At 51.3% G+C, this 92,852-nt stretch carries 74 protein-coding genes and 1 tRNA gene; 42 read left to right on the top strand and 33 right to left on the bottom strand.

The genetic code is table 11. The annotated features are described in order from the left end of the window. Positions 1 to 440: 440 nt before the first annotated feature. Positions 441 to 2,312, bottom strand: a complete 1,872-nt coding sequence (locus tag ACKWCC_RS14120) for an ABC-F family ATP-binding cassette domain-containing protein (protein WP_413996596.1) — start codon at positions 2,310 to 2,312, stop codon at positions 441 to 443. Between the two features lie 127 nt (positions 2,313 to 2,439). Next, on the bottom strand, positions 2,440 to 3,627 hold the full coding sequence (locus tag ACKWCC_RS14115; RefSeq protein WP_413996595.1) for a lipoprotein N-acyltransferase Lnb domain-containing protein: 1,188 nt from the start codon (positions 3,625 to 3,627) through the stop codon (positions 2,440 to 2,442). Positions 3,628 to 3,861: 234 nt separating this feature from the next. Here ACKWCC_RS14115 and ACKWCC_RS14110 point away from each other — a divergent pair, with 234 nt between their 5' ends. Genes ACKWCC_RS14110 through ACKWCC_RS14090 form a run of 5 tightly spaced genes read left to right on the top strand, consistent with a single transcriptional unit; the run spans position 3,862 to position 7,327 of the window. Then, positions 3,862 to 4,623, top strand: a complete 762-nt coding sequence (locus tag ACKWCC_RS14110) for a CDP-alcohol phosphatidyltransferase family protein (RefSeq protein WP_413996594.1) — start codon at positions 3,862 to 3,864, stop codon at positions 4,621 to 4,623. 50 nt (positions 4,624 to 4,673) lie between these two features. After that, positions 4,674 to 5,195, top strand: coding sequence for a GNAT family N-acetyltransferase (locus tag ACKWCC_RS14105; RefSeq protein ID WP_413996593.1), 522 nt, complete (start codon positions 4,674 to 4,676; stop codon positions 5,193 to 5,195). Between the two features lie 4 nt (positions 5,196 to 5,199). Further along, positions 5,200 to 5,676 carry a GyrI-like domain-containing protein gene (locus ACKWCC_RS14100; protein ID WP_413996592.1) on the top strand — a complete coding sequence of 159 codons (477 nt, stop codon included), beginning with the start codon at positions 5,200 to 5,202 and terminating at the stop codon, positions 5,674 to 5,676. After that, positions 5,673 to 6,941: an MFS transporter gene (locus tag ACKWCC_RS14095; protein WP_413996591.1), complete on the top strand. Its 1,269-nt coding sequence runs from the start codon at positions 5,673 to 5,675 to the stop codon at positions 6,939 to 6,941. Before ACKWCC_RS14100 ends, ACKWCC_RS14095 begins: the two co-directional genes overlap by 4 nt. Next, positions 6,938 to 7,327, top strand: coding sequence for a DUF4345 domain-containing protein (locus tag ACKWCC_RS14090; RefSeq protein ID WP_413996590.1), 390 nt, complete (start codon positions 6,938 to 6,940; stop codon positions 7,325 to 7,327). Before ACKWCC_RS14095 ends, ACKWCC_RS14090 begins: the two co-directional genes overlap by 4 nt. Positions 7,328 to 7,410: 83 nt before the next feature. On the opposite strand, the gene lptB is transcribed toward ACKWCC_RS14090, so the two are convergent. From lptB to ACKWCC_RS14075, 3 genes are all read right to left on the bottom strand, one after another. Next, positions 7,411 to 8,151 (bottom strand): LPS export ABC transporter ATP-binding protein, encoded by a 741-nt coding sequence (gene lptB, locus ACKWCC_RS14085; RefSeq protein ID WP_413996589.1) that lies wholly within the window; start codon positions 8,149 to 8,151, stop codon positions 7,411 to 7,413. A gap of 114 nt (positions 8,152 to 8,265) precedes the next feature. Further along, positions 8,266 to 9,096, bottom strand: coding sequence for a twin-arginine translocase subunit TatC (tatC, locus tag ACKWCC_RS14080; RefSeq protein ID WP_413996588.1), 831 nt, complete (start codon positions 9,094 to 9,096; stop codon positions 8,266 to 8,268). Positions 9,097 to 9,129: 33 nt separating this feature from the next. Then, positions 9,130 to 10,095, bottom strand: a complete 966-nt coding sequence (locus ACKWCC_RS14075; protein WP_413996587.1) for a KpsF/GutQ family sugar-phosphate isomerase — start codon at positions 10,093 to 10,095, stop codon at positions 9,130 to 9,132. Positions 10,096 to 10,276: 181 nt separating this feature from the next. On the opposite strand from ACKWCC_RS14075, the gene ACKWCC_RS14070 reads away from it, so the two are divergent. Further along, positions 10,277 to 12,487: a RecQ family ATP-dependent DNA helicase gene (locus ACKWCC_RS14070; protein WP_413996598.1), complete on the top strand. Its 2,211-nt coding sequence runs from the start codon at positions 10,277 to 10,279 to the stop codon at positions 12,485 to 12,487. Between the two features lie 105 nt (positions 12,488 to 12,592). Here the strand turns inward: ACKWCC_RS14070 and ACKWCC_RS14065 are convergent, their stop codons facing one another. Then, positions 12,593 to 13,651, bottom strand: a complete 1,059-nt coding sequence (locus tag ACKWCC_RS14065) for a S66 peptidase family protein (protein WP_413996586.1) — start codon at positions 13,649 to 13,651, stop codon at positions 12,593 to 12,595. Between the two features lie 151 nt (positions 13,652 to 13,802). On the opposite strand from ACKWCC_RS14065, the gene ACKWCC_RS14060 reads away from it, so the two are divergent. After that, entirely contained in the window at positions 13,803 to 14,306 is a 504-nt protein-coding gene (locus ACKWCC_RS14060; RefSeq protein ID WP_413996597.1) for a fasciclin domain-containing protein, read from the top strand. 431 nt (positions 14,307 to 14,737) lie between these two features. Here the strand turns inward: ACKWCC_RS14060 and ACKWCC_RS14055 are convergent, their stop codons facing one another. The 4 genes from ACKWCC_RS14055 to ACKWCC_RS14040 all read right to left on the bottom strand — a co-directional run bounded on the left by ACKWCC_RS14055 (position 14,738) and on the right by ACKWCC_RS14040 (position 18,432). After that, positions 14,738 to 16,051 (bottom strand): carboxypeptidase-like regulatory domain-containing protein, encoded by a 1,314-nt coding sequence (locus ACKWCC_RS14055; RefSeq protein WP_413996585.1) that lies wholly within the window; start codon positions 16,049 to 16,051, stop codon positions 14,738 to 14,740. Positions 16,052 to 16,251: 200 nt separating this feature from the next. Beyond that, positions 16,252 to 16,998 carry a 23S rRNA pseudouridine(2604) synthase RluF gene (gene rluF / locus ACKWCC_RS14050; RefSeq protein WP_413996584.1) on the bottom strand — a complete coding sequence of 249 codons (747 nt, stop codon included), beginning with the start codon at positions 16,996 to 16,998 and terminating at the stop codon, positions 16,252 to 16,254. A 42-nt stretch (positions 16,999 to 17,040) separates the two neighbouring features. Then, positions 17,041 to 18,180, bottom strand: coding sequence for a serine hydrolase (locus ACKWCC_RS14045; RefSeq protein ID WP_413996583.1), 1,140 nt, complete (start codon positions 18,178 to 18,180; stop codon positions 17,041 to 17,043). A 12-nt stretch (positions 18,181 to 18,192) separates the two neighbouring features. After that, positions 18,193 to 18,432, bottom strand: a complete 240-nt coding sequence (locus tag ACKWCC_RS14040; protein ID WP_413996582.1) for a hypothetical protein — start codon at positions 18,430 to 18,432, stop codon at positions 18,193 to 18,195. Between the two features lie 177 nt (positions 18,433 to 18,609). Between ACKWCC_RS14040 and ACKWCC_RS14035 the strand changes: the two genes are divergently transcribed. From ACKWCC_RS14035 to ACKWCC_RS14010, 6 genes are all read left to right on the top strand, one after another. Beyond that, positions 18,610 to 19,470, top strand: coding sequence for a peptidyl-prolyl cis-trans isomerase (locus ACKWCC_RS14035; protein ID WP_413996581.1), 861 nt, complete (start codon positions 18,610 to 18,612; stop codon positions 19,468 to 19,470). Continuing rightward, positions 19,460 to 20,884 (top strand): peptidylprolyl isomerase, encoded by a 1,425-nt coding sequence (locus tag ACKWCC_RS14030; protein WP_413996580.1) that lies wholly within the window; start codon positions 19,460 to 19,462, stop codon positions 20,882 to 20,884. The genes ACKWCC_RS14035 and ACKWCC_RS14030 overlap by 11 nt, the downstream gene beginning before the upstream one ends. A 2-nt stretch (positions 20,885 to 20,886) precedes the next feature. Continuing rightward, complete coding sequence (locus tag ACKWCC_RS14025) at positions 20,887 to 21,840, top strand: AAA family ATPase (RefSeq protein ID WP_413996579.1); 954 nt, start codon at positions 20,887 to 20,889, stop codon at positions 21,838 to 21,840. 465 nt (positions 21,841 to 22,305) lie between these two features. After that, positions 22,306 to 24,579, top strand: coding sequence for an aconitate hydratase (locus ACKWCC_RS14020; protein WP_413996578.1), 2,274 nt, complete (start codon positions 22,306 to 22,308; stop codon positions 24,577 to 24,579). Positions 24,580 to 24,648: 69 nt separating this feature from the next. Continuing rightward, on the top strand, positions 24,649 to 25,233 hold the full coding sequence (locus ACKWCC_RS14015) for a TlpA family protein disulfide reductase (protein ID WP_413996577.1): 585 nt from the start codon (positions 24,649 to 24,651) through the stop codon (positions 25,231 to 25,233). 85 nt (positions 25,234 to 25,318) lie between these two features. Next, positions 25,319 to 25,957, top strand: a complete 639-nt coding sequence (locus tag ACKWCC_RS14010; RefSeq protein WP_413996576.1) for a DUF3291 domain-containing protein — start codon at positions 25,319 to 25,321, stop codon at positions 25,955 to 25,957. On the opposite strand, the gene ACKWCC_RS14005 is transcribed toward ACKWCC_RS14010, so the two are convergent. The 8 genes from ACKWCC_RS14005 to ACKWCC_RS13970 form a co-directional block, all read right to left on the bottom strand. After that, complete coding sequence (locus tag ACKWCC_RS14005; protein ID WP_413996575.1) at positions 25,937 to 26,590, bottom strand: carotenoid biosynthesis protein; 654 nt, start codon at positions 26,588 to 26,590, stop codon at positions 25,937 to 25,939. The genes ACKWCC_RS14010 and ACKWCC_RS14005 overlap by 21 nt on opposite strands. A gap of 11 nt (positions 26,591 to 26,601) precedes the next feature. Continuing rightward, positions 26,602 to 28,068 (bottom strand): 1-hydroxycarotenoid 3,4-desaturase CrtD, encoded by a 1,467-nt coding sequence (crtD, locus tag ACKWCC_RS14000; protein ID WP_413996574.1) that lies wholly within the window; start codon positions 28,066 to 28,068, stop codon positions 26,602 to 26,604. Position 28,069: 1 nt separating this feature from the next. Continuing rightward, on the bottom strand, positions 28,070 to 28,516 hold the full coding sequence (locus ACKWCC_RS13995; RefSeq protein ID WP_413996573.1) for a sterol desaturase family protein: 447 nt from the start codon (positions 28,514 to 28,516) through the stop codon (positions 28,070 to 28,072). Between the two features lie 2 nt (positions 28,517 to 28,518). Then, on the bottom strand, positions 28,519 to 29,358 hold the full coding sequence (locus tag ACKWCC_RS13990; RefSeq protein WP_413996572.1) for a phytoene/squalene synthase family protein: 840 nt from the start codon (positions 29,356 to 29,358) through the stop codon (positions 28,519 to 28,521). 88 nt (positions 29,359 to 29,446) lie between these two features. Then, positions 29,447 to 30,904, bottom strand: coding sequence for a phytoene desaturase family protein (locus ACKWCC_RS13985; RefSeq protein WP_413996571.1), 1,458 nt, complete (start codon positions 30,902 to 30,904; stop codon positions 29,447 to 29,449). A gap of 20 nt (positions 30,905 to 30,924) precedes the next feature. Further along, positions 30,925 to 31,824 (bottom strand): MerR family transcriptional regulator, encoded by a 900-nt coding sequence (locus ACKWCC_RS13980; RefSeq protein WP_413996570.1) that lies wholly within the window; start codon positions 31,822 to 31,824, stop codon positions 30,925 to 30,927. A 106-nt stretch (positions 31,825 to 31,930) separates the two neighbouring features. Then, positions 31,931 to 32,017, bottom strand: a tRNA-Leu gene (locus ACKWCC_RS13975). Positions 32,018 to 32,235: 218 nt separating this feature from the next. Then, a complete protein-coding gene (locus ACKWCC_RS13970; protein WP_413996569.1) occupies positions 32,236 to 33,108 on the bottom strand; it encodes an AraC family transcriptional regulator in 873 nt (290 codons plus the stop codon). Positions 33,109 to 33,232: 124 nt separating this feature from the next. On the opposite strand from ACKWCC_RS13970, the gene ACKWCC_RS13965 reads away from it, so the two are divergent. From ACKWCC_RS13965 to ACKWCC_RS13875, 19 genes are all read left to right on the top strand, one after another. Beyond that, positions 33,233 to 34,147: a dihydrodipicolinate synthase family protein gene (locus ACKWCC_RS13965; RefSeq protein ID WP_413996568.1), complete on the top strand. Its 915-nt coding sequence runs from the start codon at positions 33,233 to 33,235 to the stop codon at positions 34,145 to 34,147. Positions 34,148 to 34,240: 93 nt separating this feature from the next. Further along, the gene (locus tag ACKWCC_RS13960; protein WP_413996567.1) at positions 34,241 to 35,818 is read left to right on the top strand and encodes an aldehyde dehydrogenase (NADP(+)); all 1,578 of its coding nucleotides are present in this window, start codon (positions 34,241 to 34,243) and stop codon (positions 35,816 to 35,818) included. A gap of 8 nt (positions 35,819 to 35,826) precedes the next feature. Continuing rightward, positions 35,827 to 37,551 carry a DUF885 domain-containing protein gene (locus ACKWCC_RS13955; protein ID WP_413996566.1) on the top strand — a complete coding sequence of 575 codons (1,725 nt, stop codon included), beginning with the start codon at positions 35,827 to 35,829 and terminating at the stop codon, positions 37,549 to 37,551. Positions 37,552 to 37,554: 3 nt separating this feature from the next. Further along, positions 37,555 to 38,565 (top strand): 4-hydroxyproline epimerase, encoded by a 1,011-nt coding sequence (locus ACKWCC_RS13950; RefSeq protein WP_413996565.1) that lies wholly within the window; start codon positions 37,555 to 37,557, stop codon positions 38,563 to 38,565. Positions 38,566 to 38,567: 2 nt separating this feature from the next. Then, positions 38,568 to 39,821, top strand: coding sequence for an NAD(P)/FAD-dependent oxidoreductase (locus ACKWCC_RS13945; protein ID WP_413996564.1), 1,254 nt, complete (start codon positions 38,568 to 38,570; stop codon positions 39,819 to 39,821). Between the two features lie 330 nt (positions 39,822 to 40,151). Beyond that, positions 40,152 to 40,553 (top strand): response regulator, encoded by a 402-nt coding sequence (locus ACKWCC_RS13940; RefSeq protein ID WP_413996563.1) that lies wholly within the window; start codon positions 40,152 to 40,154, stop codon positions 40,551 to 40,553. 77 nt (positions 40,554 to 40,630) lie between these two features. Further along, positions 40,631 to 41,173: a heme NO-binding domain-containing protein gene (locus tag ACKWCC_RS13935; RefSeq protein ID WP_413996562.1), complete on the top strand. Its 543-nt coding sequence runs from the start codon at positions 40,631 to 40,633 to the stop codon at positions 41,171 to 41,173. Next, positions 41,166 to 43,604, top strand: coding sequence for a PAS domain S-box protein (locus tag ACKWCC_RS13930; protein WP_413996561.1), 2,439 nt, complete (start codon positions 41,166 to 41,168; stop codon positions 43,602 to 43,604). The genes ACKWCC_RS13935 and ACKWCC_RS13930 overlap by 8 nt, the downstream gene beginning before the upstream one ends. A 10-nt stretch (positions 43,605 to 43,614) precedes the next feature. Further along, on the top strand, positions 43,615 to 43,932 hold the full coding sequence (locus tag ACKWCC_RS13925; RefSeq protein ID WP_413996560.1) for an Hpt domain-containing protein: 318 nt from the start codon (positions 43,615 to 43,617) through the stop codon (positions 43,930 to 43,932). Between the two features lies 1 nt (position 43,933). Next, positions 43,934 to 44,638 carry a LytR/AlgR family response regulator transcription factor gene (locus ACKWCC_RS13920; protein WP_413996559.1) on the top strand — a complete coding sequence of 235 codons (705 nt, stop codon included), beginning with the start codon at positions 43,934 to 43,936 and terminating at the stop codon, positions 44,636 to 44,638. Between the two features lie 257 nt (positions 44,639 to 44,895). Further along, a complete protein-coding gene (locus ACKWCC_RS13915) occupies positions 44,896 to 46,344 on the top strand; it encodes a sulfatase family protein (protein WP_413996558.1) in 1,449 nt (482 codons plus the stop codon). Positions 46,345 to 46,606: 262 nt separating this feature from the next. After that, the gene (locus ACKWCC_RS13910; RefSeq protein ID WP_413996557.1) at positions 46,607 to 47,383 is read left to right on the top strand and encodes an SDR family NAD(P)-dependent oxidoreductase; all 777 of its coding nucleotides are present in this window, start codon (positions 46,607 to 46,609) and stop codon (positions 47,381 to 47,383) included. A gap of 112 nt (positions 47,384 to 47,495) precedes the next feature. Further along, complete coding sequence (locus tag ACKWCC_RS13905) at positions 47,496 to 48,359, top strand: fumarylacetoacetate hydrolase family protein (protein ID WP_413996556.1); 864 nt, start codon at positions 47,496 to 47,498, stop codon at positions 48,357 to 48,359. After that, positions 48,349 to 49,179 (top strand): amidohydrolase family protein, encoded by an 831-nt coding sequence (locus ACKWCC_RS13900; protein WP_413996555.1) that lies wholly within the window; start codon positions 48,349 to 48,351, stop codon positions 49,177 to 49,179. The genes ACKWCC_RS13905 and ACKWCC_RS13900 overlap by 11 nt, the downstream gene beginning before the upstream one ends. Positions 49,180 to 49,189: 10 nt before the next feature. Further along, positions 49,190 to 49,969, top strand: coding sequence for an L-fucose dehydrogenase (locus tag ACKWCC_RS13895; RefSeq protein ID WP_413996554.1), 780 nt, complete (start codon positions 49,190 to 49,192; stop codon positions 49,967 to 49,969). A gap of 16 nt (positions 49,970 to 49,985) precedes the next feature. Next, a complete protein-coding gene (gene fucP / locus ACKWCC_RS13890) occupies positions 49,986 to 51,311 on the top strand; it encodes an L-fucose:H+ symporter permease (RefSeq protein WP_413996553.1) in 1,326 nt (441 codons plus the stop codon). Further along, positions 51,302 to 51,646, top strand: coding sequence for an L-rhamnose mutarotase (locus ACKWCC_RS13885; RefSeq protein WP_413996552.1), 345 nt, complete (start codon positions 51,302 to 51,304; stop codon positions 51,644 to 51,646). The genes fucP and ACKWCC_RS13885 overlap by 10 nt, the downstream gene beginning before the upstream one ends. 77 nt (positions 51,647 to 51,723) lie before the next feature. Beyond that, positions 51,724 to 53,058: an alpha-L-fucosidase gene (locus ACKWCC_RS13880; protein ID WP_413996551.1), complete on the top strand. Its 1,335-nt coding sequence runs from the start codon at positions 51,724 to 51,726 to the stop codon at positions 53,056 to 53,058. 114 nt (positions 53,059 to 53,172) lie between these two features. Then, complete coding sequence (locus tag ACKWCC_RS13875) at positions 53,173 to 54,255, top strand: endonuclease/exonuclease/phosphatase family protein (RefSeq protein WP_413996550.1); 1,083 nt, start codon at positions 53,173 to 53,175, stop codon at positions 54,253 to 54,255. Positions 54,256 to 54,328: 73 nt separating this feature from the next. Here the strand turns inward: ACKWCC_RS13875 and ACKWCC_RS13870 are convergent, their stop codons facing one another. Next, entirely contained in the window at positions 54,329 to 55,390 is a 1,062-nt protein-coding gene (locus tag ACKWCC_RS13870; protein WP_413996549.1) for an AI-2E family transporter, read from the bottom strand. 248 nt (positions 55,391 to 55,638) lie between these two features. On the opposite strand from ACKWCC_RS13870, the gene hemG reads away from it, so the two are divergent. Continuing rightward, entirely contained in the window at positions 55,639 to 56,187 is a 549-nt protein-coding gene (hemG, locus tag ACKWCC_RS13865) for a menaquinone-dependent protoporphyrinogen IX dehydrogenase (protein ID WP_413996548.1), read from the top strand. A gap of 228 nt (positions 56,188 to 56,415) precedes the next feature. Here hemG and ACKWCC_RS13860 read toward each other — a convergent pair whose 3' ends face one another. Next, positions 56,416 to 56,883, bottom strand: a complete 468-nt coding sequence (locus ACKWCC_RS13860; protein WP_413996547.1) for a Dps family protein — start codon at positions 56,881 to 56,883, stop codon at positions 56,416 to 56,418. A 508-nt stretch (positions 56,884 to 57,391) separates the two neighbouring features. Between ACKWCC_RS13860 and ACKWCC_RS13855 the strand changes: the two genes are divergently transcribed. The 5 genes from ACKWCC_RS13855 (at position 57,392) to ACKWCC_RS13835 (ending at position 66,917) form a co-directional block, all read left to right on the top strand. Continuing rightward, on the top strand, positions 57,392 to 58,549 hold the full coding sequence (locus ACKWCC_RS13855) for an ankyrin repeat domain-containing protein (protein WP_413996546.1): 1,158 nt from the start codon (positions 57,392 to 57,394) through the stop codon (positions 58,547 to 58,549). 26 nt (positions 58,550 to 58,575) lie between these two features. Next, complete coding sequence (locus ACKWCC_RS13850; protein ID WP_413996545.1) at positions 58,576 to 59,925, top strand: ankyrin repeat domain-containing protein; 1,350 nt, start codon at positions 58,576 to 58,578, stop codon at positions 59,923 to 59,925. 509 nt (positions 59,926 to 60,434) lie between these two features. Beyond that, on the top strand, positions 60,435 to 62,852 hold the full coding sequence (locus ACKWCC_RS13845; protein ID WP_413996544.1) for a glycoside hydrolase family 95 protein: 2,418 nt from the start codon (positions 60,435 to 60,437) through the stop codon (positions 62,850 to 62,852). 454 nt (positions 62,853 to 63,306) lie between these two features. Next, complete coding sequence (locus tag ACKWCC_RS13840; protein ID WP_413996543.1) at positions 63,307 to 64,740, top strand: sulfatase; 1,434 nt, start codon at positions 63,307 to 63,309, stop codon at positions 64,738 to 64,740. A gap of 305 nt (positions 64,741 to 65,045) precedes the next feature. Then, positions 65,046 to 66,917 carry a metallophosphoesterase gene (locus ACKWCC_RS13835; RefSeq protein ID WP_413996542.1) on the top strand — a complete coding sequence of 624 codons (1,872 nt, stop codon included), beginning with the start codon at positions 65,046 to 65,048 and terminating at the stop codon, positions 66,915 to 66,917. Positions 66,918 to 66,951: 34 nt separating this feature from the next. On the opposite strand, the gene ACKWCC_RS13830 is transcribed toward ACKWCC_RS13835, so the two are convergent. The 13 genes from ACKWCC_RS13830 to ACKWCC_RS13770 form a co-directional block, all read right to left on the bottom strand. Continuing rightward, positions 66,952 to 67,791 carry an endonuclease/exonuclease/phosphatase family protein gene (locus ACKWCC_RS13830; RefSeq protein ID WP_413996541.1) on the bottom strand — a complete coding sequence of 280 codons (840 nt, stop codon included), beginning with the start codon at positions 67,789 to 67,791 and terminating at the stop codon, positions 66,952 to 66,954. A gap of 58 nt (positions 67,792 to 67,849) precedes the next feature. Then, positions 67,850 to 68,857 carry an inositol 2-dehydrogenase gene (gene iolG / locus ACKWCC_RS13825; protein WP_413996540.1) on the bottom strand — a complete coding sequence of 336 codons (1,008 nt, stop codon included), beginning with the start codon at positions 68,855 to 68,857 and terminating at the stop codon, positions 67,850 to 67,852. Between the two features lie 12 nt (positions 68,858 to 68,869). Continuing rightward, a complete protein-coding gene (locus ACKWCC_RS13820) occupies positions 68,870 to 69,775 on the bottom strand; it encodes a TIM barrel protein (RefSeq protein WP_413996539.1) in 906 nt (301 codons plus the stop codon). Positions 69,776 to 69,784: 9 nt separating this feature from the next. Continuing rightward, the gene (locus tag ACKWCC_RS13815; RefSeq protein WP_413996538.1) at positions 69,785 to 71,260 is read right to left on the bottom strand and encodes a CoA-acylating methylmalonate-semialdehyde dehydrogenase; all 1,476 of its coding nucleotides are present in this window, start codon (positions 71,258 to 71,260) and stop codon (positions 69,785 to 69,787) included. A gap of 19 nt (positions 71,261 to 71,279) precedes the next feature. After that, positions 71,280 to 72,875, bottom strand: a complete 1,596-nt coding sequence (locus ACKWCC_RS13810; RefSeq protein WP_413996537.1) for a solute:sodium symporter family transporter — start codon at positions 72,873 to 72,875, stop codon at positions 71,280 to 71,282. A gap of 9 nt (positions 72,876 to 72,884) precedes the next feature. Continuing rightward, positions 72,885 to 74,744 (bottom strand): 3D-(3,5/4)-trihydroxycyclohexane-1,2-dione acylhydrolase (decyclizing), encoded by a 1,860-nt coding sequence (iolD, locus tag ACKWCC_RS13805; RefSeq protein ID WP_413996536.1) that lies wholly within the window; start codon positions 74,742 to 74,744, stop codon positions 72,885 to 72,887. A 15-nt stretch (positions 74,745 to 74,759) separates the two neighbouring features. Continuing rightward, positions 74,760 to 75,773 carry a 5-dehydro-2-deoxygluconokinase gene (iolC, locus tag ACKWCC_RS13800; protein ID WP_413996535.1) on the bottom strand — a complete coding sequence of 338 codons (1,014 nt, stop codon included), beginning with the start codon at positions 75,771 to 75,773 and terminating at the stop codon, positions 74,760 to 74,762. 4 nt (positions 75,774 to 75,777) lie between these two features. Then, positions 75,778 to 76,653 carry a 5-deoxy-glucuronate isomerase gene (iolB, locus tag ACKWCC_RS13795; protein WP_413996534.1) on the bottom strand — a complete coding sequence of 292 codons (876 nt, stop codon included), beginning with the start codon at positions 76,651 to 76,653 and terminating at the stop codon, positions 75,778 to 75,780. Then, a complete protein-coding gene (locus ACKWCC_RS13790; protein ID WP_413996533.1) occupies positions 76,650 to 77,603 on the bottom strand; it encodes a class II fructose-bisphosphate aldolase in 954 nt (317 codons plus the stop codon). Before ACKWCC_RS13790 ends, iolB begins: the two co-directional genes overlap by 4 nt. A gap of 127 nt (positions 77,604 to 77,730) precedes the next feature. Further along, positions 77,731 to 78,771, bottom strand: a complete 1,041-nt coding sequence (locus tag ACKWCC_RS13785) for a LacI family DNA-binding transcriptional regulator (RefSeq protein ID WP_413996532.1) — start codon at positions 78,769 to 78,771, stop codon at positions 77,731 to 77,733. A gap of 262 nt (positions 78,772 to 79,033) precedes the next feature. Next, complete coding sequence (locus tag ACKWCC_RS13780; protein ID WP_413996531.1) at positions 79,034 to 81,349, bottom strand: GH92 family glycosyl hydrolase; 2,316 nt, start codon at positions 81,347 to 81,349, stop codon at positions 79,034 to 79,036. Positions 81,350 to 81,600: 251 nt separating this feature from the next. After that, the gene (locus ACKWCC_RS13775; RefSeq protein ID WP_413996530.1) at positions 81,601 to 83,346 is read right to left on the bottom strand and encodes a RagB/SusD family nutrient uptake outer membrane protein; all 1,746 of its coding nucleotides are present in this window, start codon (positions 83,344 to 83,346) and stop codon (positions 81,601 to 81,603) included. Positions 83,347 to 83,362: 16 nt separating this feature from the next. Next, on the bottom strand, positions 83,363 to 86,335 hold the full coding sequence (locus tag ACKWCC_RS13770) for a SusC/RagA family TonB-linked outer membrane protein (RefSeq protein ID WP_413996529.1): 2,973 nt from the start codon (positions 86,333 to 86,335) through the stop codon (positions 83,363 to 83,365). Between the two features lie 335 nt (positions 86,336 to 86,670). Here ACKWCC_RS13770 and ACKWCC_RS13765 point away from each other — a divergent pair, with 335 nt between their 5' ends. From ACKWCC_RS13765 to ACKWCC_RS13750, 4 genes are all read left to right on the top strand, one after another. Continuing rightward, the gene (locus ACKWCC_RS13765; RefSeq protein ID WP_413996528.1) at positions 86,671 to 88,461 is read left to right on the top strand and encodes an alkaline phosphatase; all 1,791 of its coding nucleotides are present in this window, start codon (positions 86,671 to 86,673) and stop codon (positions 88,459 to 88,461) included. A 196-nt stretch (positions 88,462 to 88,657) separates the two neighbouring features. Continuing rightward, the gene (locus ACKWCC_RS13760) at positions 88,658 to 90,463 is read left to right on the top strand and encodes a PA14 domain-containing protein (protein WP_413996527.1); all 1,806 of its coding nucleotides are present in this window, start codon (positions 88,658 to 88,660) and stop codon (positions 90,461 to 90,463) included. A gap of 63 nt (positions 90,464 to 90,526) precedes the next feature. Continuing rightward, a complete protein-coding gene (locus ACKWCC_RS13755; RefSeq protein ID WP_413996526.1) occupies positions 90,527 to 91,165 on the top strand; it encodes an HAD family hydrolase in 639 nt (212 codons plus the stop codon). Between the two features lie 356 nt (positions 91,166 to 91,521). Next, positions 91,522 to 92,646, top strand: a complete 1,125-nt coding sequence (locus ACKWCC_RS13750) for an alkaline phosphatase family protein (RefSeq protein ID WP_413996525.1) — start codon at positions 91,522 to 91,524, stop codon at positions 92,644 to 92,646. The last annotated feature ends 206 nt before the right edge of the window (positions 92,647 to 92,852 follow it).

Raw genomic sequence — 92,852 nt, 5'->3', positions numbered from 1 at the left:
AGTTTTACCCAGCGGTTGTCGGGCGAGAGCTCGTTCTCGAAAGGGGTGGAAAATCCGTTCAGCGTAAGTTGGTTCGATGGCGTATATTTGATCATAACTGCACGGGTATGTTACCCTAAGTTAGGGAAACCCGTGCACTTGTACAACGGAATTCGTCGATTGTTCAAAAATAAAATGCTGATTGTTAATATCTTACGTTCCCGTTGATAGAAAATCAGCAAGCCCTACGTAATCCGCAATATCCACTCGCTGGTGCGAGCGTCACGCTGGTAACCTAATCTTCCCGGCCAAGGATTGTAAATCATCAACAGAAAACCTGGCTTCTATCCGGTTGTAAAGGGTGCCCTACCAGCCCCGCCAGTGCGGGCCAAAAACGGGAACCAAAAACGGGCACGCAATTTCAGGGCAATAGATGGGGGCACTGCCCTGACTATTAGATGTTACCCCTCCAAAATGGAAGAGAGCTCAAACCAACGCTCGGTCTTGGTGGCAATGGTGTCCGCAATTTCCTTTAGGCGCACCGAGAGGGCGTCAATTTCCTCACCACTGAGACCGGCATCCAAAAATTGGGCCTCCACCGCTTCTTTCTCTTCCTCCAGTTTTTGGATGTCCTTTTCCAATTGTTTGTGCTCCTTTTGCTCCCTGTAGGAGAGCTTGGCGCCGGTTTCGGGCTGTTTCCAGGTGTTTTTGGTGGGCTCGGAAGGGCTTTTTTGATCACGCCGTTCCTGTACCTTACTGTCCTCGTACGCTCGGTAATCGGAGTAGTTCCCGGGGAAATCGGCCACCACGCCATCGCCCTTGAAAACAAACAGATGGTCCACGATCTTGTCCATGAAGTACCGATCGTGCGAGACCACGATGAGGCAGCCCTGAAAGTCCAACAGAAAGCTCTCCAATACGTTCAGGGTAACAATGTCCAGGTCGTTGGTGGGCTCGTCCAAGATGAGAAAGTTGGGGTTTTGGATCAGTACCGTGCACAGGTACAGCCGCTTGCGCTCGCCGCCGCTCAGCTTTTCCACAAAATCGTACTGTTTTTTACGGTCAAAGAGGAAGCGCTCCAAAAGTTGCTGGGCCGATATTTGCTTGCCTTTCATCAAGGGAATGAAGTCGCCAAACTCCCGGATCACATCGATCACCTTCTGTCCCTCCTTGATCTCAATGCCCTTTTGGGTGTAATAGCCAAATTTAATGGTGTCGCCAATGATCACCTTGCCGCTGTCCGGTTGTGCCCGCCCGGAGAGGATGTTTAGAAAGGTAGATTTTCCGGTGCCGTTCTTGCCAATGATGCCAATGCGCTCCCCTTTGTTGAAGTTGTAGTTGAAACCATTTAGAATGGGTTTGTCCGGGAAGGATTTGGACACCTTTACCAGCTCTACCACCTTGCTGCCCATGCGCTCCATGTTCAGCTCCAACTGGATCTGGTGTTCCTTTCTGCGCTGCCCTGCCCTTTCCTTAATGGCCTTGAAATCGTCTATCCTGGACTTGGACTTGGTGGTCCTTGCCTTGGGCTGTCGCCGCATCCAGCCCAGCTCTTTTTTGAACAGGATCTGTGTTTTGTGCTCCTCCACGGCCTGTTGTTCGATCCGGGCCTGCTTTTTTTCCAGATAGTAGGAATAATTGCCCTTGTAGGGGTAGAGCACGCCTTGGTCCAGCTCCAAGATCTCATTGCACACCCGTTCCAGGAAAAAGCGATCGTGGGTCACCATGAAGAGGGTCATGTTCTCCTTGGCAAAGTAATCTTCCAACCACTCGATCATCTCAAGGTCCAAATGGTTGGTGGGCTCGTCCAGGACCAGGAGGTCGGGCCGGTTGATCAGGGCATTCGCCAGGGCCAACCGTTTTTTTTGGCCACCGCTCAACTGGGCCACCTTGGCGTGCATGTCTTCCAACTTCAACTTAAAGAGGATCTGTTTGTACTGGGTCTCAAAGTCCCACGCGCCAAAGCGCTCCATGGCCTCAAAGGCCTTTTGGTAGCGCTCCGCATCCTCGGGGTCTTGCAGGGCGGCCTCATAGGCCTGTATAACGCGCAGCACCTCGTTGTCCGAGGCAAAAATGGTCTGCTCCACGGTGAGGTTCCCATCCATTTGCGGTTCTTGGGCCAAGAAGGAGACCCGGATGTTCTTGCGGTAGTTCACCTGGCCGGAGTCTGGGGCATCGGCCCCGGAAAGGATATTGAGAATGGAGGTCTTGCCACTTCCGTTCTTGGCAATAAGGGCAATTTTTTGGTCCTTGTTGATGCCAAAGGAGAGGTTTTCAAAGAGCACCAGCTCCCCGTAGGATTTAGAAATGTTCTCAACACTGAGTAGGTTCATCAACAATGGCGTTTAAAGATTAAAGATAAAAACACAACCGCTCTCCAGGCCGCCCAGCAATGGGATCCCACGTCCTTGTCCCGGTGCCCTTTTCGTTGCGGTGCCGTCCATTGGCGGGCACCGCCGCTCAAGCACTTTGGGGCAGGGGAGGTCTCCGCAGGTACCAGATGAGGTAGCCGTAGCGCACCGCCAGGGCCAACAGCACAAAAATAATGAGCGGTGAAAATACCTGTACGGCCAACAGCCACAAAATTACGGTAATTGCCAGTAAAAGCAGTGCCAGGGCCAGATATGGGAACAACCATTTTGGCAGTGGCTCCCGGGCCACGTAAAAGGCCACGATCAAATGGGTGGCCAGGGCCCAGAGCAGGTTCAGGTTGCCCTTGGTGGCGTCATGGTCCGTAAAGAACCAGAGAAAGACAATGATGGCGCCGGCCAGCCCGGTAAAGGCAAACAGGAAAACATCCAGTGCCCTGCTCCGCGAGGCCCGCTGCCCATCGCGGTAGGTGACCCAGAGGGTGAGCAGCGACAACAGGCCCAGCCAAAAGGCCGGGGACAACAGGAACGGGGTGTGGTCTTGCGGCGTGGGGAGGTCCAGCACCACGGTTTCTTCCCCGGCCAGGGGTTGGCCGTTCACGGTGGTATGCTTCAGCTGCTGGTACACATAAATGGGCAGGAACATGTGCTCGTACGGGGTGGCCTCGCGATCTATGACGCTCCCCAGGGCCAGGTCTATGCCAAAGTTGGACCAGGAGTTCACGTTCAGGTTTTGGTGTATGAGCTGCCTAAAGGTGCGTTGTTCGCCTAGATGCGAAAAATTGAACTCCAGGGCATTGCCCAGGTTTTTTTCAAAGACCTCGGGTATTTTGGTGGCGCAGTTCTCAAACAGAAAATCGTACTTGTACAGACGGTTTTGGGGCAGCAGGTTGGTTTCCAGAAAAGAGACCACGGCCTTTCGTTGTTCCAGATCAAGGTTCAGCGGCTGCTCCCTTACCCAGCGCTGCTCGATCACATAGCTTTTTTTAAAGAGGTCAAACGGGTATCGGCTAATGGTATAGTCCAACTTGCCCCGCACAAAGTTGAGGTAAAAGTTGGGGTCCTCAAAATTGTAGGTACCGTAGCCATACACCACATCCACCCCAAGGGCCGGGTCTTGCAAACGGATGCCGCTGTGGCCAAACTTGGCGGCCAGGTCCGTGCCGGTGCCCACGGTAAGAAGGCTCAGTTTGGACAGGGGAGACAGTTCGCCACCTTGGGAAAAGCCCCTGACAAAGAGGCACATAAAGAGCAGCGTAAGGATTATGGTTTGCTTCATCAACAGAACGGCTAAGACTGCAAAGATGCAAATAATCCCAAAGCCTCCCTAGGGCTATTGTTATGGTTTTTGGGGCGAAAGGATCAAATGATGGTTTTGGTGTGAGGATTAAAGGCCATAAAGCTGGGGAAGCCCAATATTTATCTTATTTTTAGACCTTACTTGGGTACGGTCTGGGACGGCGGCTGTAAGCGCAGCTCCCAACATAAGGTACTACGAAGCAAACCGAGCAATATGAAAAAGCACATTCCCAATGTCATTACCCTGCTCAATCTCTTTTCAGGTTGCGTGGCCACCGTTTTTGCGGTCTGGAACCAGCTGGAAATGGCCGCCGTTTTTGTGGCCTTGGGCATCTTTTTCGATTTTTTTGATGGCCTGGCTGCCCGACTGTTGGACGTAAAAAGCGAGCTGGGCCTGCAGTTGGATTCCCTGGCGGATATGGTGACCAGCGGCCTGGTTCCCGGCGTGGTGCTGTTTCAGCTCTTTGCCATGTCCCAGACCGGAGGATGGAACCTGGGGGAGATGTCCGTACCGGGCGCTGGACCCTCGGGGGAGGTCTCGGCCGGTTCCCTGCTGCCCTTTGTGGGTTTTGGGGTCACCCTGGCATCGGCCTATCGCTTGGCAAAGTTCAATCTGGACGAAGAGCAGACCAGCGCTTTCATTGGGTTGCCCACGCCCGCCAATGCCCTGCTCATCCTCTCCCTGCCCCTGATCTTGTTCTACCATTCCAGTGCGTGGCTGTCCAACTTGATCCTGAACCCATTGTTTCTCATTGGGCTTACCCTGCTCAGTGCCTTTCTGCTCAACAGCCGCTTGCGCCTCTTTGCCCTAAAGTTCAAAAATTGGAGCTTTAAAGACAATGCCCTGCGCTACGTCTTTTTGGTGGTGAGTCTGGTGCTGTTGGTCACCATGCGCTTTTTGGCCATCCCCATCATCATGCTGTTCTATGTGCTGAGTTCCTTGGTGAGCCATTACGCGGGCCAAGAACAGGCCTAGTTTGTTGCCGCTTTGGGCGGATGTTCATTTTTATTGCCAGATTAAATCTTGTGGAAGCGAAAATTGTCAAGGCCAGTTTAAAGGATGCCGATATCATTTTACAGTTGTACCGTGCGGCACGGGAGTACCAGCGCACCAAAGATGGGGTGGTGGTCTGGCCGGTTTTCGGGCGCTCCTTGGTACTGGCCGAACTGCGGGAGGGAAGACAGTTTAAAATGATGGGCGGAAATGAGGTGGCCTGTGTCTGGGCGGTGACCTTTTCAGACGCGCTCATTTGGGGCCCAAAGAATGCCGATGCCGCCGTGTATGTGCACCGCATTGCCGTGCACCCCAAGTTCAGGGGGCGCAATCTGGTGGGGCGCATCGTGGAATGGGCCAAGGAATTTGCCCATGGGCACGGCAAGCGGTACGTACGTCTGGACACCGTGGGCAAGAACACCAGGCTCATTGCCCACTACACGGCCAATGGCTTTCAGTTTTTGGGGTGTTTCCCATTGGCGGAGACCAAGGGGCTCCCGGCCCATTATGCCCAGGCGCCGGTAGCTTTGTTTCAATTGGACCTGCAAGCCTGAGCCCATGGAGCCCAACATTGTACATACCAAGGAAAAAAGGACGGTGGGCCAAAGCATCACCACCAGCTTGGCCCAGGATGCCACGGTGGCCCTTTGGCGGGGTTTTGGCCCGCGGGCACGGGAAGTACCCTTCCGCTTGGGACAACACCGGATATCCCTTCAGGTCTATCCGCCAGGCTACCACGATCGTTTCCGTCCGGATGTTTCCTATGAGAAATGGGCCTTGGTGGAAGTGTCCCAATGGGATGCATGCCCCCAAGGAATGTTCCCGTTTACCGTTCCGGGAGGTCTGTATGCCGTGTTCCGGTACAAGGGGCCTGCGGGAGACCTGGGAATTTATCAATATATTTATGGGGAATGGCTCCCCAAATCGGGCTACACCTTGGACCAACGTCCGCATTTTGAAGTGTTGGGCGCCCATTATGACAAAGGGGACGCCAACGCCCAAGAAGACATCCATATTCCCATAAAAGTGTTATGAACGCATCCAAAAGACCCCCTTGGCATTATCTTTTTTTATTGATTTTGGCCGGGGAAAGCGTTTTCATTCTTCCTTTTGTCCTCTCCCGGGTGTTTCGCCCCACCGTTTTGGAGGCCTTTGCCTTGGACAATACCCAGCTGGGACTCTGCTTTTCCGTTTATGGCATCGTGGCGCTGTGCTCCTATTTTTTTGGAGGGCCCCTGGCCGATAGGTATCCGCCCCGTAAGCTCATTGCCGTGGCCCTTTGGCTCACCGCCCTGGGGGGTCTGTGGTACGCCACCTTTCCCGCTTATGGTGCCTTGAGGGTGCTGTACGGGTACTGGGGCTTTACCACCATTTTTCTCTTTTGGGCCGCCATGATCAAGGCCACCAGGGTGTGGGGCGGCAGTGCTTCCCAGGGGAAGGCCTTTGGTTTTTTGGATGGGGGCCGCGGCCTGGTGGGCGCCTTGTTTGGCTCCCTGGGCGTGTTGGTCTTCTCGCTCTTTATGGTCTCCGAAGCGGCTACCTTGGCCTTGGGCGAAACCCGGGATGCCTTTCGCGTGGTTATTTTGGTGTCTTCGGGCCTGGTGTTTTTGGTGGGCATTCTGGTATGGTTCTTTATGCGGATGGACCATGCCCGGGAGCGGGCCATTGTGGTGGAGACCATTACCGTTTCCCAAGTGGGGGCCGTGTTGCGCCTGCCCGCCGTGGGATTGTTGATGGGCATTATCCTTTGCGCCTATGTGGGGTACAAGATCACCGATGTGCTGTCGCTCTACGCACAGGACGTCATGGGCTACGATCAGTTGCGATCGGCCCAAGTGGGCACCTTCCTCCTTTTTATAAGGCCGGTGGTGGGCGTGGTGATCGGTATTTTGGCCGATCGCTCGCAAACCACCTATTGGCTGTGGGTCAGTTTTGTGGTCACCTTTTTGGGCGCCCTGCTCTTTGCCACCGGCCTCATTGACCGATCGGCGACCCTGTTGTTCTTCATGTCCATTCTGGTGGTGGCCACAGGGGTCTATGCGGCCCGGTCGCTCTACTTTGCCGTGATGCAGCGGGGCAACATTCCCTTGGTGTTCACCGGTACCGCAGTGGGCCTCATTTCCTTGGTGGGCTACACGCCCGATATCTTTGCCGGTCCCGCCATGGGGTATCTTCTGGACGCCAACCCCGGGCCCACCGGCCACCGGCACGTCTTCTGGATGTTGGCGGCGTTCTCCTTTGTGGGTGGCCTGGCCGCTTGGCAGTACCACCGCACCTTTGGCAAAACGAATGGGGCATGATGGGGAAGGGGTTGCATTTACGCTTGTCTGGCATCATCGTCATTTTGGCAGGGATTGGGTATGGCGGTGCGCCGGCGCAGGTGTTGCCGTTGGTGCTCGGTGTGGAGGTAACGGCCTTGGAAGTAAAACACATTTTGCGCGCCGTGATGGGCATCTATGCCGGCATCGGTGTTTTTTGGCTGCTGGGGGCCCATAGGGCCACGTTATGGTATGCCGCCACCCTGAGCAATGTGTTGTTCATGGGCGGGATTTCCTTGGGGCGCCTCATCGCCAGCCTGGTAGATGGGGCGTTGTGGCCCTTTACCGTGGCCTTGGTGTTGGAGCTATGGTTCTTTGCCTGGGGACTATACAATTTAAAGAAGTACGGGGAACACCCACCGGACTGATGGCTTTGTACATTTCCGGTCTTTCCACCCGGAAGGTGGGCATAACCTTGGGCATCCTCCCAAAAATGGCCATCCCGGGATATTTAAAAATCCAGCTTCTTCTTTCTGAGCTCAAAGTTCTGTCCCAAATAGACCTTGCGCACCATTTCATCTGCGGCCAGGTCTTCCGGCACGCCAGATTTTAAGATGCCGCCCTCAAACATCAGGTAGGAGCGTTCCGTAATGGCCAAGGTCTCCTGTACGTTGTGGTCCGTGATCAAAATACCAATGTTCTTGTTCTTCAGCTGGGCCACAATGCGCTGAATGTCTTCCACGGCCACGGGATCCACGCCGGCAAAGGGTTCGTCCAACAAAATGAACTTGGGGTCCGTGGCCAGTGCCCTGGCAATTTCGGTGCGTCGCCGTTCGCCACCTGAAAGCAGATCGCCACGACTCTTTCTAATGTGCCCAAGGCCAAATTCCTCTATGAGCGATTCCATTTTCATGTGCTGCTCCTTTTTGCTCATTTTGGTGAGCTGCAGCACGCTCAGGATGTTTTTTTCAATGCTCAGCTTTCTAAACACCGAGGCCTCTTGGGCCAAGTAACCAATACCGTTCTGGGCCCTCTTGTACATTGGGAACCTGGTGATGTCCATGTCATCCAGATAAATGTTGCCCCCATTGGGTTTTATCAGGCCCACGATCATGTAGAAAGAGGTGGTCTTTCCCGCCCCGTTGGGCCCCAAGAGCCCCACGATCTCCCCCTGGTTCACTTCCAAGGAGATGCCCTTGACCACCCTGCGGTTGCGGTAGGCCTTCATGATGTTTTCAGCTCTGAGCTTCATATTTTCAAAACTAAGCCTATTTGCCCCAGGGCAAAAGGGATTGTCATTTATTTAACGTCACGGGCACCGCTTTGGGCCTTGTGCCCACCACGCACTGCCCCGGTGGGTTGCACGCTATTTTTTTGGCCCCACGTCCTTGTTCCTTTTGCGCTCCCGGGCCTCCCGTTTGGCCTCGTTCTTCATGACCCGGGCAGAGATGAAAATACTGATCTGGTAGAGGATCAGCACCGGAATGGCCACAATGATCTGGCTGGTCACGTCCGGTGGGGTGATCACGGCCGAAAGGATGAGCACCACCACCAGGGCAATCTTGCGGTATTTCCGCATCAGCTCCGGGGTCACCAGTCCCACCTTGGTCAGGAAATAGATCACTATGGGCAGTTCAAAGAGAATGCCACAGGCAATGACCGAGGTACGTACGGTGGAGATAAAGGAGGCCAGATCGAACTCATTGGTCACTTCGGCGCTCACCTGGTAAGTGCCCAAGAAGTTAATGGAGAGCGGGGCCACCACGTAATAGCCAAAGAGCACCCCCAAAAAGAACAGGAAGGAGGCAATGAGAATGAAGCCCCTGGAATTTTTTCGCTCTTTTTCATAAAGCCCGGGGCTTATGAATTTCCACATCTCATAGAGCACATAGGGGAAGCCCACAATGAAGCCGGCCCAGATGGAGGTCCAGATGTGGGCGGAGAATTGCCCGGACATGAGCCTGCTCTGTATGGTAAAAGGCAGTTTTTCGGCACAAAAGGCCGATTCAAAGCCCAAGACGGTGGCAATTTCACAAAAGAGCCTGTAGGTGGGGAAGTCCATTTTTTTGGGCCCGAAGATGATGGTGTCAAAAATGAAATCCTTCATTAAAAATGCGGCAGAGCCAATAATGACCACGGCCATGACCGATCTTATCAAATGCCATCTCAGTTCTTCCAGATGGTCTAAAAATGACATTTCGTTAGGTGGTGTTTTTGCTTTAGCGCCCATTTATAGAATGCCTTCGTTAATAAGGTTGTGTAGATGTATGACCCCAACGTACGCGTTGTTTTCCGTGGCCAGTAACTGGGAGATGCCTTTGTTCTGCATCTGCTCCAATGCCTTTACGGCCAGGGTGTCTGCCGGGATGGTTTTTGGGTTTTTGGTCATGATGTCCCGTGCCGTGAGTCCCTTGATGTTGTCATGCCGGTTCAGCATGCGCCTTATGTCGCCATCGGTCACGATGCCCACAATGCTGCCCTTGTCCAACACGGCGGTAACGCCCAGCATCTTTTCCGAGATTTCCACGATCACCTGTTTCACCTCGGTCTCTGGGGTCACTTGCGGTACTTGGTTGTTTTTTACAATATCCGTTACCCTCAGGTACATTTTCTTGCCCAGGGCCCCACCGGGGTGGTACTTGGCAAAATCGGTACTGCTAAACCCCTTCAACTTTAAAAGTACAATGGCCAGGGCGTCTCCCATCACCAATTGGGCCGTGGTGCTGGTGGTGGGGGCCAGACCGTTGGGGCAGGCCTCTTTTTTTACAAAGGTGTTCAGGACAAAATCTGCGTGCCGGCCCAAATGGGAGCCGGGATCGCCGGTGATGCCCACCAATTTGTTGCCGCCCCGCTTGATCAGGGGCACCAACATTTTTATCTCCGGGGTGCTTCCGCTCTTTGAGATGCAAATGACCACGTCGTCCTTTTGCACGGTGCCCAGGTCCCCGTGGATGGCATCTGCCGCGTGCATGAAAATGGCGGGCGTTCCGGTGCTGTTCAGGGTGGCCACGATCTTGGTGGCAATGATGGCGCTCTTGCCAATGCCCGATATGATCACCCGCCCCTTGGAATCCAAAATGCACTGTACCGCTTGGGCAAAGTCGTTGTCCAAAAGTTGGGCCAGATGGCCTATGGCATCCCGTTCCGTGGCTATGGTTTCACGGGCAATGTCCAGGATGGTACGCGCGGTGGTCAAGCTATATTTGTGTTTTATGGGTGGAATTCCTAAAAGAATATATTATCTTTAAGATTACAAAATTACATAAACTATATATGAAAAGATGTTTCTGCCCCAAGAAATTGGGCACTGCCCGCACCACTTCGCAAATGCTTTGGGGTGGGCAGGAAACAGCAATTACTTCACGAAATTGAACAAAGTGACAAACACTGACCATTCAGAACAAACGGACTTGCACGCCGGTTTAAAAAAGTTTTTTGGCTTTACCCAGTTCAAGGGATTGCAGGAGGCCGTGATCAAACACATTTTAGAGCGCAAGAACACCTTTGTGATCATGCCTACCGGTGGGGGCAAATCGCTCTGCTACCAGCTCCCGGCCCTGATGCAGCCGGGCACCGCCATTGTGGTGTCTCCCCTCATTGCCCTGATGAAGAACCAGGTCGATGCCATACGGGGCGTCTCGGACCATGACGGGGTGGCCCACGTGCTCAATTCCTCGCTCAACAAGGCCGAGATACGGCAGGTAAGGGAAGACATTGCGCAGGGCATCACCAAATTGTTGTACGTGGCTCCGGAGTCGCTCACCAAAGAGGAGAACGTGGATTTCCTGCGCTCCGTCACCATTTCCTTTGTGGCGGTGGACGAGGCCCATTGCATCTCCGAATGGGGCCACGACTTTAGGCCGGAGTACCGCAACCTGCGCTCCATTGTGGAGCGTTTGGGAAACGATATCCCCGTTATTGGCCTCACGGCCACGGCCACGCCCAAGGTACAGGAAGACATCATGAAAAACTTGGGCATCCTTGACGCCAAGCTGTTCAAGGCCTCCTTTAACCGGCCCAACCTCTTTTATGAAGTGCGGACAAAGACCGCGAACATTGAGACGGACATTATCCGGTTCGTGAAACAGAATACCGGCAAATCGGGCATTATCTATTGCCTTAGCCGAAAAAAGGTGGAGGAACTGGCCCAAGTGCTGCAAGTGAACGGTATTTCTGCCGTGCCCTACCATGCCGGTTTCGATGCCAAGACGCGCTCCAAGTACCAGGACATGTTCCTTATGGAAGATGTGGATGTGGTGGTGGCCACCATTGCCTTTGGCATGGGCATAGACAAGCCCGATGTCCGCTTCGTCATCCACCATGACATTCCCAAGAGCATTGAGAGCTACTACCAGGAAACGGGCCGTGCCGGCCGTGATGGTGGTGAAGGGCACTGCTTGGCCTTCTACTCCTACAAGGACATTGAAAAACTGGAAAAGTTCATGTCCGGAAAGCCCGTGGCCGAGCAGGAGATCGGCAACGCGCTGCTGCAGGAGGTGGTGGCCTATGCCGAGACGTCCATGAGCCGCAGAAAGTTCATGCTCCATTATTTTGGGGAGGAGTTTGACGAGGTGAACGGTGCCGGGGCCGATATGGATGACAATGCCCGTAATCCCAAGGAGCGGATAGAGGCCAAGGAAGAGGTGCTGAAGTTGTTGCAGGTGGTGCAGGGCACCAGCGAAAAACTAAAGAGCAGGGACGTGGCCGCCGTGCTCACCGGCCAGAGCAACGCCCTGATCGCCTCGCACAAACTTAACGAAAAGGATTTCTTTGGCATTGGCGCCGACCAGGAGGGCAACCACTGGATGGCCTTGATCCGCCAAGTATTGGTGGCCGGTCTGCTCAAAAAGGAGATCGAGCAGTACGGTGTCCTGAAAATAACCGAGGAAGGCCACGATTTTATGAAGGCCCCGGTTTCCTTTAAGATGACCAAGGACCATGTGTACAATGCCGAAAACGACAATGCCATCATGGGTGCGGCAAAAACCAATGGGGCAGCCGATCCAACCTTGCTGAAACAGCTAAAACAGCTGCGCAAGGCCCAAGCAGACAAGTTGGGGGTGCCGCCCTTTGTGGTGTTCCAAGATCCATCTTTGGAAGATATGGCCCTTAAATACCCCATTAGCAAGGAAGAGTTGATGAACGTGCACGGGGTGGGCGATGGCAAGGCCCGCAAATTTGGCGGTCCCTTCCTGGATTTCATCAAGAAGTACGTTCAGGAAAACGAGATCGTAAGACCGGACGATCTGGTGGTGAAGAGCACCGGCGCCAATTCCGGCCTAAAACTGTACATCATACAAAATGTGGATCGCAAACTGCCCCTTACGGATATTGCCTCGGCCAAGGGACTGGAGATTCCGGAGCTCTTGAAGGAAATGGAGCAGATCGTTTTCAGTGGCACCAAGTTGAACCTGAGCTACTGGATAGACGAGGTGCTGGATGAAGACCAACAGGAAGAGATACACGAATACTTTCTGGAGGCCGAAAGTGACGATCTGGAAGAGGCCATGGAGGAATTTGATGGCGAATACGAAGATGAAGAGCTCCGGTTGTACCGATTAAAGTTCATCAGCGAAGTGGCCAACTGATCTTGTCCATATATTTTGGGCTGGGGCGGGACACGGGCGTTACCTTTTGTTTTGCCGCTGGCCAAGGGTCCAAGGGAGGCTGGGAAATTCCCTGCGCCGCGGCCGCTAATCCCCTGAAAGATATTTTTCCAACAGGGCCACCGTCATCTTCTCGGTGTCCAGAGTGGCCCTGATCCCAATGGGAAAGGTAAAGTTCTGTTTTACGTGCCCAAAGCTCATGCCATAGACCGCGGGGATGTTAAGGGGCGCCACCCGATCCATCACCACTTCTTTTAAGCTGAAGGAATTGGGGTTGGTACTTTCATTGCATCCGGCACAAACACCAAAGACAATGCCCGCGGCCTTTCTAAAGGTGGGGCCCTCGAGCAATTGGGTCAGCATGCGGTCCATACGGTACGGGGCTTCATCAATATCCTCAATAAACACCAGTTTGTCCGTAAAATCCAAGGCGTGGGGCGTTCCCACCAGGGCGTTGATCAGGGTAAGGCTGCCCCCGCAGATCTCGCCCGTGGCTTTCCCCGGATAGATCACATAACGCTCGTAAACAGGGTCGTTGGCATATTTTTTTTCCAAAACGGCATTTCTAAGGATGGGCAAGGGATGGTGGGCGGTCAACACCGATTGGAAGCTGGAGATGGAGAAGGCATCGTCCAGGGTGCTGCCCACGGGCCCATGAAAACAGACCAGCCCGGTCTCTTTATAAATGCCGTGGAGCAAGGCGGTAACATCACTGAAACCAATGAGGGGCTTGGGGTGGGCTTTGATGTTGTCATAATCCAGCATGCCCATGATACGGGTACAGCCGTATCCCCCGCGAATGCAGAGTATGGCATCCACGTCCTCATTGGCGAACATATGGTCTATGTCCGCCGCCCGTTCCCGGTCCGTATTGCTAAAATAGCCGTGCCGCTGCAACAGGCGTTCCGTATGGTAGGGCCGGTAGCCCAGGGAGGTCAGGAGTTCGCGGACCTCCGCAATAAGGCCTTCCGGAAAGGCATAGCCCGGGGCAATGAGGCCTACTGTATATCCTTCGGAGAGCGGTTTGGGCAATAGCTTTGGGGTAGGGGCCTCCCTGCTCCCAGTGGCGGCGTAGGGCCAGGCGGGCAGGGCTCCCGCCAAGGAAATCCCCAATAGATTTTTAAAAAAACGTCTTCTTGCTGCCATGGTCACCTCATTTTGGTTGCCCTAAAGTACACATTTTGGCCAAATTGTATTTTGTTTAACTAAATGATAAAAAAATTAAACAAATTTTATGATGTTTGTCCTTCGGTAAAAATTACTTTTATCGAAATAAAAAACAACACTTATGAAAAAGATGACGATTACCCTGTTCAGCGCCCTATGTTTATTGGTGGTGACAAACACTATGGCACAAGAGCAGAACATTGTTGGCGTTGCCGCCGGAAATGACAACTTTACCACTTTGGTGGCTGCCGTCAAGGCTGCGGATTTGGTGGGCACCCTGAGCGGTGAAGGGCCCTTTACGGTTTTTGCACCGGTTAACGATGCCTTTGCCGCCCTTCCTGCCGGAACGGTGGAAGGTCTTTTGAAGCCCGAGAGCAAAGGGGCCCTTACCGGCATTTTAACCTACCACGTGGTAGCGGGCAAATTTATGTCAGAAGACGTCATTGCGGCCATTAACGGCAACAATGGCTCTTTTGATGTTACCACTGTGCAAGGAGGTACCATTACCCTTTCCCTTGCCGATGGCAGCGTAATGCTCAAGGATACCAAGGGCAATATGGGCAAGGTGGTCATCGCGGATGTGGCGGCCAGTAATGGTGTTGTGCATGCCATAGACTCCGTGGTCATGCCCTGATATCATATTTATTTCCCCCTTTTTTACGGAATCCTGCAGACCCCAAAAGGTTTGCGGGATTCTTTTTTGTGATTCAGGGCCTGCCCTACGGCCAAAATCCAGCTTTACCAAAGGAGGGCACCAGCAGCAACCCGTATAGTGCATCGTATGCCATTCTGGCTGCACACCCCTGGAATATCTACCGCCAGGCCCATTGTTGCCCAATCGCCGCAGGGATGGCCGTGCCGCCATTGCAAAAGTCAGTGCAACGACCTATTTTGCGGGGATCTGCCGCCGTAATGGGATTTCCATTGCCCAATCTGGGTTTAAGGACCTAGACCGGAAAAACCCTTTGCCACCACCGTTTCCGGTAAGGGGCAAAGGGTTTTTTTTGTTCGGGGAAACCTTGGCATTGGAATGGGGTGCCTTAGGTATATCGCTGTGGGGTGAAACTATCGGGCGGCGGCACCGCTGCTTTCATCCTTGTTGCGTCTTAGCTGGCGCTGTATTTTCTTGATGGCGGACTCAATGGATTTTTCCGGTTCAATGATATTGTACTCGCCCCAAAAATCGGGATCGGCAAAGCCAATGGCCTCATCGCCCAGGATAATGGTGGACCGCATGCGGTCCTTGTATTTGGGCACACTGTTCTCCGCATTTTTTTCCCAGTCCGTCACGGCCATTTCACAGTTCATGCTGTAGATGGAATTGAAGAGCTTCTTGTCCCAATTGATCTTAAACTCCAACAAGACATTGCTATAGCCGTAATGCCATTTGCCATCCCGTTCCCGGTAATCTACACGGTAGGCGATTTCTGTGGGCCATACGTCTGCGTTGCTTGGCTTTTTCCGCACAAACATCTGTGCGGCCAGGTCACGGTCCGTAATGTTCAGGGCATATTGCGCACGGGTCAGTATTTTATTTTCCGCATCTATGTAGAGCTTTCCGGTGTACAGTGGATCCAGAATGTCTGCTTTCTGGGCAAAGTTTACAATGTAGATGAGCTTGTCGTTCACCCGGGTAGATCCGTCAAAGGTAAAATGGTAATAATCCAGCACATCTTCGGTAAAGATAAAGTCGGGGTACTTTACAATGTCCACGAACAGGGCATTGAAGGGACCGCCCTGCAACTTTAGGGCCACGGTGTCCAATTTGGTGTAGTCCGTGCTTTTGCGTGCCTTATAAAGTTTAACCGCATCGCGTTTGTTGCTGGTGTAGGGGGTTTTGTAAATGTTCACCACTGCTTCGGACAGGCTTACGTTCCTTTTCCGTTTTTTAATGGTCTCGCGGTAAAAGGCGGTCATGACCGTATTGTCCGTTAAATAGTTGTCGCCCCTTTTGGCCAAGGTCTCCCGCACCAGCTGTTTCGCGTCCTTGGGAATGTTCAAGTTCACTTCCGCCAACTGCGTCACGGCTTCTTTCAGATAGATTTTGTTGTCCCTTTCTTCCAGATCCGAAAGTGCCACCGTTAGCGAACTGTAGCCCAGAAAGGAGACGACAATGTTCCTGTTCTCGGCATTGGCGGGCACTTTCAGCAGAAACTCGCCCTCGGTGTTGGTAATGGTACTGATGTTGGTGTTCTCCACCGTGAGTGAGGCAAACACCAAGGGGTCTTTGGTGCGCTCATCGAGCACTTCACCCGAAAACTCTTGGAAGGCCACGGACTGCGCCATCAGGGAATGTGTGGAAATGGCCACGAAGAAAAGGGCGGCCAGCACCCCTCCTAAAATGGTCTTTATGGAAATTGTTCTTTTATGGGTACGCATAGCACTAAGGTGTTTTTCAATACAAGATACTCATTTTAGGCGATTTTTTTTTCCATTTTAACGTTATGGGCCTTTTTTTTAGCAGTTTTACCATCCTCTTTTCATGGAGGCGAACCGGCCCGTGCGCAGCGCCTTGTCCCGCAGTGGCAAGATTTGGCCCCAGGATTTGGGCATAAGCGATCTGCCATACTCTGGCGGGCCTAGGACGGGGGGTTGTCCGTATGGTGTTTTGCGGAGGTGCTCACCAGGCGCTGCAGTTCTTTGAGCTCGGCGTCGGTGAGGCTTCTGTACTTGCCCACGGGCACGTCCAGGTGCACGTTCATGATCCTAATGCGCTTTAGTTTTTTAACCCGGTAACCAAGATGTTCGCACATTCTCCTGATCTGCCGGTTAAGACCCTGGGTAAGAACGATCTTAAACTGGTACGTGCTCATTTTGTGCACTTCGCACTTGCGCGTCACCGTGTCCAGAATGGGTACGCCCTCCCTCATTCGCTGCAAGAAATCGGTGGTCACCGGTTTGTTCACCGTGACCAGGTATTCCTTGCCGTGATTGTTTCTGGCACGCAGGATCTTGTTTACGATGTCGCCGTCATTGGTCATGAAAATGAGGCCTTCACTGGCCTTGTCCAACCGGCCAATGGGAAAGATGCGTGTGGGGTAGTCAATGTAGTCCACGATATTGTCCTTTTCCACGCCGGTATCTGTGGTGCACACAATGCCCACGGGTTTGTTAAAGGCCAGATACACCATTTTTTTTTGGGCGGCCTTAACGGGCTCCCCGTCCACGGCCACCGCATCGCCCTCCACGATCTTGGTGCCCATTTCGGGCACGCTGCCGTTTATGGTTACCCGCCCTTGTTGTATGAGCTTATCGGCTTCCCGCCGGGAACAGAAGCCCACTTCGCTCAGGAATTTGTTTATTCTGGTTTTTTTTGCTTCGCTCATAACAGGGATTCTGGTGCTGGCCGGGGTTCTTGGCTCCCGGTTTCAAGACTTGGCCCGGGCCACTTCAAGGGCGTGGATCTCCCGGCCCAGGGCGGCCAAGAAGGGAATGCCCACCGTATCGTACTCGTACTGGTTGTCATTGAAAATGCCGTTGGCGTTTACCAAAATGGTGGCCGTTAACAGAAAATCGACCTTGTTTTCCTTGTCTTTGATGTACGCGCAATCGGTCAGGGTGCCGTAGGCGAAGCCCACTTTGTTGTAAATTTCAACCTGCTCGGGCATGGGCGCCTTGCTATCGCCGAACATAAAGAACTTGCAATAGGCATCGTAGTAGGTGTTGGCATCGTAGCCGGCATTTCTGGGCAGGATGCGCATGGCATCCAAAAGGAGCTTCCGCTGTGCTTCGGACAACTGAAAGCGCTGTTCCTGCGGAAACTGTTCCGGGAAGATCACCCGCTTCAATACCTCGTGCTGGGTGGCAATGGGGTAGTGGTTCTTAAGGCTGAAATTGAACGCCCCCTCTTGTAGCCCATCGTCCTCCATATAGCCCCTTCCTTTAAGAACCCCTTCCATTTCAAGGGGTTTTGGCGCCGTGTTCACGGTGGGTTGGGTAGGGGAGGTGGTGCTGTCGTTGAGGTAAACGATCCAAGGTTTGGTGCGCAGATCGTCCGAGTGCTGTCCCAGGCGGTGCGAAATGCGCACGGGCCCCACGCCCTTATTGGCCAGCCCCTGGTTTATGGCATCTTGGCCAAGCAGTTCCACCAATCTGTTGTTCGCCAGGTTGTCGCTCACGGCAAAGATTTCAAGCACGTCCTTGGCCACGGTGCTTTCCAGGGTGTCCCCTTCCACATAGTACCGGGTGTTGTGGTTCAGGGTGTCCGTCTGGTGCAAGCGTTCCAGGGCCAGCACCGCAATGGGGAACTTTACCGTACTGGCCGGGTAAAAGTACTGTTGGTCGTTCACCTGAAAATCGTGATCGGTGAAGATGATGCTGTCGTTTCGCCGGTCTATGCGGGTATAGCGGATCTGCACCTCGTAGGGGCCGGGATCGTCCATCACCGCCCGTATGGCCGGATCTTCGGAAGCCAGGGCCAGGGCCAAGAGGTCTTGGTTTTCTTCCTGCACTTGGCAGGCCGCCAAGAAAAGGAGCAGTGTCATCTGGAGCAGGGAGCTACGCTTCATATCCTTCTTTTTTTATGGGGCATAAACTTCGCCGCGATGTGGTTTTAGGGTGTCCCGTATGCCGATCATGTCCTTTTCGTGCACCACCATAAAGGCAATGCTGTGCATCTCGGTCAGGTCTTGGTGTCCGGTAATGTTGGGTTCAAAAGACTCCAGGGCAATGTATTCCTTGAGGTGTTTTTCATGGTGCCGGGCCGTTTGGGCCGCCGCTGGCCCCCTAAAATCCCATATCAATTTTATGTCTCTTCCCATGGTTGTTTTTTTGCAATGGGCAACCGTACCATCCGCGGCCCTTTTTTTGGCAGGGCATCCGGAACAGGGCGGCCCCAAATATATGTTAAGGAAGGGGCGCCCATTTGTGTACCAAGGTGTAATTGCTATTTTTGTTCGATGATTTTTATGGTATGTGAACACAAATTTATCCAATTGTTGCGCCACGCCCTAGTTTTTGCCGGCCTAATTTCATTGATGGGCTGCGACGGACTTTTCAATAAAAAGCCCGAGCGCGAAGCTTTGGCACGGGTGGGGGAGCAATTTTTGTACAAAGATGATGTTGCCCCGCTTTTGGCGGAAGACATGACGGCGGAAGACAGTATCTCCTTTGTGAACAACTTCATCAATCAATGGGCCACGGACCGTCTGCTCTTGGGAAAGGCCAAGATAAACCTACCAGAGAACAAGTTGGAGGAGTTTGATAATTTGGTGGAAAACTACAGGACAGACCTGTACACCAGGGCCTATAAGGAGGCCTTGGTCATTAAGGGAACGGATTCGGTCATTTCAGAAGAACAGGTGCGGGCGTATTATGATGTTGAAAAGGAAAATTTTAAGTTGAAGGAAAGAATAGCCCGCCTGCGCTTTGTGCAGCTCCCCCTAAATTTCCTGAACCAGGAAGAGGTAAGTGAGCGCCTGCGCCGGTTTGAGGCCGAAGACCGTCGGTATCTGGATTCGATCGGGGTGCAGTTCAACAAGCTCAACTTTAACGATTCCATCTGGGTGCGCGCCAGCAGGGTCATGGAGGAGATACCCCCCATTACCTACGACAATCTGGACCGATACCTAAAAAACTCACAATTTTTTGAGCTACAGGACTCATTAGGGGTATATTTGGTGAAAGTTGAGGAGACCAAGGACCTTAATGGCATTGCACCGCTTTCCTTCGTGGTGCCCCGTGTAAGGCAAATATTATTGAACCGTCGCCGGTTGGACTATCTGCGAAAACTGGAAGCAGAGATAAAGGACGAAGCCATAAAAGATAAGGAATTTCAAATTTTTGATAATGAAAACTAGACAATGGATTACGGCCATGGCCCTTTGCCTTGTGGCCATGGGAGCTGCCCAAGAAACCACCACTGCCCCCCAAGAAATCGCAGACGCCTCGGTGGCCCAGCCCATGGACTCCGCCAAGGTGGGCAAGCGCATAAAGCTGGATGGCATTGCCGCTGTGGTGGGAGACTATGTGATATTGGACTCCGACATTGAAAAGACCCTGATCGACCTCAAGAGCCAGGGGGCGGCCACCGCAGATGTCACCAAATGTGGCCTTTTGGGCAAACTGATGGAAGATCGGCTCTATGCCCACCAGGCCGTACAGGACAGTATCTTGGTATCCGATGATGAGGTAAACATGCAGGGCGAGCGGCAACTGCAACAATTGGTGCAGCAGATCGGCTCTATGGAAAAGGTGCTGCGGTACTATAAAAAAGAGGACGAGCAGAGTTTCAGGGAAGAGCTTTTCAACATCAACAAATTGAGAATGCTCTCCGAAAAGATGCAACAGGACATTATCAAGGACGTTGAGATCACGCCAGAGGAGGTGCGGCAGTTCTTCAATAAGATTCCCGAAGACGAGCGCCCCGTGTTCGGTGCGGAACTGGAAATTGCCCAAATTGTGAAAGAGCCAAAGCCCACTGATGCCGAAAAACAAAAGGTCATCGACAAATTGAACGAAATCAAGGCCGATGTGGAGGACAATGGGGCCAGTTTCAGTGTAAAGGCCATCTTATACTCACAGGACCCGGGATCAAAGTCCAAGGGCGGTTTTTACAGTATTACCAAAGACACCGGTTTTGACAAGACCTTTAAGGATGTGGCCTTTAGCCTGCAGCAGGGCGAAGTGTCCGAGCCTTTCGAGACCCCTTTTGGTTACCACATCATCTACATTGAAAAAATTAGGGGCCAGGAATTGGATCTGAGGCACATTCTGGTGCAGCCCGAAATCTCCAGTGATGCGCTGGAAGAGGCCAAAAGGGAACTGGATACCATCCGCCAGCAGATCATGGACGGCAAGTACACCTTTGCCGAGGCCGCCCTGAACTTCTCCGATCAAAAAGAGACCAAGTTCGAAGGGGGCGTGCTGCGCAACCCCATTAATTTCGACAGTCGTTTTGAGCTTACCAATATGGATCCCAACCTTTACAACCAGGTGCGCGAGCTCAAGGACAACGAGATTTCGTTCCCCGTTTTGGAAGACGATCCCCTTGGTGGTGGGCCAAGCTATAAGATTTTGCAGGTGACCAACCGCTATGAGGAACACGTGGCAGATTTTGCCCAGGACTATGTAAAGATCCAGGAGCTGGCCAAGACGGAGAAGAAGTTCAATGCCATAAAGAAATGGATGGCAGAGCATATAGAGGACACCTATGTAAGCGTAAACGGCAGCAACCAAGATTGTGATTTTGCCAATAACTGGATAAAGAAATAAGCATGTCTGATGTTGCCGCGGTGCAGGGGCTGGTACAAAAGCACGCCGCCCTAAAAAAGGAGATTGCCAAGATCATTGTGGGCCAGGAAGAGGTGGTGGATCAGATTCTTCTGTCCATCTACACGGGGGGGCACTCCCTTCTCATTGGAGTTCCGGGCCTGGCCAAGACCCTTATGGTGAATACCATTGCCCAAGCCTTGGGCCTTGACTTTAAGCGCATACAGTTTACCCCGGACCTGATGCCCAGTGACATCCTGGGGAGTGAGGTGTTGGACCAAAACCGCAATTTCAAGTTCATAAAAGGCCCCATATTTGCCAATATCATCCTGGCCGATGAGATCAACCGTACCCCGCCCAAAACCCAGGCCGCCCTATTGGAGGCCATGCAGGAGCGCGCGGTGACCATTGCCGGGCAACAGCACCAGTTGGCCTTGCCCTATTTTGTACTGGCCACCCAGAACCCCATAGAGCAAGAGGGCACCTACCCCTTGCCCGAGGCACAGTTGGATCGCTTTATGTTTGCCATAGAATTAAAGTATCCCACGGTGCAGGAAGAGATCCAAGTGGTAAAGAACACCACCTCAGACGTCAAGGAAACCGTGAACGCCCTGTTCAATGCCCAGCAGATTCTGGAGGTGCAGGAGTTGGTGCGCCGCATCCCGGTGCCGGACAATGTGGTGGAGTATGCCGTGAACATGGTGAACGGAACACGCCCCGCACAGGAGAATGCCTCGGATTTTGTGAAAAACTATGTGGATTGGGGCGCTGGTCCCCGGGCGTCCCAGAACCTGATCTTGGCCGCCAAGGCCCACGCTGCCATAAACGCCAAGTTCTCGCCCGATCAAGAAGACGTGCGGGCCGTGGCCACCGGAATTCTAAGGCACCGCATCATCAAGAACTACAAGGCCGATGCCGAGGGCATTACCGAAGAGGACATTATTGCCAAGCTGCTCTAGCCCAAACCTATCTTCACGGTGCTGCGTTTTGGAGCATGCCCTTTTGGGTGCAAAAAATATGCCGCTGGCCAAAGTTTCAGGCATGGCGTCCCTCCTTTGCCGTGGCCGCAATCGGTGCCAGCGCGAAAGGTCTGCACGCCGGGTCTAGGTAGGGGAAATGTTTTGTGGGTGTTGCGAAATACGATGTGTGCCGGTTCCCTACAAAATCGGTGCCGTCCATTGTTTCAGAAGGGCATCGTTGGGTCTTGTTACGGCCTTTCGGTGGCATGCGCCCAGCTGTTATTTTTTGCCCTTGTTTCCTGTGGATTTGGAAATAATGAAATAGGGTTTTCCGTATTTCCACTATTGTGGGGCACTTTCTTTTGTGCATCCTTAAAAAGCACGTATTCCTTGCCTTAAAATTTCAAGAAATACCTATCTTTTCTTAATTTTACGGAATTGCTTTAACCTTAAACCAAAAATCTAATGGCATTTGACATAGACATGATCAAGAAGGTGTACGCCACCATGGCGGAACGCGTGGACAAGGCCCGGGAAATCGTGGGCAAACCACTTACCCTTTCAGAAAAAATATTGTACTCCCACCTATGGGACGGTGCACCCACCAAGGCCTTTGTGCGAGGAAAGGATTACGTGGATTTTGCGCCCGATCGCATTGCTTGTCAAGATGCCACGGCACAAATGGCCCTGCTGCAGTTCATGCAGGCCGGCAAGCCCAAAGTGGCCGTGCCCACCACCGTGCACTGTGATCACTTGATCCAGGCCAAGAGCGGTGCCACCGAAGATTTGAAGATGGCCAATACGTCCAGTGCGGAGGTGTTCGATTTTTTGGAATCCGTATCCAACAAGTACGGCATAGGTTTTTGGAAGCCCGGGGCGGGAATCATACACCAAGTGGTTCTGGAAAATTACGCTTTTCCCGGCGGAATGATGATCGGTACCGATTCCCATACGGTGAATGCCGGTGGCTTGGGCATGGTGGCGATCGGCGTTGGCGGTGCAGATGCCGTGGACGTTATGGCCGGAATGGCCTGGGAGCTCAAATTCCCAAAATTGATCGGGGTTAGGCTAACCGGTAAGATAAGCGGTTGGACCGCCCCAAAGGACGTCATTCTAAAAGTGGCCGAAATTCTCACCGTTAAAGGCGGTACCGGAAGTATTGTGGAATACTTTGGGCCCGGTGCCCTGGCCCTGTCCTGCACCGGAAAGGGAACCATATGCAACATGGGCGCGGAGATCGGGGCCACCACCTCCACCTTTGGTTACGATGAGTCCATGGAACGTTATCTAAGGGCCACCGATCGTGAAGACGTGGCCGATGCGGCCAACCAAGTGGCCGCCCACCTTACGGCAGATCCCGAGGTGTATGAAAACCCTGAAGCCTATTTTGATCAGGTCATTGACATTGACCTTTCAGAGCTTACACCGCTCTTGAACGGTCCCTTTACCCCGGACCTCAGTACCACTGTGGGTACTGAGATGACCAAAAAGGCCACCGAAAACGACTGGCCCCTCCAGGTGGAGTGGGGCCTCATTGGTTCCTGTACCAACTCTTCCTATGAAGACCTTTCCCGGGCTTCCTCCATTGCCAAACAGGCCTTGGACAAGGGCTTGAAGGTAAAGGCGGAGTTTGGCATCAACCCCGGATCGGAACAGGTGCGCTTTACCGCAGAGCGGGATGGCATCTTGGAACTGTTCGAGAAGTTGGACGCCAAAATATTCACCAATGCCTGTGGGCCCTGTATTGGCCAGTGGGCACGGTACAGCGATCCAAAGAATGCACCAAAGAACAGTATTGTGCATTCTTTTAACCGAAACTTTGCCAAACGTGCGGATGGCAACCCCAACACTCATGCCTTCGTTGCTTCCCCCGAAATTACCGCGGCCATTGCCATAGCGGGAAGGTTGGACTTTAACCCCATGACCGATGCCTTGGTGAACGAGAACGGAGAGGAGGTGCGCTTCGATGAGCCCACTGGCTGGGAACTGCCCCCAAAAGGCTTTGAAGTGGAAGATGCCGGATACCTGGCCCCCGATGAAGACGGTAGTGGGGTGGAAGTGATCGTGAGCAAGGAGTCAGAGCGCCTGCAGCTCCTGGAGCCCTTTTTGCCCATAAAGGATGAGCAATTGCAGGGCGTGAAACTGTTGATCAAGGCCTATGGAAAATGTACCACGGACCACATCTCCATGGCGGGGCCCTGGCTGCGTTTCCGCGGACATCTGGACAATATTGCCAACAATACCCTGATCGGAGCGGTCAATGCCTTTAACAAAAAGACCAATTTTGTCAAGAACCAACTTACCGGGGACTACGAAGGCGTTCCAGATACACAGCGCGCCTACAAGGCCGCCGGAATCAAAACCATAGTGGTGGGAGACCACAACTATGGCGAGGGCTCCTCAAGGGAACACGCCGCCATGCAGCCCAGACATTTGGGCGTGGCCGCCGTTCTGGTAAAGTCTTTTGCCAGAATACATGAGACCAACCTCAAGAAGCAGGGAATGCTGGCCCTTACCTTTGCCAATGAAACTGATTACGACCTGATCCAGGAAGACGACACCTTCAACTTTGTGGATATTGCGGACTTTGCCCCAGATGTGCCCCTTACCATCGAGGTGGTGCACAAAGACGGTAGCAAGGACACCATAAAGGCGAACCATACCTACAATGCCCCACAAATTGGTTGGTACAGGGAGGGTTCTGCCCTAAATGTGATCAAGAGGGAAAACGCCGCTTAGTGGGCGGTCATCATAAATAAAAACTCCCAAGGCACTTTGGGAGTTTTTTTTTAATCGTAGCGCATCCCCATGAAAAAACAAACCCTTGTCACGCTTTTGGTCATTGCCTTTGTGCTGTCTTTCTTTGTAACCCCTCTGGGGGATTACAGTAAGGTAATGCTCAACCGGGTTTTTGCCACCGCACCCACCATCATCTCCCCGTCACAAAGGGCGCGGATACCACATTACGATTGGAGGCTGAAGGACAGTGAGTGGCGGTACATTAATTTTGAACGCTCCAGGGGCAAGGTGGTTTTCCTGTCTTTCTGGACCACTTGGCACATTCCCTCCAGGGCACAGCTGCAAGACATACAGACCCTATATGAAAAGTATGGCCGGCAGGTGCACTTTTACATCGTTACCGATGAGGAGCGGGAACCGGTCCTTGAATTTATGGAAGATGCCCCCTATACCTTTCCCATTACCTATCAGATCCTTGGGGAGACCAGCCCCATTGCCTTGCTGAAACCTCCCGGCACCTATGTGCTGGACAAAGAAGGGGCCATTGCCGTGCACCAGGAAGCCATAGCCGACTGGGACAACCAAAAAGTGTACGGGCTGTTGGACCAACTCCTGGCCCAAGCAGCAAAAGCACCCGAAAGGACTAACCCATAGACAGCCCCAAGAAACGATGCCACAGGTAACCACCCTTACTTTTTTTAGATATGGCGGAATTTGGCCAAAGGTATGGGCTTTTGGCATGATGCAATTTGCCCATGGCCATCTCAGGGACGTTCCGGGACTGCAGACGTATAAGCTTATGGGCAGCGGCAAGGAAGGCTTTGACCCTATGCCCGATTGGAGCGTGTATGCACTGCTCCAAATTTGGGACAACGAGGTGTGCGCCGATGTTTTCTTCAATACCGCAACCCTTATGGACAACTATGGGCGCAAAGCCTCCGAACGTTGGACCATTTATATGCGCAACACCAAAGCGGTGGGGAAATGGGGCGGTAAGAATCCCTTTGAAACCAGCAATGAAATCGACCCAGACAACCCCTTAATGGCCGTGATCACCAGGGCCACCATCAAATTGGGGTTTTTAAGGAAGTTTTGGCGCTACGTGCCCACCTCCCAGGCGCCCCTGGCCCATAGCAGGGGACTGCTCCATACCAAGGGAATAGGGGAAGTGCCCTTTGTGCAAATGGCCACCTTCAGTATTTGGGAGAACGGGGACGCCCTGATGGACTTTGCCTACAAGAGCAAGGAGCACCGGCAGGCCATTGTGAAGACCAGAAAATTGGATTGGTACAAGGAAGAGCTTTTCTCCCGCTTTCAGCCCTATAGGTCCGTGGGCAGCTGGCAGGGCAAAGATCCTTTAGAAAAGTACCTCGGATAAGAAATAGAAGTACATAAAAAAGACCAACTGGGCCAAATAGAGGTGTGCGCTGAAGAGGCGGTTTCCAGAGACTTTTAGCCCCTTCAATACCACCTGGAAGAGTAGGGCCAAACCAAACCAGGTCAGGTAATTTTCCAGGCCGGCCAAACCACCTTCGAACGTCCAGAAATCGAAAATGGGCGCACTGTATTCCATAAAATAATCGAGTAAGACCATAAGGGCCGTGGCCAAGGACACCTTGAGGGCAGTGTGCATGTTAAAGTAGTCCATGATGCCCGCCGTAATAAAGGTGAGCACGGCCCAATTGGTGCCTATGAGCAGGGGTATGCCATCTATTTTGGGGCCAAAATTGGCGCCATAGGCATATTCGCCAAAAAGGATACCGTAGTGCACGCCGATCCATTCTGCCAAAAAGCCCCCGGTAAAGAACAGGCCAAAGGCCAGAACCTTCCTTAGGTTGTCCAGAGGATAACAGATAAGAAAAAGGAAGAGGCACAAGCTCAGGTTCAGGTCGGTCTTTGTTATGAACCAATCCAAATGGCCCATGCCAATGCCGATCATGGCAGAGACATGGAAGAGCCAAATGGTTCCAATGGCCAGAACCACCTTTTTTTGTTCCAGTTCTTTGAGCATGCGTGGATTTTTTAAGGATTGGGCACTAGGTCTCCCACTATTTTGGCCGATAGGAGGCAGAGGGGAATGCCCCCTCCGGGATGTACCGAACCACCGCAAAAATAAAGGTTTTTAATGGCTCCCGAAAAATTGGGGTGTCTTAAAAATGCGGCGAACTTATCGTTGCTGGCCGCCCCGTATAGCGCACCCCTATAAGAGCTTGTACTGCTTTCTATGCCCTTGGGGTCCAAGGTGAACTCTGCCGTAATGTGGGCCGCGATGTCCGTTTGCAATACGGTGTTCAGTTTTTTTATGATGGCTTCCCTGGCCCTTTGTTTCAGTTTGTCCCAATCCTGCCCGTAGTTCCCGGGGGCATTGATCATAACAAACCAGTTCTCGTGCCCCTGTGGGGCATCCTTGGGGTTTTCCTTGCTGGTGATGTTCACATAAACGGTAGGGTCATTGCCCAGGGTCTTCTGGTTGAAGATGGCATTGAATTCCGAGGCATAATCTTGGGAAAAAAAGATGTTGTGCAGGTCCAGTTGGTCAAAGCGTTTTTTCATGCCCCAATAAAAGATGAGGGCAGAGCTGGAACGTTCTTGCTGCAAGATTTTTTTGGGATGTTTCTGTGTGGGCAACAATTTTTTGTACGTGGGGTACACATCCATGTTGGAGACCACAAGGTCCGCAATGTGGCTTGCGCCCCGGGTGGCAATGCCCCTGGCCCTTTTCCCAACAACTTCTATGCCCGTGACCGGTTCATTGAAATGAAAGCGCACCCCCTTGGCCACGGCCAGTTCGTAAAGGCTCTTGCTTATGCGGTCCATGCCCCCTTCCGGGAAATAGGTGCCATAGTGCATCTCCAAATGGGGAATCATGGACATGATGCCCGGGGTTTTGTAGGGAGAGGAACCGTTGTAGGTGGCATAGCGGTTAAAAAGCTGTACCATTTTGGGGTTCTTGAAGTGTTTGGCGTTGGTGCGGTGCAGGGAGGCGTCCACATCCAATTTGTGCAGTTGCAAGAGCGCTTTTAGCGTGGCTGCAGAAAGATAGGTGGTTGCCTTGTGCAGGGATTTTTCAAGAAACAAGGGCGCAGTGAGGTCGTACTTTGCCTTGTTGCGTAGCAGGTACCTTCTAATGGCGGCGGGGTCTTCCTGGAACGTTTGGCCGGCCTTGGCAATAAAATCCTCAAATTGGGCCGTGGCCTGGAAAGTGGTGCCATCGTCCCAAAAATAATGGCAAAGGGTTTCCTTGCGCCGGTACCGGAAGTGTGCTTTGGCATCCAGACCAAACAAGCCGTAGAGTTCCGTGACCAAGTGGGGCATGGTAAAGAGGGAGGGTCCCAGATCAAATCGGTATCCTTGGTGCTCCTTGGCGTGCAGCTTTCCGCCGGCATAGCCATTGGCTTCGTACACGGCAACATCATATCCCTTGTGCCTTAGGCGCAAGGCGGTGGCTATGCCCCCGATTCCGGCACCGATAACTATGGCGTTGGGCATACTATTTTTTGAAGTACTTAAAGGGAACAAAGAGCATTCCGAAGCATTCCCCATCTTCTTTCCCCAAGTGCTTGTGGTGCATCTTGTGGGCCCTGCGCACGCCTCTGGCATACCAGTTATTGGCATTCCTGAACAGTTTGAAGCGCTGGTGTATAAAGATGTCATGCACCAAAAAATAGGCCAGGCCGTAGGCCATGATGCCAAAACCTATGGCATAGGCAAACCAAAATCCTTGGCCCCCAAAATAAAAACAGCTCATGCTCACCACGGCGTAAAAGATGAAAAAGGCATCGTTGCGCTCAAACCACGATTTGTGGTCTTTGTGATGGTGGTCTTTGTGCAGGCTCCAAAGAAAGCCGTGCATGATGTACTTATGGGTAAACCAGGCCATAAATTCCATAAAACAAAAGGTGGACAGAAAAATCAATATCCAAAAAAATACCTGCATGCTTATACCAATTGTAGTTTGTAATTGACATAGGACTTGGCCAAGAGGCCAAACTTCTCATAATTGGGCACCCGGATACGGGCGTTCTTGATGTCCATGGAAGGGGTGTTCTGTAGTTTTTGCAGCAGCCTACTGTAATATTTGTAGGCGGTGTACACGCCAAATTTTGCCTCCACGGGGAGGGCCAGGATGCCCTGATACCCCAGTTCAAAATCTGCTTTGATCTCTGCCACTATGTTTTGTTTCGAGGCTTCGTCCAGTTGGCTCAGATTGGTATTGGGGAAGTAAGAGCGGTTAAGCTCCTCAAAATCGGCCTTTACATCGCGCAGAAAATTCACTTTTTGGAAGGCGGAGCCCAAGGCCATCGCGGACTCCCTGAGATTTTCGTATGCCTCGGCATCGCCCTTTACAAAAACCTTGAGGCACATAAGCCCCACCACGTCTGCGGAACCGTAGATGTAATCCTTGTATTCCTGATCGGTCTTGTAGATGTTTTTGGTAAGGTCCATGCGCATGCTCTTCATAAAGGAATCCACCAAATGCCTGGGAATATCATATTTGTGATAGGTGTACTGAAAAGCGTTCAGGATGGGGTTCAGGCTAATTTTATGGGCCAGGGCCAGCTCTAGCTCCTCCTCAAACTTTTTAAAGAGCATCTCCTTGTCGTAATCATGGAAGGTGTCCACAATCTCGTCGGCAAAGCGGACAAATCCGTAGATATTGTAGATATCGCTCCTTATGCTTCCGTGAAGCATCTTGGTGGCCAAGGCAAAGGAGGTACTGTAACTTTCCGTTACAATTTTGCTGCATTGGTAGGATACCTGGTCAAAAGTAGTTTTCATCTTTGGTTCTTTAAGGGGTTCTCTTTTTCGGCGCAAAATTCCCTTGGTGTTCACAGCTACAAGGGCCAAGGGGCCAGGGTTCAGCGCTTCAAGGTTCTTTCATGATCAATTCGGAGACCAGTTTGCCCGAAATTAGGGCCGGGGGCACTCCCGGGCCGGGAACGGTCAACTGTCCGGTAAAAAAGAGGTTCCCCACTTTTTTACTTTTTAGTTTTGGTCTTAGGAACGCGGTCTGCAAAAGGGTGTTGGCCATTCCGTAGGCATTTCCCTTGTACGAATTGTATCGTTCCACAAAATCGTTCACACAGAAAGATTCCTTGAATATAATGTTATTTCTTACATCTTCCCCCGTTCTTTTCGCAAATCTATCCATAATGATATCAAAATATTGCTCCCGGAGTTGCGGTGTATCGGCCAGGTCTGGGGCAATGGGCACCAAGAAAAATCCCGCCTCGCAGTGCTCTGGCGCCATGGTGCTGTCCGTTACGGACGGAAAATTGGCATAGAACAGGGGATCGGATGGCCATTTGGGTTCATCGTAGATCTCTTGGGCGTGCAGTTCAAAATCGGAATCGAAGAACAAGTTGTGGTGTTCCACGTTCTTCAGTTTTTTGTCAAAGCCAATGTAGAACAGGAGGGAGGAAGGGGCAAAGGTCTTTTTGCTCCAATAATCTTCACTGTACTGTCTGTAGGTTTGGTCCAACAGTAGTTCGGAATGGTGGTAGTCTGCCCCGCTCAGAACAATGTCTGCCGAGATGATCTCGCCCTCGGTAAGGATGCCCTTTGCCTGGCCGTTTTTCACCAAAATTTTTTCCACGGCCCTATTGGTTTTGATCTGGGCCCCGAGCTCCAGGGCCAGGGCTTCCATGGCCTTGATGATCTCGTACATGCCGCCCTTGGGATGCCAAGTGCCCAGGCCAAAATCCGCAAAGTTCATAAAACTGTAAAAAGAGGGCGTGTTGCTGGGTTTAGCGCCCAAAAACAGCACGGGAAACTCCAACGTGGAGATCAGTTTTGGATTGTTGAACTTTTTGCGCACCTCCGCGCTGATGTTCTTAAAGAAACGGTCCACTTTCATCACGGTCTCCGGGGTAACCAGTTCCAAGGGCGAAAGACCGGGGCGCAAGACCACTTTGTTTATGGCAATGTCATAATGATCCTGGGCCTGTGCCATGAATTTCCTCAGGTTCTTGGAGCTTCCGGGTTCAATGCGATCAAATTCCACACAGATCTTGTCCATGGAATCGCCAATGGTGATCACATCGTCCGCAAAGAAAATCTTGTAGGCCGGGCTCAGCTTGTCCAGGGTGTAGTAATCGGATGTTTTTTTGTTGAAATCGGCAAAGAACTTGTCAAAAATATCGGGCATCCAGTACCAGCTGGGCCCCATATCAAAGGTAAATCCCTCTTTTTTAAATTGTGACGCCCTGCCGCCCACGGTGTCGTTTTTCTCAAAAACCGAAACGCTGTATCCTGCTTTGGCCAGGTAGCATGCCGCGCTCAGGGAAGAGAAGCCAGAGCCAATGATGATCACTTTTTTGCCCATTGTGGTGTGCGATGCTTAGTTTAAAGTTTAGCGGTAATTTCTTCCAAGGACGTAAAGGTCTTTACAAAACTGGGCTGGTTGGCGGTGTCTATGTGCTGTACCTGCCTGCCCAAGAGCCACAGTTTGGGGTTGGGGTAGTCCATCACCAGTTTTTGGAATTCTTGAAGGTACTTGTTTATCTTGTCCTTTTCCGGTTTTACGGTGAAGTAGGACAGGAAGTGGATATTGTCAAAGTACTTCATCACGTCCACCAGGTTTTCCATGGGAATGGTCTGCCCCAAGTAAATACATTTGTACCCGCGAAGCACAATTTCGTAATTGAGGTATAGCAGTCCGATCTCGTGAATTTCGTTTTCCGGTAAAAAGGCCACAAAGACCTTGTCTGTCTTGATGGGTTTTTGGTGCTGTAACTTTTCGGTGTGGATCAGGATCTTCTGTTTGATCAAGCTGGTCACAAAATGCTCGTGGGCCGGACTTATGGTGTCGGTTTGCCAGAGCAGCCCCAACTCGTTCAAGAGCGGCACAAAGGTGTTTTTGAAGATTTCCCGAAAGGAGCTGTCCGCTATGAGGCTGTTGTAGGTTTCAAAGAACAGGCGCTGGTCAAAATTCACCATGGCCAGCTTAAAGGCATTGATGGCGTGGTTCTTGTAGCTGTTCTTGGCCACGATTTCCCGTGCCACCAGCGGAATGTTGTGTTCCGGGATCTTGGCGATCTTGGAGATTTTATAGCCGTTGTGGTAGAGCAAGGTAATGTTAAGCAGCTTTTGTAGGCTCTTCAGGCTGTAGGTCCTGATGTTGGTATCGGTGCGCTCCGGTGAAAGAAGGTTGTACCTTTTTTCCCATATTCTTATGGTATGGGCCTTGATTCCAGAGAGGTTCTCCAAATCGCGGATGCTAAAATACTTCTTTACATTGTTCATAGTTTCAAGGAAAGCGTTAAACAAATCTACGATTAAAAGTCATAGGCCGCTTTATTCTTCCGTTAAAATTTTGGCAAAAAAAAAGGCCGAGGTCATCCTCGGCCTTTGGTGCCCACGACTAGATTCGAACTAGCACGTCCTTTCGAACACTACCCCCTCAAGGTAGCGTGTCTACCAATTTCACCACGTGGGCATCACAAAAGAAGTGCAAAGATAAAAAGCTACAGCGCATATCAAAATAGAATGTCATCTATTATCGCCATGGCGGGCCAAAAAAATGCGCACCCGTAAGCGACCTGCCGCTTTTGGGACCTTTCAAAAGCCCATTTAAAGGAAGTTGGGGGCGTTTGGGATGCCCAGATGCACCCTCAAGAACGGCCCTGGGACACGGGCGCCGAGCGGTAAACGTACTTACCTCCGGTGGGCCTGTGCCAAGGTCATTTTTCGTTGTTTCTTTAAAAAATGGCGGGGCGTACAGCCCTTGATGCTCTTGAACTTCCTGTTAAAGTGGGACAAGGTTGAAAATCCCGATCGTTCTGCCGCTTCATAGATGGGCATGTCCAAATGGGTGCTTAACAGTTGGCAGGCATGGGCCACCCTGAGCTCCAGCACAAACTGCATGAAGGTCTTGTTGGTTCGTTTTTTAAAAAATCGGGAAAAGGAGCTCGGCGTCATGCAGGCAAGCGCAGCCACCTTGTCCAGGGCAATGGGGGCCTGGTAGTGTTGCATCACGTGCTCCATGACGTCCTTCAACCGTTCCCCCGCCACGGGGCTCAGAAACTGGGTCATATGGTGTTGGTGCAAGATTTCTTTTGGCGCTTGGGCCAATACGTGCAGCAATCCCAGGAAGCGAATGAAGCGCTCTGTACGCCCCAGCCCCGGGAATTGGGTCATTATCCCTGCGAGATCGGCGTTTTCGGGGGCCAACCGGAAACTCCCCTGCGCACGATCAAAGAAAGCGTCAAGGCCTTCCAGGTCGGGGAGTCCAAAAAAATCGGTCCCAAAGGAATCCATCCCAAAAAAAAGGGATAGCATCTGGCAGGGGCCGCTGCCGTCCTCGTGCTGAAAGACATGGGGCACCCCGCCACCGATCACAAACAGTTCCCCGGGCCCAAAGGGATGCACGCTGCCGGAGACGATCAGTTTTCCCGCACCGCGCTGTACCAGACTTATCTGGATCTCGGTGTGGCGATGGTATTTTCCGTAAAACTTCGGGAGCCTGTCCTCTTGCACGATCAAACGTTCGCCCTGGGGTTTGGGGATATGGAAAGGATGGCTCTTCATGGGCCTAATTTATCAAATAAATGGAAGTATGGGTACAAATTGGACAAAATACAACCGGTTTTGGACAGGATTGAGGAAGTGCACTGCCACAAAACCAGTTTATTTTTGAAAAAAATGTTTACTTATGATACAGTGGAAAGGGGTCATGCCCGCAGTAACGACAAAATTCACGGACAAGGATGAATTGGATATGGACATGTTTGCCGTGAACATCAACGCCCAATTGGATGCCGGGGTCAGCGGCCTCATTCTTGGCGGTACCTTGGGAGAGGCCAGTACCTTGACGTTCGAGGAGCGCAAGCAACTGGTCATTGAAACCGTAAAAATGACCGAAGGCCGGGTGCCGGTGATCATCAACATTGCCGAGCAGACCACCAAGGGGGCCATCCATGCCGCAGCGGTGGCTTTGGAGTGCGGTGCCCAGGGCCTTATGGTCTTGCCGCCCATGCGCTACAAGGCCAATGACCATGAGACGGTGACCTATTTTAAGGCCATAGCCAATAGTACCGACTTGCCCATCATGATCTACAACAACCCTGTGGACTATGGCATTGAAGTGACCATGGACATGTTTCAGGAATTGGCGGAGTGCCACAATATAGAGGCCGTGAAGGAATCCACACGGGACATTAGCAACATTACGCGGATGCGGGCCCGGTTTGGCGATCGCTTCAAGGTATTTACCGGAGTGGACACCCTTGGGCTGGAAAGTGTTTTAATGGGTGCCGATGGTTGGGTGGCCGGTCTGGTCTGTGCTTTTCCCAGGGAGACCTGTGCCATTTACGCCTTGGCAAAGGCCGGCAGAACGGAAGAGGCGCTAGAAATATACCGCTGGTTCCTTCCCCTGTTGGAATTGGACATCAATCCGCAGTTGGTGCAGAACATTAAATTGGCCGAAGTGGCCACCGGCATTGGCACCGAGAACGTGCGTGCCCCAAGGCTGCCCTTGATCGGTGCCACCCGGGCCCATGTCTTGGAAGTCATTGAGCGCGGCGTGGCCTCCAGGCCCACTTTGCCAGATTACAAACATCTTTTGTAGCTTTAAACCCAAGATAAAGCGGTTTGTTCCCAATTTTTGGATTGGGACAACGGGGCACCGCGTATTGTTTCAAACCATCAAAAACCCAGTTTTATGACCATTACCGGATGCAATCAGATAGGACATGCCTTGTCCAAGAAAGGGGAGGTTACCTTCCGCACCTTTGACCCGGTGCAAAACCGTGAGACCCCGTGGTTATTTCACCGGGCCAGTGAGGCCGAATTGGAAGAGGCGGTGGGCCTGGCCCACGGTGCCTTTGAGGAGTACAGTGCCAAAACGGCGCGGCAGCGTGCGGAGTTCTTGGAGGCCATTGCCCAAGAGTTGGAGGCCCTGGGGAACCTGCTCGTGGAAACCTACTGTATGGAATCCGGTTTGCCACAGGGCCGGGCCCTTGGCGAGCGGGGGCGCACCATGGGGCAGCTTCGCTTGTTTGCCAACCTGATCCGGGAGGGGTCCTGGGTGGAGGCCGCCATAGAAAGGGCACAGCCCCAACGGGAGCCGCTTCCCAAGGCAGACATCAGAAAAATGCTGTTCCCCTTGGGCCCCGTTGCGGTCTTTGGTGCCAGTAATTTCCCGCTCGCCTTTTCCACGGCCGGCGGTGATACGGCCAGTGCCCTGGCTGCCGGTTGCCCCGTCATTGTCAAGAGCCACCCCATGCACGCCGGTACCGGCGAGTTGGTGGCCGGGGCCATTGTACGGGCGGCCCAGCGAACCGGAATGCCCAACGGCGTGTTTTCCAACCTTAACAGCAACGGCAACGATGTGGGCCGGCAATTGGTCATGCACCCCAAGGTCAAGGCCGTGGGGTTCACGGGCAGCATTGCCGGGGGCACGGCGCTCTACCGTATGGCTGCGGAGCGCAAAGAGCCCATCCCCGTTTTTGCGGAAATGGGCAGTATAAACCCAGTGGTGATCCTACCCTCGGCCATAGCACGGAAAGGACAAGATTGGGCCAAGGCCTATGCGGGATCCATAACCATGGGGGCAGGGCAGTTCTGCACCAATCCCGGAGTGCTCTTGGGCTTGGAAGGAACCGGTTTGGAAAGCTTTACCGAGCAACTTTCCCAGGCCTTGGAGGAAGTGGTGCCCGCCGTGATGCTTCATCCCAACATACACCGGCACTACCAAGAAGGCAAAAAGCATCTGCTCCAACAGCGTGGCGTAAAGCGCGCAGTGCCTATAAAGGACCATGACGCGGCCAATACGGCCACCCCAACACTCGTCACGGTAAAAGGGGCGGAGTTTCTAAGAAACCCTGAATTGCACAAAGAGGTCTTTGGGCCCTTGTCCATCGTGGTTTTCTGTGCCAATGCAGAGGAAATGAAGACCATTCTCAACGGCCTGGAGGGCCAATTGACCGGTACCGTTCTGGGAAGTCCGGAAGAACTGCAAGAATACGATGCCATTGTCCGTGCCCTGCGCAACCGGGTGGGCAGGCTGCTCTTCAATGGTGCGCCCACGGGTGTGGAGGTCAATTCCCCCATGGTGCACGGCGGCCCTTTCCCGGCATCCACGGATGCCCGTTTTACCTCTGTGGGCAGCGCTGCCATAAAACGGTGGGCGCGGCCCATTGCCTTTCAAGATTGGCCAAATGCCCTGTTGCCAGATGCCCTAAAGGACGGGAATCCGTTACAAATTGTACGTTTGGAGGAAGGGGAGTATAAAAAATAGGCATCACCATGAGAGTACTGGCGTTATTTGTTGGATTTACGGTAATGGGATGTTTGCTCTGCCCACAGCCCTTACGTTCCCAAAATGGGCAAGAGAGGCTTGGAGCCATAGTGGAGCGCGTAGCGGCATACGAGCCCTATGACCGTGCCGCCCATCCGCTCGGAAAGCATACCGAGGAGGTTTTTGACGCGAGGGCGAAATTTGCCCAAACGCAGTTGGACAGTTTGATGGGCATTGATCGGGCAGCGCTTTCCGAGACCGAACAAATTTCATGGGAGCTGTTGCGCTTTAACCTGCAAAACCAGGTGGATGCCCATCGTTTTAAGATGCACCTGAACCCCATTTTGGCCGATCAGGGATTTCACCTCAACCTAAATTATCGCATCAAACCCCTATTGAGCGATGTGGATGCCGAGCGCTACCTTGATCTGCTGCGCGCCATTCCCAATTATGTGGACGAGCATTTGGCGCTCATACGTAAGGGACTGGATTTGGGCATTTCCCAGCCCAAGGTCATTTTTAAGGGCTATGCCGCCACCTATGACACCCATAGGGTGAACCGGCCCGAAGACAGCGCGTTCTATGCCCCCTTTTTGGAACTGCCCCTTTCCATGGACAGTGATCGGAAAGAGGCCCTTGCCCAGGAGGCGCTAAAGGTGATCATGGAAAAGGTGGTGCCGTCCTTTGAACGCATCAAGATTTTTTTTGAGACGGAGTACATTCCCAATACCCGTACCGCCATTGGGGTTTCGGAAACCCCTAACGGCACCGATTTTTATCAAAACCGAATCAATTATTATACCACGGACACCCAGTACACCGCAGAGGACATCCACACCATTGGGCTTGGGGAAGTGGCCCGGATCAAGGGCGAAATGGAAGACATTATAAAGAGACTGGATTTTAAGGGTAGTTTTGCGGACTTCCTTGACTTCTTGCGTACCGATGCCCGGTTTTATGCCAAGACGGGAGACGAATTGCTCATGCACGCCCGTGACATTGCCAAGCGTTTGGATGCCGAGCTGCCCAAGTTCTTCAAAACCCTGCCCAGACGCCCTTACGGGGTGATCAAGGTGCCCGATGCCCTGGCGCCCAACTATACCAGCGGGCGCTATTCCGGACCTTCCTCGGACACCCAGCCCGGTTATTATTTGGTGAACACCCATAAACTGGACAGTAGGCCCCTGTACAACCTGCCGGCCCTAACGGCCCACGAAGCGGTTCCAGGCCACCATTTGCAAGGTAGCCTCAACAGGGAGCTGGGAGACAGCATTCCGCAATTTAGAAAGAACATGTACCTCTCTGCCTACGGGGAGGGATGGGCCCTGTACACCGAATTTTTGGGTACGGAAATGGGCATATACACCACCCCCTATGAAGAATTTGGAAAGCTCACCTATGAAATGTGGCGGGCCTGTAGGCTGGTGGTAGATACCGGCATACATGCCCTGGGATGGACCAGGGAAGAGGTGGTGGACTATATGATGGCGCATACCGCCCTTTCCCAGCACGAGGTAAATACGGAAACGGACCGTTACATTGCCTGGCCCGGACAGGCCCTGTCCTACAAAATGGGGGAAATCAAGATACGTGAACTCCGGCAACGTGCCGCTGAACAGCTGGGCGCAAAGTTCTATGTCCGGGATTTCCATGAAGTGGTCTTGGAGCAGGGCACCGTGACCCTTCCCATTCTGGAAGCACGTGTGGCAAAGTACATCAATACCCATAGATAACGAATGGCAAAAAACACCTTTGAGTGCATAGATGGGCACACCTGCGGCAATCCCGTTAGGGTAGTAAAATCTGGCGGCCCCCTCTTGCAGGGGGACACCATGAGTGAAAAAAGACAGCATTTTCTCAGGGAGTACGATTGGATCCGAAAGGGCCTTATGTTTGAGCCCCGAGGGCATGACATGATGAGCGGCAGCATTTTCTATGCGCCAAGTGACCCGGAAAACGACCTTGGCATCCTCTTCATAGAGACCAGCGGATGCCTGCCCATGTGCGGTCACGGCACCATAGGATCCATAACCATTGGCCTGGAGGCCGGGCTCATAGTGCCCAAAACCCCGGGCAAGGTGCGTATGGAGACCCCGGCGGGCCTGGTGGAGGTGAGCTATGGCCTCAAGGGAAAAAAGGTGGCCTGGGTGCAACTGATCAACGTAAAGTCTTATTTGGCGGCCAGCGATCTAACGATCACCTCCCCGGTCTTGGGCGATTTGGTGTTTGATGTGGCCTATGGCGGAAATTTCTATGCCATTTTGGACCCACAGAAAAATTTTGGCGGCATACAGCACTTCAAGGCAGGCGAACTGGTGGCCCTGAGTGGGGAGCTCAGGGAAAAGATCAACCAGCGGTATGCCGATCGTTTTGTACATCCAGAAGATGACACCATCCGTAACGTGAGCCATGTTCTTTGGACCGGAAGCACCATTTCTCCCAGTGCCACGGCCAGAAATGCCGTCTTCTATGGCGACAAGGCCATTGATCGTTCTCCCTGTGGTACGGGCACATCTGCCCGTATGGCCCAGTGGAACGCCAAGGGACGCTTAAAAACAGGGCAAGATTTTGTGCATGAAAGTTATATAGGTTCTACCTTTGTGGGCCGGGTGGAAGCGGAGACCCAACTCGGGTCTTTCAAGGCCATTGTGCCCAGTATAAGGGGTTGGGCCAAGGTGTACGGGCAAAATGTCATTACCATTGATGATGAAGACGACCCCTACGCCCACGGATTTCAAGTTATATAGAGATGGGAAAGCACATTGGGATCATTGGCGGGGGCATTGTTGGCCTTAGCTGCGCGTACTACCTTCAGAAGGCAGGGCACCAGGTCACGCTATGGGACAAGGGAGATCTCTCTTCCGGGGCCTCTTTTGTAAACGCGGGGTATCTTACCCCCAGTCACATTGTTCCGCTGGCCCATCCCGGTATGGTGGCCAAAGGCCTTAGGATGATGTTCCATAGCGACAGCCCGTTCTATATGAAACCCAGATGGAACACGGACTTCTTTAAATGGTCATGGTATTTCCACCGATCATCCACCCCAAAGAAAGTGGAGCGGGCCATACCCGTGATCAAGGAAATAAACCTGTTGAGCCGTGGGCTCTACCAGGACATAAAAAACTCGGGAGATCTAGGGGATTTTCATTTGGAGCGCAATGGCCTTTTGATGCTGTACCAGACGGAGGCCGCCTACCTCCATGAAAAGCAAGTGGCCGATAGGGCCGCTGGATTGGGCCTGGAGGTACGGGAGCTGAACCAAGATGAGGTAAGGCAATTGGAGCCCAACGTTAACGTAAAGGCCGAAGGGGCCATACACTATCAATGTGATGGGCACATGACGCCCACAGAGTTCATGCCCAAGATGGTGGCCTATTTGAGGGCTGTTGGGGTAACCCTTGGAATTGGGCAAAACGTGCAGGAGCTTCAACGGCAGGGAAAGAAGATTACCCAAGTAAAGACGGACCGGGAAACCACTGCTGTAGATGAAGTGGTGTTGGCCGCAGGAGCCTGGAGTCCGCTGCTGTTAAGGCAACTGGGAACAAAGTTGTCTTTGGAGGCCGGCAAGGGGTATCGGATAAACGTCCCCGAGGAAACGGGCATACATATGCCAGCCATCCTTATGGAGGCCAGTATGGCGGTGACCCCCATGCGCGGTTTTACCCGCTTTGCGGGCACTATGGAGTTTTCAGGAATCAATGACATCATAAGAAAGGAGCGGGTGCTGGCCCTGGCCAAAGGAGCTAAGCGTTTTTATCCGGAACTGGAAATAGATACGGTGCACTTGGAAAGGGCAGAGACGGGAATGCGCCCTGTGAGCCCGGATGGTCTGCCCTATATAGGCCGGAGCAGTGCGGTGGATAACTTGATATTGGCCACTGGCCATGCCATGATGGGCTGGAGCCTGGGCCCGGCAACCGGGCTGTTGGTGTCCCAAATTGCAGACCACAAGGCCCCGGAAATGGACCTCTCCGCCTTTCATCCGGAGCGCAGTTTTCCTTAAAGCCGGAGGATGCCTTTAATTCCGTTGCGATGGCAGATCACGGCAAAACCGATCGTTGGCCGACTTCCGGCCGATCACCACGGCGGTGACCACCCGCCCGTACCAAAAGGCACGTTCGGGCGGGCCTGCCCCGATCGCAGAAGTACGGATTGTATTAGCGCGGTGGCACCCTCCTTCCGAAGGTCCAATACAAATTGCTGCGTTACATTGGGCTTTGTGCCGTTCGTCCCAAGATATGTGCCATTCACCTACAGCTATGGTCCATTCACCGATGCCAAAGGCGCCAAATCAAATTTAAGGGCCATTTTTGAAGACTGAAACCAGCCCAAGATGAACGTACTGCTAATAGAGGATGATAACATAGAGATCATGAAGTTGGAGCGCACCATTTCCAAAATGGCAGCGAAGCACCATATCATCAGCAGCAAGAATGGAGAGGAAGCCCTCGCCTTTTTGCGATCGGCCGAGGACCTGCCGGACATTATCCTGTTGGACCTGAACATGCCGCGGATGAACGGCATTGAATTTCTCTCCGTCCTAAAGTCGGACAACGTGCTGCGTTTTCTTCCCACCATCATTCTCACAACATCCGAGAACAGGAGCGATCTCCACAAATGCTTTGAGCTGGGCATTGCCGGTTACATCATAAAACCTTTAAAATATGAGGATTATGAATCCAAGTTGAACAAGGTACTGGATTATTGGAGCATAAACGAGCTGGTAAAAGCCTAACAAAAAACGGCGTTTCACAACATTTTGTTCGGAAGCAGTAATACTATTCTTACATTTATCATTTGATGTGAGATGTTATGAAGGGTATTGTCTTTACAGAATTTATGGAGATGGTGGAAGAGCAGTATGGTCTTGAAATTGCCGATGCCATCATAGAAAAAGCGCAGCTGCCCTCACAGGGGGTCTATACCGCTGTGGGCACTTATGATTTTAACGAAATGCTTGCCCTGCTTCAGGGCCTTGAAGAAGAGGTGGATGTGCCCATGAACGACCTGGTTTATACGTTTGGCCATTACCTCTTTAACGGCTTGGCCAGTGCCCATCCGGAAATAATACAGAACTACAGGACGCCCATAGGGTTGCTCCATGCCATTGAGGACCACATACACGTGCACGTGCAGAAGTTGTACCCCGATGCCCAATTGCCCACCTTTAAAATGTTGGAACGAACGGAGAACAGTCTTTCCATGGTCTATTCATCTTCCCGGGGCCTGTACAGATTGGCCCACGGGCTCATAGAAAAGACCTTTGAGCGATTTGGCCAAAGGGCCAAGGTTAGCTTTTCCCTCCTGAAGGCGGATGGTACCGAGGTGAAATTTGATATTGTGGACCATGGATAGCAAGGAGGTTCTTCTTTTGAAAAAGGCCCTTGCCCGCCAAAAAAGGGCCCGGCAGCAGGCAGAGGCCATTTTGGAAAAAAAATCCAAGGAGCTCTATGACCTAAATCGCCATCTAAAAGAGGTGAACAACAAGCTGGAACATTTGTTGTCCGGAAAAAGCCATATGATGGATGATGTCTTTCTGAACATCATAGATCCCTATGTGGTCATGGACCTTAAGTTCAATGTCATTGAGATGAACGCCTCTGCCCGGGAGTTCCTAAAACTGAACGGGGTGGCCCACATTAATTTGGTGCACTTGGTGCATCCTGATTTTCTGGAGTACACCCAACAGTCCTTTACGGCCTTGATGCAGGTAGGATTGATCAAGAACTACCGTGCCAAGATCATACGAGGGGATGGGTCCCACAAATGGATACAGATCAATGCCAGCCTGATCTATGACAAAGACAGAAAGCCGGTTGCCGCACAGGGCATTATCAGGGACATTACCCAGGAAATGGAAATTAAGGAACTATTGTCCGATCAGCGCAACCAACTGGACATTATCGTGGAGAACGCACCCCTGGGTGTTGTGCTCACAAAAGGGGCCAAGATCGTCAAGGCCAACAGCAAGTTCTGTACCATGCTCGGCATACCCCAGGCACAGCTCTTGAAGCTTTCGGTGGCAGACATTACCACCAAGGATTTCAGGCGGGAATCCCAGGAGTACATGGAACGCATGGTTGCCGGGGAGTTGGATGAGTTCATGCTCCTCATGAAGTACACCAAAAAGGACAGCTCCCAGGTGCTCTCGCGCATTCTGGTAAACGTCGTGCGCGACGAAAAAGGAAACTTGGTGAACCAGGTGGCCTTTGTGGAGGACATTACCAAGGAAAAAGAGGCAGAGGACCAGTTGATCGCGTCCAAAAACCGATTGTCTTCCCTGGTGGTGAACCTACAGACCGGGGTTTTGTTGGAAGACGAGCACAGAAAGATATCCCTGGTGAACCCTCTTTTTTTGGAGATGTTCAACATTCCGCGGGCACCGGAGGAGATGGTGGGTTCGGACTGCGCCAGTTCCGCGGAGGAGAACAAGGTTTTGTTCAAGCACCAAGATGCCTTCGTGAAGCGCATAGACACCATATTGCGGGAAAGAAAACCAGTGCTCAAGGACGAACTGGAAATGGTGGATGGCCGAATCCTGGAGCGGGACTATATTCCCATTTTTACCAAGGGCGTCTATAAGGGCCACCTGTGGACCTATCAGGACATTACCCTGAGAAAGCGCCACAAACAGGATATTGAGGCCCAACGGGAAAAGTACAGCAGCATCATTGCCAACATGAACCTGGGACTACTGGAGGTGGACAATGGGGGAACCATTCAGTTCGCGAACCAAAGCTTTTGCAAAATGAGCGGGTATTCCAGAATGGAACTTTTGGGACAAAAGGCCCTAGAGGTCATCCAGGTTGATGACCCCGAGCTCCTGAACAGAAAGTCCGAAAGCCGCTTGGAGGGGCACAGTGATTCCTATGAGGTCATGGCCATCACCAAGAATGGAGCGGCAAGGCACTGGCTGATCAGTGCCGCGCCCAGATACGATGTGAACGGAAAAGTACTGGGGTCCATAGGCATACATTTGGACATCACCGAGCAAAAATTACTGGAGTTTGAAAAGGAAAGGCTGCTCCGCGAACTGGAGAACAGCAATGAGGGCCTACAGGAGTATGCCCATATGGTCTCCCACGACCTTAAAAGTCCCCTGCGCAGTATCAGCGCCCTGGCCAGTTGGATTCAGGAAGACCACGCGGGCGTGCTCAACGAGAGCGGACACCAAAACCTGGAACTTCTGCAAGAAAAGGTCTCGGCCATGGACAAGCTCATACACGGTATTTTGGAGTACTCCACGGCCAATAATTCCAAGTTGGACAATACCCGGGTAAACCTCAATAAAGTGGTGAAGTCCATAAAGGACAGCATCTACATCCCGGACCACGTGCGCCTTTCCGTACCACGGGCCTTGCCCACCATTTTGGCAGACAAGACCAAGATGCACCAATTGTTCCAGAACATCATCACCAATGCGGTGGTGAACATTGAAAAGGAAAAAGGTTTGGTGGAGGTGCTGGCGGAGGAGACGGAAGAACACTGGCAATTTACCATAAGGGACAACGGGGTGGGCATACCCAAGGAATACCACAAAAAGATATTCGAGATTTTTCAATCCATCGGAAACAACGGCAAATCTACCGGGATAGGGCTTTCCATCGTCAAGAAAATAGTAGATCGGTACTACGGCAAGGTCTGGGTGGAGAGCGATACCGGGAAGGGTACCGCTTTTTACTTTACCATAGCCAAAAAACGCAGTTTTTCACAGGGTTCGGACGGGAGCCGGCCAAGGGCCCGGGTCTCCATACAGCAGGTCGTACCCGCCGAAAAGGCATCATAAAACCACTGTCATGAACAATCCAAACATTGACTACATCAAGGAACTGGCCGGCGGTGACGCGGCTTTCGAGGAAAAATTCATTGCCATTCTAAAGGATGAGTTTCCCCAGGAACGGGAACAGTACGAAGCGGAATGCCGGGAGAAAAACGCCACCGCGACCGCATCCATCGTGCACAAAATAAAGCACAAATTCAATATTTTGGCCATGGAGGATGCCTATGCCCTGGCAGTGGCCTATGAACAGGAGCTTCTGAACCACCGTTTTGACAAGGATTCGGATTTTAGGACGTTCTTGGACAAGGTAACAAACTATCTAAAAACGCTTTAAGATGAACGGTATTCTCATAGATGACGAACTTTCTGCGCGCACGGTCATTTCCCACCTGTGCTCCAAGACCCCACAACTGAATTTGATAGGGGAGTTTGACAACGCCATAGCGGCCATAAAATTTCTGAACCAGCATCAGGTCGATGTGGTTTTTCTGGACCTGCACATGCCCAACTTTAGCGGAATTGATTTCTTGCAGACCCTGAAACATCCGCCCAGTATCGTGCTCACCACCTCGGACACCAACTTTGCCCTGGATGCCTATCAATATGAACACATTGTGGATTATTTGGTGAAACCCGTTACCAAAGAGCGTTTTGACCTGGCACTGCGCAAGATAACGGGAAGTAGAACGTCCAAGGCCCAACCCTTGCAGACAGGGGCCCCGGACACGTCCAATGACCTTTACATAAACATAGACCGCAGGCTCATAAAGCTGAACATACCCGATATTTTGCTGATCGAGGCCCAAGGCGATTACATTGTGATAAAAACCCTGAAGAACCAGTACAAGGTGCACACCACCTTGAAAAAGATCAGGGAAAAATTGCCCGATGCCCTCTTTTTGCAGATCCATCGGTCCTACATCATCAACTTCACCCAAATTGTGGACATAGAGGACAACAGTGTACTGATCGAAAAAAACGTCATTCCCATCAGTCGGTCCAACCGGCCAGAGCTCATGACCCGTCTTAATCTGCTGTAAGCGGCCTTGCCCCTTATCAAATCTTAATGGTTTGGCCCCGATAACTTCTGTTGGGCATAACGGGACAATGATGTGGTTCTTTTTTTATGTTGATGGCCACTGGGACCGTTTTTAGTTTGGGCCGTTATGAACGTTCCCTGTTGGGAACACCTGATGCTGTTGTTTTAAAAAACGCTTTTTATCCCTACATTTATCAAAATAGGCCACCGTAAGAATGATCCGTTTGGGGGAGTGGAGGTGGTCCAAAGATATGGATTATGGGAAGCTATAAAATGGCCGCCGAGCCTTATGGGAGTACTTGGCAGATTTTGGTAAGCAGTTTCTTTTTGGTGTTCACGGGCCTTTCGCTGTCGGCACAGCCGCTAAAAGAAAGCCCCCCTAACTTTATCATTGTCTTCACCGATGACCTGGGTTACGGAGATCTGGGATCCTTTGGCCACCCCACCATACGCACGCCCCACTTGGATCGGATGGTGGCCGAGGGCCAGAAATGGACCAATTTTTATGTTGGGGCCAGCGTGTGCACGCCCAGCAGGGCCGCCCTGCTCACCGGGAGGCTACCGGTGCGCAGTGGTATGGCCAGCAGCAAGGTGCGGGTGCTCTTTCCCAATTCGGTGAACGGTTTGCCCCAGGAAGAGGTGACCTTGGCAGAACAGTTGAAAAAAGCGGGGTATGCCACCGCCTGCATAGGAAAGTGGCATTTGGGACATAAAAGCCCGTACCTGCCCACCGATCACGGGTTCGACCATTATTTTGGCATACCGTACTCCAATGACATGGACCTGAACCTAACTTTTGCCTCCCAGAAGGAGCGCCAGGAATTTTGGGCACATTCCGAGCGTATGGGCACTGAGGTTTTTAACGTGCCCCTGATGCGCAACACGGATATCATGGAACGCCCTGCCGATCAGAATACCTTAACCAAGCGCTACACCGAGGAGGCCCTGAAATTTATACGGAAGCATAAACAAGGACCCTTTTTCCTTTATTTGGCGCACAACCTGCCGCACATTCCCCTGTTTGCCTCGTCCAAATTCAAGGGCAGGAGCCAGCGCGGACTGTATGGAGACGTGATCGAGGAAATTGATGATGGGGTTGGGCAGCTCATGGCCACCTTGGAAGCCGAGGGCCTGGCACAGAACACCATTCTGGTCTTTACCTCGGACAATGGCCCATGGCTTTCCTTTGGCACGGATGGCGGAAGTGCCGGTCTGTTAAGGGCGGGCAAGGGCATGACCTGGGAAGGGGGTATGCGCGTGCCGGGGATTTTTTGGGGCCCGGGGCGGGTACGGCCCGGTGTGGTCACCGATTTGGGCAGCACTATGGATTTGTTCACCACTTTCAGTGCCATGGCCGGTGTGCCCATTCCCCAGGACCGGACCATTGACGGGCTCGATCTTACAACCACCTTGCTAACCGGAGGGGAGAGTCCGCGGAAGACCATGTTCTACTACCGCGGTACGGAGCTCTTCGCGGTAAGAAAGGAGGGGTTCAAAGCCCATTTCATCACCCAGGGCGCCTACGGCCAGTTTGGCCCGCGCCAGGAACACCCCCGGCCCCTGTTGTATAACCTCAATGAAGACCCTTCGGAGGCCCATGACGTGGCCGCCGATCATCCGGAGGTGCTGGCCGATATCCATGACCTTGTGGCCCGGCACCGCGCCAATATGGTAATGGGCAAGGACCAATTGGTGGAACGGGAATAAGCGGGGAACATCTTGTGTTGGCCAAATGCGCTTTGCGATGCCACTGATCAAGGTGCACACCGGGAAAACTGGTCGGTATTGGCCTGCGCCCCCATGTTTTGGACATGGACATTACAGGACAATTATTTGATCGAAAAATTCAATCCCCAACACCCATTTTGTCGGCTGTATTGGTTAGTTTTGAAGCAGGCCGTATGCTGTTCGTCACCAAAGAACAAGAGTTGTTCAAGACGTTTAAGCCGGTCTCTTTTTAAACGGGAACATGAAATTTGACCTAAAGAACAAAACGGCCATTGTTACGGGTGGCGCACGCGGTATTGGCAAGGCCATCTGCCTTGCCCTGGCGCAACAAGGGGCTAAGGTGCACGTATTGGACTTGGACGGAGCAGCCGCGGAAGAAACGGCCACAAGCATAAGGGCACAGGGCCACAGCGCCCAAGGACACCACTGCGATGTTACCCAACAGGCCCAAGTGACCGGGCTTGTGCAGCGCATTCACGAGGCAGGGGGCATCCATATTTTGGTGAACAATGCCGGCATTGCCCATGTGGGCAATGTGGAAAAAACCTCCGAAGAAGACCTGGATCGCCTGTACGGGGTAAACATCAAGGGGGTGTACAACGGACTGTATGCCGCCGTGCCCCTGATGAAGGCCAAGGGTGGGGTGATCATCAATATGGCTTCCATAGCCTCCAGTATTGGGCTCAACGACCGGTTTGCCTACAGCATGACCAAGGGTGCCGTGGCCACGATGACGCTGTCCGTGGCCAAGGACTACGTACATCACGGCATACGTTGCAACAGCATTTCCCCGGCGCGGGTGCACACCCCTTTTGTGGATGGTTTCATCAAGGACAACTATCCCGGCAAAGAAGCGGAAATGTTCCAAAAATTGTCCCAGACCCAACCCATTGGACGTATGGGCAGGCCGGAGGAAATTGCCGATCTCGCAGTGTACCTGTGCTCCGATGAGGCCAGCTTTATCACGGGAACGGACTTTCCCATAGATGGCGGCTTCATTAAGCTCAATGGGAATTGATTCGGATATGTTCCCCGTGCATTGGCGCCAAGCGGTGGCCCTTGATAAGGTAAATGGAAACCTAAACAACAGCGAACCCTGGCCCTGAAAACGGGCCCAATAAGCAGAAAATATGAAATTGATACGATTTGGGGTGTCCGGACAGGAGCGCCCCGGCATTCTTTTGGAAGACGGCACACGATTGGACGTCAGTGCCTTTGGAAAGGATTACAATGAAGCATTTTTTGGCAGCGGTGGCATTGCCAGACTGCGTTCTTGGCTGGAGGGCCACCAGGCCGATTGCCCGGTGGTAAACAGCGGGGTGCGCTTGGGGCCACCATTGGCAAGGCCCTCCAAGCTGGTGTGCGTGGGCCTCAACTACGCCCGGCACGCCGCGGAGAGCGGTATGGCCGTGCCCAAGGAACCCGTGCTGTTCTTTAAGTCAACCTCCGCCATTGTGGGCCCCAATGATGCTGTGGTCATTCCCAAGGGAAGTAAAAAGACCGACTGGGAAGTGGAGCTGGCCGTGGTCATTGGCAAAAAGGCAACCTATGTGCCCAAGGACAGGGCCATGGACCATATTGCCGGCTACTTGCTGCACAATGATTACAGTGAGCGCGCTTTTCAGATCGAAAGGGAAGGGCAGTGGTGCAAGGGAAAGGGGTGCGATACCTTTGCTCCCCTGGGACCGTTTCTGGCCACAAAGGACGAAATAGAAGATCCCAACAACCTGGGCCTCTGGCTAACGCTGAACGGAAAAAAAGTGCAGGACAGCCGTACCTCCGATTTTATTTTTAAGGTGGAAGAGGTGGTGAGCTACATCAGTAACTTCATGACCCTGCTTCCTGGGGATGTCATTTCCACCGGTACCCCATCGGGGGTGGGCATGGGCTTTGACCCACCGCGATATTTGGTGCCCGGGGATGTGGTGGAACTGGGCATTGAAGGCCTGGGCAGCAGCAAACAGACCGCAAAGGCCCATCCCCATGAGAATTGATGCGCACCAACATTTTTGGCGCTATGATGCCACGCGCCACGCGTGGATAGATGACCGCATGGCCCGCATCCGAAAGGATTTCCTGCCCGCTCATTTGGAGCCGCTCCTAAGCCAGTGCCAAATGGACGGATGCATTGCCGTACAGGCCGAATCTTCCGAGGCGGAAACCGAATTTTTGCTGCGGTTGGCCCAAGACCATCCCAGCATTAAAGGTGTGGTGGGCTGGGTGGACCTCTGCGACGCCCGCGTGGGCGAACGATTGGGCGAATACGCCAAAAACCCCATTTTTAAAGGGGTGAGGCACATTCTTCAAGAAGAGGAGCCGTCTTTCATGCAACAACAGGCTTTTAAAAAGGGTCTGGCCCAATTAGGCCCCTTGGACCTAACCTACGACCTTTTGGTGTATCCGCGGCATTTGGAGCCGTGCACGGCCCTGGTGCGCGAGTTTCCCGCACAGGCCTTTGTGCTGGACCACTTGGGCAAGCCCGGTCACGGCAATGCCAGTTTCAAGGAGTGGGAGCGAAACATTCGGTCTTTGGCCCAAAGTAAAAACGTATATTGCAAATTGTCCGGTATGGTCACGGAGGCCCACTGGGAGCATTGGAAACCCTCCGATCTGCATCCCTTTATGGACGTGGTATTGGAAGCCTTTGGCCCGCAGCGCCTTATGTTCGGCTCCGATTGGCCGGTATGTCTGTTGGCAGCGGAGTACAAAGCTGTCCTGGCAATTGTGGAAGATTACCTGCACCAGCTGGAAACCCCGCAGCAACGGGCCATTATGGGCCATAATGCGGCTGCATTTTACAAGTTGACCGAATAAGGAAAAAAGTATGGATCTACAACTCAAGGACAAGGTGATCCTGGTCACCGGTGGATCGGCCGGGATCGGCAAGGGCATCTGCGAGAGTTTGGCCAGGGAAGGTGCCATTCCCTTTATTGTGGCCCGCAACAAAACCACTGCACTGGAGACCCAGCAAGCCATTGTCGCCGCGGGCGGGCGGGCAGGGCATAGCTTGGCAGAGCTCACCGATCCGGCGCAGTGCCGCAGCGCGGTGAACGATTGTATGCGGCAATTTGGTAGGATAAACGGGCTGGTGAACAATGCGGGGGTGAACGACTCCGTGGGACTCGAAACCGGGACCTATGCCGATTTCCTGTCGTCCATCAACAAAAACCTGAGCCATTATTACCTTATGGCACAGCTGGTGCTGCCGCAACTGAAGAAAACCAAAGGGGCCATAGTGAACATTGGCTCCAAGACTTCCATTACGGGCCAGGGGGGCACCTCTGGCTATGCCGCCGCCAATGGGGGCCGAAATGCCCTGACCCGGGAATGGGCCGTGGAACTGTTGCCCTACGCCATACGGGTCAATGCGGTGATCGTGGCGGAGTGCCTTACCCCTTTGTACGGACGCTGGTTGGAGCGCTTTGAACATCCCCAACAGAAACTATCGAAGATCACCTCTAAAATACCTTTGGAAAACAGAATGACCACTATGCAGGAAATAGCCGATATGGTGGCTTTTTTGCTGTCGGAAAGATCGGCCCATACCACCGGACAGCTTATATTTGTGGATGGCGGTTATACCCATTTGGACCGAGCACTCTAACCTTATACCAACAACAATGACCGAAGACCAAAAGCCCGCAGTGGTATCCAAAAAAGTCCTGATTCCCTTTATCCTCATTACCTCGCTCTTTGCGCTCTGGGGCTTTGCCAATGCCGTGACCGATCCCATGGTACAGGCTTTTAAGAAGGTGCTGGAGCTGAGCAACGCCCAAGCCTCTTGGGTGCAAATGGCCTTTTACGGGGGCTACTTTTGTATGGCCCTGCCCGCAGCGCTGTTTGTGCGCAAGTACTCGTACAAGACGGGGGTGCTCATAGGCCTGGCGCTCTATGCGGGAGGTGCCCTGCTGTTCTATCCGGCCGCCGTTACGGAGCAGTTCTGGTTTTTTTGTCTGGGCCTTTACGTGCTCACCTTCGGGCTCGCTTTTTTGGAGACCACGGCCAACCCCTATATTTTGGCCATGGGCCACCCCAAAACCGCGACCCAACGACTCAATTTGGCCCAGGCATTCAACCCGGTGGGACTTATTCTGGGGCTCTTGGTGGCCCAACAGTTTGTGCTTCGGAAACTGCAATCGGACGATATTGAGAACTACAGCGCGCTCGAAGAGGCAAAAAAGGCCATGATCCGCACGGCGGACCTGGCCGTGATCCGCGATCCCTACGTTATTTTGGGACTGGTTATCCTTGCCGTTTTTGTGCTCATAGTGGTGAGCAAAATGCCCCAGGCGCGCGAGGAGGGGACCCTGCCCGGTCTGGGGGCCACCTTTGCGGCCCTGGGCGGCAATAAGAAATACGTGCTGGGCGTCTTGGCACAGGTGTTTTACGTGGGCGGGCAGATCATGTGCTGGACCTATATTTACCAGTATGCGGAGGCCATTGGCATGGACAGTGCCACCGCGGCCAACTACCAGTTTGCGGCCTTTATCCTGTTTTTGGTGGGCCGGGCCATTGGCACCTACCTGTTGCGCTTTGTCTCTCCAGGAAGGTTGTTGATGTTCTTTGCCCTGTTGGCCGGCGCCTGTGCCCTGGGCACCATTTTTATAAACGGGGTGGTGGGGCTCTACAGTCTGGTGGGCATCTCTTTCTTTATGTCGCTCATGTTTCCCACCATTTATGGCATAGCCCTGGATGGCCTCTCCGAGGAGGAATCCAAGATCGGCGCCGCCGGTTTGGTCATGGCCATTGTGGGCGGCGCGGTGATGCCCGGTCTGCAAGGGCTGATCATTGATGCCGGTGGATCTGGGGTGGCAGATACCTTGATCATGGGCGTGCCCGAAGTGAATTTCTCCTTTGTGCTTCCCCTGGTCTGTTTTGCCTTTATTGCCTTTTACGGAAACCGGGTGTACAAGGGGTTTAACCAAAGTGGCGGCAGATGGGGTTAAAGCGATATTGCTTTGCGCTGGACCTCAAGGACGATGCCCAGCTTGTGGACAAGTACCGGGCCCATCACAAGAAGGTCTGGCCGGAGATCATTGCCAGTATCATGGATTCGGGCATCGTGGATATGGAGATTTACCTGGTGGCCAACCGGCTCTTTATGATCATGGACACCGCGCCGCATTTTTCTTTTGGGGCCAAGGCAAGTGCCGATGCCACCAATGCCAAGGTACAGAAATGGGAACGGTTAATGTGGACCTATCAACAGGCGCTGCCCACGGCCCCTCCCAACAGCAAATGGCAGTTGATGGAGCGGATTTTTAAACTACCGGAAAAGTAACCTGGGATAGCGGTTTTTTTTTATGGAAGCCTCGCAGTTGGGGTGGGGTAGGCCGATGATTTTTAAAGTGGAAGAAGATGAAAAATTTGGGAATGGTATGGGTACTCCTGTGCAGCACGGTTGTTTTTGGTCAGAAGGTTGATGTCCCACTGGATAAGGCCCAAAAAATGCAGTGGTTCAAGGATGCCAAATTGGGCATTTTTATCCACTGGGGGCTGTACTCGGTGAATGGCATTGATGAATCTTGGTCCTTTTTCAACGGCTACATTTCCCATAAGGATTATCTAAAACAGACCAAGGGCTTTACGGCCAAAAACTACGATCCCGGGCAATGGGTGTCGTTGATCAAGGAAAGTGGGGCCAAGTACGCCGTGATCACGTCCAAGCATCACGAGGGGTTTGCGCTCTGGGATTCAAAATTTGGCAATTTCAACGCCGTACGCCATGCCGCCGCCAAAAAAGATGTGCTTTCGCCCTTTGTCAGTGCCCTGCGCAAGGAAGGGCTCAAAGTGGGCATCTATTACTCCTTGCCAGATTGGTCCCACCCCGATTATACCCATTTTACCCGCGATTCCTTGCGCTACACCATTGCGGAGGCCCCGAAGAGATGGCAAAAATTCCTTGACGATTACCAAGGCCAGCTCAAGGAACTTTCCCAGCGTTACGATCCGGACCTCTATTGGTTCGATGGCGATTGGGAACACCCCTCCGAAGCTTGGCAGGCACCAAAGGTGCGCAAGATGCTCTTGGACCACAACCCCATGGCGCTGTTGAATTCCAGGTTGAAGGACGAGGGCGATTACGACACCCCGGAACAAGGAATGCCCATAACCCGCCCCAAAAACCCTTACTGGGAACTCTGCATGACCATGAACAACTCCTGGGGCTACCAAAAGAACGATAAGGACTATAAGAGCCTGGACCAGCTCATTGGCATTTTTACCGATGTCATGGGCAATGGGGGCAACCTCTTGTTGGGCATTGGCCCCAAGGGAGATGGTAGCTTGCCCAAGGAGCAAGAGGAACTGCTACAAGGTCTGGGCCGGTGGACAAACAAGCACAAAGAGGCCATTTACGGCACCGTGGCCGGGATTCCCAAGGAACATTTTTATGGGGCCAGCACCCTCTCCAAGGACAAAAAGATACTCTATCTCTTTGTAAAGGGCAATGCCAACGGTGAGGTGGTGCTGCGAGGGCTTAAAAATGACATCCACCGCATCTGGGTGGTGGGAGAGGGCACCAAATTGTCTCACAAGGTGGTGGGAAAGGTCTATTGGAGCCAGTATCCCGGGATCAAGTACATTTCATTGCCCGAGCATGTTCTGGATCGGAACATGACCGTTCTGGCCCTTTTGCTGGACGGGGAGATACGTCTGTACCGCGAAGATGGCGCCGTGATCGAGAGCAATTGACCGGCTTCTTTTAGCCGTTGCCCTATCGTTAAAAATTACCTCATTGCCCCGTTTGCAGGGGCCTTGAAAGTAGTGCTCTGGAAATGGTTAAATGCAATGTAAAACACCAACGCAATGGATGTGGTCACGATTTTGGTTGTTGTATGCAATGTTTTGGTGTGCCTGCCAAGCATGGCCTCCCGCACTAGAATGGACGTGTGGTGGATACGGGGCTTTGATTTTCCCAGGATACAGATTTCGGTCCTGATTGCCATAAATGTGGTCCTGGCCCTAGTGGTCTATCCTTTTGATCAAGCCCATCATTTTATATTGATGGGGGCCATGCTTCTTGCACTGGGGCATCAACTGTACCTCATTTATCCCTATACCCCACTGAGCAAAAAACAGGTGGTGCAGTACGCGGGAGATTCCGGGGGCGATATGATCTCCATCCTCATCAGCAATGTACTTACGCCCAACGATCAATATGAAAAGCTGCTGGCCATTATTGGCAGGAAAAAGCCAGATGTGGTGCTCGCCCTGGAAACCGACAAAAAGTGGGAACGTGCCCTGGCCCCTTTGGAGCGGGACTATGAACATGCCGTAAAGATTCCCCAAGACAACCTCTACGGCATGCACCTTTATTCCAAATTACCGCTGCGGGACGTTTCCGTCCGTTATTTGGTGGTAGATGATATTCCCTCCATACACGCCAAGATAGAGCTCCCCAACGGCAAAATGGCCACCATACATTGCCTACACCCGCGGCCGCCGAGCCCTACGGAGAGCAAGACATCCACCAACCGCGATGCAGAACTTTTGTTGGTGGGGCAGGAAATCCCGGAGGAACCAAAGCTCACCTTGGTGTTTGGCGACCTGAACGATGTGGCCTGGTCCCGTACCACCAAATTGTTCCAAAAGATGAGCAAATTAATGGATCCCCGGCGTGGTCGGGGCTTCTTTAACACCTATAATGCCAACCATCCTTTGATGCGCTGGCCCCTGGACCACGTTTTTCACAGTGATGATTTTACCTTGGTGTCCATGAGTAGGGAACCCCACATGGGTTCGGATCACTTTCCCATATACATTAAACTGAACTACACGCCCCGGATGCAATGGCAGCAAGAAGCCCTGGAGGCCAGTACCGAGGAAAAGGAATGGGCCCAAGAGAAAATAAACAAGGCCGATGCCGCGGGAACGACCATAAAGTCCTGAAGAGGGTCTAGGTAGGTGATCGCTGGGTCCACCCACCCAAAATACTTGTCAACTTGGAGATCGTGCCGCTGAGCTAGTCTTCCTGTCCCGATGCGGCAATGTCCAGGTCATCGTCGTGGAGCACATCTTGTATGTACGCCATTTTTACCAAAACCATGATCACGGCCACCAGGGGCACGGCCAAGATCACGCCCAGTACTCCAGTGAAGATTCCCAGCACCACTTGTGCAATGAGCACCATGGCCATGGGAAAGGAAATCATTTCCTTTTGTATCAATGGCGTGAGCACATTGCTCTCAATGGCCTGGATGCCGGCGTACAGGAGCACCACGTAAAGTCCGGTAAGGGGATCCACCGTATAGCCCAGGAGGAAGGCGGGCAAAAGGGCCAGGAGGGGGCCAAAGTTGGGCACAAAGCTTATGAGTGCCGCAAAGAGGGCCAGGGTAAGGGCCAGGGGAACGCCCAAGATGGTGAGCCCTATGCCCGAGAGCACGCCCACGATCGCCATGGACAACAACTTGCCCAGCAGCCATTTGCGAAGGGTCTGCCCCATGACCGTCAAGATTTCCTTGGTACGGTCCCTTTTGTCCTTTGGAAACAAGCGCACCAGGCCATCCCGATAGGCCCCAGGGTCTATCATGAAGAAAAACCCCAAAAAGAGAACAATATAGGCCGTGCTGAAAAAGCCGAAAACCGATCCAAAAAAAGAGGTTACCTGAGATCTTTTGGGCTGCAGCTCCACTTCCTGGGCACGTGCTACCAAAAAGCCGCCCACTTGGCTGGATTTTAGTTGGGACAAGGTTTTATTGGCCGCCTCCGGAAGCTGTTCTTTAAGGGAGGCCACTTGCCGGTCTATGCTCGGGGCCAGCAAGAAGCCCGTGCCCGTGGCAACACCCAGTACCAAGACCACGGCCAGCACCAGGCCCCAGTTGCGCCCCACGGGTGTCCTGTCCCGTATAAATTGGGCAATTCCGGTAAAGAACGCCGCCACCAGCACGCCGGCCAAAATATAGAGCACCACCCGGAACCCAAAGATCAACAAAAGAACCAAAAGCCCCATAAGGAACACAATGCCCGTGGCCTGAACCACTTGTTGGGAGAATTTTTGGGATGGGGACGTTTTTTGGGATGCCATGGCCATTTTTTTAGTGGTGTGCAGGGTCTCTGCATTATTGCCTAAATTCGTACTTTGGCCCAACACCGGCGGTTGGCAACGGATAAAATCTTAACCCATAACACCGGAGAGGCGCTCCGCAAAAGACCATACGCCCAATAAAAAGGGTTCTGATGGTGCGGTTTTGGGACGATGCCATAAGGGGGAAGGTAAAATGAACTGGGGTGGATTTGGGGCTAAAAGAAAAACGTAAAGACCATAATACAGGGATGAAGCAGCAGCGTATGGCTATTGTCTATGCCACCATAGACGGGCAGACCCAAGAGATTTCAGAGCGTATGGCCATGCGCCTCAGGGAACGGGGAAAGGAAGTGTTGCTGTCTCCCTTGGACGGTTTTAAAGGGGATATGGCCCATTTGGATGCGTTGATCATCGGGGCCAGCATCCGCTACGGCATTCACTGTAGGAAGACCACGGAATTCATTCGCAAGAACAAAACAGTGCTGGAGGGTATGGACACCGCCTTCTTCTCGGTGAACCTAGTGGCCCGTAAGGAGAACAAGAACACGCCAGAGACCAACCCCTACATGCTCAAATTTCTTAAAAAGACCAATTGGCGACCCAAGCTTATGGAGGTTTTTGCCGGTAAATTGGATTATGCCGCCTACCCTTGGTTTGATCGCTTTATGATCAAATTGATCATGAAGCTCACCGGCGGTCCCACAAAGACGAAGGCCCCCATCATTTACACCGATTGGAAAAAGGTCGATGCCTTTGCCGACCGCATGGCCGGGCAGTTCCCAACCGTTGGAAGGTAGCCATGGGCCCTGAACAAAGGCTTCAATCACCCGGTGTAAATGGTTTTAAAAGTTTTCGCCCCATCCCCAATTTGGGCCTGCATTTTGGCCTTGGTGTGGGCCCAACAGGCCTTGGTGCAAAAACACCAAAGCCCTGCGGTAGATCCCAGGGCTTTGGTGATGTTTTAATAAGATGTTCACAGGGATTCCGCACCACTGTGGCAACTCCCAAAATCTGGCAATTGGATATTACCTTAGGTAGGAGTTCAGCATCCACAGGGTCTTTTCGGTCTCGGAAATATAATCGCTCATTAGGCTAACCGTTCCTTCATCATCCGCATCGGCGGCAAGGCTAAGGATGTCGCGTTCCTTGACCACAAGGGTGCTAAAATTGTCCACGATCACCTTTACGCCCTTGATGCCATCGGTTATGTTTTTTACCTCGGAGATCTCGGCCGTTTTCAAATAGTCCGTATAGGTGTGCAAAGGCTCGCCTTCCAGGGTCAGGACGCGTTCGGCAATCTCATCGATCTTTACAAAGGCATCTTGGTAGAACTCTTCGAACTTTCCGTGCAGCTCAAAAAATTCCCTTCCTTTTATGTTCCAGTGCAGGCCCCTCAAGTTCTGGTAGAAAATCTCGTAATCGGCCAAAAGTATGTTCAGTTCCGTTACCAGTTTTTCCGCTTTTCCCCTATCAATTCCCACTAAATTCTTCATGTCCGTTTATTTTTTATGTTCAAGGCAAAGGTAATCCTTTCCGTATTGGAATGCAGTGACCTAAGTCACATAGTATGGCCTGGGCATCGCACTATTGTCACCTCTTTTTGGGCAGGGGCACAAAGGACGGCGGTGCAAGGGGCAGGGTTTTGAAAGAGCGTATAATTTACCCCACAGCAGACCATCAACCTAAAAAAAACGAGTCCATAAGAATTGGGCGATGACTAACCTATTATTAAGGGCAAAGACAAGGAGGACCGGCTTGTGCCTTCTTTGGGGGCTACGGTATGCGAAATTTTTTTTATGGGATGATAATTTCTTTTTCAAGATCTTATTTCTGATGTTGAACGGGTTTTTTAGAAGCCCCCTGTTTATGGGGATATGCCGTTTCACCATTTTGGGGGTGGTGGCTGCGGAGGAGAACATGCAATTTTGTAAACAAAGGAAGAAGGGGCGTAATAACCGCTCTTTTTTATCGTTGTTCAATAATGCAAAAAACCAAGATCGGATGACCTTACAAGAAGCCATACGCGCCAAGGATTTTGAGAAAGCCGTTAACATCGTGCAGACGGAAAGTGACCCTTTTGAAGGGCTAAGGGACTACCATGTTACGGGCATTTATGATTCCCTGCTGCGGGAAAGGGCCTTTGATGTCATAGAGGCGCTTGTGGAGAGCGGTGCCATTGAAATGGATATCTATGAGCACGACAGTTTTAACAAGACCATTTTCATGAGCCTTGTCAAGAACCTGGGCACGGACGCCGAATCCCTTTCCTTTTTGGACAGCTTTGTACCAAGGGTGCAAAATCTTAACGATGAGCTGGAAGGGAAGTCGTTCTTGGGCCTGGCCCTGGAACATGAGACACCGATCGAGGTGGTACGCGCCATGGTGCACCATGGTTGTGACGTAAACATCATTGATCGCTCAGAAGGGAACCTGGTGCACGCCATTGTTAAAAAATATACCCGGAAGTACGATCTGGGGCTGGCCTATTTGGAGCTGATGTACGAGCAAGGGGTAGATTTGGAGAAAGCCAATGTGGCCAAGGAAACGCCGCTGCACATCGCTGTAAGGGAGCACCGGATGGAATACATAAAGTGGTTGTTGGAAAATGGCGCAGACCCCAATGTACAGGATGCCAAAGGGGTATCTCCCTTCTACCATGCCGTGGCCAATGCCATAGACCTGGAAAAGTACAAGCTGATGCGGGAGTACGCCACCCCGGAATTTGACCAAAGGACCACCGCCGGAGAGGCACTGTTGTTCCAAACCATCAAAATGGGCTGTGGCCCTGAATTGTTGCAATTGTTGTTGGAGGATGGTGCGGACCTATACGCCACCAGTACCGATCGCGGGCAGCCGGTTACCGCGATGGATGCCTTGGTGGACACAGGTCCCGAGCTGCTCAAAGTGGTCATTGCCGCCAGCGGTTTTGAAGTGAACCATCAAGATGATGCGGGCAACACCCTACTGCACAAAATCTGTGGTCGTTTTACCATGAACGAGGACAAGAGGGCCAAAGAAGTGTACCGGAACGTAAAAATGTTGCTGGAGGCCGGTGCCGATCCCTCCATGACCAACGCCAACGAGGAAACGGCCATGATGATCGCTTCCACGGACAATTTAAAAGCAAAGACGGTGGCCCTTTTGGTGGCCGGGAAATAACCTAAAAAAACAGATAGAAGATGTCCATGTCATTTATAATTGCCTGTGAGGGCGGAAAACGAAAAATTGCCGAAATCTTGTTGAAGAACAAGGAGGTGGATGTTACCTACACCGATGAAAAAGGACGTACCGCCCTGCACTATGCGGCGCACCGCGGCTATCTGGATATCTGCAAAATGCTCATTGCAGAGGGTGCCGCCCTGGACTATGAAGACCACCAGGGCGAAACCCCGTTTTATTTTGCCTGTCTGCAAAAACAGAAGCAGACCGCCCTCTATCTTTTGGAACAGGGTGCAAAGACCAATATCAATGACTACAAGGGCAATGGCCTCTTGCACCTCTTGGCCGTGAACGGGCAAGTGGAGGTCATGGAGCGGCTCTTGGACGGTGGCATGGCGGTGGACCTGGAGAACAACGAGGCCCAGACCCCATTGTTGCTGGCCGCTTCCAACCGAAACCGAAAGGTGGTGACCTTGCTCCTGGACAAAGGAGCGGACATTGCGGCAACCGACAAACAAGGGAACACCCCTTTGTTGTTGGCCACCAAGAACAAGGACAAGCCCATGGTGGAACTGTTGTTGGACCATGGGGCCCAGGTAAACCATGTGAACCATGCCGAGGAGAGTCCACTATTGATCGCCTGTTACTCCGGCAACCGCATGCTCATTAAACTATTGGCCGATCGTGGTGCCGATATGTTGGTCTCGGGCAAAAATGGTCTTTCCCCCATCTGGTACGCCTGTTCGGCCAACCAGAAAGAGATCGTAAAACTCTTTTTGGAGCACGGCGTGGACGTAAACTATGGGAAGCCCGTGTCCGGGAATGAAAGTAGCATGCACGCATACCTGGACTGGGTGGAATCTGCCAATGATATTTCCGTTACGGCGGGTTATTCCCTGGGGGTGTCCAACACCCTGGGCGGTGAAAGCCTGCTCCACGTGGCCACCAAGAGCGGTCATTTGAGCATGGTAAAATTGCTGTTGGAGGCCGGGGCCGAAGTGGACGTCCAGGACGAGAGCGGGAATACACCCTTGCACTATGCCGCGGCCAACGGTAAAAAGGACGTGGTGCAGTTTTTGCTGCAACAAGGCGCCAACGTCTCCGTGGTGAACGCCAAGGAGCAATTGGCCATCGATTACTCCAATATCAGGGGATTCAATGAGATCACCGAATTTATCCTGGCAACCAAAGGGGCCGCCGTTCCCGCTTCGGTAAAACCCACGCCATCTGCCTCACCAAAGGAAACCGAAGCAGCCCCAAATACCACCATGGCCGATAAGAAAAAGGCCCTGATGGACCTAAAGGAGCTGTTGGATATGGGGGTGCTTACCCAAGAGGAATTTAACATTGAAAAGGCCAAGATCTTAAAAGGCTAAGAGGGCCGGGGAGACACCCTTGGACACACAATAAGGTGGTTTTGGGGGTATGGGCATCTGACGCTTTGATCATTGTGAATAAGGAACAACGGTTTGGTCTGGTCTGTCCGGACCAAGGGCCTTATACCGGTTCTGTTTTGAGATGCAGCGATGGACATTGAACTGTTTTTTTGGCCCGAGAAAAAGAAAAATCGGGCATAGCACAGCTACGGCCTATTTTTATTTTGAAGTAGGGCGTAAAAAGAAACCATTTATCGGCCAATTTTAAATTGGGAAATGGTATTGCAATCCTTTTTTTGTGTTTTCGCCCAGGTTTCCCTAAGAACTTCCAATGCCTGTCATCATTTTCCAAAAGTACGTGGCACCCGCCGTTTTGATTTTTCCTTTTTGTACATTTATCCTTGACCTGCCCAGGGGATGGTAGATTTATGGATGTCTTGGGCACTTGTTCTGTTCCACGTAGCCGTGGCAATACAAGCGCAGTGCCAAAGGTTTTTAATCGTGATGGTATGAAGGAATGGTTTGCCCGTGGCGCCCGTATTGTTGAGGTATTGCCCATTTTAAATGGATGTCTTCCCGGCAAAGGGCTCTTTGTATTTCTGTGGTGCATGTCTTGTGTTTGGTTGGGACGGGGACAGGACGGCCGGGAATTGGAACTTTGGTACACGGCACCGGCCACGGATTGGATGACGCAGGCCTTGCCCTTTGGCAACGGGTATTTGGGCGCGATGTTCTTTGGCGGCGTGGACCAGGAGCAGATACAGTTCTCAGAAGGTACGCTATGGTCCGGTGGTCCCGGCAGCAATGCGGAGCATGATTTTGGGGTTAGAAGGGGAGCGCACCAGCATCTCCCAAAAGTGCGCAAACTTTTGCGCGAGGGCAAGATGGAAGCTGCCGATGCCCTAATAAAAGCTGAGTTTACCGGGGTCATTGACCGTGGCGAGAGGTACAATGCCGATTTCGGGGATTACGGAGCGCAGCAGACCATGGCCGATATTTTTGTGCAAGTGGACCATTCCGGCCCGGTAAAGGAATACCGCCGAAGCCTGAACATTGAAAAAGCACTGGGGCAGGTGGGCTATACGGTAAACGGGGAGCGTTACCGCCGTACCTTTTTTGGGAACTACCCGAGCAATGCCCTGGTGTATCGGTTTGAAAGTTCCGTCCGGACCAATTATGAAATTCAATTGAAAAGTCCGCATATCACCACCGCTCAGACCTTTAAGGACGGGGTGTATTCCTTTGTTGGGGAGGTGGCAGACAACGCCATGCCTTTTGAAAACCTCATTTCCTTTCACCTGTCGGATGGGGAGCTGCGTTATGAAGAAGGGGTGGTGTACGTGAACGGTGCAAAAGACCTGATCATGGTGCACACTGCGGCCACGGCCTACGCGCCCAGGTTTCCCCACTACCGCGGCACCGACTTTAAGGAAAAGAACCAAAGGACCATGCAGCAATGGCAGGGAAGGAGCTACACCGATCTTTATGCGGAACACCTGCGGGACCATGGCCAGTTGTTTGATCGGGTAAGCCTTTATCTTGATGGATCTGGCGCGTCTGACCTGCCCACCAATGCGCGTTTGCAAGCCTATAACCAAGGATCCCAAGACTTGGGGCTTGAAGTGCTGTACTTCCAATATGCGCGCTATTTGATGATTGCGGGCAGCCGTCCCAACACCATGTCCATGCACTTACAGGGAAAATGGAACAACAGCACCAACCCCCCGTGGGCGGCAGATTACCACAGCAACATCAACCTTGAAATGATCTACTGGCCCGCAGAGCTCACCAATCTTTCTGAGTGCCATCTCCCTTTTTTGGACTTCATTGAAAGTTTGGTGGTCCCGGGAAAGGTTGCTGCAAAGGAATTTTTTGGCGTTCGGGGATGGATGACAAACACCATGACCAACGCCTACGGCTTTACCTCCACGGGCTGGGGAATTCCATGGGGCTTTTTCCCCGCCGGGGCCGCCTGGTTTTCACAGCATCTCTGGGACCACTATGATTTTACGCAGGATATGGATTTTCTTAGGACCAGGGGCTACCCCATTATGCGGGAGGCCGCCCTTTTTTGGATAGACTATCTTGTGGACAACGGAGAAGGGCAATTGGTGTCCATGCCATCGTATTCGCCAGAGCACGGTGGTATTTCCAAGGGGGCTTCAATGGACCACCAAATTGCCTGGGACCTGTTGAACAACTGTATAAAGGCGGCCGAGGTTTTGGGCATTGAAGATGCCTTTACCCGCAGTGCAAAGGAGACCCGGGATGCCATCTTGCCCCCACAAGTGGGGTCTTGGGGGCAGTTGCAGGAATGGGCCGAGGATGTGGACGATCCAAAGAACCAACACCGGCATATTTCCCACTTGTTCGCCCTACATCCGGGCAACCAGATCTCCACCACCAAAACCCCGGAACTGGCAGAGGCCGCGCGGGTAACCCTCAATGCACGTGGAGACGATGGCACCGGGTGGTCCCGGGCCTGGAAAATGAACTTTTGGGCACGCCTAAACAATGGGGACCGGGCCCATAAGATGTTGGGGCAGCTGTTAAAGCCGGTTACGGACACCAGCGTGAACATGACCACCGCGGGCGGCACCTATCCCAACCTGCTTTGCGCGCATCCCCCATTTCAATTGGATGGCAATATGGGAGGTGCCTCAGGGATGGTGGAGCTATTGTTGCAGTCACAGGCCGGGGTGTTGGAACTGTTGCCCGCCCTACCAACGGCCTGGCCCAAGGGAAAAGTGACCGGATTAAAGGCCCGTGGCGGTTTTACGGTAAATATGGAATGGGACAATGGCAGGCTGGGCAAGGCCCGCATTAGCGGTAAGCCCTTTGCCAAGGGCACCCTAAAGGCCAACGGAGCGCTTCGGCCCTTTGTGCTGGATGCCAACGGAGTACATATCTATGAAGTGAAACCATGACCAAGCTTTAAATTGGGGAGGACTTTGCCCTGCTTTTCCTAGACTTTCGGATGGTGGAAAAAATAGCGAGCGCGCCAGGCGTAACTTTGATGGCCGTCTGCCCCTGGCCCAACCAAATAGTGCCCTTAGGCCCGTAGAGTACACCACGTGACCCATGAAAAGTTGAGGCAAGAAGGGCTCAAAGGTGGACAACGTTTAAAGTGATAACGGAAACACCATGGAACAGCCAACTCTAAAAGGGGAGTAACAGAGTGGCATGATAACATCACTGTTGCATGTCACCAATAAAAAGCAAAAATCAGTATCAGATGAAACGAGCATTAAGAAATTTTAAAAATTACGTTGCAAAGTGCGATGTTTAAAAATTTTATTATGAGAGCGTAGCGGTTGTCCTGCAGGCACGGGATGCTCAATTTTTTAATTAGCTTTTATATAATTAAGAATATTTAAACGTATGAAGCGTATGAAACGTTGGGTCTTGCTTTTTCTCACGCTCTTTTCCGCCGCACTTTGGGCGCAAGAAAAGAGACCCTTGAACGTGCTGTTCCTTATTGCGGACGATCTTACGGCTGAGGCCGTTTCCTCTTATGGCAACGCGGCCTGCCAAACCCCCAATATTGATCAACTGGCCCGGGAGGGCATCCGCTTTACCCGGGCCTACTCCCAATATCCCGTTTGTGGGCCGTCCCGGGCCTCCATGATGTTCGGATACTATCCCAGTGCCACCAAGACCTATGGGTATGTAAGCGGGAGGGAAGCGGTGGGGCCTAACCGAAAATCGTGGCCCCAGCACTTTAAGGACAACGGCTACCATACGGCCCGGGTAAGCAAAATTTACCATATGGCCGTGCCCAAGGACATTGAGTCGGGAGGCCATGGCAAGGACGATCCCGCCTCGTGGACAGAACGTTTTAACAGTCAGGGACCGGAATGGACGGCGGCCGGTGAGGCCGAACTCGTACAGGGCAACCCGGACAATACGTTGACCAGAAAAGGAGGAAACGTAATGACCATTGTAAAGGCAGACGGAGGCGATACGGTTCACTCAGATGGAAAAACCGCATTGAAGGCCAGTGCGCTGATCCGGGAGAACAAGCACCGGCCTTTCTTTTTGGCCGTGGGCCTGGTAAGGCCCCACGTGCCCTTTGTGGCGCCAAAAAAGTACTTTTTGCCCTATCCACACGAAAACATTGAGAGACCTCCCCAGTGGCCAGGGGATTGGGATGATATTCCCGAACGGGGCATCAATTATGTTACGAGCGACAACGCCAAGATGACAGCGGTACAGGAACAAAAGGCCATAGCCGGTTACTATGCTTCCGTGGCATATATGGATGCCCAGGTGGGCAAGATATTGGCAACCCTTAAGGAAGAGGGTCTGGAAGAACGTACCTTGATCGTTTTCACCTCGGATCACGGCTTTCATTTGGGAGAGCACCGGTTTTGGATGAAGGTGAGCCTGCATGAGGAATCGGTTCGGGTGCCGTTGATCATCAAGGCCCCTGGTGTTGCCCCTGCCGTGACCCATTCCTTTGCCGAGCTCTTGGACTTGTACCCCACGGTAGCGGAGTTGGCTGGCTTGGAGGTGCCCAACAACGTTCAGGGCAAGAGCCTGGTGAAAATCATGAAGCGCCCCCGCAGCAAAATAAGGAACATGGCCTTTTCGGTGTCCCAAGGAGGGAGGTCCTTTTTGGTTAGAACAAGAAAATGGGCCTACATTCAGTACAACGAAGACGGCTCTGGGGGGGCGGAGCTTTACCATATGAAGCGCGACCCCAAGCAGTACACCAATTTGGCCGTTGATCCCCGTTGTGCAAAACGCTTGGCAAAATTGCAAGGTAGGTTGCTGCGCAAACTTGAAAAAGTGAGAACCAACGACCTTAGATAACATATTGATCAATGGCGAAGCGTGATTGTTTTAGGTTGAAAAGCGGAATGGCCTCTGGCAACTCGGTACTGGACCGTGGAAGGCGATGCTCTTCCTGTTATTCTCAATGGCAATCGTAAACAAAGAAATCGTGGCGGGTTTTGCAAACCTTTGCATGGCCCGATGCTTTTTAACTTTTCCATGCCTTATCTTTAAATGGTTCTTTTCCCTGAACATGATTATTGTATATGTGTACTTTTAGAAGTGGCCTTATTTTCTGTTTACTGCTCTGTTCAGTGGCTTCCTGTGGCACAAAAAAAGAATTGGTGTCTTCGGATGTGCGGCTGGCCGTGCTTGCGGACATTCACTTACAGGATGTTTACGGGGAGTTGCAAGACACCAAATATAGGGGCGTATTGAACCCTGCCAATGACCAATATGCCCTGATCCGTACCATGGGGAGTCAACTGCGATCCACAAGAATTTTCAACGAGAACTACTTTGCTTTTTTGGCCGCCTTGGATGATATTGTGGCGCGGGACATAAAATATGTGATTGTGCCCGGAGATTTTTCGGATGATGGCCAACCCCTTCATCTAAGGGGCTTCAAAGACATTTTGTCCCATTATTCCAAAAAGCACTCCCTCTCCTTCTTCTTGGCCACGGGGAACCATGACGTGATACAACCCTTTGCCCGCAATGATGGCAAAGCGGATTTTTTGGGAAAAGGTGGAAAGAAGCAGCCCATTTTTTCGGAAGCGGACATTCACGTTTCGGATTCCGGGCATGAGCATCCCGTGGTCATCTCAAAAGACCTTAAAAATTTGGGATACCGGGGCATAGTCGAGATCTTGGGGGATCATGGGTTTTATCCCAAGCCAGAGCATAACTATTGGTCGTCCCCTTTTGCCCCCTACGGCTATGGGGACTATGATTTTAAAAAGGCCTCGGAAAGCGCCTCCCTGACGGATAGGGCCATTTCAATGGCACCAGACGATTTGCCCATACCAGACCTTAGCTACCTGGTTGAGCCCATGGAGGGACTTTGGCTTTTGTCCCTGGATGCCAATACCTACATTGAACGAGAGAAAAACGGGCCACAGGTAGATCCCGCCCTTTTGGACTATCCAAACAACGGTTTGGGACTGGACAATTTACTTACCCATAAACGTTATCTGTTGGATTGGGTGGCCAAGGTGGTAAAAGAGGCCAAGGCCCACGGGAAAACACTCATTGCATTCAGTCACTACCCCATGGTGGATTTTACCAATGGAGCGGCACCGGATATTGGCAAGTTATTGCAGGGCGGGAGGATGCAAAACAAGCGTGTTCCCAAAAAAGAGGTAGCGGACCTGTTTTCTTCCTTGGGGCTAAAGCTGCATTTTGGGGGGCATATGCATTTAAATGACACGGGCATCCATACCACGGAAGGGAGCCAAATCCTGGTAAATGTGCAAGTGCCCTCTTTGGCCGCCTATGCCGCCGCCTATAAGGTGGTTACCGTGAAGGGGAACGATGTTTTTAAGATAGAGACGGTATTGCTGGACACCGTGCCCCGTTTCAATGAGTTTTTTGGCCTCTATGAACAGGAACACGATTTTTTGGAAAAAAATGGACAAAATGCTCTTTGGGACAAAGCCATACTATCCTCAGAAACGTACGGCCAATTTATGAATGCCCATTTGAAGGAGTTGGTAAGACTGCGATTCCTGCCCTCTGAATGGCCCAAATCATTTGTATCCTTGTTTCAGCGGGCCACGGGAAAAGAGCTTTTGGCGCTTTCCAAAACCGAGGACATAAACGACTATAAAAACATACTTAATGGGCTGGGAACTAAAGGAACCCACAACCCAAGAGTAGGCTCAAGCACCGGGAAAGTGCTGGAAGCCCATAAAATGAACCTGGAAACTTTTGGGGATTGGACGGGAGAGGAGCTTATTTTTGACTTGTACAGATTAAGAAATGGCGATGGCTTGAGCCATAGGGACATTGGTGGGGAGCGCCTTGAGGAGTATAAATTCTTGGCAAACTCTTTTTTGGCCGGTGAACAAACGTACCAAGCGGACCTTTTTATGGATCAAGTACGTTGGTTCATGACCATTTTGGAGAAGTTTGTCAATGATGCCCCCTCCAACGATTTTGAAATAGATTTTAATACGGGCAAATTGCAATCGTTGCGCAACCAACCAAGGCCATAGGGCAGCACTGGTGAAATTGCCACGGGTAAGGGGCTTACAACTCTATCTCGACCAGGACGGGACAATGGTCGGATAAAAAAATATCTTCCAAAGTCTCTGCCAGAACAGCGTGCTTTTTCACGGCTTTAACGCCTCTCACAAAGACATAATCAATGGTTTCTCTATCCTTGTACGGTCTATGGTCAAAGCCACAGCTGGTCCAGTCGGGGCCATAGGTCAAGGCAGCCACATCTTTGCTGTTCACCACCGTGTTCTCCCCATTGGGTGCTGTTAAGAGCTGTATGCCCTTGGATGTGGGAACCAGGTTAAAATCTCCCGTGATGACCAATGGAAGGGCACTTGCCAGTGCCATTGACTTTTCTTTCAATAATTTGGAACTTTCCAAACGGGCCAATTCTCCCTTATGGTCAAAATGGGTATTCATGAAAAAAAAGACTTTTCCGGTGGCCCTTTCCTTGAATTTTGCCCAGGTAACAATCCGTTCCAGGGCCGCATCCCAGCCTATGCTTACCTTATTTGGGGTTTCGCTCAACCAAAAGGTATTGCTCATGAGCAGCTCAAATCTATCTTTCTTGTAAAATATGGGGGAAAACTCCCCTTTTTCCTTCCCGTCTTCCCTGCCCACCCCAATAACACCGTACTTTTTAAGATGGGTTTTTAGATAATCTCGCTGATGTACCAGCACCTCTTGCATACCGATGATGTCCGGATCATAAAAGCCCACCATCCCAACTATGTTCTCCTTTCTGTGGTGCCAGTTTTGTTTCCCGTCATCGGGATTGTCATAGCGCACGTTAAAGGACATCGCCTTTATGCCAATGGTTCCCTGAGCGGTGCCCGGGATAGGGAACATTAAGGAAAACAGAAGGAGCATGATAGGATGCTTTACCATTTTTTTTTGGAATGCAGGCTCTTGGAAAAAGGTGCCTTTGTTATTGGATTTCGGCTATTTTAACCGGACGCCCTTCTTGTACTGACTTTAGGGCGGCCAAGGCAATTTTTAGGGATTTTAAACCGTCATCCCCATTTACGGGCATGTTGCTACCGTTGTAAAGGGCCTTGACAAAGTCCTGTATTTCTGTTTTGTAGGCTTCTTGGTAACGCTCAAGGAAAAAATGCAGCGGTAGGGCGGCATGTATCCCCGTTTTATTGTAGAGTTTGTGTGAATCATGGAAATTGTTGTTGGACTGTACCATTCCTTTGGAACCAAACACCTCCACGCGTTGATCATATCCATAGGCTGCCTCCCTGCTGTTGTCTATGACGGCCATACTGCCATCTGTATAGGTCATGGTGACCACTGCGGTATCAATGTCCCCGGCAGCCCCTATTTCGGGGTTCACCAGAACGGTTCCCTTGGCATAGACCTCGGTGATCTCATTGTCCACCACAAAACGGGCCATGTCAAAATCATGAATGGTCATGTCCAAAAACAAGCCCCCCGATGTTTCAATGTACCCAATGGGCGGTGCGCCGGGATCGCGACTCGTGATTTTTACCAGGTGCGGTTGCCCCACGGCATCGTTTTTTACCAGTTCCTTTACCTTTCTGAATTCCTTGTCGAACCTTCGGTTGAAACCCAACATCAACTTCACATTGTTTGCCTTCACCACTTCCAAGACCTCCACCACCCTCTTTACGGAGAGGTCCAAAGGCTTTTCGCAAAACAGATGTATGCCCATCTTGGCGGCAGTTTCCACATAGTCTGCGTGGGTATCCGTTGGCGAGCATATTAAAATGGCGTCAATTTTGGTGGAGTCCAACATATTTTGAAAGCTGTGGGTCACAAATGGTACTCCCTTCTCTTTGGCGTGGCTCAAGCAATCCTCATCTGGATCGGTTGCCGCCACCACGGTAATGTCCGGAATCTGTAGCAGATTGTTTAAATGAATCTTCCCTATTCTTCCCAAGCCTGCAATGGCTATTTTAAATTTTGACATGCGTTTTTTCTTTTAGAGCCCTAATGATTTAATGAATTCCCTATTGCTTCCCGCACACTTTTTGGGTTCCCCCATGCCCGGCAAGATATCTTGCTCAACAACGATCCAATCGGCATACTTCCTTTCTTTTAGTAGTTTCACAATACGTTTAAAATCTACCGAACCCTTTCCCAGTTCGCAGAAAACACCTCGTTTTATGGCGTCAAAGTAATCTCCCTTGGCCGCTTGTGATGCTTTTGCGATTTCGGGGGCAAAGTCCTTAAAATGAACGTGCCATATTCTGCCCTCATACTTTTTTAGGGCGGTTACTGGATTGCCCCCGCCAAAGGCATAATGTCCCGTGTCCAAACAAAGTCCCAAAAGCTCGGGGTCGGTTAAGGAGAGGAGTTTGTCTATCTCTTCAGGGGTTTCAATATAGCCCCCGCAGTGATGGTGAAATACCGTTCGCATCCCATAGGCCTGCTTCACGGCCCGGGCTATGGTTTCAGCGCCCCTTGCATAAACGTTCCATTGGGTATCGTTCAACCCCATTTCTGGTGTGATCCTGCCGGCGTTTTTAACGCGTTCGGGAACCGTACCGTTGTCATCTGCCAGCACTATGACCGCTTTTTTGTAGCCGGCATCGTGCATGAGCTTGGCTGTCTTCAATGCATTTTCCGTGCCCGTTTGGTGGTTGTGCCCATTGGCCAGGGCCACCGGGACAAAGGCTCCGAGAAGGTCCAGTCCTCTTTGTTCTATGGCGGCCCGGAGTGCCTGGGGCTTGGTGGGCATATAGCCCCAATCTCCCAGTTCAGTGCCCATGTAACCGGTTTCCTTAATTTCGTCCAAGACCTGTTCAAAACCGATCTCTTGCGTTTTCTCCTCCAAATCGAACTCCAGGGCGCCCCATGAACAGGGCGCGTTTGCTATTTTGATCATATTGTGCTCTTAAAATTTGCGGGACCATATGTTGGGCCATCTTTCTATGATGACCTTGGTCTGCGTAAAAAACTCTATGGCGTGTTTGCCTTGGCCGTGTAGGTCGCCAAAAAAACTGTCTTTCCAACCACTGAACGGAAACTGGGCCATAGGCGCCGCCACACCTATATTGATGCCAATGTTGCCCGCATCGGCTTCGTTTCGGAACCTGCGCGCACTGGCACCACTGCCGGTGAAGAGGCAGGCCATATTGCCATAGTTTCCGCTATTTACAAAGGAAAGGGCCTCATCTACGGTTTGCATGGCCAATAGGCTCATGACCGGCCCAAATATCTCGGTGCGGATCAATTCCCTGTCGGTTGCCACATTTTCCAAAATGGTGGGCGCAATGAAATTTCCTTTTTCGTAACCTGAAACTTTGGCATTCCGGCCATCAATGAGCAGGTTGGCGCCTTCGTCCAATCCTTTTTGTATCAATCCTTCAATGCGTTTTTTGCTTTCCGGGGTGATCACGGGCCCCATATCGGTGCCGTTGTCCCATCCATATCCCGTTGTTCTTGATTTTACGCTTTCGTAGAGTGCATCTTTCACCTCGCCCTTGCCATCGTTCACCGTAATTACGGTAGAGGCGGCCAGGCATCGCTGTCCGGCACAGCCATAAACGGAATCTGCAATTATTTTTGTGGACATTTCAATATCTGCATCGGGAAGGATCACAATAGGGTTTTTGGCGCCTCCTTGGGCCTGAACCCTTTTTCCATTGGCCGTTCCCCTGGCATAGATATACCTGGCCACCGGCGTGCTGCCAACAAAGCTGATCGCCTTTATTTGTTCGTGGTCCAAAAGGGCATCAACAGTATCCTTTCCTCCGTGCACCATGCTCAAAAGGCCTTTGGGAAGGTCCAGCTCGTGGAAGAGTTCAAAAAGTTTCACCATCGTCAAGGGCACCTTTTCAGAGGGTTTCACGATAAAGGCGTTGCCAGTGGCAATGGCGTACGGCAAAAACCAAAATACGATCATACTGGGAAAATTGAAGGGGGTAATGCAGGCGGTAACGCCAAGGGGCTGCCTTACCATCATTTCATCGATTCCCGTGGCAATGTCTTCAATGACGTCCCCGGCCATGAGCATGGGGGTGCCACAGGCCACCTCAACGTTTTCTATGGCCCGCTGGATTTCCCCAAAGGATTCTCCCTTGGTCTTGCCCGATTCTTGTGTAATGATCCGTGCCAATTCCTCTTTGTTTTTTTCGAGGAGGGACTTTAAATGGTACAATACCTGAACCCGTTTCATGACCGGAACATTGCGCCATTCCAGATAGGCGCTTTGGGCCGATTGCACTGCGCTCTGGACATCCTTCATTGTTTCTGGTCCAAAGGGAACTTTGGCCAGTACGTTCTGGTTGGCTGGATTTACCACGTTAAGCGACTCCGTAGCCCCGCTTTGTTGCCAGGTTCCATTGATATAATTTTTCAATACGTTCATTAGTTCTTGTTTTAGGTTTTTAATTAGTGCCCAAAAGAATATAGATCAGTAGGGTGGCCGCACAAAGGCCAATGGACATGGCCTTGGTGTATTTCCAGGGCGCTAGGTTCACGGCTCCCACATCCTTCATTTCATAGATGTTCTGCCTTGGAAAAAAATGGGAGACACCGTACATAATGATTACGTTAAGTACAAACTCCATTCCCCAAAGATGCACAAAATGAATACCGTGACCGGTGTAGCCCCAGGTCATAAAGATGTAAAAGGCAAGCCCGAAGAACAAGGCCGCCTTTGCGCCGGTCGCCGAGACTTTTTTCATAAAAAAACCGGCCAATAAAATGGAGGCTATGGGGATGAAAAAAATACCGTTTAGTTCTTGCAACAGCTGGTAAAGGCCATCTGGTGCGTTTGCCACCAAGGGGGCGGCAAGTATGGACACTATGGCCAACACGGCCGATGTCGCCTTCCCAATCCGTACCAGCTTGGTATCTGCCATGTCCTTGCTGAGGTGTTTTTTCACGATGTCAACGCTAAAAAGGGTGGCCACGGAGTTGAGGACGGAATTAAACGTGCTCAATACGGCCCCCATGATCACCGCGGCAAAAAAACCGATGAGCCATACCGGAAGTACCTGTTTTACCAATTCTGGATATACGGCATCTTGCTTGTCATAAAAGGTTTCCTGAAAATAGTAATAGCATATGACCCCTGGCAGTATGATGACCAGGGGAATCAAAATTTTGAACAGTCCGGTGAGCAAAAGTCCCTTTTGTGCTTCTTTCAGGTTTTTTGCGCCCAAGGCCCTTTGTATTATGGCCTGGTTCATTCCCCAGAAATACAATTGGTTTATGATAAGCCCGGTGAAGAGCACCTCAAAGGGCAGTACGGAGCCCGGAGCGCCGATCACGTTGAACTTTTCCGGTGCGTATTCGTACACTTTCACCAAGCCGGTGACGATATTATTGTCCCCAATGGCCATCAGGGCCAAGATGGGGATGAGGAGCCCTCCGAGGAGCAGCCCTATTCCGTTAATGGTATCTGAGTAGGCTACGGCCTTTAGGCCACCAAAAATGGCATAAACCGAACCAATGCAACCAATGATGACAATGGTGGTCCAGAGGCCTTGGGTCTGGCTCAGGCCCAAAACTTCAGAAACGCCAAAAAGGCTTTCTATGCCCAATGCCCCAGAGTAAAGTACAATGGGCAAAAGGGTAACCACAAAGGAAAAGATGAGCACCGCCGAAACGATGGTCCTCGTGGCCCCATCAAAGCGGTTCTCCAAAAATTGGGGAATGGTGGTGAGTCCCATTTTTAAATATTTCGGCACAAAAAATAGGGCAGCGATGACCAGGGCAATGGAAGAGGTCACTTCCCAGGCTATGACAATGAACCCGTTTACGTATGAGTTGCCGTTCATGCCTATTAAATGTTCCGAGGAAATATTGGTAAGCAGCATGGAACCGGCTATGACCGTGCCGGTTAAGCTTCTACCACCCAAGAAATACCCTTTGGAAGAGCCCAAATTGGTTTTGCGCAGGCTGTACCAGGTAAAAAAGGCCACAGCCGCCGTGAAGGCGACAAAAGAGGCAATAATGATCGTAAGATCAGTGCTCATGGTCAGGGTTTATAAATAGTGTCTTTGGGTCTTTTTGTTCTCAAGATAGGCTTTATGGGATTTTCTTACACCTTCCTTTTCCGAAACTTGCGCAACGGCAACATCCCACCAGGCAAATCCTGGGACCCTTTCCTCACGATCGGTTTCAATATAGATCAGCACGGTACGCTCAATGGTCTTGGCCTCTGCCAGTGCGGATTTCAGTTCGCTCACATTTTTGGCCTTGATCACATGGGCCCCCATACTGGCGGCGTTTGCCGCATAATCTATGGGCAGGATGTCCCCGTCCAATTGGTTGGTGCCTTGGTTGCGATAGCGGTAATACGTACCAAAGCCTTCGCTTCCAAGAGAGGCCGAAAGCCCGCCGATACTGGCATAACCATCATTGTTTAAAAGTACTATGGTGAGCTTTTGTTTTTCTTGGATGGAGGTAACGATTTCCTGTGCCATCATCAAATAGCTTCCGTCTCCGACCAAGACGTACACCTCACTTTTGGGTTGGGCCATTTTTGCGCCCAGGCCACCCGCTATTTCGTAGCCCATACAGGAATAGCCATACTCCAAATGGAATCCCTTGGGATTTTTGGTGCGCCATAATTTATGCAGGTCGCCGGGCAGGCTTCCCGCCGCACAGATCATGATGTCATTGGGGTCCGAGAATTGGTTCACCGCACCAATGACCTCTCCCTGAAAAGCGGGGACCTCATTTTTTTCCTCATAAACCTCAGATACGTACCGGTCCCATGAGGCATTGAGTTCCGCCACTTTTTTCCGATAGGCCTCATTGACCTTAAAGTTGGTCAGCTCCTTGTGCATTCGTTCAAGAATCGCCTTGGCATCGCCCACCAAGGGCACGGCCCCATGCTTGTGGGAATCGAATTCGGTGATGTTGATGTTGATGAAGCTTACCTCTGGATTTTGAAAGGCAGATTTGCTTATGGTGGTAAAATCACTGTAGCGCGTTCCTATGCCTATCACAACATCTGCATCTTTTGCCATGGCTATAGATCCCGGGGTCCCCGTGACGCCCGCGGCACCCAGGTTGTTGGGGTTGTCATGATCAAGAGCTCCTTTTCCGGCAAAGGTTTCGGTAACGGGGATGCCAGTTTGTTCCACCAACTGTTTCAGGGTTTGCGTGGCGCCGCTGTAGATTACCCCGCCCCCGGCAATGATCAGGGGTTTTTTGCTGTTTTTGATTTGCAGTATGGCTTTTTGCAACAGACCACTATCCGGTAAGGTGCGGCCAATGTGCCATACTTTCTTTTGAAACATGGCCAAGGGGAAATCAAAGGCTTCGGCCTGCACGTCCTGCGGAATGCTAAGGGTAACCGCACCCGTGTTGGCAGGGGAGGTAAGCACCCGCATCACCTCCGGGAGCGCAGTGATCAACTGTTCCGGTCTGTTGATGCGATCCCAGTATTTGGAAACGGGTTTGAAACAATCGTTCACGGAAACATCCTGTGTCTGCGAAGACTCCAACTGTTGTAAAACGGGTGCCACCTGCCGTGTTGCAAAAATATCACCGGGAATGAGCAGTACGGGAATCCTGTTTATGGTGGCCGCGGCCGCGGCAGTGGGCATGTTGGTGGCCCCGGGGCCAATGGAAGAGGTACAGACAAAGGTCTGAAGTCTGTTTTTTACCTTGGCATAGGCAGCAGCTGTGTGCACCATGGCCTGTTCGTTCCTGAACACGAAAAAAGGAAAGTCAGGGGCTTGGTGCAGGGCTTGGCCAATGCCCGCAACGTTGCCGTGTCCCAAAATACCGAAACATCCTGCGAAAAACTGCTGTTGTTCGCCATCGCGCTCCACATATTGGTTTTTTAGGTATTGGATGGTGGCTTGTGCCACGGTAAGTCTTTTCGTTTTCATTTGTATCGATAAAAGTTAAAATCCACCGTTTCTTTCAATGAAGGCCAAGGACTGTTCCAGAGAGGGCATGAAATTGGCACACCCTTTTTGGGTCACGACATGGGCCCCGCTGGCATTGCCCATTCTACAGGCTTTTTCCAAATCCCATCCTTGCAATAAGCCATACAGGAAGCCGCTGGCAAAGGCATCTCCAGCGCCAAGTATATTGAGCACCTCTACCGGAAAACCGGGCACATGCCCAACGCTACCATCTTTTTGATGCACACTGGCCCCGTCCTTTCCCCGTTTTACGATAAGCGTTTCAATGCCCGAGGAGAGCAGGCTTTTTATGGATGCATCAATGTCTCCCGAAATGGTTGGGGCGGAGATCTGTTGGTGCGTAATGGTCACCTGGGAAGCATGCTCCATAGTGGCCGCCAAGATTTCCTCTTCCGTTCCAATGGCTATTTTTACTTTGGGCAAGACCGCCCTCACGGTAATGCCAAAGGCACGGTAATCATGCCATTGGTCTGCCCTAAAATCCAAATCCAGTACTACATCCACATTGCTTTTTTGGGCTATTTCCGCAGCATAAAAGGTAGCGCTTCTGGAAGGTTCCATGTTCAGGGCGGTACCGTTTATGAGCAAAACGCGATGATCTGGAATGTGTGCGGCATCCACGTCATCTATGTTTACTTGGCTGTCTGCCGCATTGTCCCGGTAATAGACCAAAGGAAATTTGTCCGGTGGCTCAATGCCCAAGACCACTGCGCTGCTTCTTGCCGAGGGCTTTTTTGGAATGTACTGTGTGTTCACTCCTTCTTTGTTGAGAAAGTTCAAAATAAATTCCCCCACCTTGTCATTGCCCACAGCGGTGAGCAAACTTGCGTTAAGGCCCAATCTTGCGCAGCCCACCGCTATGTTCAGGGGAGATCCCCCCACAAACGCATCGAAACCAGAAATGTCGTTAAAGGGGCTGCCAATATCCTGTGAATACAGGTCTATTGAAGATCGCCCAAAGGTGATGACATCTAATTTTTCTTTTCCCATCTCCCTAGTGTTTGTTCATTTTTGCGGTTACCAATGGCAGCCTATTGTCCTTGGAGCTCCATGACCCATAGATCCATTCGTGGTCCGGGTCCGTGGTATTGGCCAAGCACTGGTCCGTTCCCGCCAAAAAATTAAGGTAATAGCAATGAAAGCCGTGTTCGGCAACCACCGGATGAAAACCTCTGGGAATCATGACCACATCGTTGTGCCGTGGCCTCACAATTTCATCCAGGCTGCCATCTTTGGTGTACACTTGCTGAATGGCGTAGGCCTCCGGTTTTTGAAATTTATAAAAATATGTTTCTTCCTGTATGGGCTCCAGAACGGTGCCATCATCTGCCAGGATGCGTTCGTCATGTTTATGGGCGGGAAAGGAGCTCCAATTCCCCGAAGGGGTATAGACTTCCCTGACCACAATGCTCTGGCAACCAAATCCAGGCGGAACCAGGTCATTGAACTGTCTTGTGGCATTGTCCCCGCCAAAAATAACCACAGGTGTCTCTTCCGGTGTCACAAACTTTGGCTTAAAATCTTTGTCTGCCTTGCACCAACCGTAGGCAATGTCCAGGGTTTGGCTAAGGGCGGTAAGGGTAAACTCAGTGTTTCTGGGTAGGTATAGGGTGTGCGCAATGCCATTGAAAACATTGGTGCGGCCGTTGGTGGTTGTCCAATGCCCCTTGGGGCTGCTTACCCTGAAATTTCCGCTGAGCAGGACTATGACCAGCTCATGGTCTTGGGTGTCGTGCTCCCAGACGTCATCCTTCGCCATGCTTCTGGCCTCAAAGGAGAGGTAGTTCCACTGCGCCGTTTCTGGAGTGATGCTATGGTAGATGGCAGTGTCTTTTTTTGGTTTTACCAGTAAGGGTGATTCAGAGCTCATAGTTTTGTTTTTTTTAATAGGGAAGCCACTTTGCCGGTGGCCTTCAGAAGGTCAAATTTTTTCAGCATAAAGGCTTCGTAAGCCTCCATATAGGTGTTGCCGGGAACAATGGGATCAAAGAGTTCCGGGCTGTCCCTGAAAAATTCGCGGTGTACGCGCGCCCACAGCAAACGGGTGTCCGTGGCAATGTTTATTTTGCAGACACCATAGGCTATGGATTTCACGATTTCTTCCGGTGCAACCCCTGAGGCATCTGCACGGATGGCTCCATTTGCCTTGTTTATGCGTGCCACTTCTGTTTTGTTCACAGCAGAACCCCCGTGCAGCACTATGGGGAAACCCGGAAGTTTGGCCTGTATCTCCTTTAAGATGTTAAATTGGATGCCCTGTCCCGAACTGAATTTATAGGCCCCGTGGCTGGTTCCGACCGCCACGGCAAGGCTGTTGCACTTTGTGCGGCCCACAAAATCATGCACTTCTTGCGGACTGGTGTAACGGGCGTCCTTTTCAGCTATTGAAATTTCGTCTTCCACACCACTTAGAACCCCTAGTTCCGCTTCCACAAAAATATTTTTGCGGTGTGCCTCCCGTACAATGTAACTCGTCTTTTTTACATTGGTCTCATAATCTTCGTGGGAGGCGTCTATCATGACAGATTGGTAATCATTGGAGGCAATGGCACTCAAGGCGTGTTCCTCATTGCCGTGGTCCAGATGTATGGCATATACTGCTTTTGGATATATTTTTGATGCCGCTTTGATCATGGCGATGAGCATGGATGCATGTGCATAATTCCTGGCCACGGGGGTTATTTGCACCAAAAACGGTGCGTTTGCCTTGGAGCCGGCCCTGAACAGTCCGTGGATCTGCTCCATGGTGAACACATTCACCGCCGCAATGGCATAACGGCCATAACAGTCTTCAAAAAGGTTCTTGGGCAAAATGATCATTGGCCTTTATTTGGAACTGGCAAAAACAGACTGCCATCTATAAAAAAACAACAAAAACTTTATGAACTAAAGCATTATGGCCCAAAAACAATGCAAACCTTTGCACGGTCCCGTGGCGAGCACTTTTCTATTTTTTGGTTTCGATCTTTCTGGATGAGTCCCTGACCACAAGCTCTGGTTTAAAAATTTCCATCCTAAAAGGTGAATGTTCCATACCGTTGCTTTTTAAACGTTTCAGTGCAATGCGGGCAGATAGCATGCCTATGCTGTAAACGGGCTGCCAGACCGTGGATAGACTGGGCCTGAAATATGCCGAATTTGGTTCATCGTCAAAGCCCACAATGGAGAGGTCCCCGGGTATTTCAAGCCCCATCTTGCGGGCAATGTGCATGGCCGAAATGGCAATGCTATCGTTCATTGCGAAAATGGCGTCCGGAACACATTTGGAGTGCAACAGTTTCTTTGTGGGCTTAAGGCCATCATTGGTGGAAAAACCCTTTACGTGGGCAATATGTTCCTTAATTATGGGCATATTGGCGTTTTCAAGGGCGTCCAGGTACCCTTGTAAACGGTGTTTGGTGGTGCTCAGGTTCAATGGCCCTCCAAGATGCGCTATTTGGGTGCAACCGGAGGCTATCAAATATTCCACGGCCTGAAATGCGCCGCTGTAGTCATCCACCAACACTTTGTCCGCTTCAAACCCCGGGCAGTCCCTGTCAAACACGATCACCGGTATGTTGTTGTTGTTTAGGGTTCTAAAATGATCGAAGGTCTCCGTCTGGGAGGTGGGGGAAACCAATACGGCATCGACCTGCATTTTAAGCAATTTTTTAACGATCACACATTCCTCTTCGTAGGATTCATTGGAGAGGCATATCATGATATTGTACTCGGAGTTGGCAACGATGTCCTGTATGCCCGTAATGATGGCAGAAAAAAAATGACTGGTGATTTCGGGAACGATCACGCCTATGGTGTTCGACTTTTTTCTCAGTAGGGACAAAGCCATTAAATTGGGTTCATAACCCAGCTTTTCCGCGAGTTCCCTAACTTTTTCCTTGGTCTCCTTTCGCAAGGCGGGATGGTTGTTCAAGGCCCTTGATACCGTGGAGGGCGCAACATTGAGCTGGCGTGCGATATCCGTTATGGTGACCCTTCTTTTTTTCATTTCACATCATTTTCGTTAAAAAACGCAACGGTACTGCCTTTGGGCCGGTATGTTCGGTCACCTTGCGGGCCTTTGCCCAAAGTGTAAGAAAATTACAAAAAAACAATGAACCTTCCTTGTCCGGTGTACGCGGAGATATGGATGCCATAAAGTGCCCTTCCGGCCCGAAACACCTTGCTCCGTCATGGCAGGGGGCAGGGAACCAGGTTTTTTTGCACCTTTTTTGCCCCACTATCGTATGCCCCCTGGTAGGGGGAAGAAGCTAATATTGGTCTTTTCCCTTTAACTGCAGTTCACCTCCGTTCACTATATTGGAGTGGGATATTTCCAAATTGTCCATTTTTTTGCCGTTAAGCAGTATTTCTTGAACAATGTGGCCGTCCCCATTGGCCCGTTCATTTTTTATGGTGAACATCTGGCCATTGTGGTACTTTGGGTGCAACTTGATCTTTATCTCATTAAAAATGGGGTTTCCCACCTGGTACTTGGGGTCATTTTCGGTGCCCCCGTTCAACTGAAACAGGCCTATTTTCATTAAAACGGCCAAACTGCCCATTAAGCCTTGGTCTTCATCGCCATTATAACCCGTTCCCGGATGTAGGCCACTGAACACTTGGTCCACCACCTTCCTGGACCAGAGTTGGGAGAGATCCGGTCTGTCCAGGGCGTGGAAGACGTAGGCGGTCTGTATGGACGGTTGGTTGCCATAGTTTATGGGAATACGGCTGTATTCCGGATGTAGTTCCACGGCGTGCGAGGTGCCGGAGGTGAAGCCCAGTTTCTCTGCTTCTAGAAACTGTCCGTTCAATTTTTCTACGGCCAGTTCCTTTCCTCCCATCAATTGGGCAAGCCCCTCAATGTCATGCGGAACAAACCAAGTTGCCTGTGCACCATTGCTCTCATTGAATCCATTTTCGTGAAGATAGGGGTCAAAATTGGCCTGCCATGTGCCATCCACATCTTTTGGACGCATCCAGCCCGAGGTTTCATCATAGACATTTTTGTAATTTGCCGAACGTTCCAGAAAGTATTGGTGATCGTCCTCTTTGTCCAGTTTTTTGGCCAATTGTGCTAGGGTCCAATCTTGGTAGGCATATTCCAGGGTAAGGCTTGCCCCATCTTGGTGACCGCCAAACTTGCCTTCCGGAATGGGGTAGGGCACGTATCCCTTTTCCAGGTAATGCCCCAGACCACCGCCCAATTGTGTTCGGTGCTCATATCCCGCCCTTTCCATGATGCCACCGGGCATATGGTTCTTTTTTAGGGCCTGGTAGATGGAATCCAGGTTGTTCCTTATAATTCCTTTCTGAATGGCGCTCACAACGAACGGCGTGGAGGATGCCCCCGTCATCACATAGGTATAGTTTCCGCCAGAGGGTCCCCTTGGCACCAAGCCGCCATCTTTGTGGTATTGCATCAAAGAATGGACAAATTCTTCCATAATGTCCGGATACACCAATCCCCATAGGGTGTTCAAAGTCCACTGCGCTCCCCAAAAGGAATCTGAGTTGTAATGGTTAAAAACCGGTCTTCCGTTTTCATCAAGGGGCAGTTGGCCTATCCTGAAGGTTTCCCCGGTATTGTCCGGATAGGCGCCATTGATGTCATTGAGGGTCCTTCTGCCTTGCAGGGCATGCCAAAGATCGGTATAGAACCTGCGCTTTTGCTTATCTGTACCGCCAGTTACCTCGATCCTGCCCAATAGCTTGTTCCATTCGCTTTTGGAGTCTTTTACCACCCGATCAAAGTCCCAGTGTTCCATTTCCGCCAGACTGTTGTTGGCGGCATTTTCAATGGAAGTGTAAGAAAGGCCAACTTTCATCAATACTTGTTGGGTTTTTGGAGGCATTTTTATGAGGTAATTGCCAGTACTTTTGTCCTCGGAAATGGATGCTATGTCCGTATTGAAACGGATATGGAAAAACAATTGAAAGGGCTTTGGCCGCCTATGGGTTGGGGCCATCTCCAAACTGCCCGTTAGGGTCCGATCATCCATTTGTTGCAATTTGCCGTTCTGGGTGGCACTGGGCCCCAACGGTCCGTTTAAGTTTATCAGGATGCCACCTTCGCCATCTTTGGTAAAAGAGTAGCGGTGCAGCCCCACTCTCTTGGAGCTGGTCAGTTCTGCCTGTATGCCATATCTTTCCAAAAAGACGGAGTGGTACCCTGGGGCAACCTCTTCCCTGTCATGCGAAAATTTGGAGTAAAAATCCCCGAATATGCTGTTGGGGTCTGGCCGGTCCAGGGCCACTGGCATAACGGAAAGCCCGGAAATCTGCCAGCCGTGAACGTGGCTAAACCCTTTGATGGTGTCCGTTTTGTAACGGTAACCACTGCCCCAGGCGCCGTCTATTTCGGTATCCGGGCTCAAGTTTACCATACCAAATGGCCTACAGGCAGAGGAAAACAAGAACCACCGGCTGTGCTCCGTGTCTATTTGCGGATAAACAAAATCTACGTAGTTCGTTTCGTTTTCCGTTATGGCAGGCCTTTCTTTTTCCGTTTTGCATGAAAGTCCCAGGACAGCGATCAAGATGGTAATGGCCGTTTTTTTGCAAATGGTCTTCTTATTTTTCATTGCGTTGCTTTTTATCCTGGGCTCTGGTACATAGCGCCCCAGGGGTGGTGGTTCAGGGAGATGGGAAGACAAGGCCTCTGGACGGCATTTTTTTTGGGATGTTCAATTGGGCAACGGTCATGATGTCTTCATTCTCTTGAACTGGGAAAAATGGGGATTCTTTGTGCGGTTGGGCACAAATCACAATGATCAGGGGCAAGCTCAAAAATACGGCTTGCCCCTGCTCAAAACTAACTCAAACTAACAACTTTTCAATAACCTTGGTTTTGCTCTAGAAAACCATCTATGCCAGATGCAGCATCCACGGCGCTCTGCGGAATGGGAAAGAGCCTTTTATTTACATCGGAACTTGTTTTTTCGGTCCATGAATCCTCATAGGTGCCAAAGCGTATTTGGTCGGTTCTTCTAAAGCCTTCCCAGTAGAGTTCAAAACCGCGCTCTCGCAACATGATTTCCAAATCTATGGATGCAAGTGGGGGAGGTGTCTGTTCTGGTCTTGCCGTTCTGCTGGCCCTCACCGTGTTAACGTCTGCAAGGGCTCCTGCCGTGTCCCCATTGCGCAACTTGGCCTCTGCGCGCATCAGGTATATTTCGGCCAGGCGCATCAAGACCAGGTCCACGCTGCTAAAATTGGTTCCGTTGGGCGAGGTTCGGCTAAATTGGTACTTGGCGCACCGGTACCCTGTATTGTGATAGGAGCCCTCCGTGCTGAAGTCTATCTCCAGGGTATGGTCTATGTACCCCACATCACGGGCGGGGCTGTTTCCTGTCCTTAACTGTAGGGGGTAGATTCTTACCCCACCATCACAGGTTATAAAAGCTCCATCATCTCCTTTTCTGGGCCCCCATTTAATACCTCGTAGAACGCCACGGTCCATTTCAAATTCCTCCGGTACCATACAATAGAAATGGTCTTCGTCATTCAATGGGGATAGTCCGGTTAAATCCTGTAGTTCCTCTGGAACTATGGTATTTCTTTGAAAAAATCGGGCATCTGCCTCTGCTGGGTCCACATCGCCGTAGGCATCTACCCAGTGCTGGAAGAAATCTGGTGGAAAAGCAGGGCCATCCGTGCCGTCCGCGCTCGGAAATTCAGGTCTTGGAAACATATCGCCCGAAATGGACCAATAGGCCCAACGGCTGTGTTCGCGTCGCAGCTGCCCCCTTTGATCCAGTGCAAAGATCAGCTCTGGGTTGCTGTTGTTGTCGTCATTGAACAGGTCAAAATATTCCGGCGAGAGGCTAAAACTGCCCGAATTGATGATGTTGTCCGTATATTGGATAACCGCATTCATATCTTCTTGGGTAAAATTGGGGGTGCCATATGGATCTCTGTAAACGGCAGCGTTCAGGTGCAACCTTGCCAATAGGCCCCAAACCGCAGCTTGGGTCAACCTTCCCGGCCCCCTATCGGTGTTTATGACATCCACCACGGAAAGCAGTTCACTTTGTATGTAGTCCATGGCATCGGACCCGCGCAAAACCTCCGATAGTTCGCTCGAGGACTCCTTTCTGAGCACCAGCCCCCAGCTGTCCAGCATCAACATGTTCAAATAAGCCCTTAGGGCGATCATTTCGTGAAGGGCGGACAGCGCCTCGCTGTCTCCTTGCTCCGCCAACGGCCTTAGCACTTCCAAGGCGGATAGCGTTCTGGATATGTTTGTCGTCACTTCGTTCCAGCCGTCACCAATCAAATCGTTGGTGGGGGTAAAGCTGTGTTGGTGGGTGGCTATGTACTTGCCCCCATCAAACCAATCCTGACCGCCACGGTATGGCAATATGGCCTCATCGGAGGGAATCAGTTGAAGTCCGTAGTAGTTGGTGTGTCTCCAAACCCATGAAACATAGCCATAGGCTGGAGCAATGGCACCACTGACCACTTCGGCCTCCGCGCCAAATTCGGCCTCGTCCAGCCTTACTTCCTGTAAATCTGTACACCCGGTATATAGAATGGATGCGAATCCCAGTACGTAAATTAAAATTCTATTTCTCATCATACAATATTTTTAATATTTAAAAAGAAACGTTTAAACCGATCAGTAGGGTCCTTGGCGAGGGGTAGGTAAAACGGTCTATGCCAAAGGTTTGGATACCATCGGTTTCATTTCCCGTGTTCACTTCGGGGTCAAAGCCCGAATAATCCGTTATCACGAACAGATTCTGCCCCGTTACCGTTAAGCGGAAATTGTTTATCCAGTCTTCCAGGCCAATTTTCGCGGGATTCAGGGTATAGCCCAAGGTGGCGTTGTTTAGCCTAAGGAAACTGCCATTTTCCAAATACCTTGTGGAAACCTCGTTGGAGTTGGTGTTGTCCTCATTGGGAAACTGAATGGCGAAGTCTGTGGTGTTGAGGCTTCTGGCCAATTGGCCCCTTGAAAACAAGCTCATGGCAGTATGGTTGTAAATCTGGTTTCCGGAAACACCGTTAAAGTTAACGCCCAAATCAAAATCTTTATAGGCAAATTTGAAATAAAAGGCATATAGGGTGTTGGGCAGGGCGGTTCCCGCGACTATTCTGTCATTGTCCAAGGACTCCCCATCTGGAACCACATCCCTAAACTCATTTCTTCCGTCATCTCCTATGCCCAAGAAATCCTTCATAAAAAACGAGCCAATAGGTTCATCGTTAATGTATCCATTTATGGTGGCCCCCGTTTGTCCCGCCCCCTGTGCGGCTCCCGTGGTGATCACCGCAAAGCGGGAATTTTCCACCCTGTTGTCCGTGTAAGAGATATTGCCCCCTATGTTAAAGGTGAAGTCATCCGTAAAGCTGCCCCGGTAGTCCAATGCCAGTTCCACACCGGTATTCCTGATCTGCAGGTCTGGAATGTTGGTCCATATTTTTTCGGTGGGCTGTATGGGATCAACTCTATTGGCAAAGAGGACCACATCACTGGCCACCTTGTTAAAGTAGTCCAAGGTACCGGTTAGCTTGTTTTGGAGCAGTGCAAAATCCAACCCAATGTTGGTCTGTGTGGTTACTTCCCACTGAAGATCTGGGAATGCCGTCCTAACGGGAACCGTCCCAAAGGGATAGTCTGCCAGGGAAACCTCATTGCCGGACAGGGGATAGGTATCGTTGTCTGCCCTGGAATCTACAAAACTGGCCAGGCTTACTTTGCTGGGAATACCATCCTGGTTTCCGGTCTGGCCCCAACTGGCCCTTAATTTTAGGTTGTTGAAAATATTGTTTTCGCCCATAAAACCTTCTTTGCTAATGTTCCAGCCCAGGGCCACAGAGGGAAAATAACCATATTTATTGTTTTCCCCGAACCTGGAACTGCCATCTGCCCGCATTGTCGCCGTGACCAAATACTTATCGGCATATCCATAATTTACCCGGCCAAAAAAGGACTGCAGCTCATTCTCAAAGGCCACTGAGGTCAAGGTAGTGGGGAAAACATCCGAGCTTATTTGGTCTTGGTATCGTGGCTCTATGCCATTGTTGGCAAAGCCCTCGAGGTCAAACCTCTTTTGTTCAAAGGTGGTAATTTGGTAAGAATGCCCTCCAAGCAAGGTCACATTATGGTCTCCGGTATCAAAGGTATAGGTAAGGGTGTTTTCTACCAAGGTGTTGCTGTTTATGGTGGCAAAGGTGTTCAGGAAGCCAAATTCAAAGCCTTCGATGAGATCAAAGGGAGAACGTTGCACATCCCTGTTTGTGCTCACATAATCTATGCCCAGGTTTACCTTATAGGTAAGGCCCTTCAGGATTTCATACGAGGGCAGAATGTTGGCCAAGATACGGTTGCTAACGGCCTCATCCTTATATATCCGGTTACGCACCAAAGGGTTCAGTTGTTCATCAAAAAAACTGGGTTCGCCACCTGTAAGGGGAGGAAAGGTGGGGTTCAGCGAAAGCATGTCCACTACATTGGCACCTGCATCTGGCCGTTCGTTCAAGGTTCTGGACGCGGTGAGATTCAAATCCACATTGAACCTTCCCTGTAACGCTTTCTGGGTAAGGTTTACCCTCCCAGAATAACGTTTCAAGGAACTGTTTTCAAAAGTACCTTGCTGGTCATCGTACCCGGTGGATACAAAGTAAGAGAATTTTTCACTGGCCCCGCCGCTCATCGAGAAATTCACGTTTTGGGAAACACCCGTTTGGGTAAGTTCATCTTGCCAGTCCACGTTGGCCCCTCTGTCAAAGAGATTGCCTCCCAACGCGGTTACCTGTTCTCTAAATTCACTGGCAGAGAACACGTCCATGGGATTGGCAATGGTGGAAAAGGCGGTTGAAACGTTGAGGTTCATTTCTGCCTTGCCCGATTTTCCCTTTTTGGTGGTGATGACAATTACGCCGTTGGCCGCCCTTGCCCCGTAGATGGCCGTGGCCGAAGCATCCTTAAGCACGTCCATGGAGGCTATGTCTTGGGGGTTGATGAAATTCAGCGGGTTGTTGGCCACCCCTGTACTGGCATTGTCAATGACAAAGCCATCCACCACGAAAAGCGGTGTTGTACCAGATCGTAAGCTGCCCACACCCCTAATGATGATGTTTTGGGAAGCACCGGGCTCACCACTCACGTTGGTTACATTGACGCCTGCCAGCTTTCCTTGAAGAAGCTGGCCCGGATTGGCAACAACCCCTTTGTTGAAATCCTCACTTTTAATGGAGGCAATGGACCCCGTGATATCCGATTTTTTTTGGATACCATAACCCACCACCACAACGTCCTCCAGTTGCGTGGCGTCTTCCCTTAATTGTACGCTAAGGTTGGTTTGTCCGTTAAGGGGCACTTCGACCGTGGAAAAACCGATGTACGATATTTCAAGCACGGCATCCATATTGGCCACTTCAAGGGTAAAGTTTCCATCAAAATCGGTCGTGGTACCATTGGTGGTTCCAATTTCCAGAACACTTGCTCCCGGCAGGGGTGCGTTTAGCTCATCCGTGACCTTGCCCGTAACAGTGGTTTGGGCCCAGGAGAACGAAACCATCCCTAAGAAGCAAAACATCAACAATAATTTCATTTTTCTCATAGTTGGCGGTTTATAGTCGTTAATACAACACCTAAATAACAATAAATTTATGATGTTTTCATTTGTTTGGCCTTAAAACCCAATGCAAAGGTTTGCATTGGTTTACGTTCGGTTCATTTATATTTAATGTTTTGAAAACCTAGGGTTTAGGAATATCCATATCTTAGGCCATACTTTTTCCAAGCGACCAAAAAAAAGGGTGCTGCACGCTGTACCGATCAATGGGCACCGGTTTTTTCGTAATCTTGAAAAGCGTGTTCCCGTACCATTTTATTGGAATGAAATGGTTTGTGCAATGACTGGGAATGCCAATTGCAAAATCTTAATAAAAAGTGATGATGCGAGTCTTCCATTATTTTCTCCTTTTGGGGTGCTTTGGTACCCAAATGCTGTTTGGGCAGTCTTTCAAGGTGCATTCCCATAATGACTATTTGCAGCCCGTTCCGTTTTGGGGCGCTTATGCCAATGGCGTCCATTCCATTGAAATAGATGTCATTTTAAAGCAGGATGTGCTTTACGTGGCCCATGACGAGGAGCACATACGCACGGAGCGAACCTTGCAGAGCCTTTATCTGGACCCCTTGGTCAAGATGAAGTCACTACAATTGGAAAATGGGAGGTCCCTGCAACTTCTGGTGGACATCAAGACGGAACCGTACAGCACCATGCAAAGGTTGGTGGCGGTTCTTGAACAATACCCCCGTATCGTGGAGGACGATTCCATAACCGTGGTAATTTCGGGGAATAGGCCCAAGATGACAGATTATGTGAACTATCCGGATTTTATAGCCTTTGACCACCAGAGCCTCAACGAACCCGAGAACCACGTTTCATGGAACAAGGTGGCCCTGATAAGCCTCAATTTTAAAAAGTTCACGACTTGGAACGGTAAAGGAAGGTTAACCGCCAAAGACCATGAAACCATAAGCAATGTGATCCGGAAAGCCCATGCCCATGGCAAGCCATTTCGTTTCTGGGCGGTGCCAGACAGCAAGACGGCCTGGAAGGCCATGGTTGATCTTGGGGTCGATTTTGTCAATACGGACATGCCCTATGCCTGTACGGCATACTTGAACACTCTAGCGCTTAGGGTGCACAAGAACGAACAGGTCTCTGAGGTATATGTGCCACATTATAAGAATGATGGAAAAGAAACGGAGGTGGAAAACATCATTTTGCTGGTTGGAGATGGCAACGGACTCGCACAGATAAGTGCCGCTGTTTTGGCCAATGGAGGAAAATTGACCCTTACCCAATTTAAAAGCCTTGGCCTGCTCAAAACGCAATCCGCCGATGATTTCACCACGGATTCCGCGGCCGCAGCTTCGGCTTTGGCAACTGGGGTGAAAACGAACAACAGGGCCCTGGGGGTCAATGCGGCAGGGCGATCGGTAAAGAACCTTACGGAAATCCTTTACGACATAGGGTTCGTTACCGGGGTGATCACTACAGATGACCTTACCGGGGCAACCCCGTCTGCCTTTTATGCGCACAGAAAAGATCGTGCCGATACAGAAGGAATACAGGACGATTTATTGAACAGCAAGCTCAACCTCTTAATAGGTGGCGGAACGGAAAGCTTGGCCAAGGAACTCTCCAATAAAGGGTTTACCGTGGAAAGGCAGCGCGAAGCGGTGGCCAGACAAACCGGGGAGCGGGTGGCCCATTTTTTTGCCTATGGTGGCGTGCCAAGCGTTCTTTCGGGCCGAGGCCCCGTTCTGGCCGAAGCCACAAAAAGCGGACTGGCTTATTTAAAAAGTAAAAAGAGTCCTTTCTTTTTGGTGGTGGAAGCTTCCAAGATAGATACGTATGGTCACTTTAATGACGTCGGGGGCATTGTTTCCGAGGGCATTGATTTTGACCGTGCCATAACCGAGGCCGTAAAATATGCCGATGCCACAGAAAACACCTTGGTCATCGTTACCGCCGATCACGAAACCGGCGGTTTTACCATACCACAGGGAAATATGGAGCAAGGCGTGATCGAAGGTGACTTTACCACGGAAGACCATACAGGGGTCATGGTGCCCATATTTGCCTATGGCCCCAGATCGCACGAATTTATGGGGGTATATGACAACTATTCCATTTTTGATAAAATTCTAAAAGTGTTAAACCTGGATTAAGATGGAACATCATGGAATTGTTATTCATGCGATCACTTCGATAAAAAGGAAAAAAAAGCCATACAGTTCCCGTAATGGCAAAGGCTTTTTCTGTAAGGTTGAAACCATCTTTTTGGTTTTACTGCTATTGGTAACCCATAGCTTTTTATGGGGTCAGGTTCAAGCAGACCCTTTCACCCACAGCCTCAAAGACAGTGTGAAGCCTTGGACCAACAAACCTTTTTATAATAATCCGGAAAACTTTCAGTTCGCCGTGGTCAGTGACCGCACCGGGGGCCACCGTAAAGGGGTGTTTGGCAGTGCCCTCAAAAAAATAAACACCCTCTATCCGGAATTTGTAATCAGTGTTGGCGATTTAATTGAGGGCTACAGCAAGGATGAACGTATTATTGACCAACAATGGGAAGAATTCCACGGCATCCTGGATTCTTTGGAAACAAGGTTCTTTTACGTGGCTGGGAATCATGACTATTCCAATGAGGTAATGGCCAAGCAATGGAAAAATCGTTATGGAAGGGATTTTTACCATTTTTTGTATAAGGATGTGCTCTTTTTGATCTTGAACAGTAATGACGGGGATGGAGTGCTCATGGGAGAAGGTCAGATCCAGTTTTTAAAAGAAATCATTTCCAAACATACTGAGGTGCGCTGGACCATGATCTTTATGCATCACCCATTATGGGTGTACGGAGAGGCAAATGGGTTCAGTGAGGTTGAAGAAGCATTGCAAGGTCGTGATTACACCGTGTTCGCGGGGCATACCCACCGTTTTATGCAGGAGGTAAGGAACGATCAAAACCACTACGTACTGGGAACTACCGGTGGTGGCAGCCAATTGCGTGGGGCAAAATTTGGGGAGTTCGATCATATAGGTTGGATCACAATGACAGATTCGGGGCCAAAATTGGCCAACTTGGCCCTTTCCGGAATCTTGGAGCATGACGTCAGTAATGTGGCCAACAAGGGGCTGGCCAACTCCTTGATTGAAACAGCGGACTTGAAACCCTTGGTTTTGAGCAAGGCCGAAGAGAGAAAGGTAGTGTTATTGCTTCAGAACAGTGCAGATAGACCCATACATTTCAGGGCCCAAGCCTACCATCATCATCAAGTGGCCATGGATTCCTCTTTTTTTGAAATTGAGGTGCCGGCCCAAAGTTCCAAGCAACTCACCATTAAGACAAGACCATTGGAAGATGGTGTTGCAGATCGCTGGGACCCCTTGGAGCTGCAATGGGAAATGGGGTATCACAATTCGTTCACAGAACCGGATTTTGCCCTTTCCGGTACCGAGATCATTGAACTTCAAAACACCACACCGCTCATTTCCATGACCGAGCAAAACATCTTTTTAAAGGAGATGACGGTGGCCATAGAGCATCCATACACAGGTTTTTCCTTAAACTATACCTTGAACGGTGCTAAACCCAATACCGGTTCCAGCACCCGCTCAACCTCCTTTGACATAGTCCAAAGTACTGCTGTAATGGCAAAGTTGATCGATGGAGAGGGCTTTGAAAGTGAAGCAGTGGAGGTCCTTTATGAGAAAGTGAAGCCAACAGCGGGCACCAAGGTAAAACAACCAAGAAAAGGTCTTGCGTACGCTTACTATGAGGATACTTTTGACTCAGTGCCCGATTTTAAAGGTTTGGTGCCCAAGAAAACAGGTTTCGTGACCGATCTAAGTCCAGATAAGATCGGGGAGCGGTTAGATCATTACGCCATCCAATATGCCGGTTATGTTGAAATCCCCAAGACGGGAGTCTATACCTTTTATTTGAAATCAGACGACGGGAGCAAGCTTTATGTCCATGACAAGTTGTTTTTGGACAACGACGGCTCGCACAGTGCCAAGACAAAAGAGGGGTCCATTGCGCTGAAAAAAGGATTTCATCCCATACACATAGACTACTTTGAGGATTTTTTGCACGAGGCCCTGGAACTGCACTACTCCAGCGGGGAGATGGGGAAAAGGCCCGTTCCTTTGTGGCACCAAAAGCCCTAAAATTCCCAGATTCGTTTGCAATAATAAGGGCCAATCCGCTGGTGGCCCAAGAGAAGGAAAACAATGAGGTATAAATGTATCATTTTTGATTGTGATGGCGTTTTGGTGGACAGCGAGCACCTAACCACCAAAGTGCTGGTGCAAATGGCCGCCGAGTTGGGTGTACATTTAAGTTTTGAGTTTGCCACGGCGCAATTTTTGGGCAGGTCCTTCAATGATATCATGGCGGATCTTGGCAAACGCTGCAACGGGGAGTTGCCTTCCGATTTTGAGGTTGAATATAGAAAGAGGACGTTCAAGGCCTTTGATCTTGAGCTGCGGCCAATTCCCGGAATCCATACGGTGCTAAGGCAGTTACAGGTACCGTATTGTGTGGCCTCCAGCGGTCCCATTGAGAAAATAGAGCGAAATTTGGAGACCGTGCGGTTGGCCCATCATTTCCAAGGGAAGATGTTCAGTTGTTATGAGATGGGAAAATGGAAACCGGAACCTGATATTTTTTTGCATGCCGCCAAGGTCATGGGTTTTGCCCCCGAAGATTGCGCCGTGGTCGAGGATAGCCCTCTTGGGGTGCAGGCCGCGGTAAAAGGTGGTTTTGATGTTTTCCACTTTTTGCCCGGAGCCGGCAACAAACAGAAAGACTTGGAAAATGGCGTTGTTGTTTTTACAGAAATGCAAGAACTGGTTAACTTGATCAGATGATCAAGAATCGCCCAAAAGTGCCAATTGTTGTTTGCGGTCATCAGCGTTTGGCTTAACCATTTAAGGGGTACAAGCACTTTAAATGGAAAATGGATGAAACGGGCGTTAAGAAATTTTAAAAATCACGTCGCAAGGGGCGATGTTTAAAATTTTAACACGAGAGCGTCGCGGTTGTCCCGGAACTGCGGGGCGCTCAATTTTTCAATTAGCTTATTTCCAAATAATTAAAATAAATATAAAGATGTGAAATGAGCCATAACAATGCTGGATACCAACCGAAATGTTGATTGGCGAATGACACCCGCCTGAACCGGAACGGGCAGGTCTTACCTTAAAAAACAAATAAATAGCAACAGATGAAAAATTATGGAGCAAGAGTGAACGGAACCAATGGGCCTGTATTTCTGATATTGTTTTGGTGTTTCCTATTAATTTGGGTCAATGGCCTGGGCCAGGCCAATGGCGATCAAAAGGTGGTGCTGATCACTTTGGATGGTCTCCGGTGGCAAGAGCTGTTCTCGGGCGCGGATTCCCTGTTGGTGGCCAATAAGGAATATGTAAATGATGCGGAAGCATTGCACCAACGTTACTGGAGGGCAACTGCCACGGAGCGCAGAAAGGTCTTGTTTCCCTTTGTTTGGGGGGAGGTTGCCCGTATGGGGCAGCTCTATGGGAACCGGGACCACGGGAATAAGGTGGATTTGACCAACCGACAGTGGTTCTCCTACCCGGGATATAATGAAATCCTTACCGGCAGGGCAGATGATGCCAACATTACCAGCAATGATAAAATCAACAACCCAAACCGCACCGTTTTGGAAATGGTGAACAACAGTGTGCGCCATAAGGGGAAGGTGCTTGCCTTTGGTAGTTGGGACGTCTTCCCTTACATCATCAACCGGGAGCGTTCAGGGATTCCGGTCAATGCCGGATATGATTTGGCCAAGGAGCCCCTCACGGAAAAAGAACGGGTGCTCAATGAGTTGCAGCCCACCATACCCAAGTTGTGGGGCTCCGTTAGGTTTGATGCCTTTACCCATGGCTATGCCTTGGAGGGAATGAAAAAGCACAGGCCCCATTTGACCTACATTGCCTACGGGGAAACCGACGACTTTGCCCATAACGGAAATTACCAGGCCTATTTGGAATCCGCAAGCACAACAGACCAGTTCATTGGTCAGCTTTGGGAATTTGTACAGACAGATCCCTTCTATAAAGACCAGACCACCTTTATCATTACCACCGATCACGGCAGGGGCACCGTTCCACTGGATACTTGGCAGCACCACGGAGACAACATAGAGGGGGCCGGCCAGATTTGGATAATGGCATTCGGAAAGGGTGTGGAGGCAAGGGGAGAGGTGACCGATGCCGGCCAGTACCACGCCGATCAAATTGCGGCCACGGTGCTAAAGTTATTGGGTGTTCATGCCAATACGGTGGAGATGGGCACGGCGCTGGATTTTGTTCAATATAGATAATCCATGCCAACAAACCGGTATGGGCGGCACCTTCAAAAAATCAGTTGCGTTGCAACGGCGCCGTTGGGGCGTATCGGGCTCTTGGGGGCCTTGGCCGTTGGCCGTGCCCCGGGGATGCCGCGCCGTCCCCGGCGCGGGCGAACAATTGCCCTGGATGATTTGCAATTTTGGCAAAAATGGTGTAAGTTCAAGGTCCTTTTCAAAAG

Origin of the sequence: Maribacter aquimarinus (assembly GCF_047345505.1) — a bacterium.
In the GTDB taxonomy this organism is placed as follows: domain Bacteria; phylum Bacteroidota; class Bacteroidia; order Flavobacteriales; family Flavobacteriaceae; genus Maribacter.
Note: the sequence above shows the minus strand (reverse complement) of the source record. Positions and strands in the feature narration are given on the sequence as shown.

Excerpts from the sequence above, each read along its gene's own strand:
- ACKWCC_RS14120 (WP_413996596.1), bottom strand. The coding sequence starts at position 2,312 with ATGAACCTACTCAGTGTTGAGAACATTTCTAAATCCTACGGGGAGCTG.
- ACKWCC_RS14115 (WP_413996595.1), bottom strand. The coding sequence starts at position 3,627 with ATGAAGCAAACCATAATCCTTACGCTGCTCTTTATGTGCCTCTTTGTC.
- ACKWCC_RS14110 (WP_413996594.1), top strand. The coding sequence starts at position 3,862 with ATGAAAAAGCACATTCCCAATGTCATTACCCTGCTCAATCTCTTTTCA.
- ACKWCC_RS14100 (WP_413996592.1), top strand. The coding sequence starts at position 5,200 with ATGGAGCCCAACATTGTACATACCAAGGAAAAAAGGACGGTGGGCCAA.
- ACKWCC_RS14095 (WP_413996591.1), top strand. The coding sequence starts at position 5,673 with ATGAACGCATCCAAAAGACCCCCTTGGCATTATCTTTTTTTATTGATT.
- ACKWCC_RS14090 (WP_413996590.1), top strand. The coding sequence starts at position 6,938 with ATGATGGGGAAGGGGTTGCATTTACGCTTGTCTGGCATCATCGTCATT.
- lptB (WP_413996589.1), bottom strand. The coding sequence starts at position 8,151 with ATGAAGCTCAGAGCTGAAAACATCATGAAGGCCTACCGCAACCGCAGG.
- tatC (WP_413996588.1), bottom strand. The coding sequence starts at position 9,096 with ATGTCATTTTTAGACCATCTGGAAGAACTGAGATGGCATTTGATAAGA.
- ACKWCC_RS14065 (WP_413996586.1), bottom strand. The coding sequence starts at position 13,651 with ATGGCAGCAAGAAGACGTTTTTTTAAAAATCTATTGGGGATTTCCTTG.
- ACKWCC_RS14060 (WP_413996597.1), top strand. The coding sequence starts at position 13,803 with ATGACGATTACCCTGTTCAGCGCCCTATGTTTATTGGTGGTGACAAAC.
- ACKWCC_RS14055 (WP_413996585.1), bottom strand. The coding sequence starts at position 16,051 with ATGCGTACCCATAAAAGAACAATTTCCATAAAGACCATTTTAGGAGGG.
- rluF (WP_413996584.1), bottom strand. The coding sequence starts at position 16,998 with ATGAGCGAAGCAAAAAAAACCAGAATAAACAAATTCCTGAGCGAAGTG.
- ACKWCC_RS14045 (WP_413996583.1), bottom strand. The coding sequence starts at position 18,180 with ATGAAGCGTAGCTCCCTGCTCCAGATGACACTGCTCCTTTTCTTGGCG.
- ACKWCC_RS14040 (WP_413996582.1), bottom strand. The coding sequence starts at position 18,432 with ATGGGAAGAGACATAAAATTGATATGGGATTTTAGGGGGCCAGCGGCG.
- ACKWCC_RS14030 (WP_413996580.1), top strand. The coding sequence starts at position 19,460 with ATGAAAACTAGACAATGGATTACGGCCATGGCCCTTTGCCTTGTGGCC.
- ACKWCC_RS14025 (WP_413996579.1), top strand. The coding sequence starts at position 20,887 with ATGTCTGATGTTGCCGCGGTGCAGGGGCTGGTACAAAAGCACGCCGCC.
- ACKWCC_RS14020 (WP_413996578.1), top strand. The coding sequence starts at position 22,306 with ATGGCATTTGACATAGACATGATCAAGAAGGTGTACGCCACCATGGCG.
- ACKWCC_RS14015 (WP_413996577.1), top strand. The coding sequence starts at position 24,649 with ATGAAAAAACAAACCCTTGTCACGCTTTTGGTCATTGCCTTTGTGCTG.
- ACKWCC_RS14010 (WP_413996576.1), top strand. The coding sequence starts at position 25,319 with ATGATGCAATTTGCCCATGGCCATCTCAGGGACGTTCCGGGACTGCAG.
- ACKWCC_RS14005 (WP_413996575.1), bottom strand. The coding sequence starts at position 26,590 with ATGCTCAAAGAACTGGAACAAAAAAAGGTGGTTCTGGCCATTGGAACC.
- crtD (WP_413996574.1), bottom strand. The coding sequence starts at position 28,068 with ATGCCCAACGCCATAGTTATCGGTGCCGGAATCGGGGGCATAGCCACC.
- ACKWCC_RS13995 (WP_413996573.1), bottom strand. The coding sequence starts at position 28,516 with ATGCAGGTATTTTTTTGGATATTGATTTTTCTGTCCACCTTTTGTTTT.
- ACKWCC_RS13990 (WP_413996572.1), bottom strand. The coding sequence starts at position 29,358 with ATGAAAACTACTTTTGACCAGGTATCCTACCAATGCAGCAAAATTGTA.
- ACKWCC_RS13985 (WP_413996571.1), bottom strand. The coding sequence starts at position 30,904 with ATGGGCAAAAAAGTGATCATCATTGGCTCTGGCTTCTCTTCCCTGAGC.
- ACKWCC_RS13980 (WP_413996570.1), bottom strand. The coding sequence starts at position 31,824 with ATGAACAATGTAAAGAAGTATTTTAGCATCCGCGATTTGGAGAACCTC.
- ACKWCC_RS13970 (WP_413996569.1), bottom strand. The coding sequence starts at position 33,108 with ATGAAGAGCCATCCTTTCCATATCCCCAAACCCCAGGGCGAACGTTTG.
- ACKWCC_RS13965 (WP_413996568.1), top strand. The coding sequence starts at position 33,233 with ATGATACAGTGGAAAGGGGTCATGCCCGCAGTAACGACAAAATTCACG.
- ACKWCC_RS13960 (WP_413996567.1), top strand. The coding sequence starts at position 34,241 with ATGACCATTACCGGATGCAATCAGATAGGACATGCCTTGTCCAAGAAA.
- ACKWCC_RS13955 (WP_413996566.1), top strand. The coding sequence starts at position 35,827 with ATGAGAGTACTGGCGTTATTTGTTGGATTTACGGTAATGGGATGTTTG.
- ACKWCC_RS13950 (WP_413996565.1), top strand. The coding sequence starts at position 37,555 with ATGGCAAAAAACACCTTTGAGTGCATAGATGGGCACACCTGCGGCAAT.
- ACKWCC_RS13945 (WP_413996564.1), top strand. The coding sequence starts at position 38,568 with ATGGGAAAGCACATTGGGATCATTGGCGGGGGCATTGTTGGCCTTAGC.
- ACKWCC_RS13940 (WP_413996563.1), top strand. The coding sequence starts at position 40,152 with ATGAACGTACTGCTAATAGAGGATGATAACATAGAGATCATGAAGTTG.
- ACKWCC_RS13935 (WP_413996562.1), top strand. The coding sequence starts at position 40,631 with ATGAAGGGTATTGTCTTTACAGAATTTATGGAGATGGTGGAAGAGCAG.
- ACKWCC_RS13930 (WP_413996561.1), top strand. The coding sequence starts at position 41,166 with ATGGATAGCAAGGAGGTTCTTCTTTTGAAAAAGGCCCTTGCCCGCCAA.
- ACKWCC_RS13925 (WP_413996560.1), top strand. The coding sequence starts at position 43,615 with ATGAACAATCCAAACATTGACTACATCAAGGAACTGGCCGGCGGTGAC.
- ACKWCC_RS13920 (WP_413996559.1), top strand. The coding sequence starts at position 43,934 with ATGAACGGTATTCTCATAGATGACGAACTTTCTGCGCGCACGGTCATT.
- ACKWCC_RS13915 (WP_413996558.1), top strand. The coding sequence starts at position 44,896 with ATGGGAAGCTATAAAATGGCCGCCGAGCCTTATGGGAGTACTTGGCAG.
- ACKWCC_RS13910 (WP_413996557.1), top strand. The coding sequence starts at position 46,607 with ATGAAATTTGACCTAAAGAACAAAACGGCCATTGTTACGGGTGGCGCA.
- ACKWCC_RS13905 (WP_413996556.1), top strand. The coding sequence starts at position 47,496 with ATGAAATTGATACGATTTGGGGTGTCCGGACAGGAGCGCCCCGGCATT.
- ACKWCC_RS13900 (WP_413996555.1), top strand. The coding sequence starts at position 48,349 with ATGAGAATTGATGCGCACCAACATTTTTGGCGCTATGATGCCACGCGC.
- ACKWCC_RS13895 (WP_413996554.1), top strand. The coding sequence starts at position 49,190 with ATGGATCTACAACTCAAGGACAAGGTGATCCTGGTCACCGGTGGATCG.
- fucP (WP_413996553.1), top strand. The coding sequence starts at position 49,986 with ATGACCGAAGACCAAAAGCCCGCAGTGGTATCCAAAAAAGTCCTGATT.
- ACKWCC_RS13885 (WP_413996552.1), top strand. The coding sequence starts at position 51,302 with ATGGGGTTAAAGCGATATTGCTTTGCGCTGGACCTCAAGGACGATGCC.
- ACKWCC_RS13880 (WP_413996551.1), top strand. The coding sequence starts at position 51,724 with ATGAAAAATTTGGGAATGGTATGGGTACTCCTGTGCAGCACGGTTGTT.
- ACKWCC_RS13875 (WP_413996550.1), top strand. The coding sequence starts at position 53,173 with ATGGATGTGGTCACGATTTTGGTTGTTGTATGCAATGTTTTGGTGTGC.
- ACKWCC_RS13870 (WP_413996549.1), bottom strand. The coding sequence starts at position 55,390 with ATGGCATCCCAAAAAACGTCCCCATCCCAAAAATTCTCCCAACAAGTG.
- hemG (WP_413996548.1), top strand. The coding sequence starts at position 55,639 with ATGAAGCAGCAGCGTATGGCTATTGTCTATGCCACCATAGACGGGCAG.
- ACKWCC_RS13860 (WP_413996547.1), bottom strand. The coding sequence starts at position 56,883 with ATGAAGAATTTAGTGGGAATTGATAGGGGAAAAGCGGAAAAACTGGTA.
- ACKWCC_RS13855 (WP_413996546.1), top strand. The coding sequence starts at position 57,392 with ATGACCTTACAAGAAGCCATACGCGCCAAGGATTTTGAGAAAGCCGTT.
- ACKWCC_RS13850 (WP_413996545.1), top strand. The coding sequence starts at position 58,576 with ATGTCATTTATAATTGCCTGTGAGGGCGGAAAACGAAAAATTGCCGAA.
- ACKWCC_RS13845 (WP_413996544.1), top strand. The coding sequence starts at position 60,435 with ATGAAGGAATGGTTTGCCCGTGGCGCCCGTATTGTTGAGGTATTGCCC.
- ACKWCC_RS13840 (WP_413996543.1), top strand. The coding sequence starts at position 63,307 with ATGAAGCGTATGAAACGTTGGGTCTTGCTTTTTCTCACGCTCTTTTCC.
- ACKWCC_RS13830 (WP_413996541.1), bottom strand. The coding sequence starts at position 67,791 with ATGCTCCTTCTGTTTTCCTTAATGTTCCCTATCCCGGGCACCGCTCAG.
- iolG (WP_413996540.1), bottom strand. The coding sequence starts at position 68,857 with ATGTCAAAATTTAAAATAGCCATTGCAGGCTTGGGAAGAATAGGGAAG.
- ACKWCC_RS13820 (WP_413996539.1), bottom strand. The coding sequence starts at position 69,775 with ATGATCAAAATAGCAAACGCGCCCTGTTCATGGGGCGCCCTGGAGTTC.
- ACKWCC_RS13815 (WP_413996538.1), bottom strand. The coding sequence starts at position 71,260 with ATGAACGTATTGAAAAATTATATCAATGGAACCTGGCAACAAAGCGGG.
- ACKWCC_RS13810 (WP_413996537.1), bottom strand. The coding sequence starts at position 72,875 with ATGAGCACTGATCTTACGATCATTATTGCCTCTTTTGTCGCCTTCACG.
- iolD (WP_413996536.1), bottom strand. The coding sequence starts at position 74,744 with ATGAAAACGAAAAGACTTACCGTGGCACAAGCCACCATCCAATACCTA.
- iolC (WP_413996535.1), bottom strand. The coding sequence starts at position 75,773 with ATGGGAAAAGAAAAATTAGATGTCATCACCTTTGGGCGATCTTCAATA.
- iolB (WP_413996534.1), bottom strand. The coding sequence starts at position 76,653 with ATGAGCTCTGAATCACCCTTACTGGTAAAACCAAAAAAAGACACTGCC.
- ACKWCC_RS13790 (WP_413996533.1), bottom strand. The coding sequence starts at position 77,603 with ATGATCATTTTGCCCAAGAACCTTTTTGAAGACTGTTATGGCCGTTAT.
- ACKWCC_RS13785 (WP_413996532.1), bottom strand. The coding sequence starts at position 78,771 with ATGAAAAAAAGAAGGGTCACCATAACGGATATCGCACGCCAGCTCAAT.
- ACKWCC_RS13780 (WP_413996531.1), bottom strand. The coding sequence starts at position 81,349 with ATGAAAAATAAGAAGACCATTTGCAAAAAAACGGCCATTACCATCTTG.
- ACKWCC_RS13775 (WP_413996530.1), bottom strand. The coding sequence starts at position 83,346 with ATGATGAGAAATAGAATTTTAATTTACGTACTGGGATTCGCATCCATT.
- ACKWCC_RS13770 (WP_413996529.1), bottom strand. The coding sequence starts at position 86,335 with ATGAGAAAAATGAAATTATTGTTGATGTTTTGCTTCTTAGGGATGGTT.
- ACKWCC_RS13765 (WP_413996528.1), top strand. The coding sequence starts at position 86,671 with ATGATGCGAGTCTTCCATTATTTTCTCCTTTTGGGGTGCTTTGGTACC.
- ACKWCC_RS13755 (WP_413996526.1), top strand. The coding sequence starts at position 90,527 with ATGAGGTATAAATGTATCATTTTTGATTGTGATGGCGTTTTGGTGGAC.
- ACKWCC_RS13750 (WP_413996525.1), top strand. The coding sequence starts at position 91,522 with ATGAAAAATTATGGAGCAAGAGTGAACGGAACCAATGGGCCTGTATTT.